Origin of the sequence: Flavobacterium sp. NPDC079362 (genome assembly GCF_050267765.1) — a bacterium.
Classification (GTDB): Bacteria; Bacteroidota; Bacteroidia; order Flavobacteriales; family Flavobacteriaceae; genus Flavobacterium; species Flavobacterium azizsancarii.
The window spans coordinates 287,883-394,895 of the sequence record NZ_JBNNFM010000002.1; the positions used below are offsets into that span (position 1 = coordinate 287,883).

95 protein-coding genes (1 of these 95 cut by a window edge) are annotated in these 107,013 nt (G+C 38.4%); 46 read left to right on the plus strand and 49 right to left on the minus strand.

The window, feature by feature from the left end:
- The 3 genes from ACQKCJ_RS03480 to ACQKCJ_RS03490 form a co-directional block, all read right to left on the minus strand.
- Positions 1-762 carry the beginning of a sacsin N-terminal ATP-binding-like domain-containing protein gene (locus ACQKCJ_RS03480; RefSeq protein ID WP_427401374.1) on the minus strand. Its footprint begins 3,225 nt before the window's first position, so only the first 762 of its 3,987 coding nucleotides appear in the window; the start codon lies at positions 760-762; the stop codon falls past the left edge of the window.
- Positions 763-771: 9 nt separating this feature from the next.
- A complete protein-coding gene (locus tag ACQKCJ_RS03485; protein ID WP_427401375.1) occupies positions 772-1,536 on the minus strand; it encodes a hypothetical protein in 765 nt (254 codons plus the stop codon).
- Positions 1,537-1,690: 154 nt separating this feature from the next.
- A complete protein-coding gene (locus tag ACQKCJ_RS03490; protein WP_427401376.1) occupies positions 1,691-1,879 on the minus strand; it encodes a hypothetical protein in 189 nt (62 codons plus the stop codon).
- Between the two features lie 570 nt (positions 1,880-2,449).
- Here ACQKCJ_RS03490 and ACQKCJ_RS03495 point away from each other — a divergent pair.
- Both ACQKCJ_RS03495 and ACQKCJ_RS03500 read left to right on the plus strand, forming a co-directional pair.
- Positions 2,450-3,967, plus strand: coding sequence for a hypothetical protein (locus tag ACQKCJ_RS03495; protein WP_427401377.1), 1,518 nt, complete (start codon positions 2,450-2,452; stop codon positions 3,965-3,967).
- Between the two features lies 1 nt (position 3,968).
- On the plus strand, positions 3,969-4,868 hold the full coding sequence (locus tag ACQKCJ_RS03500) for a DNA adenine methylase (protein WP_427401378.1): 900 nt from the start codon (positions 3,969-3,971) through the stop codon (positions 4,866-4,868).
- Between the two features lie 113 nt (positions 4,869-4,981).
- On the opposite strand, the gene ACQKCJ_RS03505 is transcribed toward ACQKCJ_RS03500, so the two are convergent.
- Both ACQKCJ_RS03505 and ACQKCJ_RS03510 read right to left on the minus strand, forming a co-directional pair.
- Positions 4,982-6,535 (minus strand): AAA family ATPase, encoded by a 1,554-nt coding sequence (locus ACQKCJ_RS03505; protein WP_427401379.1) that lies wholly within the window; start codon positions 6,533-6,535, stop codon positions 4,982-4,984.
- A gap of 92 nt (positions 6,536-6,627) precedes the next feature.
- Positions 6,628-7,017, minus strand: a complete 390-nt coding sequence (locus ACQKCJ_RS03510; protein ID WP_427401380.1) for a helix-turn-helix domain-containing protein — start codon at positions 7,015-7,017, stop codon at positions 6,628-6,630.
- A 439-nt stretch (positions 7,018-7,456) separates the two neighbouring features.
- Between ACQKCJ_RS03510 and ACQKCJ_RS03515 the strand changes: the two genes are divergently transcribed.
- Genes ACQKCJ_RS03515 through ACQKCJ_RS03525 form a run of 3 tightly spaced genes read left to right on the plus strand, consistent with a single transcriptional unit; the run spans position 7,457 to position 14,493 of the window.
- Positions 7,457-10,396, plus strand: a complete 2,940-nt coding sequence (locus tag ACQKCJ_RS03515; protein ID WP_427401427.1) for a SusC/RagA family TonB-linked outer membrane protein — start codon at positions 7,457-7,459, stop codon at positions 10,394-10,396.
- A 10-nt stretch (positions 10,397-10,406) separates the two neighbouring features.
- Positions 10,407-11,810 (plus strand): RagB/SusD family nutrient uptake outer membrane protein, encoded by a 1,404-nt coding sequence (locus ACQKCJ_RS03520; protein ID WP_427401381.1) that lies wholly within the window; start codon positions 10,407-10,409, stop codon positions 11,808-11,810.
- A gap of 31 nt (positions 11,811-11,841) precedes the next feature.
- A complete protein-coding gene (locus ACQKCJ_RS03525; protein ID WP_427401382.1) occupies positions 11,842-14,493 on the plus strand; it encodes a prolyl oligopeptidase family serine peptidase in 2,652 nt (883 codons plus the stop codon).
- 71 nt (positions 14,494-14,564) lie between these two features.
- On the opposite strand, the gene ACQKCJ_RS03530 is transcribed toward ACQKCJ_RS03525, so the two are convergent.
- From ACQKCJ_RS03530 to ACQKCJ_RS03545, 4 genes are all read right to left on the minus strand, one after another.
- Positions 14,565-14,840, minus strand: coding sequence for a DUF6520 family protein (locus ACQKCJ_RS03530; RefSeq protein ID WP_294779077.1), 276 nt, complete (start codon positions 14,838-14,840; stop codon positions 14,565-14,567).
- A gap of 91 nt (positions 14,841-14,931) precedes the next feature.
- On the minus strand, positions 14,932-16,464 hold the full coding sequence (locus tag ACQKCJ_RS03535; protein WP_427401383.1) for a MauE/DoxX family redox-associated membrane protein: 1,533 nt from the start codon (positions 16,462-16,464) through the stop codon (positions 14,932-14,934).
- Positions 16,465-16,544: 80 nt separating this feature from the next.
- Entirely contained in the window at positions 16,545-17,489 is a 945-nt protein-coding gene (locus tag ACQKCJ_RS03540) for a helix-turn-helix domain-containing protein (RefSeq protein WP_427401384.1), read from the minus strand.
- 45 nt (positions 17,490-17,534) lie between these two features.
- On the minus strand, positions 17,535-17,918 hold the full coding sequence (locus ACQKCJ_RS03545; protein ID WP_427401385.1) for a hypothetical protein: 384 nt from the start codon (positions 17,916-17,918) through the stop codon (positions 17,535-17,537).
- A gap of 251 nt (positions 17,919-18,169) precedes the next feature.
- Here ACQKCJ_RS03545 and ACQKCJ_RS03550 point away from each other — a divergent pair, with 251 nt between their 5' ends.
- From ACQKCJ_RS03550 to ACQKCJ_RS03575, 6 genes are all read left to right on the plus strand, one after another.
- The gene (locus ACQKCJ_RS03550) at positions 18,170-20,596 is read left to right on the plus strand and encodes an aminotransferase class I/II-fold pyridoxal phosphate-dependent enzyme (protein ID WP_427401386.1); all 2,427 of its coding nucleotides are present in this window, start codon (positions 18,170-18,172) and stop codon (positions 20,594-20,596) included.
- Positions 20,597-20,699: 103 nt separating this feature from the next.
- Entirely contained in the window at positions 20,700-21,548 is an 849-nt protein-coding gene (locus ACQKCJ_RS03555) for an RteC domain-containing protein (protein ID WP_427401428.1), read from the plus strand.
- Positions 21,549-21,773: 225 nt separating this feature from the next.
- Positions 21,774-22,082 carry a helix-turn-helix domain-containing protein gene (locus ACQKCJ_RS03560; RefSeq protein WP_427401387.1) on the plus strand — a complete coding sequence of 103 codons (309 nt, stop codon included), beginning with the start codon at positions 21,774-21,776 and terminating at the stop codon, positions 22,080-22,082.
- 81 nt (positions 22,083-22,163) lie between these two features.
- Positions 22,164-23,600 carry a DUF3945 domain-containing protein gene (locus tag ACQKCJ_RS03565; RefSeq protein ID WP_427401388.1) on the plus strand — a complete coding sequence of 479 codons (1,437 nt, stop codon included), beginning with the start codon at positions 22,164-22,166 and terminating at the stop codon, positions 23,598-23,600.
- 6 nt (positions 23,601-23,606) lie between these two features.
- A complete protein-coding gene (locus ACQKCJ_RS03570; RefSeq protein ID WP_427401389.1) occupies positions 23,607-25,700 on the plus strand; it encodes a DNA topoisomerase in 2,094 nt (697 codons plus the stop codon).
- The gene (locus tag ACQKCJ_RS03575) at positions 25,690-26,568 is read left to right on the plus strand and encodes an ORF6N domain-containing protein (protein ID WP_427401390.1); all 879 of its coding nucleotides are present in this window, start codon (positions 25,690-25,692) and stop codon (positions 26,566-26,568) included. The genes ACQKCJ_RS03570 and ACQKCJ_RS03575 overlap by 11 nt, the downstream gene beginning before the upstream one ends.
- Positions 26,569-26,663: 95 nt before the next feature.
- Here the strand turns inward: ACQKCJ_RS03575 and mobC are convergent, their stop codons facing one another.
- From mobC to mobA, 3 genes are all read right to left on the minus strand, one after another.
- Positions 26,664-28,682: a conjugal transfer protein MobC gene (gene mobC, locus ACQKCJ_RS03580; RefSeq protein WP_427401391.1), complete on the minus strand. Its 2,019-nt coding sequence runs from the start codon at positions 28,680-28,682 to the stop codon at positions 26,664-26,666.
- 102 nt (positions 28,683-28,784) lie between these two features.
- Positions 28,785-30,077, minus strand: coding sequence for a conjugal transfer protein MobB (mobB, locus tag ACQKCJ_RS03585; protein WP_427401392.1), 1,293 nt, complete (start codon positions 30,075-30,077; stop codon positions 28,785-28,787).
- A gap of 2 nt (positions 30,078-30,079) precedes the next feature.
- Positions 30,080-30,517, minus strand: coding sequence for a conjugal transfer protein MobA (gene mobA / locus ACQKCJ_RS03590; RefSeq protein WP_427401393.1), 438 nt, complete (start codon positions 30,515-30,517; stop codon positions 30,080-30,082).
- 747 nt (positions 30,518-31,264) lie between these two features.
- On the opposite strand from mobA, the gene ACQKCJ_RS03595 reads away from it, so the two are divergent.
- The 15 genes from ACQKCJ_RS03595 (at position 31,265) to ACQKCJ_RS03665 (ending at position 42,708) form a co-directional block, all read left to right on the plus strand.
- Complete coding sequence (locus ACQKCJ_RS03595; RefSeq protein ID WP_427401394.1) at positions 31,265-32,032, plus strand: ParA family protein; 768 nt, start codon at positions 31,265-31,267, stop codon at positions 32,030-32,032.
- Between the two features lie 4 nt (positions 32,033-32,036).
- Positions 32,037-32,474: a DUF3408 domain-containing protein gene (locus tag ACQKCJ_RS03600; protein WP_427401395.1), complete on the plus strand. Its 438-nt coding sequence runs from the start codon at positions 32,037-32,039 to the stop codon at positions 32,472-32,474.
- Positions 32,475-32,484: 10 nt separating this feature from the next.
- Entirely contained in the window at positions 32,485-32,757 is a 273-nt protein-coding gene (locus ACQKCJ_RS03605) for a DUF3408 domain-containing protein (protein ID WP_427401396.1), read from the plus strand.
- A 2-nt stretch (positions 32,758-32,759) separates the two neighbouring features.
- Positions 32,760-33,398 (plus strand): conjugal transfer protein TraD, encoded by a 639-nt coding sequence (locus ACQKCJ_RS03610; protein WP_427401397.1) that lies wholly within the window; start codon positions 32,760-32,762, stop codon positions 33,396-33,398.
- 209 nt (positions 33,399-33,607) lie between these two features.
- Positions 33,608-33,913: a DUF4134 domain-containing protein gene (locus tag ACQKCJ_RS03615; protein ID WP_264529762.1), complete on the plus strand. Its 306-nt coding sequence runs from the start codon at positions 33,608-33,610 to the stop codon at positions 33,911-33,913.
- 9 nt (positions 33,914-33,922) lie between these two features.
- Positions 33,923-34,255 carry a DUF4133 domain-containing protein gene (locus tag ACQKCJ_RS03620; RefSeq protein ID WP_427401398.1) on the plus strand — a complete coding sequence of 111 codons (333 nt, stop codon included), beginning with the start codon at positions 33,923-33,925 and terminating at the stop codon, positions 34,253-34,255.
- Positions 34,252-36,756: a TraG family conjugative transposon ATPase gene (locus ACQKCJ_RS03625; RefSeq protein ID WP_427401399.1), complete on the plus strand. Its 2,505-nt coding sequence runs from the start codon at positions 34,252-34,254 to the stop codon at positions 36,754-36,756. The genes ACQKCJ_RS03620 and ACQKCJ_RS03625 overlap by 4 nt, the downstream gene beginning before the upstream one ends.
- A gap of 27 nt (positions 36,757-36,783) precedes the next feature.
- Entirely contained in the window at positions 36,784-37,416 is a 633-nt protein-coding gene (locus ACQKCJ_RS03630; protein ID WP_427401400.1) for a DUF4141 domain-containing protein, read from the plus strand.
- A 1-nt stretch (position 37,417) separates the two neighbouring features.
- Positions 37,418-38,413, plus strand: a complete 996-nt coding sequence (traJ, locus tag ACQKCJ_RS03635; protein ID WP_427401401.1) for a conjugative transposon protein TraJ — start codon at positions 37,418-37,420, stop codon at positions 38,411-38,413.
- 19 nt (positions 38,414-38,432) lie between these two features.
- The gene (traK, locus tag ACQKCJ_RS03640) at positions 38,433-39,056 is read left to right on the plus strand and encodes a conjugative transposon protein TraK (RefSeq protein WP_427401402.1); all 624 of its coding nucleotides are present in this window, start codon (positions 38,433-38,435) and stop codon (positions 39,054-39,056) included.
- 9 nt (positions 39,057-39,065) lie between these two features.
- Positions 39,066-39,494, plus strand: a complete 429-nt coding sequence (locus tag ACQKCJ_RS03645) for a hypothetical protein (RefSeq protein ID WP_427401403.1) — start codon at positions 39,066-39,068, stop codon at positions 39,492-39,494.
- A gap of 19 nt (positions 39,495-39,513) precedes the next feature.
- Positions 39,514-39,771 carry a nitrogen regulatory IIA protein gene (locus ACQKCJ_RS03650; RefSeq protein WP_427401404.1) on the plus strand — a complete coding sequence of 86 codons (258 nt, stop codon included), beginning with the start codon at positions 39,514-39,516 and terminating at the stop codon, positions 39,769-39,771.
- 4 nt (positions 39,772-39,775) lie between these two features.
- On the plus strand, positions 39,776-41,056 hold the full coding sequence (traM, locus tag ACQKCJ_RS03655) for a conjugative transposon protein TraM (protein WP_427401405.1): 1,281 nt from the start codon (positions 39,776-39,778) through the stop codon (positions 41,054-41,056).
- Positions 41,057-41,079: 23 nt separating this feature from the next.
- Positions 41,080-41,973, plus strand: coding sequence for a conjugative transposon protein TraN (gene traN / locus ACQKCJ_RS03660; RefSeq protein WP_427401406.1), 894 nt, complete (start codon positions 41,080-41,082; stop codon positions 41,971-41,973).
- Between the two features lie 183 nt (positions 41,974-42,156).
- Entirely contained in the window at positions 42,157-42,708 is a 552-nt protein-coding gene (locus ACQKCJ_RS03665; protein ID WP_427401407.1) for a hypothetical protein, read from the plus strand.
- Positions 42,709-42,939: 231 nt separating this feature from the next.
- Here ACQKCJ_RS03665 and ACQKCJ_RS03670 read toward each other — a convergent pair whose 3' ends face one another.
- From ACQKCJ_RS03670 to ACQKCJ_RS03705, 8 genes are all read right to left on the minus strand, one after another.
- Positions 42,940-43,740, minus strand: a complete 801-nt coding sequence (locus tag ACQKCJ_RS03670) for a PRTRC system ThiF family protein (RefSeq protein WP_427401408.1) — start codon at positions 43,738-43,740, stop codon at positions 42,940-42,942.
- The gene (locus tag ACQKCJ_RS03675) at positions 43,737-44,465 is read right to left on the minus strand and encodes a PRTRC system protein B (protein ID WP_427401409.1); all 729 of its coding nucleotides are present in this window, start codon (positions 44,463-44,465) and stop codon (positions 43,737-43,739) included. Before ACQKCJ_RS03675 ends, ACQKCJ_RS03670 begins: the two co-directional genes overlap by 4 nt.
- Entirely contained in the window at positions 44,458-45,633 is a 1,176-nt protein-coding gene (locus ACQKCJ_RS03680) for a hypothetical protein (RefSeq protein WP_427401410.1), read from the minus strand. Before ACQKCJ_RS03680 ends, ACQKCJ_RS03675 begins: the two co-directional genes overlap by 8 nt.
- Before the next feature lie 15 nt (positions 45,634-45,648).
- Positions 45,649-45,867 (minus strand): PRTRC system protein C, encoded by a 219-nt coding sequence (locus tag ACQKCJ_RS03685; protein ID WP_427401411.1) that lies wholly within the window; start codon positions 45,865-45,867, stop codon positions 45,649-45,651.
- Positions 45,868-45,882: 15 nt separating this feature from the next.
- A complete protein-coding gene (locus ACQKCJ_RS03690; protein WP_427401412.1) occupies positions 45,883-46,557 on the minus strand; it encodes a PRTRC system protein E in 675 nt (224 codons plus the stop codon).
- The gene (locus ACQKCJ_RS03695) at positions 46,541-46,915 is read right to left on the minus strand and encodes a hypothetical protein (RefSeq protein WP_427401413.1); all 375 of its coding nucleotides are present in this window, start codon (positions 46,913-46,915) and stop codon (positions 46,541-46,543) included. The genes ACQKCJ_RS03690 and ACQKCJ_RS03695 overlap by 17 nt, the downstream gene beginning before the upstream one ends.
- Before the next feature lie 116 nt (positions 46,916-47,031).
- Complete coding sequence (locus tag ACQKCJ_RS03700; RefSeq protein WP_427401414.1) at positions 47,032-48,105, minus strand: DUF932 domain-containing protein; 1,074 nt, start codon at positions 48,103-48,105, stop codon at positions 47,032-47,034.
- A gap of 57 nt (positions 48,106-48,162) precedes the next feature.
- On the minus strand, positions 48,163-48,573 hold the full coding sequence (locus ACQKCJ_RS03705) for a single-stranded DNA-binding protein (protein WP_427401415.1): 411 nt from the start codon (positions 48,571-48,573) through the stop codon (positions 48,163-48,165).
- A 714-nt stretch (positions 48,574-49,287) separates the two neighbouring features.
- On the opposite strand from ACQKCJ_RS03705, the gene ACQKCJ_RS03710 reads away from it, so the two are divergent.
- The 3 genes from ACQKCJ_RS03710 to ACQKCJ_RS03720 all read left to right on the plus strand — a co-directional run bounded on the left by ACQKCJ_RS03710 (position 49,288) and on the right by ACQKCJ_RS03720 (position 52,088).
- Entirely contained in the window at positions 49,288-49,953 is a 666-nt protein-coding gene (locus ACQKCJ_RS03710; RefSeq protein ID WP_230038448.1) for a hypothetical protein, read from the plus strand.
- A gap of 90 nt (positions 49,954-50,043) precedes the next feature.
- A complete protein-coding gene (locus ACQKCJ_RS03715; RefSeq protein ID WP_230038446.1) occupies positions 50,044-50,616 on the plus strand; it encodes a hypothetical protein in 573 nt (190 codons plus the stop codon).
- 1,247 nt (positions 50,617-51,863) lie between these two features.
- A complete protein-coding gene (locus tag ACQKCJ_RS03720; protein ID WP_230038444.1) occupies positions 51,864-52,088 on the plus strand; it encodes a hypothetical protein in 225 nt (74 codons plus the stop codon).
- Positions 52,089-52,143: 55 nt separating this feature from the next.
- On the opposite strand, the gene ACQKCJ_RS03725 is transcribed toward ACQKCJ_RS03720, so the two are convergent.
- Positions 52,144-52,317: a hypothetical protein gene (locus ACQKCJ_RS03725; protein ID WP_230038442.1), complete on the minus strand. Its 174-nt coding sequence runs from the start codon at positions 52,315-52,317 to the stop codon at positions 52,144-52,146.
- Positions 52,318-52,341: 24 nt separating this feature from the next.
- Between ACQKCJ_RS03725 and ACQKCJ_RS03730 the strand changes: the two genes are divergently transcribed.
- Positions 52,342-52,560 carry a hypothetical protein gene (locus ACQKCJ_RS03730; protein ID WP_230038440.1) on the plus strand — a complete coding sequence of 73 codons (219 nt, stop codon included), beginning with the start codon at positions 52,342-52,344 and terminating at the stop codon, positions 52,558-52,560.
- 32 nt (positions 52,561-52,592) lie between these two features.
- Here the strand turns inward: ACQKCJ_RS03730 and ACQKCJ_RS03735 are convergent, their stop codons facing one another.
- Positions 52,593-53,045, minus strand: a complete 453-nt coding sequence (locus ACQKCJ_RS03735) for a response regulator (RefSeq protein WP_230038438.1) — start codon at positions 53,043-53,045, stop codon at positions 52,593-52,595.
- Positions 53,046-53,711: 666 nt separating this feature from the next.
- Here ACQKCJ_RS03735 and ACQKCJ_RS03740 point away from each other — a divergent pair.
- Positions 53,712-54,434: a 3'-5' exonuclease gene (locus tag ACQKCJ_RS03740; RefSeq protein WP_230038436.1), complete on the plus strand. Its 723-nt coding sequence runs from the start codon at positions 53,712-53,714 to the stop codon at positions 54,432-54,434.
- Between the two features lie 832 nt (positions 54,435-55,266).
- Positions 55,267-55,725: a sensor of ECF-type sigma factor gene (locus ACQKCJ_RS03745; RefSeq protein ID WP_230038434.1), complete on the plus strand. Its 459-nt coding sequence runs from the start codon at positions 55,267-55,269 to the stop codon at positions 55,723-55,725.
- 164 nt (positions 55,726-55,889) lie between these two features.
- Here ACQKCJ_RS03745 and ACQKCJ_RS03750 read toward each other — a convergent pair whose 3' ends face one another.
- Complete coding sequence (locus tag ACQKCJ_RS03750; protein WP_230038431.1) at positions 55,890-56,390, minus strand: hypothetical protein; 501 nt, start codon at positions 56,388-56,390, stop codon at positions 55,890-55,892.
- A 195-nt stretch (positions 56,391-56,585) separates the two neighbouring features.
- On the opposite strand from ACQKCJ_RS03750, the gene ACQKCJ_RS03755 reads away from it, so the two are divergent.
- A complete protein-coding gene (locus ACQKCJ_RS03755; protein WP_230038429.1) occupies positions 56,586-56,966 on the plus strand; it encodes a DUF1573 domain-containing protein in 381 nt (126 codons plus the stop codon).
- A 434-nt stretch (positions 56,967-57,400) separates the two neighbouring features.
- Here ACQKCJ_RS03755 and ACQKCJ_RS03760 read toward each other — a convergent pair whose 3' ends face one another.
- Entirely contained in the window at positions 57,401-59,581 is a 2,181-nt protein-coding gene (locus ACQKCJ_RS03760; protein ID WP_230038427.1) for an HAD-IIB family hydrolase, read from the minus strand.
- 244 nt (positions 59,582-59,825) lie between these two features.
- On the opposite strand from ACQKCJ_RS03760, the gene ACQKCJ_RS03765 reads away from it, so the two are divergent.
- On the plus strand, positions 59,826-61,136 hold the full coding sequence (locus tag ACQKCJ_RS03765; protein WP_230038425.1) for a DUF389 domain-containing protein: 1,311 nt from the start codon (positions 59,826-59,828) through the stop codon (positions 61,134-61,136).
- A 13-nt stretch (positions 61,137-61,149) separates the two neighbouring features.
- Here the strand turns inward: ACQKCJ_RS03765 and nhaA are convergent, their stop codons facing one another.
- Together nhaA and ACQKCJ_RS03775 are read right to left on the minus strand one after the other, a co-directional pair.
- Positions 61,150-62,331 carry a Na+/H+ antiporter NhaA gene (nhaA, locus tag ACQKCJ_RS03770; RefSeq protein ID WP_230038423.1) on the minus strand — a complete coding sequence of 394 codons (1,182 nt, stop codon included), beginning with the start codon at positions 62,329-62,331 and terminating at the stop codon, positions 61,150-61,152.
- A gap of 238 nt (positions 62,332-62,569) precedes the next feature.
- Positions 62,570-63,166 carry a murein L,D-transpeptidase catalytic domain-containing protein gene (locus ACQKCJ_RS03775; RefSeq protein ID WP_230038421.1) on the minus strand — a complete coding sequence of 199 codons (597 nt, stop codon included), beginning with the start codon at positions 63,164-63,166 and terminating at the stop codon, positions 62,570-62,572.
- 276 nt (positions 63,167-63,442) lie between these two features.
- Here ACQKCJ_RS03775 and ACQKCJ_RS03780 point away from each other — a divergent pair, with 276 nt between their 5' ends.
- From ACQKCJ_RS03780 to ACQKCJ_RS03790, 3 genes are all read left to right on the plus strand, one after another.
- On the plus strand, positions 63,443-65,227 hold the full coding sequence (locus ACQKCJ_RS03780) for a chloride channel protein (RefSeq protein ID WP_230038419.1): 1,785 nt from the start codon (positions 63,443-63,445) through the stop codon (positions 65,225-65,227).
- Positions 65,228-65,454: 227 nt separating this feature from the next.
- A complete protein-coding gene (locus tag ACQKCJ_RS03785; RefSeq protein ID WP_230038417.1) occupies positions 65,455-65,823 on the plus strand; it encodes a hypothetical protein in 369 nt (122 codons plus the stop codon).
- 610 nt (positions 65,824-66,433) lie between these two features.
- The gene (locus ACQKCJ_RS03790; protein WP_230038415.1) at positions 66,434-67,939 is read left to right on the plus strand and encodes a PAS domain-containing sensor histidine kinase; all 1,506 of its coding nucleotides are present in this window, start codon (positions 66,434-66,436) and stop codon (positions 67,937-67,939) included.
- Positions 67,940-68,095: 156 nt separating this feature from the next.
- On the opposite strand, the gene ACQKCJ_RS03795 is transcribed toward ACQKCJ_RS03790, so the two are convergent.
- From ACQKCJ_RS03795 to ACQKCJ_RS03810, 4 genes are all read right to left on the minus strand, one after another.
- Positions 68,096-69,532, minus strand: coding sequence for a TolC family protein (locus tag ACQKCJ_RS03795; RefSeq protein ID WP_230038413.1), 1,437 nt, complete (start codon positions 69,530-69,532; stop codon positions 68,096-68,098).
- A complete protein-coding gene (locus tag ACQKCJ_RS03800) occupies positions 69,522-72,728 on the minus strand; it encodes an efflux RND transporter permease subunit (RefSeq protein ID WP_230038410.1) in 3,207 nt (1,068 codons plus the stop codon). The genes ACQKCJ_RS03795 and ACQKCJ_RS03800 overlap by 11 nt, the downstream gene beginning before the upstream one ends.
- Positions 72,729-72,752: 24 nt before the next feature.
- Positions 72,753-73,838, minus strand: a complete 1,086-nt coding sequence (locus ACQKCJ_RS03805; protein WP_230038409.1) for an efflux RND transporter periplasmic adaptor subunit — start codon at positions 73,836-73,838, stop codon at positions 72,753-72,755.
- 162 nt (positions 73,839-74,000) lie between these two features.
- A complete protein-coding gene (locus tag ACQKCJ_RS03810) occupies positions 74,001-74,390 on the minus strand; it encodes a hypothetical protein (protein WP_230038407.1) in 390 nt (129 codons plus the stop codon).
- Positions 74,391-74,800: 410 nt separating this feature from the next.
- Between ACQKCJ_RS03810 and ACQKCJ_RS03815 the strand changes: the two genes are divergently transcribed.
- The 3 genes from ACQKCJ_RS03815 (at position 74,801) to mrdA (ending at position 78,978) form a co-directional block, all read left to right on the plus strand.
- The gene (locus ACQKCJ_RS03815) at positions 74,801-75,163 is read left to right on the plus strand and encodes a hypothetical protein (protein WP_230038405.1); all 363 of its coding nucleotides are present in this window, start codon (positions 74,801-74,803) and stop codon (positions 75,161-75,163) included.
- A 264-nt stretch (positions 75,164-75,427) separates the two neighbouring features.
- Positions 75,428-76,720, plus strand: a complete 1,293-nt coding sequence (locus ACQKCJ_RS03820; protein WP_230038403.1) for a hypothetical protein — start codon at positions 75,428-75,430, stop codon at positions 76,718-76,720.
- Positions 76,721-77,106: 386 nt separating this feature from the next.
- Positions 77,107-78,978 (plus strand): penicillin-binding protein 2, encoded by a 1,872-nt coding sequence (mrdA, locus tag ACQKCJ_RS03825; RefSeq protein ID WP_230038400.1) that lies wholly within the window; start codon positions 77,107-77,109, stop codon positions 78,976-78,978.
- A gap of 23 nt (positions 78,979-79,001) precedes the next feature.
- On the opposite strand, the gene ACQKCJ_RS03830 is transcribed toward mrdA, so the two are convergent.
- The 8 genes from ACQKCJ_RS03830 to ACQKCJ_RS03865 all read right to left on the minus strand — a co-directional run bounded on the left by ACQKCJ_RS03830 (position 79,002) and on the right by ACQKCJ_RS03865 (position 87,403).
- Complete coding sequence (locus ACQKCJ_RS03830) at positions 79,002-80,744, minus strand: APC family permease (RefSeq protein WP_230038398.1); 1,743 nt, start codon at positions 80,742-80,744, stop codon at positions 79,002-79,004.
- A gap of 2,674 nt (positions 80,745-83,418) precedes the next feature.
- Positions 83,419-83,940 (minus strand): hypothetical protein, encoded by a 522-nt coding sequence (locus tag ACQKCJ_RS03835; protein WP_147424204.1) that lies wholly within the window; start codon positions 83,938-83,940, stop codon positions 83,419-83,421.
- 17 nt (positions 83,941-83,957) lie between these two features.
- The gene (locus ACQKCJ_RS03840) at positions 83,958-84,281 is read right to left on the minus strand and encodes a hypothetical protein (RefSeq protein WP_230038387.1); all 324 of its coding nucleotides are present in this window, start codon (positions 84,279-84,281) and stop codon (positions 83,958-83,960) included.
- A 173-nt stretch (positions 84,282-84,454) separates the two neighbouring features.
- Positions 84,455-84,877 carry a hypothetical protein gene (locus ACQKCJ_RS03845; protein WP_121321563.1) on the minus strand — a complete coding sequence of 141 codons (423 nt, stop codon included), beginning with the start codon at positions 84,875-84,877 and terminating at the stop codon, positions 84,455-84,457.
- Positions 84,878-84,955: 78 nt separating this feature from the next.
- Positions 84,956-85,384: a hypothetical protein gene (locus tag ACQKCJ_RS03850; RefSeq protein ID WP_121321565.1), complete on the minus strand. Its 429-nt coding sequence runs from the start codon at positions 85,382-85,384 to the stop codon at positions 84,956-84,958.
- Positions 85,385-85,401: 17 nt separating this feature from the next.
- A complete protein-coding gene (locus tag ACQKCJ_RS03855) occupies positions 85,402-86,442 on the minus strand; it encodes a hypothetical protein (protein WP_147424205.1) in 1,041 nt (346 codons plus the stop codon).
- A 5-nt stretch (positions 86,443-86,447) separates the two neighbouring features.
- On the minus strand, positions 86,448-87,143 hold the full coding sequence (locus ACQKCJ_RS03860; RefSeq protein WP_121321569.1) for a T9SS type A sorting domain-containing protein: 696 nt from the start codon (positions 87,141-87,143) through the stop codon (positions 86,448-86,450).
- A complete protein-coding gene (locus ACQKCJ_RS03865; RefSeq protein WP_121321571.1) occupies positions 87,110-87,403 on the minus strand; it encodes an IS110 family transposase in 294 nt (97 codons plus the stop codon). The genes ACQKCJ_RS03860 and ACQKCJ_RS03865 overlap by 34 nt, the downstream gene beginning before the upstream one ends.
- Before the next feature lie 200 nt (positions 87,404-87,603).
- On the opposite strand from ACQKCJ_RS03865, the gene ACQKCJ_RS03870 reads away from it, so the two are divergent.
- Both ACQKCJ_RS03870 and ilvD read left to right on the plus strand, forming a co-directional pair.
- Entirely contained in the window at positions 87,604-88,173 is a 570-nt protein-coding gene (locus ACQKCJ_RS03870) for a Crp/Fnr family transcriptional regulator (protein WP_121321573.1), read from the plus strand.
- 50 nt (positions 88,174-88,223) lie between these two features.
- The gene (gene ilvD / locus ACQKCJ_RS03875) at positions 88,224-89,918 is read left to right on the plus strand and encodes a dihydroxy-acid dehydratase (RefSeq protein WP_121321575.1); all 1,695 of its coding nucleotides are present in this window, start codon (positions 88,224-88,226) and stop codon (positions 89,916-89,918) included.
- A gap of 839 nt (positions 89,919-90,757) precedes the next feature.
- Here ilvD and ACQKCJ_RS03880 read toward each other — a convergent pair.
- Positions 90,758-91,720 (minus strand): aldo/keto reductase, encoded by a 963-nt coding sequence (locus ACQKCJ_RS03880; protein WP_121321577.1) that lies wholly within the window; start codon positions 91,718-91,720, stop codon positions 90,758-90,760.
- A gap of 114 nt (positions 91,721-91,834) precedes the next feature.
- Here ACQKCJ_RS03880 and ACQKCJ_RS03885 point away from each other — a divergent pair, with 114 nt between their 5' ends.
- Positions 91,835-92,191 (plus strand): winged helix-turn-helix transcriptional regulator, encoded by a 357-nt coding sequence (locus ACQKCJ_RS03885; RefSeq protein WP_121321579.1) that lies wholly within the window; start codon positions 91,835-91,837, stop codon positions 92,189-92,191.
- 554 nt (positions 92,192-92,745) lie between these two features.
- Positions 92,746-93,015, plus strand: coding sequence for a hypothetical protein (locus tag ACQKCJ_RS03890; RefSeq protein ID WP_427401416.1), 270 nt, complete (start codon positions 92,746-92,748; stop codon positions 93,013-93,015).
- A gap of 212 nt (positions 93,016-93,227) precedes the next feature.
- On the opposite strand, the gene ACQKCJ_RS03895 is transcribed toward ACQKCJ_RS03890, so the two are convergent.
- The 6 genes from ACQKCJ_RS03895 to ACQKCJ_RS03920 all read right to left on the minus strand — a co-directional run bounded on the left by ACQKCJ_RS03895 (position 93,228) and on the right by ACQKCJ_RS03920 (position 98,359).
- Complete coding sequence (locus tag ACQKCJ_RS03895; protein ID WP_427401417.1) at positions 93,228-93,821, minus strand: short chain dehydrogenase; 594 nt, start codon at positions 93,819-93,821, stop codon at positions 93,228-93,230.
- A gap of 138 nt (positions 93,822-93,959) precedes the next feature.
- Positions 93,960-95,015: an NAD(P)/FAD-dependent oxidoreductase gene (locus ACQKCJ_RS03900; RefSeq protein WP_427401418.1), complete on the minus strand. Its 1,056-nt coding sequence runs from the start codon at positions 95,013-95,015 to the stop codon at positions 93,960-93,962.
- A gap of 9 nt (positions 95,016-95,024) precedes the next feature.
- Positions 95,025-95,246, minus strand: coding sequence for a hypothetical protein (locus ACQKCJ_RS03905; protein ID WP_230038382.1), 222 nt, complete (start codon positions 95,244-95,246; stop codon positions 95,025-95,027).
- Between the two features lie 88 nt (positions 95,247-95,334).
- A complete protein-coding gene (locus ACQKCJ_RS03910; RefSeq protein ID WP_427401419.1) occupies positions 95,335-96,195 on the minus strand; it encodes an AraC family transcriptional regulator in 861 nt (286 codons plus the stop codon).
- A gap of 378 nt (positions 96,196-96,573) precedes the next feature.
- The gene (locus ACQKCJ_RS03915; RefSeq protein ID WP_121321641.1) at positions 96,574-97,308 is read right to left on the minus strand and encodes a LytR/AlgR family response regulator transcription factor; all 735 of its coding nucleotides are present in this window, start codon (positions 97,306-97,308) and stop codon (positions 96,574-96,576) included.
- Positions 97,295-98,359, minus strand: coding sequence for a sensor histidine kinase (locus ACQKCJ_RS03920; protein ID WP_427401420.1), 1,065 nt, complete (start codon positions 98,357-98,359; stop codon positions 97,295-97,297). Before ACQKCJ_RS03920 ends, ACQKCJ_RS03915 begins: the two co-directional genes overlap by 14 nt.
- A 158-nt stretch (positions 98,360-98,517) precedes the next feature.
- On the opposite strand from ACQKCJ_RS03920, the gene ACQKCJ_RS03925 reads away from it, so the two are divergent.
- Both ACQKCJ_RS03925 and ACQKCJ_RS03930 read left to right on the plus strand, forming a co-directional pair.
- A complete protein-coding gene (locus tag ACQKCJ_RS03925; protein ID WP_427401421.1) occupies positions 98,518-100,371 on the plus strand; it encodes an alpha-amylase family glycosyl hydrolase in 1,854 nt (617 codons plus the stop codon).
- A gap of 45 nt (positions 100,372-100,416) precedes the next feature.
- On the plus strand, positions 100,417-103,047 hold the full coding sequence (locus ACQKCJ_RS03930) for a DUF5916 domain-containing protein (protein WP_071638154.1): 2,631 nt from the start codon (positions 100,417-100,419) through the stop codon (positions 103,045-103,047).
- Positions 103,048-103,775: 728 nt separating this feature from the next.
- On the opposite strand, the gene ACQKCJ_RS03935 is transcribed toward ACQKCJ_RS03930, so the two are convergent.
- The 4 genes from ACQKCJ_RS03935 to ACQKCJ_RS03950 all read right to left on the minus strand — a co-directional run.
- Positions 103,776-103,967 (minus strand): cold-shock protein, encoded by a 192-nt coding sequence (locus ACQKCJ_RS03935; protein WP_427401422.1) that lies wholly within the window; start codon positions 103,965-103,967, stop codon positions 103,776-103,778.
- Positions 103,968-104,049: 82 nt separating this feature from the next.
- The gene (locus tag ACQKCJ_RS03940) at positions 104,050-104,565 is read right to left on the minus strand and encodes a molybdopterin-binding protein (protein ID WP_131423805.1); all 516 of its coding nucleotides are present in this window, start codon (positions 104,563-104,565) and stop codon (positions 104,050-104,052) included.
- A gap of 206 nt (positions 104,566-104,771) precedes the next feature.
- Positions 104,772-105,713 carry a cytochrome-c peroxidase gene (locus tag ACQKCJ_RS03945; protein ID WP_427401423.1) on the minus strand — a complete coding sequence of 314 codons (942 nt, stop codon included), beginning with the start codon at positions 105,711-105,713 and terminating at the stop codon, positions 104,772-104,774.
- Between the two features lie 24 nt (positions 105,714-105,737).
- Positions 105,738-107,013 (minus strand): TonB-dependent receptor (locus ACQKCJ_RS03950; protein WP_427401424.1); only part of this gene is annotated, 1,276 nt, incomplete at its 5' end.

Genomic DNA, 107,013 nt, shown 5'->3' on the forward strand with positions numbered 1-107,013 from the left:
CTCAGAAACCGGTATATCTTCAAATGTTTTAATTATCCACTGACTTATCAAGTGCTCGTTCTTCAACAGCACAACACTTTTAAAAGCATTTTTATTTGACAATACTTTTTTCTCGATAAAATATTGAAATTCTCCATTTCGGGAAATTGAAATCTTAGAAACTTTTCTCAAGAAAAGTAAAATCTGACCATCAGATAGTACTTCTTTCAACTCTGCTTCTAATGATAATGCATTTTTCATCTCAAGAACAGTAGAAACATTAAAATCTGTTTTCTGAAGACTATTTTGAATTACACTTGAAAAATCATTTAACTCAGTCCATATAGGTATTATCTGCCATGGAAGCTCCTTATCATGAAACAATTTATCAAAACGGAATTGGAATCCTCCCGAAAATATAGAAACCCTGTTTGATTTACCAAAAACAGATTTAAATCCAATTCCCTTATAACCAGTTTGATTAGCATCCTCTCGCTTTGTACTTGCTCCTGAGTTTGTAAGTGAATTTATATCCTTTTCTGAAAATGATCTTCCATTGTGCGAAACAATCAAAGCATTATCTAAAAAATCAAAATGAACTTCATTTCCAGATTCAAAAGAAGAGTCATCAGCATTTTGTATCAGTTCAAATACAAATCGCTGACTCTCAGAATAGATATCTTTTGAGACAATATTTAACATCCTTGCCATCATTGTCCCTTGGTCTGGATCTAGATATTGAGACCTTCTGGTGTAGAGACCTTCTATAATTTCTTTATGCATATATAATATTTACGAGATGAATGAATTTGCGGGCCATTTTTCTAATACTGCTCTGTCCCACTCATTTAACAAAGCTGTAAAATCATCAATAATTTTAAGTAGTGAAATACAAAAATAAAAATAGTCTTCTTTCTCAGGTTCACTGCTCACTTTAATCAAACCAACAGGAGAATCTATTTCAAAAAATTTGATAAAACCTTTGTTAGAATGAGCAATTTTATTTCTCAATCTCCAAATAGAATCTAAACTTGTAAAAACTTCTGAAGTAATTATTTCTTCTTTAATTGATAAAAATGAAGAAGCTTTTTTGAATTTTGAACTTAATACAGGTCCTTTTGAATGTTCTGCAGAGATAATTTTAAAAATTCGTTTTTTAATATCATTCAGATCAATATTCTCTTCAAGTTCTATTGCACTCATTTTATGATTCACAAATGCCTTTTTTCTAAAGCCTGAATTTCTTTGAAGACTTAACTCAATCATGTCTTTTAAATAATGTTCAGTTGTTGAAGTAAAATTTATTATAGTTGTGGAAATAAAGCTTGAGCGCAATTCATTTAACATAAAAAGAGGAGCTTCTTTTAAACGTTCCACAATAGGATCAGAATTTATTTTTGAATTTACCTTTTGTAAGTCAACTCTCAATGAACTTTCCCAATCAAGACATTCCTGATCAGTAAATTGTGTAGAAATCATTAGTTGTAAATTCAGACTCGAAATATTGGTCCAAAAACTAGCAAATGGACCTGAAAATGGAATTTCATCTTTTTTCATAAGAGATGGAGTAATAGTAAATATTCAAATTATTAGAAAGACATTTGATGTACAAAACTTTTTTAATTAATCTTCAAAGTTGGCATAAAGACTACTAATACATGTGCCGCAAACTTCCCGTCCTAAATTAGCTGCAAATAATCTTGCTTGCTCTTCATTTAAACAAAATATCAATTTGCTCCATTTTCTCCTTTCTTCGATCTTCAACCTTACAACATATAGTGGCAAAATTTGCTGTACAGCTTGAAGGGGTAAATCTCCCTTCAAATAAATGAACTTCTTCTGTATTTATATATCTTAGAAATGAATATGCGATTTCATCTTGATTTTTTTTAACTGCCATATTTTTTTGTTTAGAATGTTAAAAATAAATAATAAGAAAATCGTTTTAATACGGTTTTCCGTAATTACTTTTTTTTTTGCAAATTAGCTTTAAAAAAAATCAATCAATAAGGTAGAAATACCTGATTTTAAAAATAACGCATTAAAATAGCTCAAATTAAAATTTGGTATTGAAGTTTTGCCATAATCTTTAATTAAACTAAAAGCGAACTTGGTACAGAAGATTAAGAGATAGCTAAAACAAAAGATCATTATGAAGTGAAGGTCACTATATAGTTGGCAAAATGTTATTTATAGTCAAATAATAATAAATTCAAATAAGATATTACGCACAGCAAAAAATATTCCAATCTTGAACTAACTAAAAAGACTTCCCGATTTTTTAAGAACCATTATTGTATATTTTCTTCCATTTTACGGTTTTCCGCATTTACCAGTATATCCTTTTTTATATATTTACACTTACTAAAAAAAATTATAAAGCCTTTAATTTATTTAAGCGAGATTTTTTTCACTTGAATATTAACATTTTCATAAAGGATAGTAAAACAAGTAAATAAATTCAAAAAACATGCAAAAAAGATCGAATTTAATATATATAAATTTAGATGATTTAAAACTAGATATTAATAATCCAAGATTTGGTGAATTATATAATGGCAGTAAAAATGAAGAAGATTTAATAGAGTACCTGCTTTTTGAGGAAGCTGCCGAAGAAATCGCTAAAGCAATTGTTAAAAGAAATGAATTTTATGAAGATAAAGCTTTATGGGTTATAAAGGATGCTGATGGAAAATATTCTGTTCGTGATGGAAATAGACGATGTGCCGCTGTCAAAGCTCTTCAAATGCCAGGTAGATATAAACTTTCAGAATCGAAAACGGTTTTTACTAAATTACCTGTTTATGAATATACCGATGAAGATGAGCTAAAGTCAAGAATTAGTGAGGAACACGCTGCTTCACTTTTTCGCAGTTGGGAGCGTATTGCAAAGGCTTTACAAATTCTCGATTTAGCAAATAATGGTAAACATGATGAAATGAACACTTTGGATTCAAGACCTGGTGATTTTATAAAACTAGGATCATTTTATAGAGAAGCAGTGAACTATGGTGGGGACACTTTCCGGAAACAAATTAGAAGGGGGCGTGGAAAAACAGGTGGAAAAACTATTATCTATGAGAGATTATTTAGAGATGCAAAGTTTTGTGGTTATAAATTTAAAAACTCACCATCTTTTGAGATAGAAATTACCGATACCCCTAAATTTGAAAATTATATTTCGGCATTAGTAAAATATATTGAAACATATCCAGAAATTAAAACTGCAGATATTGATAATGACAAGAATTTTATAAAAAGATTAAAAGACTTTGGATTTGATATTAGCCCAAAAACAACGGTAGTGACTACTGCACAGGTTACAACAACACTCAATACAGCCAGTAATAATACACCTGCAGTTACACAACCTATTAATCAATCTGCAATATTAAATTCGGTAGATAGTCCAAGCACTATTGCTTCAACAAATTCACCAATAAACAGTAATAGTTTACCAGTGACATTAACTGTAACAAGTCCACTTACAACTTCTAAACCACCAGTTGTAAAAAGAGGAACTGTAAAAAAATATCCAGAGATTAAAAGAAAGCAATTACCTCCCGGATTAAAGGCAAGGATAGACGAGTATTTTGATATAGATAGCAATCAACTGCCAAATGCTAAAGTTGCTATGGCACGTGTAACATACGAGTGTGTATTAAAATATGTTGTTGAAAACACAAAATCGGGAGCTATTAAATTTTCGAATAGCGGTCATTTTGGAACAGCCTATGCAAGAAGACCTTATACCAACTTTGAAGAAATGAACAAAAAATTCATTGAACTGATAACAAATACAGGGTATTCACAAGCATTTAAAAACTTCGAATTCGAAAAAATGCATCAAACAATTCACAATTATCATGTTTTATCCAAAACTATAGATGCAGATCAAATTAAAGTTAATCTTATTGAATTATTAGAGTTTATGTTGCAAGATGTATCTGATTTATTAACTTCGCTTGATATTTCAAAAATTAGATAAAATGTTTTATTCTCCATTAAGATACCCTGGCGGCAAGAATAGGCTCTCCGCTTTCCTAGCTAAGATTTGCATGGACAATAATATTCATTCTCACTATGTTGAGCCATATGCAGGTGGTTCATCTGTAGCATTATTTCTTTTAATAGAAGGGTATGTAAATCGTATAACAATAAATGATAAGGATCGTTCAATATTCGCTTTTTGGCATTCTGTTATAAACCATAGTGATGAACTTTGCAATCTTATTGACGATACAGAGGTAACAATTGAAAATTGGCATTTGCAAAAACAAATACAAAAAGAAAAAGAAACTTGTGATTTATTGAAGCTCGGTTTTTCTACTTTATTCTTAAACCGTACAAACCGATCTGGAATTATAAAAGGTGGAGTAATTGGTGGATTAAAACAAGAAGGAAACTATAAGATTGATTGCAGATTTAACAAATTGGAAATTAAAAATCGTATTAAATTAATAGCAAAATTTTCATCTAGTATTGAAATTTTTAATGATGATGCAATTGATTTAATAGATAAAATACAGCAACAAGCTGAAACCTTAGGAACAATTTTTTACTTTGATCCACCATATTATTTAAAAGCTGATCAGTTATACATGAACCACTATATGGATGAACACCACAAGATTGTTAGTAACAAAATTAAATCTATCACAAATATTCATTGGATTGTTTCTTATGATGATAATATTAATATTGAAAAATTGTATTTAGACTTATCAACAAAAAAATATTCTTTTAATCATTCAGCAGGTACATCTAAATCAGGAAAAGAAATAATGTTTTTTAGTGGAGGATTAATACAACCAGATGTAGAAAATTACAACCCAATAAAATTTAAAGTCATTACAAGAAAAAACAAGAAAGAAATAGTGTATAAATAATTTTTTTTAAAATTCAGAATACGATTTACTGCAGTTTGCTGTTTAAATTAAATGAACTTTTATAAATTCACATGAACCTCAAAGTATTAGTTCTTTAATTTAAGCAGATTAGATTACTTAATATAATTTAAAATTAGCGTTTCATATTCTCCAAGAAATAAGTTCACTTCGCTTTGATTTTGTGTTATCCATGGATTTATAACCTTTGAACATAGTTTTCCCCAATAGACTTTTTGCTCATTAAACCATGATTTAGCTTTTATTCTATCGTTATAAATTTCATCAATTGTATATTCTTTAAAGACAAATTGTTTTGTGTAATCTTCACTAATTTCATCCCATATAGGTGATACGTCAGGGAGATCGAAAAGAAATTTTGCTATTAACCTTTCAGGTGAATTAATACCCGGTAAAATTATAAAGCTTTTCTTCATACCTGCTAATCTTCTCATTTTAGATATATCGGTCTTAACATCACCATCCAGAACTACTAATGATTCGGGATTTCCAAATCCAGGAATTTTTTTTCTTACCAATTCAATAAGACTATCACATCCCAATGTGCAATCATGGAAGCGAAGTGCAGCTGCTTTACGCTTTAAAATAGCTCTAAAAAATATCTCACATTCTTTATCTTCGGTAAAAACAGGGACCAAGTAAGTCACTGGTTTCGCTGCCATAGAAATATTTAATTTATGCTTTATTCTTTCGAAAGTAATATCTTGTACAAGTTTAACTTTCTCATCTACTTTTTGTAAATATAAAACTTTAACTTGATTGTTTATCTTTATATCCGACTGCCACTCACAGGATCTTTCTAATATATTTAACGAATGTGTTGTAAATATAATTTGTATTTTAAGATGTGACGAAAACTTTCTTAAAGCTTCTATAAGTTTGATTTGTGAAGCAGGATATAATGTCGTGTCTAGTTCATCAATTGCTAAAATTCCCCCTTTATATTCAGTTCCATACTGAGCTTTAAGTCTTTGAAAAGATATGATAGATAATAATATTTTACCGACATTATCTTGTCCGGCAGAGTTCATTTTCCAATCATAACTGGCAGTATTAACTCCTAAGGTGTTTTTTTGCTTACTTGATAAGTATTCAACACTAGTTAAAGCATTAGCTGGAGTTAATAAAATTTTATTATGAAATTCCTTGAAAAAACTAAATTCTGTCGCTGATAGAGTAATTTCACCAGTCGAACTAATTAAATTATCTTCTCCGATAGGAAATAATCTAGAAAGACTTAAATAAATAACAGGTAATTGTATGTATCCAGAACCTTTTGCTCTTGTCCCTTTTTGCCAAAATCTGATTGTAGCATCAGTACTTGACCTAGCTATACTTTCAACTGTAAAGTTTGGGTCTGCAATTCCATTTACATTTAACGTCCATTCGTGGTTACGGGCTGTATCAAATACTTCAGAGAGTTTAAATTTATCCGCAAATGAGGATCTATAATTTCCACCGCTAAGTGGTTTTTCTCCATACATTGGATGTTCTTTATCACTTATTGAAAAAGGCTGACTTAACATTCCTAGTAATGTAGTCTTTTGTGTCCCATTTTGACCTGCAATAACTGTTAATGCTGTACCAAGTTGGAAAGAAACATCGTCAAATCCACGAAATTTTTTGATGTTGACACTATTAATTATCATTAGTTTTTAAATTTTTAAGTTAATATAGTATCAATTTTGCTCTAAGTCGTGGATAACAAAAATATCCATCTATTAAAAAATTTCTTTTAGTACTATAAAGATTGGTCAGGCCAAAAGTCTTTCGGTGAACAATTAAGAACCTTTGCTATTTCATTAAGATGCACAACATTATACTTTGCTTTTTTCGAAGGAGCTTCAATTTGAGAAATGAATGTAATATTTTTTCCAATTGATAGAGATAATTGTTCTTGAGTAACACCTTTGGCCTCTCTAATTTCTCTTACTTTTGAAATTATATATCGTTCTATTTTATCTAATGATTCATGCATAGTCAAATTGACAGAAAAAACAAACATTTCGTTATGTACTATAGTACATAATTGAAAATATTTTATATATTTGTATAATTGATTACAATCAATTAATGTAATTTTGCGATTCTTCACATAAAACATATGAAGCATTCGCTTTGAATCTCGCATCGTAAAACTGGTAATTTTAGCAACGGGATGATAAGTAAGATGCTCACGTCTATGGCGTGGGCTCGCTTATTGTTGCAAGGTATACCAGTACCGACGATGCAATAAGATGAGTTCCATGCCTTTTTTATGTCATAACTTTTCTTTTATTCTTAGTGATACACTTCTTTTTAAATTCAAAGTCTCGCTTTTATTCAAATTCGAACCATTTTAAATCATTACTGCCTGTGTCTTAAAAAATCTTTCTTATGCTTATTAAGACGTTTACTTAATGCATAAAAAATGGCCCTCTACCAGCGACAAAACTTGTATAGAGGACCGTAGCCAATCAAATCATATTTAACTAACCAATCCCAAAATTATGAATAATTTTTCATTATCCAAGGGTGGAAGAGCTCGCTATTGCCTAATTTTTCTAGGCTTCCTACTACCTTTTTCACCAATGTCTGCCAAAAATCACTTTCGGCAAGGCAATTTATTTTCCCAACAGCATAAAGTTCAGGGCACTGTCACAGACGGCTCTAATCCCCTGCCCGGCGTAACCATTGCTATTAAAAACAAAAAAAACAATGCAGTAATCTCCGACTACAGCGGTCAGTTCTCTCTGACCTGCTCTCCTAATGACACACTTGTAGTATCTTATATAGGCTTTAAAACTGCGCTGGTTCCCATTCATGGACGCTCAGTTGTAAACATTGTACTATCTGATGACACCACAACTCTGCAAGAGGTTAAGGTTAACGCAGGATATTATTCCATAAAAGAAAGCGAACGGACAGGAAGTATTGCTAGAATCACCTCCAAGGATATCGAAACACAGCCTGTCACTAATGTGCTTGCTACCATGCAGGGGCGTATGGCGGGAGTTAATGTCACCCAAACCACAGGAACACCCGGTGGAGGATTTGAAATCCAGATAAGGGGACAAAACAGCATTCGTCCAGAAGCGAATGCCCCTCTTTATATTATAGATGGTGTTCCCTATGCATCCGATGCAATAGGCTATTCTCAGACCTCAACAATTTTTCCAACTACAACAAGTCCTTTAAACAGTATCAATCCCGATGCAATAGAAAGTATAGAAATCTTAAAAGATGCCGATGCAACTGCCATCTATGGTTCGCGTGGTGCTAACGGAGTAGTTCTTATTACCACTAAAAAAGGGAAAGAGGGAAAAACAAAATTCACTATCAATGTCTCTACTGGAGCCGGAACAGTAACCAAGTTAATGAAGCTGATGAACACCGAGCAGTATCTTTCCATGCGCCGTCAAGCCTTTGCAAATGATAAAATAACTAGCTATCCTGCCAATGCTTATGATGTGAACGGTACATGGGACCAAAACCGCTATACCGACTGGCAGAAGGAACTTATTGGCGGCACCTCTCTCATGAATGATCTCCGTGGAAGTATTAGCGGGGGATCCGAATATACTCAGTTTCTTTTTAGCGGGAACTACCATAGCGAGACAACAGTATTTCCAGGTACTTTTAATTACAAAAAAGCTGCCTCAAATTTCAATCTTAATCATAAGTCCACAGACGGTAAATTTCGTATAGTGTTATCAGCTGGATATACCCTTCAAAATAATGACCAGCCCGCAGGTGACTTCACTACAGAAGCCCGTAACCTTGCCCCTAATGCTCCTACCCTGTATAATACAGACGGAAATCTAAACTGGGAAAATGGAACATGGGATAATCCCCTTCGAAACCTGTATGCTAAATATTTATCCAAAACAAAAGATCTGCTTGCAAATACAGTCCTATCTTACGAAATACTACCAGATTTGGTATTAAAAAGCAGTTTTGGTTACACCGATCTGCAACATACAGAGACCAGGGTTACCCCTTCTACGATTTATAATCCTTCGTATGGATATACCAGTGCCAACTCCATTTTATACCGAAACAACACCACACGAAATTCCTGGATTATTGAACCCCAAGTCAACTGGGAAAAGGAATTTGGCGGCGGAAGATTTGGAATTCTTTTAGGAGGCACTTTTCAAAACCAGAATACAGGACGTTTGATCCAGTCCGGAACCGAATTCAGCTCCAACAGCCTTATCTATGACCTCGCTTCGGCAACTACCCGATCCGTACAGGTAAACGATGAAAACCTGTATAAGTATCAGGCATTTTTTGGTAGAATTAATTACAACTGGCAAGACCGCTATATTGTAAACCTGACCGGAAGACGGGATGGATCTAGCCGCTTTGGTCCCGGCAACCAGTTTGCTAAATTTGGTGCAGTTGGAGCTGCTTGGCTGTTCTCTAATGAAAGCCTCCTAAAAAGCAGTTCGTGGCTTAGTTTTGGAAAACTTCGCACCAGTTATGGAACAACTGGTAATGACCAGATTGGGGATTATCAATTTTTAGATACCTACACTTCGTCGGGTGTTAACTATCAGAGTATCGCAGGGCTTCAGCCTTCTCGTTTATTTAATCCTGATTTTGGATGGGAGATTAATAAAAAATTGGAAGCGGCTTTGGAACTGGGATTTTTTGCAGACCGAATATTTGTAACCGGAGCCTGGTACCGAAACCGTTCCTCCAATCAGCTTGTAGGTATTCCACTTCCTGGGACTACAGGATTTACCCAATTGCAGGCTAATCTGAACGCCACTGTAGAAAACACAGGATTGGAGTTTACCCTGCGTACGGTCAATTTTTCCCGAAAAAGTTTTAAATGGTCAAGCAATTTTAACCTTAGTATTTCCCAAAATAAACTTATTAGCTTTCCGAATTTGAAGAGCTCGACCTATAAGGATAAATACCGAATCGGCGAACCGCTCAATATTCAATTGTCATACCAATATTTGGGTGTTGATCCTCTAACAGGAATCTATCAGTTTGCAGATGTTAATGGAGATGGTTTACTGTCATCTCCAGATGATAAACAGACGATTGTAAATCTGAATCCTGATTATTTTGGGGGTTTGCAAAATCAACTGACTTATAAAAACTGGAGAATCGATTTTCTTTTTCAGTTTGTAAAACAGCGCAACAGGAGTTTTGGCAGCATCCCGGGCCTTATGTATAATCAACCAGAAAGAATGGTAAATAGCTGGCAGCAACAGGGCGATACTGCTGCTTATCAGGTTTATACCACAGGTTACAACTCAGCAGCTATAGCTGCCCAGTCACGCTACAGCACCAGTGATGCAGGTATTGTGGACGCCTCTTACATCAGACTTAAAAATTTATCAGTCAGTTATATCGTTCCTTTGAGATTGCCGAAAATACAATGCAGCATTACTCTTCAGGGACAGAACCTGCTGACTTTTACTTCCTACGAAGATGGCGATCCTGAATTTAAGAACAGCGGTTATCTGCCTCCCCTTAAAATAATTACAGGTGGTGTACAATTAACTTTTTAATAATCCTGCTATGAAAACAATATATCCAAAGATTACAACCCAAATGCAGATGTTTTCTGCAATAGTATGTTTAAGCATTTCCATATTGGTTATTTCCTGCGATTCTTTTGTAGAAGTCGAATTGCCAAAATCACAACTGACCAAAACTGCTGTATTTAAAGACTACACAACAGCCAACGCTGCAATGTCCGATATATTTTCAAAAATCAGGGACAAAGGCGTATTGACAGGAACGCAGTTTGGTGTGACGAATTATTTAGGCAACTATGCCGATGAGCTTACTTTTTATGGATCACCTACCAATTCGACCCTGCCGTTTTATAACAACACAGTATTACCTTCCAACAGTACTGTAACACTATTCTGGAACAATTCATACAATCAGATTTATGCCGCAAACGCCGTACTTGAAGGTCTTCAAGAATCATCGCTAAGTACGCAGGAAAAAGCACAACTGGAAGGCGAAGCCTTATTTGTAAGAGGGCTGCTCCATTTTTATCTGCTTCAGCTCTTTGGTGATGTTCCCTATATTACCAGTACGGATTATAAGGCAAACAGCATTACTTCTCGAATGCCTGAGCAAGAGGTATATAAAAATATAATTAATGATTTAAGTACCTCTGCCGGCTTACTGTCAGCCACTTATTCCGGTACAGAAAGGGTACGTCCTAATGCTTTTGCCGCTAAAGCAATGATCGCAAGACTTTATTTATACAGAGAGGACTGGGAGAATGCTTCAAAAATAGCGACAGAGATTATAAACAATAACTCCTTGTATGTTTTTGAGGACAATCCTGACAAAGTATTTTTGAAAGGCTCAACAGAAACAATCTGGCAGTTTATGCCATCGGTTGCTGGTAAAAACACTGATGAAGGAGTTCTTTTTACTTTTGTTTCCGGACCACCTTCTCTAATTGCCCTTAGTCCCTCACTGATTAATTCCTTTGCCTTGAATGACCTGAGAAAAACACGCTGGACTACTGCCATAACCAATGCCTCCGGCACATGGTATCATGCTTCTAAATATAAGGAGTCTAAAGTTTCTGCGGCTTCAAAGGAGTATTCCATTGTACTACGTCTTACAGAACAATATTTAATACGAGCTGAAGCCAGGGCGCAGCTAAAAAATTACAGCAGTGCTAAAGAAGACCTGAATAAAATTCGAAAGCGAGCCGGATTAAACGATATAACAGCCAATACAAAAGAAGAAATTCTAGATGCCATTACAGAAGAAAGAAGAAAAGAACTTTTTACCGAATATGGACATCGTTTTTTTGATCTCAAACGAACTAATAAACTCGATGCTGCATTATCGCCCATAAAGCCTGGCTGGAATACTACCGACCGTCTTTTGCCTATTCCCGAGAGTGAATTTATTGTCAATCCTAATTTAGGTTCTCAGAATCCCGGCTAACCAATTTCATTTCTCAAAAAAGTCATACCAAATGAAAACGCACTTTTGTACAAACATAAGATTATCCCGCCGAAAGGCATCCTTTTTTTTAGTTTTAATTTTGCAATTAGTAGCCTGTCCCCTTTGGGGGCAGGAATTGCAAAAAAAAGCACTTACCGTTGAAGATTATTCAAAATGGGGAAATTTAAGGCTTGGTAAAGTAAATTTAAACGGGCAATGGATAAGTTACACCATGTCTTATGAAAATGACCTTGATACACTATTTGTAAAAAATACAAAATCATTACAAACATTTTCTTTTCCGTCAGCAAACAGGGAAGATTTTATAACGGCGGAATGGTTTGTCTGTCAGTCACCAACTGCATTGCATTTGAGGAACTTGAAAACAGGAAAGCAGGAAATAATACCTCATGCCGGTCAATATCTTTACTCCCCTACAGCCAAGCGACTTCTGATCTTGATAGAGGAGAAAGGAAAGGAAAACAGATTGATTCTTCGCCAACTTGATGGAAAAAACGAAAAAGAGATTGTTGGCGTTAATGAATTTATGGCAGACCCTGCAAAGCAAATGATTCTTTACACAACTACAAAAAATAAACTCCACGAAATTAGTTTTATGGAGCTGACAGGCGAAAAAAGAAATAAAAAATTAGTTAGCGGTTCTGCTTCTTTTACCAATCTTGTTTGGCACTCCAAAGGAAAAGCACTGGCTTTTATTGAAAAAGCTGAAAACAAAAATGATTTTACAAATACTCTTTTTTACTATAACATGACTAATAGCAGGTTATACAGTCCAAATCCTTTAGAGTTTAAAAAGTCATTCTTAGGAGATTCTCTTTTTGTTCCAACGACAAGTTTTAAGTTAAAAATTTCTGATGATTTACAAAAAGTTTTTTTTGCCGTGCAGCAAAAAGCAAAATCAAAAAAGCAATTACCTTCTGATGTACAGTTTTGGAATGGAAATGCCAAGTGGATTTATCCCATGGAAGAAAAACAGAACAAAAAAACTAACCTTGCGCTATGGCGCCCTAGTACTGATAACTATCAGTTTATTTCCAATGATACGCTGCCGAAATTTATGCTGACCGGCGATCAGAATTATGCATTGATCTCCAATCCAAAACAATATGAACCACAATATGATTATGAAGGCAACAGGGATTTTTATCTCGTTGATTTGTCTACCGGCAAAAGCAGTTTGCTCTTAAAAAATCATTCAGGTCACTTTTCCCATACTATTCCTTCTCCAGAAGGAAAATATATTGCCTATTTTAAAGAGGAAAATTGGTGGGTTTATAATATTGCCAATAAAACGCATACCAATATTACCAAAAATATCGGTTCACCTTTTGCTAGTGACGAAAATCAGCACCAGCATAAAAATAATTATCCGGATCTGGGCTGGACATTATTGGATAAGGAAATACTATTATGTGATGCCTATGATATCTGGTCAATACGACCTGATGGCTCTTCTGCCCGGAGATTAACTCATGGCAAGGAAACCAAAACTCAGTTTCGACTGGCAGGATATTCCATTAAACCTGTGAGCAAAATAAATTACAGCGGCAGAATCCATGATCCAATCGACCTAAATAAAGGATTATTGCTAGAGAGCACTAACATTGAAGGGCATTTTGGTTACTATAAATGGTTACCGAAATCCATGAAAACGCTAATATTTACTAACAATTCACGTCTGGATCAGCTGACTGCATCAGCGATGGGAAATGTTTTTGTATACAGTGAAGAGCGCTATGACCTTGCTCCTAGACTGATGCTTTACAATCGGTTGGGCAAAGAGTCAAAAGTACTTTTTCAAAGCAATTCTCATCAACAAAATTTTCATTGGGGAAGATCAGAATTGATTCATTATAAAAATGCGAAAGGAGATTCTTTACAAGGGCTTTTATATTATCCTTCCCATTATGACAGCCAAAAAAAATATCCAATGATCGTTTATATTTACGAAAAACTGTCTCAGGATCTTCTACATAAATATATCAATCCCTCGCAGTTCTCAGGTGATGCCGGTTTTAATATTTCAAACTTCTCCACTCAGGGATATTTTGTACTCGCGGCCGATATATCTTACGAACTTGGAAATCCTGGATTATCCGCAGTGGACTGTGTGGTCTCAGCAACGAAAGAAGTGATTTGTAAAGGAGTTGTATTACCCAATAAAATCGGACTTACGGGCCACTCATTTGGAGGATATGAAACTTTTTTTATCATCACTCAAACCAATATCTTTGCTGCTGCTCTAGCTGGAAGTGGCGCAACAGACCTGACCAGTTTTTACCTTACCTTGGGATGGGATACAGGAAGACCCGATATGTGGCGATTTGAGAGCCAACAGTGGCGCATGGGAAAATCTTTTTTTGAAGATAAGGAAGGTTATGATAGAAACTCTCCTGTTGTCCATGCTAAGAATATTACCACACCACTTTTATCATGGACCGGTGATCAGGACAAACAGGTAAACTGGAATCAAAGCATCGAATTTTATCTCGCATTGAGACGGCTTGGAAAGAAACATATACTTTTACTATACCCCAATGAAGGACATGTCCTTTCTAGCAGTAAGAATAAAAAAGATCTCTCTATGCGATTTCAAGAGTGGTTTGATTACCATTTAAAAGATACTATACCTACAGCATGGATCAGAGCAGGATTAGAGTAACAACTTGTATCAAAACCAAAGCAGCTCTCCAAGAGCTGCTTTGCACTTTTTTAATATCATTATTAATAAATTTACGGACGATACAATTGTTGAGCACAGGTTGTTTCACTGTCTGGATCCAATGCTTTTGCTTCTGGTCCTGATGGATAAAAAAGACGACATGTATCGTCTCCACTATCACTACATTCCACTTCAACACTACAAGGATCGCCTGGTATGGAAACATAACCAATTACAGGAGCAATATCCGCTTTGGCACTTTGCATAGATGTGGTTGCAAAGGCACCTACGATTCCCAATACAACAACTGCAAAGGGAGTCATTTTTTTTAAAATTAATGGTTTCATAATACTATAATTTAAAGATTAAGGTGATCTACTTTTTTCTACAGGTGTTCGATCTGATTCCTGATACTTGCGCAAGTATATTTTAAGTGCATCAAAGACTTTTTTTTGATACATTTTTTAATTCATTTTTTAGTTTATCGTTTAACTGATACATTACTAATTTGGTATCGATAAGGGCATATACATAGGTTGATGTAACTATAAAATTTCGAATCTTTCTCTTATCAATATCATAAATATGAAAACTGAACAGATATACTTTTCTATTAAGATCATATACATCTATAACCGAAGCCTGTTCCCAAATTTTCTTCTTCTCGAATCGACCAGGAACATTTGAATGGACAAAAAGAAGATGTCCACAAATACTACTGTCTGCATTAACACCTAAAGCTGGTCTTGCCATTGTCTGTTCTGTTTTGTTTTTGAGATATGCGACTTTTATTTGTGCCTGTGATACCGTATCGATCGTGTTTCCACGATAATCCAATATTCCATCTTTATCTGCTACTATGTATTCGTTCCTGTAGGTATAGATATAAACGATTCGCTTCATTTCTGCACTATAATGAAGCATTCCATCGGTATCAAAAACTCCATCGATTTGTTTTTGCAACAAGCTCGGGGCTAATTTTATCTTAGATTCCTTTCCTGATTCAAAAATTCCTAAAATATTAGTACTACTAGTTTTATGAATACCCCTAAAGGCAAACGCATTACTGTCAATTGGCACAGCTATATTAAAGTAAGGAAGTTTTGTATTTTGTAGTTTCCCTCCCCAAGCAGTTGTTTTTCCTTTAAAAATTGCCGGACTCCTGCCGTCTAAAATGTAGAAATATGGTGGTTGAACACGTATTTTCAGTGATTTAAAGGAAAAGGTGTCGCGATCAATTTTTATTCTTATTTTTTTCTGTTGCAAATGGGAATCAATAGACAATAGATAAAGAGGAACCGTTGAATTTCCAAGATATACATTGCCATCGCCTGAACCCGCAAAATAATACGAATTATATTTTAGATCGATAGTATGTTTCAAAGTAACAGGCTGGTGTGGATAACGTCTGATAAAAGGATTTTGACGGTGCATAATTTGCTCCGATGAAAGAAATAATACAATAACAATTACCGTACTTACTAATAGTCCTAAAAATAATTGAAAAGGATAAAACAATTTCCATTTATTATTTCTTTCCTGAATTAGGTTATGATTTAACCATAGTGCAATTCCGCCTATCATTACAAAGAAAATATTGAATAAAAGATGCTGCTGCCAACTCATTTTCTCCAAAATCCCGCCGCAGGAACAAGGAAGAAATGAACTATAATTTAACATAATAAAAATATATGCAGTAAACATTACCATTAAACAAAATCCTGTATAAAGAGCTTTAATTCTAGTTTTTGGAAATAGAAGAAAAAATACAAGACTAAATTCCACAATTAATACAGTCCATGAAACCCATTCTGCGAAGGCGCTTAATAAAGGAGATTGTGCTAATTGGACTTGAAATTTTTCAAAGTCAAGGCTTTTGTTCATGGCTGCGTAGACAAACAAAAGGATATAGAGTAGACAAATTATCTCTATTATAATTTTTTTAAATCCCGTTTTCACATTCAGTATCATAATTACTCGATTTGAATTCAATAATGTAAAATTCTGAATTCCAAGCCTACAACACTTACACTATCGGGATCAAAAATTAATTATGAAGGATTAAAGTGATCCAATGGCAAAAAACCATCGGCTCTGCCTCTGCCGAGTTCTTTTGGAGGAAATCCAAACTGCTTCTTGAATGATTTAGAAAAATTAGGATAGCTATTAAAACCGTTCATAAAGGAAATATTCTTCAGCGGAATATCGGTCTGCTCTATCATAAGGTAAGCCCTTTTTAGGCGCTGCTCTGTATAAAATTTGTAGACGCTTGTATGGAAAAAATGCCTGAATGCATCTTTGAGTTTAAAATCATTTGTACCGAACTGTCTTGCTAGTTCTTTAACAGATGGTAATGGTTCAGTCAAATTCGCCAGTACATAATCATAAACCCGCTGTATTAAGCGCGCATCAGTTTGTTTGAAATTAGAATGCCTGCTTAATTTAATTTCAAATGATTCCGAAACAGCTTCATTAACCTTGAGAAAGGGAGCCACAAAACTAAGGACGGTAAATTTACCATCCGATAATCTCGATACGGAACACTCTGCTGTTACAATCAGCTTTTTGAATGTTATAAAATTCAGTGTAATGATTTCCCCTGATAAAAGCATTTCTTCCAGTTCTTTTCTCTCAAGGTCAGACATAGTACTAAAGTCATCGTTTAAGAAATCCTGTATCGGACGTCTGAGCATTTCTGCTGCATTATAACCCAAAATTTCCAAGGCGCCTTGATTTATATTTTTTATGGAATGGTTTTCATCTAAAATAAAAGTTGCAAGTGTTACCATCCTATGAGTAACATAGGGATTTACAAAACCGGAATGAAAGGCAGACTCTTTAAGTTCTTCGGCAACCATGTTTACAAGGACTACCAGTGTTTCAATTTCGTCGTCATAACTGCTAAGGGGAATATGACCATTGAAGTTGCCCCGTGCTATCTCAAATAACATCTTGTGCATGGATATTAGCCGCTGGCGATTGTGGGGTCTCTTCATCAGTCCTGATTTTATATATTTACGTCTGCCTAGTTAGATCTATTTCTATAGAAAGCCTTTAAGATAATCCATTGCCTCCTGCTCAATAGTAAAAATTCGGGTAGGTACAGAGGGCTTGTTGATTTCCAGATAAAAAGTGCTCATCGTCATAGAAACGTTTTCACTTCCAATCAATGCGACTGCTTTTGCAAGCAGAGATCCGGATTTAGCCAGATAGTCTCTGGCTGCTTTGTCAATCGAAGCTATGCCCCTTGTATCACAAAACACTGGTAATTGTCTCTCATTTTGAAATGCAATCCTGTCAGCTACAACACGCATAGCCACTTCTAAATCAATTGCAGTATTGGGCTTGTATTCGAAAAAAAGAATTCCCTTTTCAATCCAAAACCTCGCATTTTGATTCTCATAAGATTCATGTGCCGCAATCATGTCCTATTAGTTTTTAAATAAAGGGTTGTAATTTAACAAAAATATAAAGATTAAGAAACATTGTAATTGTCAATTGTGGATTATTTCTTGCAAAACACACTAATTTGTTGTTAAATCGGGAATTACCCTTGCCTAATTGGGAGTAAAATATCTGTCAATAAAAGTACTTTCAATTTTTATAAGGAATTTTAGATGTCTGTTTTTCAGATATTTAAAAAATAATAATTCTAAAACTTAAAACCTTATAAAAAATGGCAAAAATAAAGCACAACAATTTTATTGATACAGTTGACACCGTTTTTTCAAATGCAAAAGAAAAAGGCATATTACACCTTTACGCTGAAGGTGAATATCTTAATGGACGAAGTGTAAAAATTAACGGAAGGGAAATGCTCCACTTCGGAACTACCGGTTATCTTGGACTCGAACAGGACAAAAGGCTAAAAGAGGCAGCAATAAGCGCCATCACTAATTATGGAACGCAGTTCCCGCTTTCTAAAACCTATCTTTCCCATCCCTTATATGCTGAGTTGGAAAGCAAGATTGAGAAGATGTACAATATATCGCCAATCATAACTAAGAACAGTACCCTTGGACATATGGCAATCATCCCAACCCTAATTAGAGATGAAGATGCAGTAATCATCGATCATCAGGCACATTGGAGTGTGCAGAATGCCTGTCAGGTTCTTAAACTTAGGGGAATACCAGTGGAGATGATACGCCATAATAACCTCCAAATGCTTGAAGATAAAATTCGGATGTTAGGCGGCAAATCGGGGAAAATCTGGTACATGGCAGATGGTGTTTATTCTATGTACGGAGATTACGCGCCGGTACAGGAGCTGTTGAACCTTGCCCGAAAGTATCCGCAGCTCCACCTCTATTTTGATGATGTCCATGGAATGAGCTGGAAAGGAAAAAATGGGACAGGTTTTATATTTGACGCAATTGGAACGTTACAAGAAAATATTGTGGTTGTCAGCACGCTGAGCAAGACATTTGGTGCCAGCGGTGCAACATTTTTCTGCAGCGATCGTAAATTACACGAAAAAATTAAAACTTTTGGCGGTCCCCTTACCTTCTCTGCTCAGCTTGAACCGGCATCAGTTGCCGCCGCAATCGCATCGTGCGACATTCATCTCTCTGCGGAAATCTATAACCACCAAGCTGAACTTGCCAAAAAAACAGCCCATTTCAGCAAGCTCCTTTCAAACAGCAGCCTGCCCCTAGTCTCTGATAACGACTCTCCCGTTTTTTTTCTTGGAATGGGGACACCCGCTACTGCTTATAATTTTACCAAACGTCTCTATTCAGAAGGTTTTTATCTCAACCTTGGTATCTATCCGGCAGTTCCTATAAAAAATACCGGAATCCGTATCACTATATCTGCGCATAATAAAATTGAAGATATTACAGATCTTGCCCGTGCAATGGATCACCACTTTCACAAAGCAGTTGAAGAAACCGGAAGCAGCGACCAAAAAATACGACAGGCTTTTAGAATGGACATCAAAACGAAGCTCCCTGTTATAAAACAGCAAACAGAATTGCTGCAGATTGAAGAAAAAGTAACAATCGAAAACATCGACAAGCAGGAATGGAACAAGTATCTGGGTGCTTATAATATTTTGGATTGGGAAGGAATGCAGTATCTCGAGCAGACTTTCGCAAACGCTAAAGATCCATGCAATAGATGGGATTTTTTCTATTATATAATTCGTGACCAGAACATGCAAGTGGTTTTAATGACCTACTGTACGTTGGGGATCTGGAAAGATGATATGCTGGCTACAGAATCTGTATCAAGGCACCTTGAAGAGATTAGAAAAACAGATACCATGCATATGACTTCCAAGGTATTAAGTACCGGCTCATTGTTTACTGAGGGACTGCACTGCTATATTGATAAAGATCATCCTCTGGCAGAGCATTCAATGAGGATACTATTAAATAAGCTTGAGGAATCATACAATTCGCTGGATGCCGACATGCTCGTTCTTCGTGATTTTGAAATCGGATTCCGCTGGGATGAAATGATAAGAAACCAAGGATATTTCAGGATCGATATGCCTGAATCATGTGTTATCAATAATAAAAACTTCCCGGCAATTGAGAATTATGGTTCACTACTTTCCACTCGTTCCCGTCAGCATTTTAATCGGGAAATACTGCCGTATGAAAAATTCTATGATGTTGAAATAAAAGATTGTCTGACAGAGGAAGAGCTAAACAGGGCCTACCGTTTGTATAGCAATGTAAAAGAGCGCAACCTTGCTATAAATACTTTTCCATATAGCAGGGAAGTGTTTAAAAAAATGAACAGCTGTCCAAACTGGGAGTTTATAATCCTAACCCTCAAAGATGCCCCTGAAGAGAATTTAGTCGGGGTAATGTTCTGTTATAAAAATTCAGGAAATGTATATGTACCTGAACTTATCGGCATGGACTACATTGCTGGCGATGGCTTCAACTTGTACAGACAGCTTTTGTACCAAACAATCAAAAGAGCACGAGAACTTGAAATTGAACGAATCGATTTCGGCATATCGGCAAGTTTTGAGAAGAAAAAACTTGGAGCTTCTATAATACCGAAGGTTGCTTACGTACAAGCCCGGGATAACTACGCTATGGAACTCATGCAGACACTGCAGAATGAAGCCAATACCGCACGCTAATATAATACATTTTAATTTCCAACGAAAAGTAACGCTATAATGTATCTGGGCAGTAATACCCATGCTTTTCCTTGTTCAAATAAATCTAAATTCTGTTGCCATGATAAGATCTACATGTGAGAACGCACTTCAGGTTATTCGAAAAGCAGAACAGGAATTCAGCTTAGATCCTGAACATATAATTGAAAAATCCTACCACATGACTACCGTGCTCCGAAACTTGCTTTGTACGGTCAAAAAAAATGTGTTAGAAAAAGGTTTCTCCGATGAAAATGAAGAAATTAATTTTTTTAAAAGTATCAAACCCCAAATACTTGGAAAACTGATTTTCTATAATAAAGTTTTCCGAATTGAAGCTTCCTGTCCGGTTGTAACCGGTAAAATGCATCATAAATATTTTTCCAATGAGCTTAATCTCCTCAAGCAAGAATATAAAGAGCACTTTTATAACACTGATTTTTATCGCTATTATCGCACGGGAAGAACCGAATGGGACCATCATTTCTTTTGTCGGGGAAAAATAGACCTTCATGAAGGAGTTAATAGTTTTGTTTTTGAAATTGACACTCAATTTTCTACCTATTATGATTATAAGGTAGCTCGTATAATTGCTAATGAACTGCTTTACAGTTACCTCGTTTCTAAAATTGAACCTGACACCCAGCAGGCGACCATTTTTTCAGACGGAAACGTAGCTAACAGAGATTTTTTCTGGACAGATTCAAAGAATGCTCTGATCGAATTAATTTACGCACTTCACGCATCGGGCAGTATTTCTCATGGAAAAGCCGGAATCCGTAAAATCAGTATGGTTTTCCAGTTGCTTTTTAGGATCCAGCTCGGCGATGTCCATCATGCCTATCATAGGATGAAAGACAGGGCTGACAGCAAAAGTATTTTTCTGGATCAGCTGAAATTATCGCTTAAACAGCACATGGAAAAAGAGGTCTAATTTTTTTAAACTTGCAATTTTCTTGCCAATGAGGTGCAATTGGCATCAAATGGCTACTAGTATATAATTACTTCTATATGCTCAATTCCCCCAGTAAATCAGCAACTCATCTTATTTTTCATTCAGTTAAAATTTTCATAAAACAGCATTTTACATTGGCTGATATTGGCAATGAAAAACTTTTGCCATTAGCAATTTTGCATCACTAATGTAAAACACACAGTCATGAATATAGACAGAATGGAATTCATTTCCTGGATGGAACGAATCATAGAACGTTTCGACCTTTTGAGCGCGCATATCAGTGAACTTGAAAAAAAACGCGGAAGTGTTGACGGCGAAGAACTATTGGATAATCAGGATATATTGCAGATGCTTAAAATAAGCGGGAGATCACTCCAGCGTTACCGATCAATCGGCAAGCTCCCCTACTATACCATCAGTGGAAAAATATATTATAAGCTATCAGACGTACACCAGTTTATCAGAGAAAGTATTAATGTCCGAATGCCAAAAACATACGCCAGAGAGTGAAAAATAAGGCCAATAGATTCCAGCTTTTAGTGAGCTACTTTTCACCTTTTAATTTCGCAATTGAATTTAAAATTAAAGATCATGAGCGAACAAATTAAAGATACACTAAATACTCCTGAAGAGTTGTCAGATATACTGCTGGTATTCGATAAAGAGAAAAAGAAAATCATGGCGGTAAAAGGCATTGACCAAAATGGTAATCTGGAAACCGTTGACCCTACCCACAAAAATCAGAATCAATTTATGCGGGTAGACAAGCACGGAGATGTGTTTTCAAATTTCTTTTCTAATTTTTTCAGCCAACTGAAGAACCCAACTAATTTTTCGTTCTTCAAAATCCCTGCTCTGCTGGCTGTTGATACTTCAAAAGAGATGCAGAAACATTTAGATCATCCTACACTTGAAGGTGAGCAATTAATGAAACAGCACGAAGTAAAAGATTATAAACAAAAAAATGAAATTAATATGGAAACAGCACAGACAAATCCGGAAACAAGTGAATACAAATACAAACCGGAACAAATCGATTGGGAAACATTAAACCATTTGGGTTTAAGCAAAGAAAAACTTGAAAAAATGAGCCTGCTTGATCCGCTACTCAAAGGATACAAAACAAATGAACTTGTACCGGTAAGTCTTAATCTTGGTACTGCAGTAACAAGAATGGATGCCCGTTTATCGCTTAAACAAAATGACGAAGGACAGGTCGTATTGGCCATTCATGGCATCCGAAAAGAACCTAATCTGAATTATCCTTTTTTCGGTCACGAGTTCAGCAAGGAAGATAAAGACAATCTGCTACAAACAGGCAATATGGGACGCGTAGTAGATCTCACCAATCCGAAAAACAATGAGATCATGCCCTCCATTATCAGTATAGACAGGCTGACCAATGAGGTGATAGCACTGCGCACGGATTTCATTAAAATTCCCGATGAAATTAAAGGAATTAAGCTGAGTGAAGAGCAAAAGCAAACCTTACTGGAAGGGAAGCCGCTTGCTTTAGAAGGAATGGTTTCCAAGAAAGGAACAGCCTTTGATGCATCTGTGCAATTCAATGCAGATAAACGTTTTGTTGAATTTCTCTTTGACCGAAATGATTCTAATAAACAGACACAAGGCAATCAGCAGAACCAAACTCAGGGAGCACCTAAAAACTTTAGAGATAAGGAACTCAATAATGAGCAATACCAAAAGCTCAAAGATGGTCAGACGGTTTATATCAGCGGCTTAGTGGATAAAAAAGGAAAAGAATACAATGGATATATCACCTACAACAAGGAAACCAATAAAACAGATTTTTCATTTCAAAATCCAGATAAAATCAAAGAACAGATAAAACCTTCTGAAGCCCATAAAACGCAGACCGCTGTCAATTCCGAAGGCAAAACTAATGAAGCTACTAAGAACATAAAGGAGCCATTAAAATCAGGTCAGACAAATCCTGATGACAAGAAACAACAGGAACAACAAGAAGAATCTAACTCAACTGCTAAATCAAAAGGGCGTAAAATGTAATAAAATATGATAACAATAATTGCAGAAAAGCCCAGTGTAGCAAGGGAAATAGCCGTTATAATCAGAGCCACCGAAAAAAAAGATGGCTACCTGACAGGTAACGGCTATTTTGTTACATGGGCACTGGGCCATCTTGTAGGATTAGGGATGCCCGAAGATTACGGCATCACAGGATTTGACAAAGCATCACTGCCGATACTTCCAAACCCTTTTTTACTGACTGTCAGAAAGGTCAGTAAAAATCAAGGGGATTCTGTAGATACAGGAGCGCTAAAACAACTAAGAATCATTAGAGAGCTCTTTGACAACAGCGATAATATTATTGTCGCCACCGATGCAGGACGTGAGGGCGAACTCATTTTTAGGTACATATACGAATACTTGAAGTGCAATAAACCCTTTAAGCGACTTTGGATAAGCTCCCTTACTGAAAAAGCCATTAAAGTAGGTTTTGATAATCTCAAAGACGGAAAAGAATTTGACGGATTATATAACGCAGCACAAGCCAGGAGCCGTGCCGACTGGCTAGTGGGTATCAATGCCACACAAGCGCTCTCCATTGCATTAGCAAACGGGGTTTATTCACTAGGAAGAGTGCAGACACCTACATTGGCTTTAATATGCAAACGCTATCTGGAAAACAGGAGTTTCAAAGTAAAAAATTACTGGCAGATACAGTTGTCCCATAACAAAGAAATGATAGATTTTAAAAGTATCTCAAAAATCAAATGGGAAGACAAAAAACTAGCCACTGATGTGTTGAAAGCCATTGCGCGAAACCAAACGGCAATAATTACATCCCAAGTGACCAAAAGCATTACAGAGCAACCGCCTTTATTGTTCGACCTTACCGGCCTGCAAAAAGAAGCCAATAAAAAATTAAACCTTTCGGCCGAAGAAACCCTCAACATTTCCCAGAGCCTTTACGAACAGAAATTTATCACATACCCACGTACCGCAAGCAAATACATTCCTGAAGATATGTGGGCAGAGATTCCTAATCTTGTAAGAGCTTTACAAAAGAGGGAAAATATTAAACAAAACCTATCTCAAATGAAATGGCGCCGTTTTAATAAACATATCGTGAACGATTTGCGTGTCACTGACCATCATGGATTATTAACTACTGATAAAATGCCATCAGCCCTGAATCCAAAGGAAAATGCGATTTATAATATGATTGCCTTTCGATTACTCGAAGCCGTTTCACAACCCTGTATCAAAGAGATAACTGATGTCGACTTACAGGTACTGCATTATGATTTTATATCAAAAGGCTGTAAGATTATAGAATCCGGGTGGCGTTCCATTAGAGGCAGTTTCCTCGATGATGATACAGAACATGTAATGGATTTGCCTGAGCTGAAAAAGGACGATGAACTTAAAATAAAAGAAGCTTCCGTTCTGGAAAAGAAAACCAAACCGCCTGTGCTTTACACTGAAGCAGGCCTTTTGTCAGCTATGGAAAGTGCCGGAAATGATATCGAAAATCAAGGTGAGCGAAAGGTTTTACAAAATTTAGGTATCGGCACTGCAGCTACAAGGGCATCAATTATCGAAATATTGTTTACCCGTAATTACATAAATAGGGAAAAGAAATCTCTGGTACCAACCGAAAAGGGATTATTGGTATACGAATTGGTCAAAGAAAAAAAAATAGCAGATGTGGCTATGACTGCCCAATGGGAACTTGCATTGGAAAAAATCGAAAACAACGAATCAGATGCAGGAAAATTTCAAAAGCAAACGGAAAATTACACTGCATCTATTGCCAATGAATTGTTGCAGACTCCAATTGCCAAAAACAACTTGCCAGACCTCATATGCCCTAAATGTAAAAGCCAACAACTTATTATACGTGACAAAATAGTAAAGTGTCCTGAAGGGACTTGCAACTGGATACAGTTCCGCAATGTCTGCGGTGCGCAAATCAGTATAGACAATATTAAAAGTCTTGTCAGCAAGGGTACAACTTTACTCATTAAAGGAATGAAAAGCAGGTCAGGAAAGAAATTCGATGCGTACATCGTACTGAACGATAATGCCGAAACTACCTTTGAATTTGCCAAAAACAAAAGCTTCCCAAGTAATGGAAAATAAACCCACCCTTAGCACTATGGAAATCAGAAATCAGATTTATTCCATACGCGGAAAGCAGGTTATGCTCGATAGCAACCTTGCTTCCTTATACCAGGTTGAAACAAAGAACCTCAACAAAGCCGTAAAAAGGAATATAGAAAGGTTTCCTGAATCCTTTTGTTTTCAATTGAATGAAGAGGAAGCTGAAATCTTGAGGTTCCAAATTGGAACCTCAGGTTTGAGTTATGGTGGAAGACGCTATTTACCTTATGTTTTTACCGAACAGGGTGTTGCCATGGCTTCCGCTATACTGCGTTCCCACATTGCCGTTAAGGTCAGTGTAGAAATTATGGAAGCCTTTGTAGAAATGCGTAGAATACTTATGAGCAACGCCTCTCTTTTTCATCGATTAGATAAGATTGAATTCAAACAATTAGAGGCGAACCAAAAAATTGAAGAAATTTTTAAGGCTTTGGAAAGCGATAAGCTCCATAGCGAAAAAGGGATTTTCTACAACGGGCAGATTTTTGATGCTTATGCCTTTGTTTCCGATATTATCCGAAATGCCAAAAACTCAATTATCCTACTTGATAATTATGTCGATGACACGGTACTAACTTTACTGGGTAAACGCAGCGATGATGTCACCGCAACTATTTATACCAAAAGTATTAGCAATCAGCTGCGGCTGGATGTTCAGCGATACAACAGCCAATATCCCAGGATTGAAATCGAAATTTTCTCTGATGCTCACGACCGTTTTTTGATAATTGACGATACGGAACTCTATCACATTGGAGCCTCGCTCAAGGATTTGGGTAAAAAATGGTTTGCCTTTTCAAGAATCGATATTGAGGTGGGCAAAATGCTGCAAATTTTGAACAATTAAATAAATTAACCCTCTGAATAATTCGAGGGTTTTGTTTTATTTTGGACTTACAGAAAAGCCTGGCCCTGGTCAAAACTTTAACTTAGCATCTAATTTTACTCGCTCTTCTTAGTCCTATCCTTTTGTATCAAATGCTTTAAATTGGGATCATTCTTTATACGTTCCAATTCGGTTTCTATAACTAGTACAATATCCGTTTTTACCTGCCTGTAATTATCCTCTATTGCCTGTTTTATATTGTCTTTCCCGTTTTCGTCAATAAAAGATAAGATTTCAGGAATTTTTTGATAGTCTTTAGTTTCGGAAGCAACCTTTTGATTATCCACGACAATTTCAGCATGGAAGATTTTCTGCTCGATGCGTTCATCAAAATTGTCCGATACAGAACCAACAAAAAAGCCTTGTGTCAGGGTGGATATTTTGGAAGCCGGTATAAGACTGTCCAATTGAGTTGATATTGAAGTTGATGTATCGTTGCGGTTGATGCTCATGCTCTGCCTTTTCTGCAATACTTTCCCGAATCTTTCCGAAAGGCTTTTTGCAGTTTCTCCGACCACTTGGCCGCTAAAAATATTACCTACGGTGTTCTGAATTACCTTGCTCTCTTTGTCGCCATAATCCCTTGTCAGCTGGGAATAATCCTGAAAGCCCAAACAAACAGCCACCTTATTACTTCTGGCGGTTGCAATAAGGTTATCCAGTCCCCTAAAGTATATAGTGGGCAGCTCGTCTATGATAACCGAACTCTTTAACTGACCCTTTTTGTTTATAAGTTTAACGATACGTGAATTGTATAATCCCAGCGCAGCAGAATAGATATTTTGGCGGTCAGGATTATTGCCTACGCATAATATCTTAGGCTCTTTGGGATTGTTGATATCCAATGAAAAATCATCTCCTGTCATAACCCAGTACAGTTGAGGCGAAATCATTCTTGACAAAGGGATTTTTGCAGAGGCTATCTGTCCCTGCAACTGATCCTGTGCCCCTCCCTGCCACGCGTCCATAAAAGGCGACAGATAGTTTTCCAAATCGGGATATGAGGTTAAAATAGTAAATACGTCTGAGTATTTTTTATTCAAGAGTTCTATCGCGTGTGGGAATGTGCAATATTTACCGTCGTCATAAATTTTCAGGTACCAAATGATTGCAGCCAAAAGGATAATTGGGCTTTCGACGAAAAAATCGCCCTGCTTCTGTATCCAGCTACGATTGAGGTTCAGCATTATCGTATATGCTGCTTCATAAGCATCCGAGATATCCGTCATGAAATCAGGATTAAGAGGATTGCAACGGTGGCTCTTTCGGGGGTCATCAAAGTTGATGACATAGAATTTTGGTTGTACTTTGTATTTATCGCTGTGCTTCAATAAATGATTATATGCAATGGTAGAAAGGTCATCAAATTTGAAATCGTAGATGTACATTGAAAAACCTTTCTCAATCTGCTGTTTGATGTAATTGTTTACAATTGCATACGATTTTCCTGAGCCTGGAGTACCTAAGACTATCGTTGCCCGAAAAGGATTAACTATGTTAATCCAGCCATTGTTCCATTTTCCTTTGTAATAAAACTTCGTAGGTAGATTGACAGAGTATTCGTTTTCCATCAGTATTGTTTCCTGCTGAAAGCTTTCGTTCTCATAGTTAAAAACATCTTCCATTAGATTATTACGAAGCAGACGGCTCATCCATATTCCTGATACCATTAAAGCGATATAACCTAAACTAGTACTAAGGACATAAAGAATTATGGAGATAGTTATTGATAGCCTTAATAAAGGTGTGTTCAGAAAAAACAGAACAAAGCCAATTGCTAAAGTCATATAAATTTTAGCCCATGTTATCTTCTGGTTTTTAACTCCCTTTGAACCCAGGCAGCTTAATCCTAATAACACTAAGGCAAATACTTTGGTATAAAGAGTATGCGAAAACAATCCCGCGGTACGCTGAAAATTGCCTAATATTTTGTTGATTACCTCTAGTGTCCAGCCCCGATCTATAAAGTAACCGTAGCAAAACCAATAAAGGTGCATCAGTATCAATAGGATACTTACTGCCCGCATAAAAGCCATAATTTTGGCTAATCCTCTTAAATCATCTTCTCCCTGCATTATTTTAATTTTAAATGTTCAGGCATGAATTTAAAAGCTGTTCAGCTAGGCTATTTCAATGTGGAAGTCATAGGCGGTGTGTGGCGGTGTTCGGCTGAATTCTTATTTCTGACCTCTTTGGCGGTTTCTTTTTTTCTTCATTCTGTTGGCAAAATCCTGTTCCTGATAATCTTCGCCGTTGCCTTCTGGCAATAAGCCGCCTAATGCTTCAATTAAACCCTCTTCGTGTTTTTCAGCAGTACTCCTCAGGAAGTCGAACAAATGATGGGGTTCCTCTGCAGGAAGATCTCCATCATTTAATGTGGATATTTTCGATTGTAGTTCGACTGGCTCTTTAATCTCAGGTGCGATATTATTGTTCCAGTAATCATTAAAAATATTGGCAGAAAACTCTTTGCCCAATCTGGAGCCGTTCCACACTGTTTTAGAATTAAAGTCTATAAAGGTAATTCCGTAAATACGTCCTGTATCATTTCTCCGTGCTACCACGTTAATTCCTTGCTCCCCTAACTGTTTTTTAAAAGCCTCCTCATTACTTGTTAATTGAAGGGCAATGGTAACGGCAGCTTTAATGGTCGGCTTTGCCGGGTGGTCTTTTAAAGTTTCTTTGTATTTTGTATAATTCAATTCCAGAGCCGGCAGTCCAGCATTCTTTCCAAATAAAGAAGCCTTGAAAGGATGTCCAGCTCTTTTGCCTTTTTCATTCAAAGGGATATATAACAAACCCTCCTGCATTTTTCCCTTCAGCTCGCCCTGCAATTTTTCGGTGGTAATATTAAAAAGAGAAAGCAAGGCATTGAATTCTCCTAAAGTTTGGAATTGATAATATTTAGCCAGGTGACGAACTACGGAAGCTATCTGACTTTTAACATCACCTGCCTTATAATCTACAGGACGGAAAACCTTGTCTATCTGTTTATGCTCTTTATCTGTTGCAGGTATCAATCCATATTTCCTTTCAAGTTCACGGCAGACGTTCATAGAGCGTATTTTCTCATAACTATCCGAAATCTTTTTACCCTGTTCATCAACGCACACCGATACAATATGGATATGGCTACGGTCAATATCAGTATGTTTGAACACCACATAAGGCTGCTGTCCATAACCCATTTCCTGCATATACGCATCTGCCATTTCCATGAACCTGTCGTCACTTACTTTGTCTTTCGGATCGGGATTAATCGAGATATGCAACGTATGTTTCTCTGTATTGCGGTTGGCAATGAGATAAGGAGTAAAAGATTGGGCTAATTGTGCAACGGAATAATTACCGTTAGCGGTTTCAATAATCTTATTACCAAACAATATTTCCCCTTTTTCATTCTCAACTTTGAGCTGGTTGTAGGCTAAAGCTCCGTATAAATTTGCGCTTCTCCCGATTTTTACTATCATTTCTAAGGCTGTTTTTTCAGATATTTTGCGTCAAATTCTTCAGTTATCTGTATGATTTTTTGGCATAGTGCCGCCATTTCAGCAGTTTGTTTTTCCAATTTATAGAGAAAAGCCGCCGCCTTTTTCTCGGAAAAATGACGGTACAATAGCTTTACAATCTGGTTATAATTCACGCCTACGGAGCGGAACTGACTGTGAAACGAAGTCAACCGCATATAAAAATCAACTGTTCCTTTATCAATTTTAATCGATTTCATCTCCTTGCTGAAAAGCAGCGAGGTAATAAATTTTGCTTTGTTGGGAATTCCCGATGTTTCAAAAAGCGATAAAAGTTTGGCATTTTCCGTATCCGTCAGACGAAATACATGGCGGTGGATGCTCGGGTCGCTTTTGGGCTTGCGTCCACCCTTGTGTTTTTTGTTGTTATTGTTCTCCCTCATTATTTATTCATTATTAAATTTTATATAAAAACCTGACTTCGGAAGGTTTTTTCAGCCCCCGGCAAGGCAAGTTGTTTTGAGGCACTAACTCGGTTTAGAGTGCCTCAAAACACAACTTGCCGTGTTCTGGTGAACACAAAAATCCGCCCTTCGGGACGGATTAAATGTAACAGGGAAAACGGCTCGAAGCCATTTCGTTATTCTCCGTTTTTTCAGTAGTCGTTGCATAAATCCTTATAATAAAAATTCGTTTTACAAAGTAAATCCAAGTTTATAAAAGGAATGTAATATGAAGAAGTACCAAACACTTCCTTTAAGCGACAAGCAATGCCACACTCATACAGTGCAACAAAAATGATTAGTCCTTTGTGTTTGAATGTTGGCAGGAGGACAATCAGCCCGTACTTCAGGACACGTGTATTGGGCCCATTCTAGGTTGCATATCATCTGGTTTTCATGATTGCTAGAATGCAAGATCGCAACAATGCGGAAATGTCGGAAAGCGTGACGGCATGACGTGAGACTATCTTGAATTCGTGAAGGAGTGTTTGAAAGAATATAAGTAAGATGGAATTCCCGCCTGACTAGATACAGGAGTTAATGCAGTGATGCTGTACTTAAAAAAAACAGGCGGCCAGAAATGCCGTCCGGCATCCCTGACAGCTACCCGAAGCTAAATAGTAAGCTTGCAATCAGTGTGCCTCCAAAACTGTATTGCTAGGATATATAAACTTTAAATTATCAAATATGAACACAAAAAAGAAACCTCTGTTTATCGCCTTTTCATCTCAAAAAGGTGGTGTTGGCAAAAGTACATTTACAACCCTTCTAGCAAGTTTGCTGCACTATCGGTTGGGCTACAACGTAGCCGTATTTGATGCAGATTTTCCACAGCACAGCCTTGTGAAAATGAAGACAAGGGATTTGGCAATGGTAATGGAAAACGAAGCTTTGAAAAAGTTGGCGTATAGACAGTTTACTACCCTCAGCAAAAAAGCCTATCCCATTATGCCGTACAAAGCAGACAGCGTATTGGAAGCGGCTCAAGAGTTTGTAAATGATTCTCCCATTCCTGTTGATGTTGTATTCTTCGACCTGCCCGGAACCGTAAACACGCCCGGCATCCTGAAAGCATTGGCAGGAATGCACCACATTTTTAGCCCGATCACGGCCGACCGTGTGGTAATGGAAAGTACACTGATCTTCACACAGCTTTTGCAGGATGTGATTATGAAAAAAGGGGAAACTTCCATAGAAACTATTAACCTGTTCTGGAACCAGGTTGACGGCAGGGAAAGCACGCCTTTGTATAAAGTGTATAGCCAACTTATTGAACAATTAGGTTTAAGCCTTATGCAAAGCCAAATCAAAAGCAGCACACGTTTTCGCAAAGAAAGTGAAGTAGACAGCAAAACCGTTTTCCGTTCCACCATATTGCCTCCAGATGAACGCTTGATGAAAGCGTGTCAATTAGACCTTTTCATAGACGAATTTTTAAAAATTATTCAATTGTAGATCTATGGAAAAGGAAAATAAGAGAAAAACCCCGCCGGACATTAATGAAGAATTGATGATGGACCTGATGGTTGACGGCGTCAAAAAAGAAGGGATACAGTTTCCGCCTGAACCAATCGAAGAGACACAAAAGATAGATGTAAAACAGGAAGAGTCACTGTCGATTAAACCTGTACAAAGGGAAAAGAACCGAGCAAAGAAAAGTGTTGACGGAAGTTATGGGGGCCACTTTTTGAAAACCCACTCAATGACCAAGCGTGGAGAGAAGAGTATTTACATACGTCAGGAATATCACGAACGTTTGTCCCGCATTGTTCAGGTAATAGGAAAAGATCAGATACCGCTGTATGCTTATCTCGACAATATTCTCGAACATCATTTTGAAATATTTGAGAAAGCAATTACTGAAGATTTTAATGAAAAGTTTAAACCCATTTTTTAATATTATTATTATGAAAAATTCATTTAAGAAAACCAAGCTGCCTGTACAAATCGGGCAATACAAAGACAATTATTTACAACCAACAGAATTTATAGCCAGAAACGGCAAATCGGTATATATCAGTGAGGATTTTCACAGGAAGATATCCTGTATTGTTTTTATCCTGGGCGATGGAAAAATCACAATCTCAGATTACATGTATAATGTACTAAAGCAGCATTTTCAGGATTTTGGAGAGGATATAAAGACACTCCATATTGAAAAACAAAAACCAATTCTTTGATTATGGAAACAGTTATTGTGATATGCCTGCTAATAGTCATAGTCCTTCGTATGCAGGACAAGATTATCATTCAAAATAGGTTTAGGCAACAGCAGCCGAAAAAAGAAAAAGTTAACCCGAACCTGCCAGATATTATGGGTCAGCCCAAGCTTGTAAGAAGCCTTTCAGTCCCAAACAATGCCAATGAAAGCCAAATCGAGGAAACAGAGGTGGATCCCCATAATTTTGACATTGAATACGACGAAAACGAAAACGTAAGTGTTCAAATTCCGCAGGAAGAGCTGGATGAAGTTTTCAGTAATATGCCTGATTTTGAACAGGAAGAAGAAGAATGGAACAGGTATGGAATATCCGGCGCAGATGACGGTTTTGCCCAAGGGGTTACCTTCGAGGAACTAAGCACCGTGGGGATGCTGCTTCAAAAAGATAGATTGGAGCCCTCTCAACAGGAAACAGCGATAGCTTTAGTTCAGAAAATACAGGGAACCGAATTATTTAGCCTGCTGGAAAATTCCATAGAAAGTGCTTCCCGAAAAATAGCCGAGCTATTGGACGGGAGCCTTTCTTTTGAAAAGGATTCAAGATCTTCCTATCTGCGGAACATTAATTTAAATGAATTTGATATTGGGGAGTATGTCTGAAAGGGCATACTCCCCTTTCTCGTTTAAAAAAATACGTCAAACTTAAAACGTTTGACGTTTTTTTATGCCAAAACACTGAGAATAGCGCCACAGCTAGCCAACTGATTCCACAGGTAGCCACTTCACTGCATGCATTCGATATTCATTACACTTTTGTTGCCAGAGCCCGCGTAGTGCGGGAATACAGTAACAATCTAAAGTGTTTCATTATGCAAAAACAAAGAAAAAAATTCCTGCCGGCAGTAATCATAATACTGTCATCCTTAAAGTTATCGGCGCAGGGAAACGGAACAGCAGGCATCACGGAAGCCACCCAAATGGTTACCTCCTATTTTGATCCTGCTACACAGCTCATCTACGCCATTGGAGCTGTTGTCGGTCTGATCGGCGGGGTTAAGGTGTACAATAAATTCAGCAGCGGAGATCCCGACACCTCAAAAACCGCGGCGAGCTGGTTCGGCGCTTGTATCTTCCTTATTGTCGCAGCTACCATCCTTCGCTCCTTCTTCCTTTAACCTTGACCTATGAATACTTACAACATTAACAAAGGTATAGGAAGAACAGTCGAGTTCAGGGGACTCAAGGCACAGTACCTGTTCATCTTCGCAGGAGGGCTGCTCGGAATACTTATCCTGGTCATGATTTTATATATGGCCGGGACCAGTTCCTATATCTGTCTTTTTCTGGGCGCAGGCGGCGCCTCGATGATTGTCTGGCAGACCTTCTCGCTGAACAGAAAGTACGGGGAACACGGACTTATGAAAATCGGGGCAAAAAAAAGACATCCGCGCTACATTATCTGCCGCAAGCCAGTACGACGCTATTTACAGTCAATTCCTAAATCCAGTGCTGTATGAGAAATAAAGCCAAGAGCACTACACTAGAAAGCAGATTTCCGCTGCTGGCAGTGGAAAATAACTGCATCATTTCTAAGGATGCGGATATTACAGCCTGCTTTGAAGTCCGTCTACCCGAACTCTTCACGGTGGCTTCGGCCGAATATGAAGCGATTCATTCTGCCTGGCATAAGGCTATTAAGACCCTACCCGATTTTACGATTCTCCATAAACAGGATTGGTACATCAAGGAGGACTATGATCCTGAAATGGACAAGGATGTGCAGAGTTTTCTGGCCAGGTCCTATCAGCGGCACTTTAATGAGCGCCCTTTCCTGAACCATTACTGTTATCTGTTTCTTACCAAAACCACCAAAGAGCGCATGCGGATGCAGAGCAATTTCTCCTCACTGTGCAAAGGTGTACTGATACCAAAAGAAATCAGAGATAAAGAAATAGTTCACCGTTTTATGGAAGCCGTTGCTCAATTTGAGCGCATTATAAACGACTGCGGATTTGTCAAAATCAGCCGTATGAGCGAAGAAGACATCATCGGTGAGCAAGGCAGGCCGGGACTGTTGGAACAGTACCTGACCCTTTCAAAGGAATCAGGTACCTCGATGCAGGATATTGTGCTGGGAAGTGAAGAGATTCGCGTAGGAAATAACAGGCTGTGCCTTCACACGCTTTCCGACACAGAGGACCTGCCCTCATCAGTATCAGCTGATAAGCGATATGAAAAACTCTCCACAGACCGCAGCGACTGTCGTTTATCCTTTGCATCTCCTGTGGGGTTAATGCTGAACTGCAATCACATTTACAACCAGTACCTGTTTTTGGACAACAGTGAGGAGAACCTGCAGAAGTTTGAAAAGTCCGCCCGAAACATGCACTCACTGGCACGCTACAGCCGCGCCAACCAGATCAACAAAGAGTGGATAGAACGCTATCTGAATGAGGCGCATTCCTTTGGACTGTCGTCAATCCGCGCACACTTCAATGTAATGGCATGGTCGGACGACCTGTCCGAACTCAAACAGCTGAAGAACGACTGTGGGAGCGCACTAGCCCTTATGGAATGCAAGCCAAGGCACAATACTACTGATACGGCGGCGCTGTACTGGGCGGGTATGCCCGGCAATGCAGGAGATTTTCCAAGCGAGGAAAGCTTTTACACCTTCATTGAACCGGCATTGTGCTTCTTCACAGAAGAAACCAATTACCATGATTCCCCATCGCCATTCGGCATCAAGATGGCAGACAGGCTGACGGGAAAACCTATCCAGCTGGACATTTCCGACTTGCCGATGAAACGCGGTATCATTACCAACCGCAACAAGTTCATACTGGGTCCCTCGGGAAGCGGCAAGTCTTTTTTCACCAACCATATGGTGAGGCAGTATTATGAACAAGGCGCCCATGTCCTGCTGGTTGATACAGGTAACTCCTATCAGGGATTGTGCGGGCTGATCAATGGAAAAACCCAAGGCGAAGACGGGGTGTATTTTACCTATACCGAGGACAATCCCATTGCCTTTAACCCTTTCTATACCGATGACGGAGTTTTCGATATTGAAAAAAGAGAAAGTATCAAGACGCTCATACTGACATTATGGAAACGTGATGACGAGCCTCCCACCCGCTCCGAGGAAGTGGCACTGTCCAATGCCGTAAGCGGCTATATCGAAAAGATCAAGCGAGATGACGCCTTTCCCTCTTTCAATGGCTTTTACGAGTATGTTCAGGGAGATTACCGAAACGTGCTGATAGAAAAACAGGTAAGGGAAAAAGACTTTGACATTGCCAATTTTCTTAATGTACTGGAGCCTTATTACAAAGGCGGCGAGTATGATTACCTGCTGAATTCCGACAAGCAGCTGGACCTGCTTTCCAAACGTTTTATAGTCTTTGAGATTGATGCGATCAAAGAGCATAAAATCCTCTTTCCAATCGTAACGATCATCATTATGGAAGTGTTCATCAACAAGATGCGAAGGCTTAAGGGTATCCGAAAACTCATCCTGATTGAAGAGGCCTGGAAAGCTATTGCAAAGGAAGGTATGGCAAATTATATAAAGTATTTATTTAAGACTGTTCGTAAGTTCTTTGGGGAGGCCATTGTGGTGACCCAGGAGGTAGATGACATTATCCAATCCCCTATTGTTAAGGAAAGCATCATCAATAATTCGGACTGCAAGATACTTCTGGATCAGCGCAAATACATGAACAAGTTTGATGAAATACAGGCCATGCTCGGACTGACAGACAAAGAAAAAGCGCAGGTGTTATCCATTAATATGAACAACGATGCATCACGTCTTTACAAAGAAGTATGGATCGGGCTTGGAGGGACGCACTCGGCTGTCTATGCCACAGAAGTGTCCGCTGAGGAATATCTCGCGTACACGACAGAAGAGACAGAAAAAATGGAAGTAATGCAGCTTGCTGCTGAACTTGGCGGCAATGTAGAGCTTGCCATCAAGCAGATAGCCAGTAGGCGCCGTGAACAGGAAAATCAATAATCAATAACAATTTAAAAACCGATAACAATGAAAAAAATACTATTTATGGTGTCTACGGCAATTATTCTTGCCTCGGCTCCATCAGCAAAAGCCCAGTTTGTGGTTACCGATCCGGCCAATCTTGCCTCGGGGATTCTCAACAGCGCCAACGAGATCATACAGACTTCCTCTACAGTCAGCAATGTGGTCAAAAATTTCAAAGAAGTCGAAAAGGTATACAAGCAGGGCAAAGAATATTATGACAAGCTTCAGGCGATTAACAATCTGGTAAAAGACGCCCGCAAGGTACAGCAGACCGTCCTTTTGGTGGGCGATGTATCGGAAATGTATGTGCAAAATTTCGGTAGGATGCTTAATGATCCAAACTTTTCAGCAAGGGAACTCACCGCCATTGCCAAGGGATATTCGGCGCTGCTGGGAGAGAGTACCGAGCTTTTGAAAGAACTCAAGCAGATTGTCACCTCCTCGAGCCTGTCACTCAGTGATAAGGAACGAATGGACATCATCGATCGTGTATACAAAGAGGTAAAAGAATACCACAGCTTGGTGCGCTACTACACCAATAAAAATATTTCGGTGAGTATCCTGCGAGCTAAAAAGCAGAACAGCACCAAAAGGGTTCTTGAGCTTTACGGCGCCCCAAACCAAAAATACTGGTAATATGGAATTCAATAATCTTCACGAGGTACTTCGCTCGCTGTATGATGAGATGCTGCCACTGTCCGCCGATATGGCGGCGGTGGCCAAAGGACTGGCAGGACTCGGGGCGCTGTTTTTTGTGGCCTTGAAAGTCTGGCAGGCACTCAGCCGGGTTGAACCTATCGATGTCTACCCGCTTCTGCGCCCTTTTGCACTGGGTCTCTGTATCATGTTTTTCCCGACGATCGTGCTGGGTACAATCAATGCCGTATTAAACCCGATAGTTCAGGGAACACATAGCATTCTGGAAGATCAGGTTTTGGACCTGAACGATCTGCAGGCAAAAAAAGACCTGTTGGAGCATGAAGCGATGATCCGCAATCCCGAAACTGCCTATATGGTATCGGACGCGGAGTTCGACAAGAAACTGGACGAGCTGGGCTGGTCGCCTTCGGACATCGGGACAATGGCCGGAATGTATATGGACAGGCAGACCTATCAGATAGAGAAAATAATAAAAGAGTGGTTTCGTAACCTGCTCGAAATACTATTTCAGGCTGCAGCGCTGGTGATCGACACCATACGCACTTTCTTTCTCATAGTGCTGTCCATCCTCGGGCCTATCGCATTTGCCATATCAGTCTGGGACGGATTCCAGTCGACTCTCACGCAGTGGATTACAAGGTATGTCAGCGTTTATCTCTGGCTTCCTGTAGCGGACCTGTTCAGCTCAATGCTGGCCAGGATCCAGTCCCTTATCATTGAAAGGGACATAGAAATGCTTGCTGATCCTGCTTTCATTCCTGATACCTCAAACACGGTATACATCATTTTTATGATCATCGGCATTGTGGGCTATTTTACCATTCCAACAGTGACAGGCTGGATTATACAGGCAGGCGGCGCAGGAAACTTTTCACGCAACATCCACCAGACTGCCATGAAGTCCGGAAATATAGCCGGCGCAGGTGCAGGTTCGGCCGCAGGCAACATTGCAGGAAGGCTGGCCAATAAGTAATCAATAAACATTCAATAAAATGGAATTTAAAACACTCAGAAATATAGAAAACAGTTTTCAGCAAATCAGGCTTTATGCAATTGTATTTGCCGTGCTCTGTGCATCAGTGACCGGATACGCGCTTTGGAGATCGTATGGTTTCGCTGAGCAGCAGCGCCAGAAAATTTATGTGTTGGACAATGGCAAATCGCTCATGCTCGCACTCGCTCAGGACGCCTCGATCAACCGTCCTGTGGAAGCCCGAGAGCACGTAAGGCGTTTTCACGAGCTGTTCTTTACCTTGGCGCCCGACAAAAATGCTATTGAAAGCAATATGAAAAGGGCATTTAGCCTTGCCGATAAAAGTGCCTTTAACTACTACAAGGACCTTTTGGAAAAAGGTTATTACAACCGGATTATATCAGGCAATGTACAGCAGCGTATTGAGATGGACAGCGTGGCCTGCAATTTCGAGACTTACCCGTATGTGGTGCGGAGCTATGCAAGGCAAATTATCATACGTTCGAGCAACGTGACCCGGCGCAGTCTGGTTACATCCTGCCTTTTGGTAAACTCGGTGCGCTCGGACAATAATCCGCAAGGCTTTAATATTGAAAAGTTTGCGGTGGTTGAAAACAGGGATATAGAAGTTATAGAACGCTAAAAAAAACTTATGGAAGCATTATTAGATTTAGACACATTTGCGAGACTCCTTATTGAAAAAGGTTACAACGGCTATTTCCATACCCAGGGTGGGTACGGAGGAAAATTGAAAGACAGCATCAGCGAATACCTTGAAAACTGCAAAAATGGAAAAGACAGTTTGCCTAAAGAGGACTTGCTACTGACAGGCTACCTGCAATGGTCGGGGGAAGATAAGCCCAGTATACGATGCATTATGCTGGTAAAATACCTAAACGGTAAATTTTCTCTCAACAGAATGGAAGTGGCAAGGAAAGACCAATTTGGACAGCTGCTGAAAAAAGCGGAACTGACAAACCTGTCTGTTATATCTGCGCCCAGCGCGTCGCAGGCAGTCGCCTTGGTCAATGATGAACAGCACCAAAAAACAGATAAATGTCCAAAGCGTTTTAAGCTTTGAGAACAAAAATAACAAGGTTATGAATAAATTAAGAGCAAATATAGATCAGTGGCTGCAAGGGCTTGACAGGAACTGGGAAGCAATGCCAATAAAAAGGCAACATCAGGTGATACTATACTTTTTTGCAGCGTACGTGCTGCTGACCGCAGTTGTGATTTTGAACGTATGCCGCGATATGGCATACGCAGGAAACAATGTAGCTATAGAACATATCGAAAGCCCTGCCACGGCAGGGAAAGAAAGTCCGGCGTCCCTGAAGCCAATTAAAAAAAAATAGGATTATGAAAGAAAATAAAAAAAAGGTAAGCCTTCTCTCAGAAGAGGCTCGACAAAACAGTTCCTCGTTTCTGCCTGATGAAAAAAAGACAACTATCGAGCGTATTAAAAAACCGCTGATTTTCACACTGATGGGAATTGTATGTATCGGATGTATGTATTTGATCTTCAAGCCGTCGAAGGATAAAAAGCAGATCGAAAGCATTGGTCTGAACGACAGCGTGCCACAGGCAAGCGGATCTGTACTGCAGGCAGACAAACAGAAAGCGTATGAGCAGGAAATACTCGAAGACAAAGAAGAGCAAAAAAAGAACTCTTTAACCACGCTGTCCGATTACTGGAATGAGGATAATGCTGAGCAGAAACAATCACTGCCCGATGACGCGGAAGGAACTAACAATCCGGCGCTGAACACTTACCGTACTGCCCAAAGCACGCTTGGCTCATTCTATCAGCAGGATAACGAAGAAACCAAGGAACTGCGTAGGCAGCTCGAGGAACTGAAACAGGAACTCGCGCAAAAGGAAATTCCCAAAGCTGCCACGGTTGATGACCAACTGGCACTTATGGAAAAATCCTATCAGATGGCAGCCAAATACCTTCCCTCAGGCTCCGCTTCTGTCGAGCCTGCAGGCAAAAACACTGCAGTAACAAAGGCGGAATCAGAAGATAAGAATTTTTCGGCGCTGGTCCCTGCAAAAAAAAGCAAAGTCTCCTCGCTGTATCAACGTGCGTCCGATAGCACTTTTATTGCAGAATGGAACACAGGCAGAGGGTTTAATTCAGCAGGTTCGATTCAAGAAACGCTTCAGCCAAAAAACAGCGTCAAGGCCTGCGTGCACCAAACACAAACTATTATTGGCGAGGCAGGTGTTTCCCTTCGTCTTGTAGAACCTGCAAGGATATCAGGGCGTATCATAGCAGCGGGCACAATAGTAACGGCAAATGCGAAGATACAGGCCGGCCGCCTGCAGTTGAAAGTCACTTCCATCGAACTGGAGGGCTCCATCATTCCTGTAGACATTACTATTTATGACCTTGACGGCCAGCAGGGAGTGCCTCTTCCTTATTCTGCCGAAAGAAGTGCCCTGACTGAAATGGCGGGGAATATGAGCCAACAGTCCGGCACGAGCCTTATGATGACACAGTCTGCAGGACAGCAGGTGGCCGCTGACCTGAGCCGCGGGGTGGTTCAGGGCATTTCCGGCTATTTCGCCAAAAAAGTGAGGACACCTAAAGTCACCCTAAAAGCAGGGCATCAGGTATTTTTGGTTTCCAAAAAATAACAGCAATCTAAAATAAATTAATTATGAAAAATCAATTCAAAATATTTTGGGCAACAGCCCTTTTAATAATATATTCAGTAGCCGCAACTGCGCAGGAAAGTGAAGCCACTAGCCTTGATTTAGGAACAATACCGCCCTACCATATGCAGGTTACTTATGAAAAAACCTCCCACCTTATTTTTCCGTCCGCTATCCGATACGTGGATCTTGGAAGTGAATACCTGATTGCCTCAAAGGCCGAGGATGCTGAAAACGTCCTTCGCGTCAAGGCATCGGTCAAGACTTTTGAAGAGGAAACCAACTTTTCGGTGATTACCGATGACGGCCGTTTTTACAATTTTAACGTGCAGTACAGCGCCAACCCGCCTACCCTCAGCTATGATCTTATGGCGATGCAGAAGAACTTCGACAAAGTCAGTGCAAGCGATGTTCTTTTTGAGGAGCTTGGAAAAACACCACCCTCACTGGCAGGACTGATCCTGGAAACTATTTACAAAAACAACAAGCGAATCGTAAAGCACATTGCATCGGAGAGTTTCGGCATTCAGTTCAGCTTAAAGGGCATCTATATCCACAACGGCAAGTATTATTTCCATACGCAGCTTGAAAACCAAACCAATGTACCTTTCAGCATTGACTTTATGATTTTCAAGGTGATAGATAAAAAAACAGCCAGACGAACTGCCTCGCAACAAAGGCCGATTGTGCCGCTCCGCATTTACAAAACCCTTGATGAGATTCCCGGGAAAGCCACAGACCAGAATGTGTTTCTCTTTGACCAATTTACAATAGCGGATGACAAACTGCTGCTAATTGAGATTTTTGAGAAAAACGGAGAGAGACAACAGACACTCAAGATTAAAAATTCAGATCTGGTAAAAGCCAAGGTGATAAACAGTATGCACCTTAAATTTTAATAACTATTAAAAAATTAGAAATTAAAAAGTATTACAGCCCGAAGCATTGCTTTGGGCTGTTTTGTTTCCTGAGCTTAAGCCTTTCCTGCAAATACATTGCATAACTCAATTAACGTTAGTATCTTAGCATTGAAACAAAAGAACCAAAACCTATTTAGCAACAAGGATCTAACTTGTACTGTTATGCAAAATGTTATCGACCGCACCAACAGCTTTTATCTCGAAATGTCCAGAAAAGTACTTTCTGAAAAGGAATACGACGTACTTGAGAAACTCTTGATAGAAAAGATGTCCCTGAGCGAGGTGGCGGAAAATTATGGGGTTACATCCGAATATGTAAACGAGCTTTACGAGATAACATATAACAAAGTAAAAGCGGTGACCGAACTGTTTTTAGAAATTGACCACTACATAGCAAAACTGCGGGAGTTAAAACACGAATTAAATCCAAGTCCCGCTCAAATCAGAAAAGAAAAAGCAGAAAAAGACCGACAGAAACTGCTTTACAACAGCGAATTTCCTTTCAGCAGAAGACTGAAAGGTGTACTTGAAACTTTAGAAATCCGAACTATTGGAGATCTTGCCGATATACCGCTGAAGGATTTTCAACATTTCAGGGGATTTAAGATGAAGTGCAAGGCAGAGTTTATTGCCTTTATAGAATTTGAAAACATAGCCTATCTTTTCAAAGGCTTTTCCCGTTGGAAAACAGAGCCTATTGTACAATTAAAATAAAAGCCACTATAACAAGGCGGTCTTCTTTTGCTTCTTTTCTTTGGCCGCCTCGGAAAGAAAAGAAGCCCGCTCAAAAACAGCAAAAGGGATGATAAACATCCCTTAAAAAAACGCAGCGGGTTTGGTAAAATAGCGGGCACTGCATTTTGGCAAAAGCGCTCCACCGTTTTAAACGCAAAAAGATGCTCCGCCCGAGAGGAAGGAGTGTCTTTTTGCCGCCCGATTTCGGGCTTATACGGATATGGGCTGTGCCCGGAAATCTTTTAAATTCAGGAAAAATCCCCTGTTTGCTGTCATGCCCTCACGAAACAAATTCCACAATAGCGAGCATCCCATCTGCGCCAAAGCGGAATTAATAAACAAATCTTGTTTCTCTAGTGCCTCGGCAAGTGAACAGCTTGGCGTATCGTCCTTCGTTTCAGATTCCTGTAACAGCTCCCCAAATTCCTCTGTCACAAAAGGCAGGCGCTCCACGGTTTCAAATTTTTCGGAATTGGGCTGTGGGATTTCCCCAATACTGGACAGGATGACCTGTCCAGTATACTGGCTGTTGCCAAAATCCATCCAATATTTCGGGTCGTCCCTATGATGTCTTTGGTTGCTGTTTTTTAAAATATCGGCTATGTCAAAACGGGACTTTGCACTGTCTGTGCAGGTTATATAAATTTTAGCCTTCGCATGGGTGGGCAGTTTGCCGAAACTGTCACTCTCAAATTTTACGGTTTCCGCTTTCCAATTTGTACCCGTAAAACGGTTGGCTCTGTTGATAAGTGCCACGGATTTATACAGCCCGACCTCACTGGGCGCAAAACGCTGTCTGCCAAGGTTGGCATTTGTGATAATATCATTATCCCAAAGGCGCACTAAAAGCCCTGCATGTCCGAGCGCCGTGAGGCTGTGGTTCATTTCCATAAGGGCGGTCAATACCTTTGAGCCTGTACCGCCTGCCCCTATAAGGTTAACGGCAATGGGATTGGTCGGGCTAATCAGATACGGGTCTGTAAAATGCATTTTGGTTTTGCCTGTTTTCATGACAATAAATTTTTAAGTGTTTTGTTTCTGCTTTTCAATAATGCTGTCGGAAAGGTTCTGCCCGATGTAACAAGGTCTTTCCACAAAGTCACACAATTACCCTTTACAGGGCTGTTATCTCCAATAAGGTGGCTAAAGTAGCTGTTGAAGAAATAATCCTCCCACGCCTTTGTAAATTCCTCAACGCAGGCAGATTCTTTTATCTCAATACTAACAGACCCCATACATACCCTGCCATCCTCATAAATGTTAAAAAATGGTGCGTAGTACAGTATTGTTTTTTCCGTAGGTCTCCTGTTACTTAAAAGCGCAAATACCCGCAGGCTGTTTTTGGTCGCCTGCCAGACCATGGGAGGTACAACCCCCTGACCGCTCGGAATCCCTAAACCGTCTATAAAATAAAGCGGTCTATTTTGGGATTTGGTGTACCATATCACAGCGCCTTTGTGCCTGTTTGGATTGATTTGCAGGATATTTGTTGGCAGAATTCCACCCGATTTCAAAAAGGCGGTCTGCTTCTGCTTTTCGGTCATAAGGGCTTTTGCGAGTGCTCCTGCTTCACGCTCTGTGAGCGGATGAGCATTGATAGGCGTGCCGTTTCTATCCATGTCAAAATGCTCTACATATACTTCTTTATCTAAACCTTTACTTTCATAGAAAACAAGGGCGGATTTCGGGTGGTAGAGTGTCCCGAAATCCTGTGTTAAATCCATTACATTACTCATTTTCTTGGTATTTATAGTTATACAGTAAAGCGCACATATCATCCAAAAGGTTAAACAGACGGCTTTCAAAATCAAGGCTGTTCTCTGTCAATTCACTATCATCAAAGCATTTTAAAATCGTTGGCTCGTCCATTGCACCGTACTCGTTAAACTCGTTGTTGATACTCTCCTCAATGCTTTCATAAAGCCATCCTTTGGTGTCGGAAATAAAGGAAATGTACTTTTCCATTCCGATACTCTCACTTTCCGTGTCTTCGTCTTCCTCCTCGTCATGTGTTGGTGCATTTCGAAAAATACTCTCATTGGGGTAGTCGGTAAATAAGGCAAAGGCTTTTTTCGCTGTATCCAAACACTGCTTATCAAAGTTATCACGGCTTTTAAAACCGTTCAGCCGTTTTTCAAAAAAGGTCAGGTTCATGGGACTGAAAATCTTCTTTTCAATACAGTCCCCGATAAGTTCTGCCTTGTCAAACTCCCGCACGTACCTCTCGTTTTCTTCCCTGTCCTCGTCCTGTTCTGTCCATTCCCTGTGCATTTCATAGAGCCAGTACAGATAACTGCCCTGCTGTCTGAAATACGGTACATCTGCAATATGATACAGATACGAGCAGACCGACAAAAGCAGATGCGCATTTTTCCTGCGCTCGTGGTCTTTGAGCATCTGATAAATTGGTTCAATGGGGATATAATAAAGCGTTGTGCCTGTGCTGTATTTTTCCTCGCTGAGCAGGCACGTTCTGTGGCTATCCTGAATTGCCCGCAGTTCGGAAAAGTTCCCTACATTTTTTTTTAGCTTCTCTTCCAAATCCGATACAGCCAATGCCATATTATAGGGATATTCAAAATGAGAGGTCGGCAACGGCACAATATGATAATGCCCTGCTAGACTGGCAAGGGAGGCATAAAAATCGCTTTCCATTTTGGAAATATCCTGACAAGCCTGTAGCGTTTTATTCTCTTGCAGTCTGGGCAGAAATGAAACCCTTAGAAAACCATCGGTAGCATCCCCGAAGGCACTGACCTTGGTTTGTCTTTCTGTACCTCGCCTGCATCTTTTGGTCTCTGCATCCAATGCATAAACCCTGTGAGCTGTGCGTGAAGCTGTTTTTGTCTTTTTCGCTCGGGCAGTTGCACTGTTCCCGATATGATTGTCTGTTGCATAATTCATGGCTTTAAATTTTGGTTAGCCTTTTGTTCCCATTACCGTTTCAAATCGGTACTCCACCGCATCGTCCCTGATGGCAGGGGCTAATATTTTGGCGGTTGTGAGTATCGGATAGGTCGGGGCATAAAAATTCAGTACCGCTTCTGTGCTCCATCTTGGCTCGGGGTCGCAAAGCCTGATTTCCTGCCCTTTGTCTTTGAGTATAAAAACCCGCTGTAATTGTGTCGCTAGTAACATGATTTGTAATTTAGATTAGTATCGTTGCTCTTGGTTCTCGTCTTCCCAGTTTTCCATGTCCTCTGCGTCCGTTTCTTCCCCGTCCGTTTCGGGCTCTTGCACATTGGCATTGCCATAGTCAGGAAAAAGTGCCTCTCGGGGCGGTTCGGTCTTTGCAGTTTCTGTTGTACTGCCGAACAGATCGGGCGCAAATTTTGCCGACAGTTCAGATTTGCGTCTTCGTATTTCTTCCGCCTTAAAAGGGAACTCGTGTATTTCCGGCACTTTTATCCATGCCTCACGGAATTTCCCTTCTTTTTCCAGTTCGTCCGCCTTTGCCATAGCTTCGCTGAATTTTTTGTCCTTGGCTTCCTGCTCTTTTTTCTGCTTGTCGTCTTTCTCTTTTTCCATAGCCGATTGCTTTTTGGTATCTTCAAGCTGTTTCATATAGCCTTCCATGTCCACCATTAGACCCGAAGCCGACTCAATGGGCGCTGTGATATTCTCAAAAAAACCGCTGTCGAGTTCTTCGGCTGTTCCTCTTAGATTAAGGGGCGGTATGCTATGCTTGGCGCTGTCCCCACACGCCTCGTTTTGGAGCATGACCAGTACGATAAGCCTGTCCTCTGCCCCTTTGGCAATAGTAATGTGCAGGTCGCCTATTATCTGCAACTGTGCTATCTGATTGAAAAAATTAGTTGTCGTTTCCATAATTTAATTTTAATTTTTTAATGATTAGTTCCATCACGCTCTGCTCATTATGCCCTAACCTGTAGAGGCGTTCGATGTAGCTTTTCATATTTTCCTGATATTCCTTTTCTCCCTCTTCCCCTTTTAAGATAAGCAGATGAGTGTTCCAGTTCATTACCGCTTCCCTGATGATGGCTATAAGCTTTTGGGCGCATTTTTTTTCGGCTGTCTGGCTTTTTTTTGAAAGCCCCAGTTCTACGTACATGTCCAAAATATGCCAATACACCCGTGCTTCCTTGCCTATACTGCGGTGTTTGCTGACAAATTCATTGTAGAGATACAGTATAAACTCAAAATTGTTGCTGTGCTTCCTTGCCATAATTCCTGCGCTTTTATGTTATTCAATTGTGCAAATGTTCAACCCTGCTATCGCATCACTAAAACCTGATTTTAAAGGCTGTCACGGTTTGCAACAGCCTTTGGTCATCTGCCTGCCTAATTCAGGTTTAGGATTTCTGCGCCATCTGCCTGAAAAGCCGTGCACAGTTCAAATGCCTTTTGGGCTTTTCCCTGGGCTGTGCCTCCCATGACAATGGACTGCAGTTTGGCTTCGCTGTCTTTGTATTTTCGCACGTTCTGATAGTAGCCCGTAACTCCATTGTAAGCCCCGAAAAGCGTGCCTTTGGTTGTGTCCATCTGCTGTGATTCGCTTGCCATGGCATAGGCAAAAGCATCCTCTACAGTATTTTTAAACACGGTAGACACTTCATCATCAGCCCCTTTCTTGATTAAAGCGAGTGTTTCGGTATTGGGACATAACGCCAATTGAATCAATTTCTTAACTTCTCTGTCTGTTACCTTCACTTGAGCCCACTCATTGAAAATGCCTTCTAGCTGACTGCTCAGCCTGTCCGCCAGTCCCATCACTTTATGGGCATCATCAAGGCGCTGTTTAGCGCCTGAGGTATGTCGGATGCGAACCACGTTGCTCATGGAGCGGAATGAAGCGTTAAGGGTGTTTTGGCATACGATACGAATGGGTGTAAAAGCCGCCGTGATGCTTCCGCTCCCGTCATGGGAGGTGGTCAGGAAAATGTACTTTTCGGTCACATCATCCCCTTTGCCCACACGGATATAATCAGGGAGTTTTGCCGTGATAAAAATGCGCTCGCCTTGTCCTAACGCCCCTGCCGTTTCGTAGAGTATACCGTCGCCCCCGCCTACAATGGCATCAAAAAAACTGAACGCTTCACGGTTCTGCACGATTTGGTAGTCTTTCCCAACCACGCCCAAAACGGCATTGCTGTCGGTGCGGATAGTGGCAAAGCAGTCAGGTACTGCCAGTTCGCTACTGCCCATTTCAATAGCGCCCGAAGTTTGGATAATGCCCGATGCTTTTGTGTATAAAGGGCTTTTAGCCACCTCATAATCCAGCCCCGCATGTTTGATGGCTTCTGCGCTTGTCGGGTACTGCTCCACGATCTGCCCGAGCCCGTGCCATGCTTTTTCTTTTACACTGAAAAAAGAATACTTTCCTGTCTCGCTGTTGTAATTGATATTATGTGCCATGATATTTGATTTTAAAAGTTTGAAAAATAAAATTGTTTAGAACCCTTTACTACCTGCTCAAAACGGCATGTCGTCCTCAGGCTCTTTTAATGTAGCTTTTTTGTTTTCTCCCTGCTCTGCAGTCTGCCCCGTTTTCATTGCCTGCGCACCTTCGGATTTCTTCCCGCCCCCGTGCAGTTTGATGTTCGAAGTATTGAAATTCAGCCCTGCGCGAGGCTCCCCGTCATTGCCTTTCCACGCCCTTGCGCTTACCATGCCTGTAAGTTCCACCACCGTGCCTTTGGTCAGCCACTCGGCAACCCTCGGGCTTACCCAGTAGGCGCAATCAAAAAATGTGGTCTGCTCCACCTTGTCGCCTTTTCTGTTTTTGTAGCTCTCATTGATGGCTACTGAAAAATTTACTACCTGTCTGCTGTCTGACAATGTGTTTACTTTCGCATCTTTTGTCAATCTTCCTGTGATGTTCATGATTTCTAGTTTTTAAATTGTTACTTTTTTTTCCCGCCCCGCATTTTTACTTTTTACTTTTTTTACTTTTTTTTGAAATTTTATTCGGCAATGAGAGCAGGCGCTGTTTTGTTTCATCATTGCTTTTTTCAATATTTCAATTCTCATTTCTGACATTTTTTTTTATTCGTCTAAAGAGCCGCAGTATGCTATGTTTTGTTTCATGAGCATAAAAAGGTGAGTGTCCGGCAAAAGCAAGGCTCTGGCAAAAAAAACAACCCGGATGGGTGGAGATTTTTTGACAAGACCTGAAAGGCCCCGGCCTTGCTTTTGCTCAAGGACACGGACTACCTTTGCTCCTGAAATAAAACAAAAGCATACAGGGTCTCGGGTAAAAAGAAAAAGGGAAGCAATGGGGATACTATGGATAAAGAGCAACAAGAAAAGTAGTCAGCTTGGGGTGAATTGAAAAAGATGTTCCCGTGGCCTCAAGACCGCTGGCGTCTTAGTTCGGCAAAAAAAAACAGGCAGCTGATTTTTAACTAAATTAAAAACAGCCCCAGAACAAGTAAAATAAGTGATTTACAGCTATTACTGCACATCTCAAAGATTTAGTATATTATTCTTATATTCGCTAAAAAATCATACTAATTGAACAAAGCCCGCTAAAAAAGTTGTATTGGCGCCATTTTACCGTTAATATAAATTAGTCAGTGGCAACAAAACCCAAACTTCATGAAATTAGACATTGGTGTAGAAAATAGACAAGAAATTCTTCAATACTCACTTTTGATAGAAAATTTCACCTCAATATTTCTTTCTAAACTTTTAGGTATAGAGAACTATGAAGAAACTAAGTCATTTGGAAATCAAAGTGGAAATCTATCATTTAATCAAAAAATAGATCTATTAATTGACATCGGTGCTTTAGACAAAAATGAAAAGAAGAAATTCCAGACATTCATGGAAATTCGTAATCAATTTATGCATAATTACAATGCAAAAAATTATGAATCCTGTTTTAATTATTTAGAAGGAAAAGCAACTTTTATTCTGAAAATCTTTCCTCAAAATGCTGAATTACCAACAGAAGAGAAATTGCATAAAGCTACCATAGAACTCGCAGGAGACGTATTGAAAACCACCGTAAATCTCATTGAAAAAATAAAAGAAAAGATATCCAAAGATGTAGAAGGTGAAATGCTTAAAAAATTTAAAACCGATACATTGGAAATTATAAAGCAAATTGAAGATGGATTCAACGAACTTTACACAGCTCAAAAGGAAAAGGGTGCAAAAACTATAAATATTGAGGAATTAAAAGGCTTAGGAACTTTGATTAGAAGATCATACTATAGTTTATTAACGAAGAAAATAACCGAAAAAAATAAGCTGCACTAACAGATACACCGCTGCAGAAGACTTATAACAGTGTAAAACTGCTTTATCAAAAAATACTGCTGATATAATCTCAACTAAAAAATTGAAAAAATGAGTAAATTAACATTAACTATTTTAGGCCTCTGCCTGACACTTTTTACTTTTGGCCAGGGGAAGAACCAGAAAAAATGGGACAGGGTTGTTTCGGAAATGACCAAAGCAAACCAGGGCGATACTATATCTGCAAGGTCAAAAGCTATTTTGGAATGGTCTGATTTTAAAATGCCACCTGAATCAAGCAAAGATCTGCATGTCCATCCGGAATTGACATTTGGTGTTTTTACCAAAAAAGTAAATGTCTGGACAGGAACTATCACTGTTGAATCCTATGGAGGAATCAGAAGGGATTTATCGTGGGTTAAACCCGAATATAAATCCCAGCAATTACTGGATTACCTACAGCTGAAATATAACATTTCACATTACTTTGCCAAAAAATCAGAAAAAGAGATTAACAGCGGAAAAATAAATGCGGGAAATGTCAATAAAGTTAACGGAATTATAGAGAAACATTTAGATGCCAGGGACAAAGCTCTAAATGAATTTGATACAGAGTCTAATTTTGGAAGCAATGCTGAAGCTCTAAATAAGTGGAAAGAGAAACTACGCAGTAACGAAATATAAAATGCTGCCTGCAGCAACAGCTACAACGGATTTGATCAACTGGGATAAATCATAGTGTAAAGAAGCAGAGTAATCGCAAGATCCTGTAAAAAAAACCGTTAATAATAACGGTTTTTTTATTGGCATCAAATCTGGATACATTAAAATTTTCGCTGGGAAGGTTTAATATTGCCGGGCGCACCACCGTCTGTTTCATCTCGGGCGCGTTCATCTTCTCGAAGCTCCTCATTGCCCAGTGCCCCTATTTCGAATTCCTTATGAACGGGATTATCCTGGTCTGGTTCAATGGTTTTAAAGGGCTCACCTTCAGCCTCATTGCTCTGAGGAGCATCAATTTCAGTTTCAAAACCTTCAGAGGGATCATTATTTATAAGATCCTCTTCAATGTCCTGTTCGGTTATATCTTTCGATTCACTGTCCGATTCATTGTCAAGATTCTCTGAATCATAAGGATTACCGTTTGGATCACTGTTTTGCTCGTCTGAATTTGGAATCTTGCTATCCTGCTTATCATGGTGACCGGATTCCCTGCTGATCTCTTCGGTACTCAGGTCATTTCCATAATCGGGCTGGGCATTTTCTGTAAAGGTATGACCTGTGGAGGTAGTTTTTTGTTGTCCCTGTTTACCTGTGTCTGCGTTTTAAAAATTCTTGTCATCCTGACCGTAATTTTCCGGTTTGTCTGAATTCATCATTTTATTTTTTTTAATTAAATTTTTACTATCGTTTTTTTAAAGAAGTGTGTCTTCGCAGGTCTGCTGGCATTGCCGCGCTTGTTAGCATTTCCCTTGTGTATCCTTTGTTGATTGTCCTTTATCAAATGTAAAGAGGATAGTAATATTTTTTTTTACAGAATAATGATTTGCATTTATAAAATAGCTATCAGACAATCAAGGAGCTAGGCACCAATATAGTAGAAAAAAATAATTTTGTAGCTTATTAATTAGTATTGAAAAACTAAAACCAAAACATAAAAATGGATTCAATCCTTAGCCCCGATAGCAGTGAAAATCCTTTTGTGCCGGTGTTCGGCACAAAAGATTGCAACGAATAGCGGGAATAGCTCCTAAAAAACAATCTGATATCTCATAACCAACTGAAAATAATATAATTAAACAAAGCCAGGCTGTAATTTAATCCATCCTCTAATTTTTAATTTTACCCTACCTTCTTCCACTAAGCCGCAATAAGTCCGAAACAGGAAGAAGAGCTTTAAAGAAATTACAAACTATTTAAATTATAACATTATGATACCACAAGAAAACTACGATACGTATTCTCAGCAAGACAGCATGTATCACATGGGGGAAGAATCCATCCATTCAGAAACCATGGAGCACACCGATCCGGGAGTGAACCAGCACTATGATGATGAAAGATCTGCCGACCACCAGCCCACCGAACTGGACCATGACGATGCAGACAGAAGGACTCTTGATGAGTCCCAGGCCGATGAGGATGATGAGGAATAAAGATATACCTCTTACCGCCTATTACAAAATTGAAAAGCCTTCTAAATGACTGCATTTAGGAGGCTTTTTTTGGATTAATTTTTATTGTTTTTAAGGCGTAGCTTCTCGGGCAGTCCCCACTACCAGCCGATTCAATTTCTGGTACGGCCGCTAACTTAACATCAAAGCGCCCTGCAATAAAAATAAAACCGCTAATTTTGCCTTTTGACAGTAGATTTAAAGCTGTCATAGCAGCTTTGAACGGGAATGAGATATGAAAAAGTTTGAAATAAAAAAAATAGCCCCCGACAGCTGGATGGTTTCCCACAATGAACTGCCAAAATTTACGTGCCGCTTTGAGCAGGGGAAATTCAATTACAGCCGCACTATCAAAGGACTTTCAGATCCCACGGGCGACCCGAAGGAAATCCAGCTGCTTGAGAAAATGGAAAAATGGCTTGCCCAGTACCATAAGGACAAAATAAACGGCTGATTTGATGAAATTGAAAGGAAGGTTTACAACAGCTAAATTAACCGAAATTTTCCACTGTCCTTATTGCAGCAGCGCCAGTCCATTTGTAGGACCTCAGCCAGGAATGCTTTCAGGGTATCAAACCCGCTGGGCTTCACTGCATAAAAACTGGCCCCAAGCTCGAGTGCCCTGTCAATGTCCAGGGGATCACTGCTGGTGGAAAACATAATAACCTTTACCTCTCTTATGGCCCCTTTTAATTTTCTTATTTCTTCCAGGCAGTCAAAGCCGTTTTTTTTGGGCATGTTCAAATCCAGAAAAATAACATCGGGAAGCGGATCGGACAGCGTATGGAGGATCTCCATGAGTTCCGCCCCATACTGTGCTTCTTTTAAAACAACCTCAGGATTAACTTCCAGCATGGCCTCGGTAAAGAAGATTCTGTCATCCTGGTCATCATCTGCTATATAAATATGTCTCTGGAAATTTTGTTGGGACAAGGCCATAGTAGTGTATTTTTAAGTAAAGATAAAAATTTAAAAATATGCAAATGCTAATATAAATAAATTAGCTTTTTCAAGTTGATAAACCATCGAAGCATATCCGTGCAAGGGTTAACGATTACGTAAAGTTAAAAAAATAGTTTAAGAAAAAACATATGAATTTTAGTTTACGACCGATTGGAAAACATCAAGGAGCTGGTCAGCGCTATGGTGAAGCTTGAAAAAGAAAACAAAGAACCTGTCAAATGTCGAGGAATACCTGCAGGAAATTGCGCTTCGGCACAAAAGATTGCTTCGCCAGTTCGCTAACGCTGGGGTGAAACATATAGCGGGAAAAGCTCCTAAAAACTAATTAAACCTAAAAAATAATACTACATATAATTGACCAGATGATCAATTCTAATCAGATTCCCCGGCAATTCCTGATACTGGATCAATCCAGCCTCAAACTAGATCAGCTGTTTCCAGCTATAGTAACAGCAGCCAAGGCAATTAAAATAGCTCCTTGGTACCTATTGGTGCGCAGCTAAGAAATTTAGTTTATTATTATTATATTCGCTAAAAAAAAAGCAATTACTAATTGCACAAAGCCAGCTAAAAAAAACTAGTATTTGTGCCGTTTTATGGCTGGTATAAATGAGTTAGCCTTCATTTCAACAAACAGAAAAAATGATAGAGAATTTACCTGCATACATATCACTGGCTTTTGTGCTTACATCAGTTGGGACTTTGCTACTTTTCATTTGGGCTATTAGAAGCTCGAATTCTGAATTGACCCGAAAAAAAGCAGCACCAATTTCTATCGGTCTTACAATTTGGCTGATTATTCAAGCTGTTTTGACTTTAGAAAGTTTTTATAACACTGACACAAACTCCTTGCCGCCAAAAATAATGCTGATAGGGATCTTACCAACTATTTTGACAATCATTCTATTGGTTGCAACTTTAAAAGGAAGACAATTTATTGACAGTTTGCCTCTCAAAAACTTGACCTATTTAAACATTGTTAGGGTACCGGTTGAAATAGTTTTGTTTTGGCTTTTTATCAACAAAGCAATTCCGCAGCTTATGACTTTTGAAGGCCGGAACTTTGACATTATAGCAGGAATAACAGCTCCGGTCATTGCTTACTTTGGTTTGACTAAAATGAAAATTAACCCAAATGCAATACTGACCTGGAACTTTATTTGTCTTGGACTTTTAATAAATATTGTTGTGAATGCTTTATTTTCAGCACCATCACCAATACAAAAATTTGCTTTTGAACAACCCAACATAGCGATTTTGAATTTTCCATTTAGTTGGTTGCCAACTTTTATAGTTCCAATTGTATTGTTTGGACATTTAACGTCAATTAGACAATTATTAAAACAAAAAAGCGAAAGAAAATAAGACAACCATCAGCCAAAGCGCGCTACCATCAAGCCGCGACTTCGGCTTAATTTAAAAATGGTCTTGTGTTTGAAAAATTAGTTAGTCAGGAGCAGAAATAACAGCCTCTTTAATGTTTTTACACAATAGGTATTCCGATCCAATAAAAAATAAACATTAGTGCCATAGTTATTCCAATACTGCACAAAGTAAGTAAACGCCAATAAACAGACCTTCCATTGCCATAGCGCCAAATCCTCTCACCGGTTTGTTCCCTATTTGATTTTAAAGTTACTTTAGCCAGTATATAGGTTGAGAGAATAAAGATCGAAATTGTAATTAACCAAAATTTAATCATCGTTCCTGTTTTTAAAATATTGTTAAATTTACTGTTTTTTTTTATAAAATCACCGTGATTACTTACCTATTCATTGCGTAATGTCATAAATAAAAATTGAATATACCGGAAATTTAATAAAACAAATTTGTGTGGATATGCAATTCTCCAAGACAAAGACAGTGATCCCGGCAGCGCTAGCCCCGATTGCTTCGCCCGTTCGCTAACGCTGAGGTGAGACATATAGGGGGAAAAGCTCCTAAAAAACAATAACTGTCTTAAAAAATTATCTGCCAAGAACTGCAGCCCGAAAAACTAAATACCATTTCATACCTCCCCTGCTTTAGAAACTGCAAAGCCATCAGTACGCCTGATCGTATTTATAACAGCAATACGTGAAGCACTTATATTAAACCTTTTACTTTAAAGCCTATCTAATCCTATAGCAAAAGATTTAAACTGCAGCTGCCCTTATTGAAAATTGGAAATTTAATTTCAAAACAAAAACTATAAAAAATGAAAATCAAAAACATACTGCCGATACTTCTATTTTTGACCAGTTTCCCGTTTTATGCGCAAAATGAAAAAACAAACCAAAAACTCGAAAAAATTAAAGCCTATAAAATTTCTTTTTTAAATGAAGAGCTTGAACTTGCTTCGGCAGAGGCTGAGAAATTCTGGCCTCTTTACCATGCATATGAAGAGAAAAAGTATAAGCTGCGGCATGAAAAAATGGAAACCTATCTGCAAAAACTCAGCGATGATACTATCAATTCTACTTCAGAGAAACAGGCCCGAGCACTTTTATCACAAATGGAAAACACCAACAGGGCACTCTATCTGTTGAGAAAAAATTATCTCAGCAGCCTTCGCCAGGTACTCCCAGCGAAAAAAATAGTAAGGCTCATAAAATCTGAAAAGGATTTTAACCGAAAATTGTTAAAACAATATCGTGATAAAGCCGGTAAAAAGTAAACAAAAAAAAGTAAACAATAGCGATAGAAGCCCTTTAAGCAGTTTGTTTACTTGTTTGGGCTTCTGGTTCTCTTAGCCGCATCGGGCGTTACACCCTGTGTGCTCGATAGTATGGCTGAGATAAGCAGTATGAATTTTCAGGGGCGCCATAATACTAAAACAATTTACCTTTTTTTTGTCCTGGTGAGCTCCAGATCAAATACCGAAGTACAGTTTTCCTCTGTGGTAATGGTCTGGGTGCCTTTAATAACATTATCCGTTATATCATCCAGAACAACTTTGATTTTCAGGCGACTCTCCGAGAGGCTGTCAGGACTGGATTCCAGGATGATTTTATCCCCATTGTGTATTGCCCTGAATACATTGAGCAGCTTTTTGCTGTTCAGGCCATTGGCATACACCCTGACGGAGTCCTTTACAAACTCCCAGAGCTCATTTCTCCGATCCCCGATTACATACAGCCCGCAGTTGGCTTTGCGGCAGAGCATTTCGCTGTCCCAAAGCCCCTGTACCGATAATTCCCACTCCCTGATGGACTGGGCATTGCTGAATACCGAATCTTTTAATACTACAGCATTTTTGCTATTCTCAAGTCCTGACTCTTTTTTTCTTTGACATGAAATACACATCCATACAAGAAGTATTATTACTGGCAATTTTTTCATAGCTCTTTTTTTTGGACCTGTAATATACTCAAAATTAGGCGCGATACCAAAAAAGGTTATAACACAAAACGTATAATATGCCGGAAAATTGCCAATATGCACCAATGAAGTTCGCTAAAATGGCACGTACTTACCAAATAATAGTTTGATTTTAAGTAAAGAAAACTATATTTGAAAAACTTTAAATATTTCAAAATGAAAAACATCACACTTTTTTTTCTAATATTAGTAAGTACAGCGGCTTATTGCCAAAAGGGGCCTAAAATTGAGTTTTCAGCTCCCGATAATACGATAGATTACGGCCAGATTTCAAAAGCAGATATCACAGAAGGGACTTTTGAATTTAAAAATACAGGAGACGCGCCCTTACTAATTACAGGGGCGGCATCCACAGCAGGCTACATCATGGTCACCAAACCTGTCATGGCCATTATGCCGGGCAAAAAAGGCAAGATCAGCATTAAGTATAAAAATATGCCCACCGGCCCGATACGCAAGACCATTATCGTTGAAAGCAATGCCGTAAATGAGCCCGGTGGAAGGGTTGGCCTGAAAATCAAGGGAGAGGTCCTGTAAACTTCCTGCCTGTGTTATGATAGTATAAAGGCGTTTATGTTTTGCCTGCCGAAAAAACAGGCTCACTTTTGCCGAAGCCCTGGTCCAAGCAATAAAAAAACCCGGAACTAAGAGCCCGGGTTTTACTATTCTTTAATCTAATAATTACCTTTAAATGCTACATCCCTTCTTTATTCGATCCTTCATGCGCCTTAAGGCTAAAGGGAAAATATGCCAGAATGCTTCATTCCCTGCAAAGATATAATTTTTAAATTAAATCCCTGCCGTGAAGTCCGCAACGCCGTTAACTTTCCCAATTTATCCCAGTTTTCCCAATGTTAACGCCCTTTTTTATGAAACTATCAAATGAAACAAATGATTAAACCGTTTTCATCAATAAAAACATCACCATCACCAATTTCCCGGCTGCTAAAACCTGAACCTGAATACATATATTACTTAATTACTTTATAATGTTTTAATCCTTCCAATATACCTGCGGAAGCCGGGCTTTTTGCTACAAAAATACTTTTGGTGGTCTGGTAGTGATTCAGTTCAATGCTTCGGTTGCCCACTATAATTCCTTTTACGGCTCCCCTGAACATATCAATATCGTTGCCTGAATCGCCCGCTGCAATTACCCTGGATAAGGGAATTGCCCATTTGCGGCATAAAAATTTAATGGCATTTCCCTTCGAGGCCCTCTTGGGAATAAAATCCAGAAACTGTCCGTGACTGGGAATAATGTTGATTTTATACCATCCTTTACCCAAAGCAGCCACCAGCTGGTCATAATCGTATTTTTCCTTGTCATAATAATAAGAGATTTTAAAGGGGTTCTGCGCTTCCTCTTCCTGAAGTTTTATCCATGATATGGCCTTCAGGCGGTTTTCTACCTCTTCCCGCTTCCATCTCCCGGACAAAAATGTGGCCCATCCCTTGTCTAAAATATAATCTTTTCCGTTGGTATAATAGATTTCGGTTCCCACAGAACAGATAATAAAATCAGGCGCAGGAAACTTCTCTTCTTCAATTACCTTCTTTACCAGCCTTAAGTTTCTTCCTGTTGCCAGGGCAAAAGCCATTTTCTCTGTTCGATTGATCAAATGAGCTTTCAATTCTTTGAATCCCGGATTGTTTAACTTAGGCTCTATCAGGGTTCCGTCAATATCGGAAACCAGTAAGTTCTCTACCTTTCTTTTTAATCGTGAAATATTAATGTTGGGATAATGCTGTTTTTTGATACCCGCGCCGGAGGAAAGTGACAGATTCTCATCAATAAGGGCTACATACTGGTTGACATGGCTCAGCCAGCTGTAGTGTTTCTGGATATTGATCGCCCCGTTATTGGAATAATATTTCCACTGGTTCTCATCGGTTAATATGGTCCGGAGCGCTTTTTTGATCTGCCCCACATCAAGGGGATCCACCAAGATACCGTTCTGGCAGGTCGGGATAATTTCCGAGGGGCCGCCGTTTTTGGTCACCACAACCGGCAGACCCGAACTGGCCGATTCAATGACGGTCAGCCCAAAATTTTCATGCAGGGTCAAATTCGCAAATACCCCTCTTTTCTCGGCCGCATAACGATAAATGATCGAAACTTCGTTCTCCACATCGTGCTTTTTGGGAATGGCCATTTTTCCATACAAATCGTACTTGTCCATCGCTAAAAGCAGATCAGTCAGTACGTCTTTTTCAGATTCGGGCATCCTTGCAATATCTTTTCGGATTCCGGCAAATATGACCAGATTGGCCATACTCTGCAGTTCCTTGTCTTTTCCGTAAACTTCAATCAAAGTATGAAGGTTTTTATGACGGTCAGGTCTTGAAAGGGCCAGTATAAAAGGCTTATGGGGGTTAATTAAAAACTTGGAAATGCTTTCAGCCACCCAGTATTTCCTTTGCTCTTCCTCCATGTGTTTTACCGAATCCTGTTCCTTATGGTAGTAAGGAACAAATTTGCGCGTGTCGATTCCCGGGGAGATGGCATGGTATTTGGCCAGTCCAAAATTTTTATAAGGCTTATAGGTTTCAATTTCCTGCTCGGTGGAGGTAATTATAAATTCTGATAATTCGAGTGTTTTTTCCTCAGCGGCAATCCGGGCTTCAAACTTAAATTTCTTTTCCATCTCCTGCTGGGAAATGCCGTTTTCAAAGAGTTTTTTTCTTTTATAAAAACCCAGGGAATGTCCGGTATGGGCAAATGGAATGTTTAAAATGGTCGATAATTCACTGGCCGCATATCCGGCATCACCGTAATGCGAGTGAATCCAATTGGGGAAAATATCATGAAATTTAATATGGTGCACCACTCCGGTCACAAAAGTGTCCAGGCCTTCCCATAACTGTTCTTTGGGTTTGTATTTTTTTCCTAAAAAAGGAATTCTTCTTATATCTAATTTTTCATTTACAGCTTCAACCCCTACTGCATATTCAGAGGAAAGAGCCGGATCATCAATGAGCCTTGTAAATAAATCAACGTGTTCTACACCGGGATGCCGGGATAAGAATTCAGCAAACTCGTATACATATTTTGTCTGTCCTCCATTATCGGCATCTCTACCAATCTCCAGACCTGAACCTTTTAAGAGGCCATGAATGTTGATTATTGAAATTCGTAATTTTGTCATCATTTATTTTATTGATTAGATTTTTAATATACAAAAAAATAAAGCAATTCGGCTCAAAAACCAAAAAAACAGCAATAAAGGGCTTCAAATACTGCAGTGGCAGGCCATTTTAACACTAAAGGAGAAAAAAAATTAATTGTTCCGCAAAACCTAAAACTTTATTGAAATCCACCCATAGTATTAAAATAAATTTTATCTTTAATAAAGACAGGCCCTTGGTAATATTAATACGTTAATTAAAAAAAACATGAAAAACATTAAAGATATTCTAAATCTTAAAGAAGGAGAAGACGACAGGGAAAAGACACTGGAAACCGTAAAGAAAAACATATCTTTCAAAGGTGCCAATCTTTGGATACTGGCCTGCGCCATTATTGTGGCTTCTGTAGGGCTTAATGTAAACTCGACGGCTGTCATTATTGGCGCGATGCTCATATCGCCCCTTATGGGGCCTATTGTAGGGGCTGGTTTTGCCCTTGGAATTTATGATTTTTCACTGCTTAAAAAATCGCTTCGCAACCTGCTCAATGCCACTGTGGTGAGTCTGGTGGTCTCCACCCTGTATTTTTACCTGAGCCCTTTCAAGGATGTACAGTCTGAACTGCTGGCCAGAACCGCGCCCAATATTTATGATATCCTTATTGCATTTTTCGGAGGTGTTGTAGGGGTAATCGCCGTTACCCGCTCAGAAAAAGGCAACCCTATTCCCGGTGTGGCTATCGCAACGGCCTTAATGCCGCCCTTATGTACGGCCGGGTATGGAATTGCCACTGCGCAATGGGCCTTTTTCCTTGGGGCCTTTTACCTGTACTGCATCAACTGTGTTTTTATCGGAATTGCCACTTTTTTAATCATCAAGTACCTGAATTACCCTGCTGTTAAACAGGTGGATGAAAAGCACCAGAAACGGGTAAAATATACTATTGCTTTTTTAATCACTGCCATGCTGGCCCCCAGCAGCTACCTCGCCTATTCCCTATACAGGGAACAGCAGTTTAAAAAGAACGTGAATCTTTTTATTGATGATCAGTTCAGCACTAAAGGATATACCGTTGTGTACAAAAAAACCGATTTTAACGCTCAGAATAAAAAACTCGAGCTTGCTTTTTTGTCCAAGCGTTTTTCCCCTGAAGAAATAAAAGACCTTAAAAACAAGCTCAACGGCAATAAATACCTAATGGGCACCAAGCTTCATATCAGGCAGGACAGCACTGATCGTTTTAACGACATAAAAGGCGATATCCTCAATCAGATCAAGAGCAGCGAGAATGAGATGAACGTGAAAGACGTGAAAATCGTGCAGCTGGAGAAAGAGCTGGCAAAAAACAAATTTGACAGCAGGCAGATTTTAAAAGAAATAAGGACTTTATTTCCCAATGTCCGTTCGCTTTCCATTGCAAAGAGCACTCTTATAAATTATAAAGACAGCACCGCAACAATCACCGCTGTTATCTACGACGCCCCAAAGAGCCTCACCTCAGAGGAGAACGAAAAGCTCAGAAAATGGCTCAATGAGCGCCTTCTGGTAAAAGATGCGGCGCTTTTCAAGAGACAGTAAAAACAATATAAAATTATTTCTTGCGCTGTTTTTTATTATAAAGGCTCAAAAGCAGAAAGCCCGATACACCGGCAAGTATCGAAGCAACTAAGATGGCAAATTTGGCCTCATTCTGATAGGCCTGATCCGAAAAAGACAATAAAGCTATAAATATAGACATCGTAAAGCCGATTCCTCCCAGAAGCCCCAGGCCAAGCACATGAGTCCATGTGGTTTCAGCGGGCAGGTCTGCAGCCCTGATCTTTACCGAGAACCACGACATTAAAAAAATACCTATCGGTTTTCCAAGGAAAAGACCCAGAATTATCCCCAAGGCGAGATTTCCCGAAAGCCCATTAAGCATTTCGGATTCAAAGGCAATATTGGTATTGGCCAGGGCAAAAATAGGCATAATGATAAAATTTACCGGCCTTGTAAGGGCATGCTCGAGTTTTTCCAGGGGTGAATCAGCATCCTCTTCATTGGTTGGCAGGGTCATTGCCACCAGCACTCCGGCTATGGTGGCGTGGATTCCTGAATGATGGATAAAATACCACATAACGGCGCCCGGCAGCAGATAAAACAGTAAATTCTTAACCCCCATGCGGTTAAAGACCATAAGCAAAACAAATATCGCTCCGGCATAACCCAGATAGAGAAAATGAAGTTCGGAAGAATAAAATATCGCAATAACCAGAATGGCTATCAGATCATCGACAATAGCCAGTGCGGCAAGAAATATTTTAAGGCCCGACGGGACTTTACTGCCTAACAGCGAGAGAATCCCAAGTGCAAAGGCAATATCGGTAGCCATAGGAATACCCCAGCCTTTTGCCGTTTCAGGGCTATGTCCGTTAAAAAGAAAGTAAATCACTGCCGGGACAGCAACTCCTCCTAGGGCTGCCAGTACAGGCAGGGCTGCCTGACGAATAGACGAGAGTTCGCCCTCTATGACTTCCCTTTTTATTTCCAGGCCCACCAGCAGAAAGAAAACAGCCATCAGCCCGTCATTGATCCACAACAATATGGGATATTTAAGATGCACAGCAGGTGTTTCATATCCCAGCGGATAGGCAAGAAAATCATTAAAAGATGTCCCCAGGGATGTATTGGCTATTAAAAGCGATACAAAGACACATATTAAAAGTAATATGCCTCCAGATGAGGAGGATTGAAAAAAATGCGCGAAAATTTTAAGATTGATCAGTTTTGCCATTTCACAAAAATAGGCATTACAGCCTAAAAAGCCAAGAAGATCAGCAGAAATAACTCAAAGAACTGTACGCTGTGGGCAGTTAGATTTAATTCTCAAATCCAGTAAAAGCCGTCTTGATTACCGGCAGTGACATCATTCTTAATCAGAACCGCTGCGGCTTATTGTTTTTTATCTGCCTTAAATTTAATACGTTCCACAGTTCGCCAGACTATTGAGAAGGGAAAATAATCAAAATATTTTAGTAATAAACATCAAGGATAATTTTAGTCTTAGAGCTTTCGATAATTTTTTCCAGTCTTTTAAAAAAGGCTTCATTGACCATCGGGCATCCATGACTATTTGAAATATAGTAATCCTGCTCCTCATAAGGTACGGCTGAATAATGGTGAAGGACAATTGCTCTTTTAAAAGCATTGCTGTTGGTCTGGTCCAGTCCGACAAGCTTGTACGCTTTGCCGAATATTCCTCTATAGGCTTTCTCTACAGCATACCTGCCAAGGGAAGTACAGTTGGAATTGGGTTCATTGCTGAATTTGAGGTCTCCGCGTACTGCTGTTTCCGAACCGCTGCCATGGGCTACCAGCCCCTGATCCAGAATCGTATTATTTTGCAGATCATAAACAAAAAAACGGTTTTTTCCCGATTTTATTTTCATATCAACCAAAAATGCAATTTTGGTATTGTATTTAGGATCAAGACCGGTTATTGACCGTACATCATTTACATGGGTGCTTATTCTTTCGAGTTCAAAATCAGAAAGGGACAACTTTTTAGAATAATTTATTGTTGTGAAAGATCCAAAGCTGAATAACAATGCTAAGTAAAATGCTCTCATTCCTAGCTATAATTAATTGTTAAAAAATCTTAAAAATTTATTAATTACTGTATTTCAAAATTATTATTTTTTTTATATAATTCACATGTGCGATGTGTTAAAATTATAAAAATAGCCTATATGTTAAAAAAAAGGGCATGTCAATTGTTAAAAAATGGGATATATGGCAGCGGGTAAATCTTGCTTTAAAATAAAAATTACAATTTCGCTGGCACTTTATTCTCTGAGAAGGCTTCTTTAGAACTACCTTTGTATTTCTACCCTTATAATAAAAAAATGTTCAAATTATATCTCTTATACGCTAAACAATTTTTAGTAAGAGGACAGGAAAAGCTGTCCAGAAAACAATTTATCTTTCTTTCCAGTGTACTGATCGGCATTGTTTCAGCTTTTGCCGTAATTTTTTTAAAGGCTTTTGCGCATTGGGTATACTCCTTTGCAACCTTCATTAATGCTACATTAAAATTGAGTTTTATTAACAGCATCCTCCCTGTGATTGGTATTTTACTGACTGTCTTGGTAGTCAAAAGGGTACTGGGCGGCACACTGGAAAAAGGAACTTCTCAAATATTATTTATTGTTGCCAGAAAAGCAAGCATCATCCCTAAAAAACAAATGTATGCACAGATCATTACAAGCTCCCTTACAGTGGGGCTTGGAGGATCGGCCGGACTGGAAAGTCCTATTGTGATTACCGGCGCCGCCTTTGGCTCCAATTTTGCCCAGCAGTTTAAACTGACTTACCAGGAGCGCACCTTACTTATAGGCTGCGGAGTTGCGGCCGGTATTGCAGCTGCTTTTAATGCCCCTATAGCCGGTGTTCTTTTTGCCATTGAAGTACTGCTGGTGGATGTGACAATCTCAGCCTTTACCCCTATTATGATTGCGGCCGCTACAGGGGCACTGGTATCTACTGTGGTTTTAAATGAAAATATACTATTGATATTCAGAGGCAAGCAGACCTTTGATTACCACAATATCCCTTTTTACGTTTTAATGGGGATTTTTACAGGTTTCATAGCGGTTTTTTATGCCAGAAAGTTTTTAAAAACAGAACACTTTTTTGCCCATTTAAAAGTTGGAGCCTACAGAAAAGCTTTAATTGGAGCCTCAATCCTGGGCCTTATGATCTTTATTTTCCCTACGCTTTTTGGCGAAGGATATGAAAGTATCAAAACACTTGCCGACAAGGATCCGGGAAAACTTTTGGAAAATACACTCTTTGCCGCCTACAGCAATAACAGCTGGATCTTATTGGCATTCGTGGGTTTTTCTATGTTTCTTAAAGCTTTTGCCTCGGGAATTACTTTGGGCAGCGGCGGGAATGGCGGCAACTTTGCCCCTTCGCTTTTTCTTGGCTCTTATGCGGGCTATTTCTTTTCAAAATTTTTAAACCTTACCGGATTTACGGATCTGCCTGTGAGCAACTTTACCCTTGTGGGCATGGCCGGAATCCTCAGCGGCCTGTTTCATGCGCCCCTTACCGCTATTTTCCTTATTGCTGAAATTACAGGGGGCTATGACCTTATGATACCCCTTATGATAGTAGCCTCTGTGAGTTTTGCCATTTCAAAACGTTTTGAAAAACATTCTCTGGATGTGAAGAACCTGGCCAGAAAAGGGAATGTATTTACCAGCAACAAGGATACCAATATTTTATGCACCCTGAATATTGAAGATCTTGTAAAAACAGATTATCTCACAGTGGATACTGATCAGGACCTGGAAAAGGTTTCGGATCTTCTGGCCCATTCCGATCAGGTCATTTTCGGGGTGGTAAGTGAAGATAACGAGCTTCAAGGCATAGTGTACTTTAATGAGATCAGGGAAATAATTTTTGACAGCGCCAAAATCAAAAATACACAGGTAAAAGACATAATGGTACAGCCCGTGCAGACTGTTCACTTATTTGACAGTATGGAAACTGTGATGAATAAATTTGAAAAAAGCAACAAGGTATTCCTGCCGGTACTGAAAAATGGAAAGTATTATGGTTTTATTACCAAATCTGATGTTTTGGAATCTTATCGTAACAGACTAAAATCTATGATATTTGAATAATTAAGAGCAATTTAATCTAATTTTCCAAAGCGCTTGCTTGACATTTTTAATATACAGTCAGATACCTCTTATTAAAAAATTAACTTAAAATAAATTCTCTGACGGTACTAAAAAATTGGCTTTCATAACATAAGCCTTGTTATTTGACGCTCTATTTGCTATATTTGATCCACTGCCCAGCACCAGCCTTGCAAACCGGTATTAGAAAGAATACATTATATAAGCAGATGAAACACTTTAAGATCTTACTTGGTACTTTATTGGTTCTTTTTTCTCTCACTTCCAATGCAGGAACTTATAAATATTCAGCTGCACAAGCAGTTGATAAAATGGTGCAGAGTATTCCTTATTGTGCATCCAAAAATGCACAGGCCGTTTTCTATGATGCATATCTCTGGAAAAAGCGGGATATTCATTATAAAATAAAAAATAAGGTAAGGGCCCGCGCTACTGCCGCTGAAAGCAGCATCTTTATAACCCCTTACTATTTAAATCTTCTGCGTTTTATAATTTATGAAAGCAGTCTGCTTTACGGCATAACTACAATTTATCAGATCAAACGCTGTACTTACCTTCACCTATACCAGCTTTTCTAGCTCTTTGATTTCTCTGCCGTTTTTCTTTAAATGAGAACCATGCACTGAAACGGATATCGGCAGTTCATAAAACATGGCAGTGCCCTGCAAGATTTTTAATTACCGGGCCGCCTTCAGCAGGTTATAAAACCATGCAGAATTATTTCTGGTCCCTGAAGATTAAAATATTTTTTTAACAAACCGCAAACCTGAACCAAGGCCCAAAATCACATTTATATCCCGGCTCTGCGGATGGAATTTAAATTGCTTATGAGCCAAATAATATCCGGCAAAAATATGCCGGGATTTATTATGCAGATGATCGGCAGCTCAGAGAGCCTTATTGCTGATAATCCCACACTAAGTATTTTCATTTCTAAGCATGCAGACTCGAAACCATAAATTTTGAAAGATATAGTATTTTTTCAATCCACTATTTTTTGTTTAACTTTTTAAAGAAAACCATAAACAAATAAAGTAATTTTATGTAATTTAGTGCTGAACCGTCATCTTAATATGCACATTTGCAAGCGCTCTGCAGGCATTCCAATTATGAAACCCTTTAGCAAATTAGTATAAATACACCCCCTTAAAAACCAATAGCTTAGCAACACAACTAAATCCAATCACTATGTACCGTAATATGAAGCTTTTAAATGATATAGTGGAAAGTGCCCCCCTTCCCATTGCAGTGTACTTAGGAGATCAGCTTAAAATTGAACTAGCCAATACCGCGATGATTAAAACATGGGGCAAAGGCGATCAGGTAATCGGGAAAAATTATCTCGATGTACTTCCTGAGGTGAAAAAATATGAATTTTTCCAGCAGGCCAAAAATGTTCTTCAAACTGGAATTCCCTTTCATGCACTCAATAAAGAAGTGGACCTGGTTATAGAGGGAGTAACAAAAACCCATTACTTTAATTATAGTTTTATACCTCTGATGGATCCGGACGGGACTATTTACGCAGTTATGAACACCGGTACAGACATAACCGATTTACATCTGGCCCAACAGCAGATACAAAATTCGGACGAAAGACTGCGCATGGCAATTGAAGCTTCAGATATGGGCACTTATGAAATCGACCTTGCCTCAAGGGAAATCAAGACCTGCGGAAAATTTAATTCAATTTGGTCCATTGATAAGGATATATCGGATGAGGAACTGATTGCCAGACTGCATCCTGAGGATTTAGCAGTTCGGGAAAAAGCGCTGCAGGAAGCGGAAATTACAGAAAAAATATCGTATGAAACCAGGATCATAAACCTTGACCAATCTGTTAAATGGGCTAAAATTACCGGCAAGATTATCAAGGACAAAAACAAAAAGCCAATTACCATCATTGGCATCATTCAGGACATTAACGAACAGCGGGAATTTGAGGATGAACTGAAAAGGCAGGTTGCCTCCAGTACCGAGGAACTAAAACGCTCCAATGATGATCTGCTTCATTTTGCCAATGTCGTAAGCCATGACCTGAGGGAGCCGGTACGAAAAATTAAAATTTTCAATACCCTTTTAAAAAATGAAAAAGACAGCGTTTTTAATGAGAACTGCAAAAAATACATCAGCAAAATAGACCAGTCTGCCGTTAGAATGAATAATATCATAGAGGGCATCCTTGCCTATTCCACCATCAACAAAACCAAACAGCCAATTGAAAAAATTGACCTTAATGAGGTTATTGAACACATCCGGACAGACCTAGAATTGATCATAAAAGAAAAAGGGGCCATATTCAATGCATGTGATCTCCCTGAAATAGAAGGAGCTCCAATTCTGATCACCCAGCTATTTTATAACCTGCTGCAAAATGCACTGAAATTCTCCAAGGCAGATCAGCCTCCAAGGGTTGTCATCACCTGCACTTTGGTCGCTATTGATGGACAGCAGGCTGTTGAGGTCAAAATCAAAGATAATGGAATCGGGCTTGATCCTGTTTTCGCCGAGAGGATATTTGGCGCCTTTGAAAGATTGAATTCCAAAGACCAGTATGAAGGAAACGGGCTTGGCCTTGCACTGTGCAGAAAAATAGCAGAAAGGCACCATGGCATTATAACTGCGGGGGGAGAAAAAGATAATGGGGCAGAATTTACAGTAACACTACCTTTAAAGCAATCCAATATCGTATGAAGTATTCATATATAATCATACATTGCAGCTGTATACCATAGATAAACAATATCTTCTTAATAACCTCTATAACGCTAGTTCGATCATGATGCTCCCTATAAGAAAGGCTGCCATAAGGCAGCCTTTTCCTACTACTAATAATAAAAAGAAAAACAATTAATTCCATCCGCCACCCAATGCCCTGTAAATATTGACAAAAGCATTCATCTGCTGTTTTTTGGTCTCGATAAGTTCGAATTTAGATTCCAATGCATCTTTTTGCGTAAGAAGCACTTCGATATAATCCGCCCTTGCAGAACTAAATAAATCACTGGAAATCTTTATGGATTCATTGAGTGCCTGCACCTGTTTGGATTTCAGATCATAGCTCTGTGCCGTGTTTTTAATTTTAGAGAGCTGGTTGGCCACCTCGATATATGCATTTACCAAAGTACGCTCGTAATTATAAACAGCCTGAATCTGCTTGGCATTGGCAGTCATATAACTGGCCTTGATCGCATTCCTGTTTATTAAGGGAGCTAGCAGATCTCCAGCCAAAGAATACATTAAAGACTCCGGAGAGGTTAATAAATATTTTGTATTGAAAGCCTCGTACCCAATACCTGCGGAAATTCCCAAAGAAGGGTAAAACTTTGCTTTGGCTGCTTTTATGTCTAGTCTGGCAGCTATCAGATCCATCTCGGCCTTTTTAATGTCAGGACGGTTTTCCAGTAATTGGGCGGGAACGCCGGCTTGAACAGCAGGGGGAATCATGGTATTAAAACTATTATCGTCCCTGGCTATTGTCTGGGGGAAACGCCCTAAAAGGAAATTGATTTTATTTTCCGTTTCATATATGTCCTGCTGTATCTCAAACTGCAGGCTCTGCGTATTGAAGACCTGCGCCTCAAAACGGCGCACAGCAAGCTCATTGACCCTGGCGGCTTCTTTTTGTATTTTTACAATTTTTAAGGCGTTGGACTGGATATCAATATTTTGATTCACTATTTTCAATTGATTGTCCAGGGCCAACAGTTCATAGTAAGAGTTTGCAATTTCAGCTATCAGGTTAGTAACCACAAAGTTTTTCCCTTCTACCGACGCCAGGTAACGGTTCAAAGCTGCTTTTTTGGCATTATGAAGTTTGTTCCAGATATCAATTTCCCAGGATGCCGAGAGTCCAAATCCGTAATTAGGCAGAGGATCAGGCGTTTCTTTACCAGGCCTGATTTCAGTAGTTGCCTCACCGGAACCCGTACTGGTATAGCGGCCTGATTTATCAAGGCTGGCTCCTGCATTAAATCCCAGAAAAGGCAGATATTCCCCTTTTCTTGCCCTGACTTCACTTCGGGCAACCTGTATTTCCTGCAAAGTAATGTTCAGCTCCTGATTGTTCTGTAATGCAATCTCTATAAGATTTTTTAAATTCTCATCTTTAAAATAACTTCTCCATTGTACTTTTCCTGTATTGGCGGTATCTGCAGAAGCATTTGCATAAACCGCAGGAACGGTCTTATTTTCGTCTTTTTGTACAACAGAAGGAGTTTTACATCCAACTACGCACATCAATACGCAGGATAAACCTGCGTATTTTATTTTTTTATTATTCTTCATTTTCAAGCGTTTGATCGTTTGCTGAAAAATCATGTACGTGATGCATAAAATCATCTGACAATGAACTTTCTTCTTCTCCTTTAATTAATTTTCTTCCCTGGGCCAATGAACCAAAAATATAGTACAGTCCCGGAACTATGATTACCCCGAAAATGGTTCCAAAAAGCATTCCTCCAAGAGCAGATCCCCCAATGGTACGGTTACCGATAGCACCTGCCCCCGAAGCAAAAATCAAAGGGATCAGTCCGGCAATAAAAGCAAAGGAAGTCATTAAAATAGGCCTGAAACGCACCCTGGCCCCTTCAATAGCCGCTTCTAAAATTGTAGCGCCCTGCTGATGTTTGAGCACCGCAAATTCAACGATAAGCACTGCATTTTTCCCCAGTAATCCCACCAGCATAATAAGTCCGATCTGGGCGTAAATATCATTCTGCAAGCCCATCATCTGCAGTATTACAAAAGAGCCCAAAAGCCCGATCGGTATGGACAAAATCACAGATAAGGGAATAATAAAGCTCTCGTATTGCGCCGCCAGCACAAAATAAACAAAAGCCAGCACTACCAGAAAGATATACAGTGATTCATTTCCCCTTGCGGCCTCGTCATACGAGAGCCCTTCCCAGGCAATGTCATATCCTTTTGGAAGCGTTTTGGCCGATACTTCCCGGACGGCCTTGATCGCATCAGCGGTCGTATATCCCCTGGCCGGCTGTCCCTGGATTGCCGCAGAATTATACATATTATAGCGGGTAACTTCATTGGGACCCTGCGTTTTTTTAAGTTTCATAAAGGCAGAGTACGGAACCATTTCTCCGTGGTCGTTCTTTACGAAAAGATTTAAAACATCCGAGGGAAGCCTTCTGAACTTTGGATCCGACTGCACATATACCTTGAAAAAACGTCCAAACTTTATGAATCCCTGCTCATAAGTACTGCCTATCATAATGTTTAGGTTCTCCATTGCTTTTCCGATGGAAACGCCTTTCTGCATGGCCAGGTCATTATTAAATTCGAGTTCGTATTGCGGATAATTGGCGGCAAAAAACGTAAATAATCCAGAGAGTTCTTTACGTTTTCCAAGCTCTGCCATAAAATTTTTATTGATTTTGTCAAACTCCTGATAATTGGTGCCTGTTGTTTTATCGAGCAGACGCATGGAGAAACCTCCCGAAGAACCAAAACCCGGAATCGCCGGCGGTTCAAAAAATTCAACCACTGCCCCAAGGCCCCTGGATTTTTCCTCCAATTCCTGCATAATTTCCTTTACGGTATGCTTTCTGTCTGACCATGATTTCAAATTAATCAGGCAGGTTCCGGCATTGGATCCCCTTCCTTCGGTCATAATTTCATAGCCTGCCAAAGACGAAACTGACTCCACTCCTTCTACATCTTCACAGATTTTCTGAAGCCTGTGCGCCACTTCATTGGTGGTTTCCAGAGTTGATCCCGGTGGTGTCTGAATAATTCCATAAATAGTTCCCTGATCTTCACTTGGAATAAATCCTGAAGGCAGCACCTGGTTCTCAACAAATATAGCTCCACAGAATCCAATTAGAATGAAAAAAGTCAGCCATCTCCTGCTTACAATAGATTTTAAAACCGCTACATATCGGCCAGTCAGACGGTCAAACCATCTGTTAAAACCATCCAAGGCTTTGGTCAATACATTTCCTTTCTTTGGTTTCCCGTGATTGTTTTTCAATAAAATAGCACATAAAACCGGCGTAAGTGTAAGTGCTACTAGAGCCGAAATAATAATAGAACTTGACATAGTTACCGAAAACTGTCTGTAGAAAGTACCTACCGGTCCGGTCATAAAGGCAATAGGAATAAACACCGCTACCATAACGGCAGTAATGGCTATAACAGCACCACCAATTTCTCCAAGCACCAATTTTACCGCATGATAAGGGGTAATATGAGGAAATTCCTCAAACTTGGCGTGGACGGCCTCTACAACCACAATAGCGTTATCGACCACAATACCAATAGCTAATACCAATGAGAATAAGGTAACCAGGTTTATCGACATTCCAAAGAGCTGAATAACAAAAAAGGCACCCACCAGAGAAACCGGCACAGCAATAATAGGAATCAGAGTGGAACGCCAGTCTCCTAAAAAGACAAATACGACCAAAGCAACCAAAATAAATGCATCCCGAAGTGTATGCATTACCTGATCGATCGAAGCATCAAGGAAGCTTGATACATCATAGCTGATTTTATAATCCATCCCCGGGGGAAAACTAGCTTTCATTTCCTCCAATTTTGCTTTTACATCATTGATTACATCACTTGCATTACTGCCGTAGTTTTGTTTCAGTACAATTGCCGCAGAAGGGTGCCCGTCTAAATTGGAATATATATCAAAAAATTCACTGCCAAGCTCCACTTTTGCTATATCCTTTAAATGAATACTCTGTCCCTCTGCATTGGCACGTATAACAATATTTTCATACTGTTTAGGTTCATTATATCTCCCTTTATAGGTTAAAACATACTCTAAAGACTGTGCTGAAATACCCGAACTTTGCCCTAATCGTCCCGGACGTCCAATAATACTCTGCTCCTGGAGAGCCTCCATGACTTCTTCTACAGAGATTTTATAAGCCCTCATCCTGTCGGGATTCAGCCAGACACGCATGGCATATTTACGGCTACCTAAAATTTGTGATCTTGCGACCCCTTTTACCCTTGAGATCTCTGGTATCATTTTTACGTCAGCATAATTATAGAGGAATTTTTCATCCATACTTTTGCTTTTCGAATACAAATTGACATACATCAGCATGCTGGGCTGAATAGGCGTAATCACAACACCTTCACGCTGGACCAATTCAGGCAGCAGCGGCATTACCTGGTCTACCCTGGTTTTGACCCTTATAACAGCCTGATTGGGATCTGTTCCCGGCTCGAATATGATCCTGAGCGTTGCTTCCCCGGCGCTTGTCGCATCAGTGGCCATATAGCGAACCCCCTGTACCCCATTAAGGGAATTCTCCAGGGTAATCAATGTTGATTTTACCAGTACATCTGCACTGGCTCCCGGATAGGCTATAAAAATGTTTACTGTTGTTGGCGCAATCTGGGGAAACTGTGATATAGGAAGCTGTTTGATGGCCAGCGAACCTATAAAGACAATTACAATGGAAATTATAATTGCAAAAACGGGCCTGTGTATAAATTTATTAAACATGTTTTTTTATTTTTAAAGATTCAATTACTCCGCATACAGCTCTAAATGAGACAATACGGATTCTGGCTGTACTAATTTGTAGTCTATTTTGTCGTTCTCTTTTACAAGACGCAGACCTTCCAGGAGAATCTTATCATCCAGGGACAAACCTTCTTTTATGACAAATAAGTGAGGCATCTCGGCCATGACAACAACTTCTCTTGATTTTACAGCGTTATCTTTATCAATTACATAAACATATTTTTTATCCAGTACCTCAAATGTAGCCTTCTGTGGAATAAGCATTGCGTTTTTTAATGCTATCGGCATCTCAATGCTTCCGGTTTCTCCATGTCTGAGTAATCTTTTTGGATTAGGGAAAGTAGCCCTGAATGGAATATTACCAGTCTCATTGTCAAAATCCGCTTCAATGGTTTCCACTTTTCCAGGGTAGGGAAATCTCTGGTTATTGGCCATTAAAAGGTTTACCTGCATTGGACTTCCTTTATCTGCCTGGGTCTGATAATCCAGATATTCGGACTCCGGAACATTGTAATACACCCACATGGAGCTGTTGTCAGCCAGTTCTGTTAGAAGCTCCCCTTCATCAACCAGACTTCCCGGGCGGACATGAAACTTATCGATGATACCATCAAATGGTGCCCTGATTTCAGTAAACTGTAAATGGACCTGGCTCAGGGACATTTCGGCATTGGCTTTCTCCAATTTTGCTTTTGCCATAGCCAGCTCGCCCGGGGCAACCACATTTGCATCGGCTAATCTTTTGGTATTTTTATATTCTATCTCCGCAAAACTCGCTTCTGCTTTCGATTTCTTTAATTCTGCCTCGTAAAGGGTCGGCATAATTTTAAAAAGCAGCTGTCCTTTCTTGACCGCCTGTCCTTCATCAACATAGATCTTCTGCAAATATCCGCGTTCCTGGGCCCTTAGTTCAATATGCTGGATGGAATGAATCTGAGAGACATATTCTTTGGTAATGGTCGTATCTCTTTCTATTGGATTGGTAACCAAAAATTTGGTTTTTTCTTCTTTTGTTTCTTCTTTTTTAGAGTTGCAGGCAGTATTCAATAGTATAGCCGCCACGCTTAGAAGCATGAGGATTCTGTTCATAATAATTTTAAGGTTTAAACCGAAATGATTTTTTTTGTTTTAAAAAAGTCTTCAGGGAAGACCAAGGAAATCCTTACCCGTTTATTACAGCAGTAAACACTGCGCAACAAAGGATAAAAAACAATATATTATAAGTAATTGGGAATACTTACAGATTAAAAATCAAATTCTGAAAACCTGAAAAAGGACATATACCTTATTGGAAAATAAATTGAAAATTTTGCGGTAATTTACCTTTTTAGTAAAGGCAACCGTATACTCGGTTAATTTATTACTGCCTAAAAAATTTAAAAAATAAGTGCTTTTTACAAGCTGTTTTTGGATGCCTGCGAAATTTTCTTCTGTTTCTTCATTGTCAAGAAGACAGGCTTTTCTTTTAAATGTTTCAAAAAAACGCCCCCTGTCCAAACAGTGCCCGGGAACTGAATTTATGACAGGGATTATCAAATTTAGCTGATGATGAGAAAGCTGGCTGCTCTGCGCGTTGACATTACCTTGTCCGCCGAGCAGAATGATAAATAAAAGCAAAAATTTTGTAAACCATTTTTTCATACCGTGACAAATTTAGTAAACAGTATGATAAAAGCAATCATTAAAATTCAAAAATTCCAAGAAATGCTATTTTGCATTTCCTTAGTGCCATAATTTTAAAATATCGTTATTTTTGATTCTTAAAATAAAAATTTGATAAAAACGTTCTCAGTATCTTTGCAATCGGACTTGAAAGTTGTAAATAAAATGGAGAAAAGATGTTGAGCCTGCTTTAATTAGTATGTCATTTTTTTGTTTATTTAAGTGAATTGCCAGTGCTCAAAAAATATTGAAACAGCTATTTTTTATAAGCCTATTTATTTTTTGCCATTTTTTTTTTAATTTTAGAATAATAAATTTTTCAAAATAACTATCTTTGTAAAACAGCATATAGCCTCAATTCAAAATATTTTTTTTGCCTATAATCCCCAATGAAACAATTTAAGTTCATAAGTGTTATCTTTCTACTAATGCTTTCCCTTGTAAGCAGAGCAGAATGCAGCAAACACAACGGTGCGCTTGAAAATTTCAAATCTCTCAATACCTTTATAACTTCTGGAATTCAGATTAATTCAGCATCCGCTTTGGCGCATACTAAAGACCTGGATATTCATTTTATAATAAAAAAGAAAATAAAAAATCGTGCTACGTCTTCAGAGAGCATCACTTTTAAAACGCCGTACCTGATCAAATTAGTTGATTTTAAGATCTTCAAAAATCGGCTGATATATGGCATTGCATCGGTTTATCAAATTCAGCGCTATACTTATCTGCATCTCTACCAGCTTTTCTAACATCTGGTATTTCCTATTTTTAAAATTCAGTTTTTTTAACGTTATCTTCTTTGATGATTTTGACAAGGCAAATAACCTTATAAAATCATTTTAGAGAACTGCACCAAATTGCCCCGCCTGTTATTAATAATAATGCCAAATATCTTTTTACAAAGACTTGCAGCATAACTTTTAATAATTTCAAAAACTGAATATCCAAATTTGTAATTTTTACAATACGCAAGATAAATCCAAAGCATTAAAACAAATAAAACAAGCCTTATCATGAAAAAAATTACTCAAATCATCTGTGTTCTTTTGACAGTTACAAGTATGAGTGCACAACAGGAGAAAGGAATCATTGGCTACTCGAACTGGCTTTCCAACTGGTCGGAATTTAAGCCTCATAAAGCAGACTACGGAGAGGCCAACCAAATTTTGGCAGGAAACATTTCTGTCAATACCAAACTGCTCAAAAGGAATGTTTATGTGCTACAGGGAAACGTGTATGTCACTAATAATGCGGTGCTAACAATCGAACCCGGGACTTTAATTATCGGTGATTTCCAGACAAAAGGAACCCTGGTTGTTACAAAAGGCGCGCAGCTTGTTGCAGACGGTCTGGAAACCGACCCTATTGTGTTTACTTCCAACCGCAGCATGAAAAAAGCAGGAGACTGGGGAGGGATTGTACTTCTTGGAGATGCCCCTATCAATAAATTTGGAAATATTGGTTCGTATAACTTAGATCTTGATCCCGCACTAACAACATATGGGGGGGATAATACTTTATCGAATTCCGGAATTTTAAGATATGTGAGAATCGAATTTGCCGGCAAAAATATTAAGGGTGCCGATACATTCAACGGTTTGACAATCGCAGGTGTCGGGAGCCAGACCATTCTGGAGAATATAATGGTCAGTTATTGCGGCGGTAACTCATTTGCCTTCTATGGCGGTGACGTAAATGCTACTAAATTTGTATCCTATAAGTCAATTAACGACGACTATAAATTCACTCAGGGTGTCCAATGCCGATTGTATAATTCGCTGGCTGTAAGATCTTCTTATCTGTCAAGCAACAGGGACGGCTCACGCTGTCTGGAGGTAAAATCATACGAAAATAAAAATGAAACGGATTTTACCAAAAAACAGACTTTTGTTTCGGCAGCCAATATAACAATGCTCAATGACAGTGAAAATATCAATGCCGATATTCAGTCAGGTCTTGTCAAAGAAGCCCTGTATGTTGCTGAGAATGCAACTCTTGAAATGAAGCGCAGTGTAATTTCCGGATTTAATCCCGCTGTTTTACTGGACAGTAAAACAGACATTAATGCCGATAATCTCAAAAGGATTAAATTGGAGGAAATGTTTTTTAATCTCTGTACGGCAAATATCCTCACAGAGGGCAACAGGAACAAGGAAGAATTAGAACACTGGTATGGCAACAGTTTGTTTTTTAATGTTTATTCCAAAACGGACAATAAAGAAACATTTGTTGACATATTTGACCCAAAAAGACCGGATTTCAGATTGCAATTAGGAAAAATTACCGCCTCAAGCGGCAATAGATAATTTCAATTGCCATATCTAATCCACATGCCGCATATTGACAACAATATTGGAGTTTAAACTAGAGGTATTTTAATAAAAATATCTTTAAGTTAATCCGGTTATGCGGTATGGCAATAAAATGATACAGGAGGTTTTAGCCTGTAGGATATAAAATAAAACATTTATATTCTGTAGGCTAAAATTAATTCAAATCTTGTTGTGTTGTTTTTTTATCTGCCACTCGATTATTCTGCTTATCAGCAACATTTTTTTGGCATTGATCCACTTCGACAGCATGCAGGTGCCAAGTTATGTGTACTGCTGCAGGGAATATGCGTGCTGTTTTCCCAAATGACACTGCCAAAACTTATTAAGTACCTACATTAACCTTACCATAACTGTTCACCTTGAGAAAATTATTATTTCCAATTATAATTATAACATCTGCCTCTATCTTAATTATAAGAATATTTTATTTACAAATTTTGAATCATTCCTATAAATTAAAGGCTGAAAACAATTCCATAAAAATTCAATATGTAATACCCGAAAGAGGCAATATATTCGACAGATATGGCAAAATATTAGTAACAAACCAGCTTTCATATGATATTATGGTCATCCCTGGGGAAATCAAAAACATCGATACTTTAGAGCTTTGTAAATTGCTAAAAATTAATAAAGGGGAATTCTCAAAACAAATAGCCAAAGCAAGGTCATACAGCACCCGGCTGCCTTCTTTATTTCTAGCCCAATTGGATCGCAGTAAATTTTCAGCATTTCAGGAAAAAATAAGAAATTTTCCCGGATTTTATTTTCAAAAAAGAATGCTCAGGAAGTACACAGTAAATTATGGGGCAAATATATTTGGCTATACCACGCAGGTAAACCAAGAATTGCTAAAAGAAAATTCATATTATAAAAGTGGTGACTTAATCGGGAAACAAGGCGTTGAAGAAAGTTATGAGGATCTTCTCCGGGGTATAAAAGGAATAAAATATTTTCAAAAAGACAAATTCAACAGGAAGATTGGATCTTATCAAAATGGCAATTATGATACGCTGGCCGTTAAGGGTACTGATATGAACCTGTCAATTGACGCGGAACTGCAATCCTACGGAGAGCAGCTCATGGTACATAAAAGAGGCGCAATTGTAGCTATTGAACCACAGACCGGCGAGATACTGGCTTTAATAACTGCTCCCTCGTACGATCCGGGTTTATTAACAGGGAGCTCGCGGTCAAAAAACTACACGAAATTGTACTATGATTCGATCTCAAAACCACTGTATAACCGGGCGCTCCTGGCAGAGTACCCGCCCGGCTCGCCCTTTAAGATACTAACGGGTTTAATTGGCCTGCAGGAAGGTGTTATAAATGAAAACACATCTTTTATATGCCGTCATGGATTTAGTTATGGCCGCGGTAGTTTTATGAAATGCCACGGGGAGGGACCCCATCAATTACGTAATGGGATTTACAATTCCTGCAATACCTACTTTGGAAATACTTATATGCTGAGTATCAACAGATATTCAACGCCGTCTAAGGGTGTTGACTCCTGGGCTAATTACCTGAAAAGTTTTGGTCTGGGCAACTATATGGGCTATGACCTGCCAACAGGAAGAAAAGGCAAAATTCCAACATCACAGACTTATAACAAAATTTATCCAAACAGGAAATGGAAGAGCACCACTATCATTTCCAATTCTATTGGACAGGGAGAGGTTTTAATGACTCCTATCCAGCTCACAAGCATGATGGCGGCAGTAGCGAACCGTGGCTATTATTATACACCTCATATCGTAAGGAAAATTGCCGGACAAAAGATTCCTTCAAGGTTTACCACAAAGCATATAACGGCTATAGAGAAAAAGTATTTCAATGCAGTTATTGATGGATTATCTGATGTATACAATTTTGGGACAGCACGCGGTTTGAATGTTCCGGGAATAGAGATTTGCGGAAAAACAGGCACGGCAGAAAATTTTGCCAGAGTAAATGGAAAACGGGTTCAATTGACCGACCATTCCATATTTGCTGCATTTGCCCCAAAGAATAATCCCAAAATTGCCATTGCAGTATTAATTGAAAACGGCGGTGCCGGCAGAACCATTGCAGGTCCGATAGCCAGCCTTATGATCGAAAAATATCTTAAAAGAAAAATAAGCCTTACTGATTTGGAGATTAAAGTTCTCAATACCAGCTTAGAGAGTCAATACAATCCTTCACTGGAGTTAAAAAATAAAATTCACCCAAAAAATAAAGTATCCTTATAATCATACTGTATAATATAATAGTATTACATAATCAGCCTAACCCCTCCCAATTCAGAAACACGATACGAAAATTTATCTCCCGGCGAGGCAATGAACATGAAATTTTTGGGAATCTTCCACTGCTCTGATAATTCATCTATAAGATCAGGCCCGAATACGCCATCAATCTCTACAAACTCAATATGGATTTCAGGGTAAGCCCTGTCAAGCACTTCAAGATCTTTCTTGAGGGCATTGTTGCATTCCCCCAATAGCCTGACATTGACAATTTTCAGCTTTCTGGTGGTCTCGTTGTTCTGTACATACTGCATTACTTTGTTAAGTATCGCCACATCGTCACTTTTTGTAAAAAAGACAAACTCCTGGGAATGAATTTTATTCTGTACTTTTCTCAAATAGCGATTGCTTATAATGGCAAATTTGCGGACAGGCTTATAGAAATATTCCAGAATATCCACCATAGTCTGTATCAAAAGCGATCTGTTGAGCATAATGAGTACAAACAAAACCGCGGGTATAAGATAATTTATAAAGGTTTGAAAAGCCTCCTTATTTAGAATAATATTACCTGCAAATCCAATTAGTATAAATGCTATTGCCACCACTACTGCTATTCCCCTTGCCTTTTCAGGTCTGGGAAGTTTTCTGCGTTTTATTTTCAGCAGCAGATTTCCAATACCAAAAAGCGCCATAACGGCCAGAAAAGAAAAAGTATAAACACCGGCTAATGCTTCCAGTCTTCCTTTTGTAACGAGCATAACCGATACGCATAGTATCAGAAAGGTAACAATGATCCTGTAATTGGAGCCTCTTTTGTTTTCTTTAAGAAAATAATTGGGCAGTATCCTGTCCAGGGTCATTCTTTTGAGAAGTCCTGAGACACCGACAAAAGAAGTAAGCACTGCACCGCACAAAACAAGAACGGCATCTATGGAGATCATCCATGCCAGCCAGTCCCCTCCAGTGGTATGCCCCAGATAAGATAAAAGCGATTCTTTGTGCTCTCCAAGCTGGGCAATGGGTATTATGGCAATTAACAGCAGGGCGATTACTGGATTAAAAAAGCTTACAATAGCCCACATATTGCGAAGGGTCTTTGGAAAAACCCCTGCCTTTTGTTCTTCTACAAAGTTAGCAGAACTTTCAAAGCCGGAAATACCCAGCATTGCTGCAGAGAAACCCAGAAACAGCGTATATATTATCCCATTGGAATTCATAGGCAGTTCCCAGTTAAGGTGAAAGGTTTCCAATCCATTTGAAAATATAAAAAAACCTGAAAATACTACCAGAAGCACCAGGGTAACCAGATGAATTATAAAGATACAGACAGCGACAATGGCCGACTCCCCTATTCCAATAATTGCCAGTAAGGTAAATAAAACCAAAACTACTGCCGCTGCCATAAGGATATTGATTCCCTCAAATATAGTATGCAGATAATGCATAGCCTCAGTGGCTGATATTACTGCCGTGGTCATATAGGACAGTACGGTAAGAATCGCTGCAAATGAAGCTATCCTTTTTGTTGATGTATTGAGCAGCACATTATATGCTCCTCCATTAAGAGGCAGCGCCCCGACAACTTCACCATAAATTTTGCGAAAAAGCAGCAGCACAAATGCCACTATCAAAAGTGAGATCCAGGCATACTGCCCGGCATATCCAATGGTAAGAGCAGAAACATAAAGGCAGGAAGAAGTAATATCGTTACCGCAGATAGCAGTTGCCTGAAGTTCATTTAGTTTGTGCGTAATGTTCTTTTTCATAGAAATAATGGTAATTATAAAGAGGAAATAACCCGAGGTTTTTTTATAAAGCGTATTCCCCTATAAACAAAGTTAAGTCTAAATTAATACTTTACCCAACAAAAGTGCTAAAAGTCCAACAGGGCAATTATCCAGATAGTCTGTCATCTTATAAAAAAGAAAAAATAGAACTATTGGTTATTTTTCTTGGAATCGGTTTTTTATATGGTTAACTTTGAAAATACTAATTATCAGTACACCTATTGTAAAATTATAGCTGTGTAAATAATTCGTTACTGCTTGTGTCAATTAACTGTTGATCTACTATTTTGATAGTATTCTTTAGCTTTCACTGTCTTTAGACAGCACTCCCCGGGCTTTTTTCAACTAAAAACTTTGATAAGCAAAATTTGCGTCTATTTTATGCTTTTGTAATCTGCAGGTGTTCCGTTAGTTCAATACTTTTGAATCGAAACATTAAAACTTATCTATGGATATCTTAAACACAACCTTTTTAGGCAACACTTTTTTAACATGGCTTATCGCAGCGTCAATAATAATAGCATCTGTAATTATTGTAAAGGCAGTCAAAGTTGTGGTTATCAGAAGACTCAAAAACTGGGCCTCAAATACAAAGACTACCTGGGATAATTTTATCATCGAGGTAGTGGATAAATCCGTACTTCCTATACAGATCCGAAACAGTAATTCATAGAGCCAAATAAAGACAATTCTACCTTAAATTAAAACGTTTTTTTCAAATCCTCCATAATATTTGTAGAATTGTATAATAGTTTACTGCCATAAACCAATTTACTTTTTATAATTTTTGCATCAATCCCCAACAGGACATCTAAACCAAATTTATAAAGCCACTGGAAGACAGATAACTACATATAATAAGCCAATTTCTTTAAATCATCCACAAAATGGTTCTAAAATTGTTCCTTTACGGCTACTAAATAGCACTTTTATTTAGGTGTAAAACTTTAAATTAAGTTTTGTGGCAGAATCGTGGCACATGGTATTTTTGAAAAATCGAAATTCAGTAAAATAAAGCGTTAACGAGTTTAGGTTCGAAACTTTTAGATTACGTTGTTTTTTAGTTTTTTTATCAGGAGGGTTCGAGTCCCGTTCCCGATATTAATAAAAATTAGAAACCTGTGTTTTCAAGGGAATATGGTCCTAGTCCCATTAAGGTGATCATCTCAAACTTAGAGGTCACTACAGCAAATGGCGCCAATTTAAGACAATTGGCACCTTTTTTTACATTCTTATAATGAATGAGCTAACTTGTTTTTGTTTTCGTTTATATTTTTCATAGCTAAAGCGAATCAGGTGATATCATGAAATATTTACGAATTACAACTCCAAAAATTAGTTTTTGAAGTACTAAGCGATACAAAATATTATGAGGTGCAATTAAGATACAAATTGAAAGTTACATTATATATAATTGAACTAATATCCTTTCAAATTCTTCGATTGACTCATAGCGTAAAAATGAATACCTTCTTTTATTATATCATTTGTTTATCTAAAACAAAGTTATAGTCAAAAAAATAAAAATTAATACAACCAAAAGGTGGTTAAAATCTATTGATGTAACACAGTTGGTTCTAACATGAATTATGGATTTGATGCCGTTATGCGGTGCGCTGGAGCGTCCTTTAAACCCTAGAACTATACCCAAACAACTCTTACATTAACCTTCTAATATATACTATAAAAAAAAGAATAAACCACGACTTTTTAGAAGCGTAGTTTATTCTTTTATTAAATTCTTAAGAGCAAATCCAGCCAGCCTTGGCTGTGATTCCTACTTAAACACACATGGGTGTACTAACTCTTGGGTAAAAATATTTTAGCGATATCATATGTCAAAATTAAAAACCCTAAAAATACAAGCCAGTTTGTAAAAATATGTTCTAAAAAGTTCTTTCTTGTCAACACTACATATCTAATCTCCAAAATTATAAATAATAAAATCGCAAATAAATGCAGGTATAAGAACAACAGCACAAGAATGAAATGCTGGTATATATTTCCAAAAAATATTAGTAAAGCATACATAATTACATTGAGGATTCTTATATTTTTTATAAATCTAAGCCACCTAAAGTTATTTATTTCTTCCATTTATATTTATAATGTTAAAGCTTGGTACCCACTAGCAATCAAAACAGTATTGATATGATTTAGTAATACACTATCAAAAGAATTTCACTTCCAAAAAATTAATTCCGCAGTATTAAATAATCTAAAATGAATCTGAGGTACAAATTAGATACAATTAATAAATAATTTAAACCCTAAAGGCCTCAGTGCAGTCCCGACACCTTGTGTAATAGCAGAACCTTCTCCAAGTGAGACAATATCTAAAGCGAGTAAACCAGCTCCCAAAGCTATATAACATTTATCTCCATTTTGCACACCTTGATGAATTTTCCGCAAAGACTTATTATACCAAAGCCACTGGATATAATGTAATCATTAGTGGTATTACAAAAACAACAAACTGCAACTTTTCTTAGAGTTGCAGTTTGTTTAGTAAAAAAGATCAAATTTATAGGTACTTTACCCCCCGAACATAATGAATAGACTTCAAACAGGACACCTGCATTTTAGACAACACTTCAGGCTGCTAGGTTAAATCTTGTTCAACCATGCTAAATCCTAGAGTAACCATAAGTATTTATTTTTTTTTATACTTTTCAAGATTGTAATCAGTTTTTACAATATTTTCGACTATTTGTTCTCTAAAATAAGCCTCATTTTTAGGATTCCACTCGCCACGTTTTCCCATTTCTCCGTTTAATTTTTTAAGATCTTCCGCTTTTAAAGGGGGATTCCATCGTACAACAAGATTAACAGGGATTTCCCCTCTAGTCAATTTATTTTTTATTTCAAAGCCATCATAAATTAAAAAAATAGTACTACTTACAGATGCAATATTATTATCATCCTCAGAAAACAGAAAATTATTTATAGGTATATTAAGGTCGTTAAGCAAAACCTCAAATTTTTTCCCAATATAATATTCTTTGTTGTCTAGAATTTTGGTTTGCACGTATGCCAAAGTATCCCCTTTAAAATCATTTAAAGTAAGTTTTGTTGGGTTTTTATAATACTTTTTTTCTTCTTTTGCAGTAGCTTCTTTTTTACATGCACAAGCACCTAAGATTATTATGCAGAAAATTATTGTTACTTTTTTCATCTTTTTTTTAATTAATTTTATAGACAATCTACGCTTTCATAAATAGTAAAACCCATTGCATCTTTTTTCTCAGTGCCGTCCGGATTTTTGGATGGTTTTACATCAATTTTTTTAAATTCATTCGATCCTGATGCGGCTTTTAATAAATCAATTCCGTCATCCTTTACTACATATGCATATGCTCTTTCACGAGCTTCTTCAATACTCATATGATTGTTTGTAGTGAATGGATTAATCATCTGGTTATAGTCAATACTTAAAGGAGTTCCATCTTTAAAACCTTTAGTAGCGGGGTCATAAAAATCTCCATTAAGTTCCTTGAAATTTTCTAATTTACTCACATCAGAAATATGCAGATCATATTTTGTTCCATCTGCTGCAATAACATATGAATCCGAAAAATTCGGTGAAAAACTTTTCGAATCGGCTAAAGACCAAAGATCTTCAGCACTAGGTCTGGGAATTCCACCAGCCGGATGGGTATGTACATCAGAAATGGTATGATTTGAAATTTTTATAAAACCTCCATTTGTACCAGCAGTTTGAATTCCTCCGGAAGTAAAGCCCCATTGGTATCAAATATCCCTGAACTAATTACTCCATTAACCTCAATAATTACAAAGCCTTCTTCATTTTGTCCACTAGTAGTTGAAAAAGGGGAAAAATTATTTGATAGTTGTAAAGCATGATTCGCAAAAAATGTCGTTGCTCCAATTGCTGCCTGAAGTGTAGAGAATGTACAAGGGTCGTCATCATTATTTGGCGGATCTGAATTCCAATAGTTGCAGCTCATATGATCATAAGCGTAGCTGTATGGGTCACAAGGATCTCCTGTGTCACCTCCACATTGATAGGGATTATACGCACTGCTTAATGGATCGCAAGAATCTCCTGTGTCAGAACCATCAGAACCTGTTAGCCATTTTGTACAAAACAAAACTACAACTTTTTTAGGGTTGTAGCTTGTTTCTGTTTTTTAGTACAATCTTAATTAATAATCATGTTAATCTAATACCTATTGAATATTATTTTTTTCAATTATTTTTATTCTAACTACAATAAGATTCCCATATTTTTTGGCATCTTCTTTTGTCCAGACGCTTTCAATTCCTTTAGGTCTTTTTTCCCATTGCCAGTCAATACGTTCCTTTACATACACATATAAAGATACTCTATCATCTAAACTTCCTTGATTTAGTTTTTGTTGTTCTAAAGTGGTAAATCTAAAACTAAAAAAGAATTGATCCTCATTTTGTCCTATACCAGTTTTTATTTGAGGACCTATTTCTTTAAGTAAATATTTAAGTGGTTTATTTACAAATTTTGATTCATTAACTTTTAGTTCTTTCATCTCTCTTGTCGTTTGTACCATTGGCACTCCCTTACAACTATATAGAACTGTTGCTATTAAAAATAGTATTAAAAATCTAATTATTTTTTTCATTTTTAATTATTTATTAGTCATGGACAATTAATTAGTTGATAATTTGTAATGCCATTTATTGTGGTTTGCTTAATTGCTATTTTTACATATGAACCATCAACTGAGTCTTTTTTTAAGATAGATATTCCCGATTTATACTTGTCTAAAGTTGCAACAATCGCATTTATTTTTCCTTCTGTACTTGACCCCATTATAGGTACAAGATCCTGCAAGTGGTCAAAGATTACTATGGGAAATTCCGGAGGATTGTTATCTGTTTGGTCTTTAGGATATTTTGTAACAAACTCTTTAGCTAATTCAGGGTTTGTCACAACCATAGCATATGAATCTCCATTTGGCAAATTAATATATGATGTGACAAAGTTAGGGTTATTTGAAACCAATGTCACAGCAGTATAAACATCCCCTGCAGATGGCGGATAATCAACCACATGATTATGTACAGCCGCAAAAGCTCCTGGCCAATTTTGTGTAACAGGCACATTGTAAACACCTCCATCTCTAATAGGAGCTTGAGTTATTTGACCATTTGCATCTTTACCAAAAGTAATTCCATGTTCAAAACCATCTATAGCTGATGCCGCATCAAGAGCATCTGCTGTGGAAGATTGTATGTTATTTGGAATTGAATTACTTTTATTTTCTGCTTCCAATTTGCCATCACAGGGTTCAGGATCAATTTGTATAGGCGGATCTGGATTAGTTGTTTCTCCATAACAAACGGTATAATCATAAGCATAGCTGTATGGGTCACAAGGATCTCCTGTGTCACCTCCACATTGATTAGGATTATACGCACTGCTCAATGGATCGCAAGGATCTCCTGTGTCATTATTGTTCCCGCCATGGCATGTGTTGTAATCATAAGATGAACTCCAAATATCGCAAGGATCTCCTGAGTCAGGACTACCACCGTCATCATCACAACCTGCTCCTACACATATCTCTGGAAGATCAATATCCCAACCATAATCCCCACCAGAGGTTTGTGCATAACTACTTTGCCCTACAAGCATACATAAGAACGCAAGAACTAATATATAATATTTCTTTTTCATAATTCTTATTTTTTAATTAAAATAGCAGTTTTTACTTCTTGTCCGTAATTCAGGCGGAGCACATAGTAACCAGAGGGGGCGTTAAGGCTTATGGTTTTGCTTAGTGTGCCCTGGCTCAGACTGTCCCATTGGGTAGTATAGAGCAATTGTCCCGATAAGGAGTGTACACTTGCAGTTACGTTGGTAGTTTCGGTTAAATCAAAACTCAATTGAAAACTACTTTCAAAAGGGTTGGGATAAACGACAATTTTGGATAGTATTTCACTGGCCGTGGTAACAGGTCTCGATTGTTTTTTCTCTAAAATGATGTACATGGGCTTTTCGTTCTCCCGTTCCTCGATGTTATAGAGCTGGAGGTTGCCTATGATAAACAGTGATTCGTCCGTCTGCAGCAATTGAAGTTGCGCTTCCTTAAATTCATATGTATTGGATCGCCCCTTGTAAAAGTGTTCCGTACGGTCTATTTTGGAGTCTTTAAATACGATCGCATTTTCCTGTATTCGGGCTGCAAAAACTACTGCGTCTCCCCCTGTTTCTTTCCACTCTCCGGCTAATTGTTTTTCTTCCTGATGTAAGTCTATTTCCAGTGGTGTACTGCTAATAATGTTTTGCCCGCTAAAGTCATAACGTAATAAACTACCAGTATAATTACCCGAAATATCCCCTGTTATAGGATGTTTTTGGTGAATTTTCCATTGCACAATATCACTTGAAAACCATCGTTGAGCAAAACAGCATATAATGCTTGCCAATAAGTGCCTGTACTTTCCATTGCTATGGTTAGGATGCCATTTTCTTTAAGCCAATTTGATATTGCTTTGAGGTCTTCATTATAAACACCAAACTCTCTTATGTGTTCTTCCTTTTGACCAATAGCTACAAAATGACCCCTGCTTCCGATGTCTATTCCTGCAGCTTTAGGATTGACAATCTCCATCGAAATTTGATTTTTTTCTTTCATTTTAAAAATTTTTAGAGTTAAATAAAATACTCAAAGAGGAAGTTCTTTCGGATAAAAAAATATTCTAATCGGGGTTACAAAAAATTGTACCATCATTTACTACAATCAAACTTTTTGAAGAAAATTACGATTTTGATCAATGTCAATGTCTATAAAATCAATTTAGCATAATTTTGACGCAATGAAAAAGTAATTAAAAAATGAAAAAGGTACTTGCGCAGCTTATAAAGGACGAAACAACTATAAATGAAGAACAGCTAGATAATGTTCTTTCTTTTTTTAAGCCCTATAATGCATCAAAAAATCAGTTACTGCTTCGGGAAAATCAAACTGCTGATCAAATTTTCTTTATAAATAAAGGATGCCTGCGATTGTATTACAGTAACAATGATCATAGTATATCTACGAGATTCATGGCGTTTGAAAATACTTTTTTAACATCCATTGTAAGCTTCATTTCAAGAGAATCTTCTTTAGAATACATTGAGGCAGTTGAAAATTCAGAACTATTAGTTATTTCCCATCATGATTTTTTCCGTTTAAGAGAAACAATCCCGCAATGGGATAAAATGTACATCTATATTCTTGAATATGGATTAACTGTAATCACATCTAAACTAAATAGCTTACTTACCCAAAATGCATCGGAACGTTATAGAGGTCTTCTTAAAAATAATCCTGAACTGGTTCAGAGATTATCGAATGCAAATCTTGCGGCCTACCTTAATATTTCGCCTGAAACACTCAGTAGAATTAAATCTCAAATATAATATCCTTAAGCAAAAATTAGTATCTGCAGAATACAATTAAAAAAAAACATATGAGAAGCGATGAAGTAAAAAAAGGGGTTCAAAGAACACCTCATAGAGCATTATTAAGAGCAACCGGACTAAAAAATGAGGATTTTGGGAAACCTTTTATTGGTGTAGCCAATTCTTTTATTGAGATTATTCCAGGACATTTTTTTCTAAATAAAGTAGCCGAAATTATCAAAGAAGAAATTAGGGCCAACGGCTGCGTGCCCTTCGAATTTAATACTATTGGAATAGATGATGGAATTGCAATGGGACATGATGGAATGTTATATTCTCTTCCAAGCCGCGAAATTATAGCAAACTCAATTGAAAGTGTGATGAATGCTCATAAACTCGATGCTATGATTGCCATTCCAAACTGCGATAAAATCGTCCCCGGAATGATTATGGGGGCATTGCGGGTTGATGTTCCTACTATTTTTGTTAGTGGTGGACCGATGTCAAAAGGATATACAAAAAATGGCGCGCCAATCGATCTTGCTACCGCATTTGAAGCGGTTGGAAAGCACGAAGCTGGTAAAATTACAGAAGAAGAGTTGTATGATATAGAATGCAATGCATGCCCCAGCGGTGGAAGCTGTTCTGGAATGTTTACAGCCAATTCTATGAACACATTAATGGAAGCTATGGGCATTGCTTTACCCGGCAACGGAACAATACTGGCTCAGACTCCGGAACGTGAAGAATTGTATCGCCAGGCTGCCCGAAGAATCTGTACTATCGCGAAAGATCAAAATGAGATAGAAAAGTTTAAACTAAGGAATATTTTAAACGAAAATGCGGTTAGAAATGCTTTTGCAGTCGACATGGCGATGGGTGGAAGCAGTAATACGGTATTACATATGCTTGCTATTGCAAATGAAGCTGATGTTGATTTCCAATTAAAAGATATTAATACCATTTCGGGAAATGTTTCTCATATTGCTAAAATATCGCCAAGTCTAAGTACGGTTCATATGGAAGATATAAACAGAGCGGGCGGTGTAAATGCGGTTATGAAAGAAATGAACAAAAGAGGCTCAGGAGTTCTGATTGATAATTTGACGATCAGCGGTGAAACTTTATTGGAAAAAATAGCAAATGCTGAAATCAAAGACACTAACATTATTCATACAATAGACAATCCGTATAGCAAAGTTGGCGGACTTGCTATTTTGTATGGCAATCTTGCCGAGCAAGGTGCTGTAATTAAAACTGCCGGCCTTACTGGTACAAGGGTCTTTACAGGAAAAGCAGTTTGTTTTGATGGTCAGACCGAAGCGATTGCGGGAATAATGATGGGAAAAGTAAAAGCTGGAAATGTCGTGGTTATTAGATATGAGGGTCCAAAAGGCGGGCCCGGAATGCAGGAAATGTTGTCTCCAACTAGTTTAATTATGGGGATGGGATTGGGAAGTTCTGTAGCTTTAATAACTGACGGAAGGTTCAGCGGTGCCACCAGAGGCGCTTCAATTGGTCATGTTTCTCCCGAAGCGGCAGAAGGCGGTATGATTGGTCTTCTAAAAGACGGAGATGAAATACATATTGATGTAGATGGATATACCTTATCTGTGAACTTAAGCCATGACGAAATAAATGCCAGAAAAGCAGTATTCCAACCCACTAAAAAAATGTTAACTTCAAAATGGCTTGGACAATATAGAGCATTGGTAACGAATGCAAGTAATGGTGCAGTATTAAAAACTGATTTACTAGGATAAGAATGCATTGTTTTTAAATTTAAAACTTTTTTTGAGTTCAATTATTAGTGAAGTTGCTTAACAGTGAAAAAGAAAGGGTCTGTCGCATCTGTCAGAATCAAATATAAGAATTTAAGTAATTTAAAAGTTAAACGGATAATTTACAGAATGATTTAAACATAGTTCTCCCTGGTCTAAACATCTCAGGCATATGTACAACTTCAATACCGCTCAATGTTCGTCTGGCCGATTTAAAACTTTTATTAGAATGGAATGGATACCTGTTTTGCCACAAAAAGTTAAGGCGTTTTTTAAAAATATTTCACCCGTCTAAGTTTTGTGGCACAATCGTGGCACATGATGATTGGAGTGGATACCTTTTCTGCCACAAAAAGTTAAGGCGTTTTTTAAAAATATTTCACCCGTCATAGTTTTGTGGCGCAATCGTGGCACATGATGTTTTTAAAAATTATAAATTGAACAAAATCAACATGTAAATAACATTCATTAAACTCAACGTTCATCTGCTCGATTCAAAACTTTTAAAGACTTAGCATTTTTATATACATCACTTGATAAGCGATGATCAGTCTTTTGGGTAGTAATATTTCTGCAAGGCTTATTAGAAAATTTAAAATAACTCTTCAGTATGTTGAACATCTTCTAATTCATATACTAACAAAAAAGAGTTGTTACAAATAGTGACAAGCACTACCTACAAACAGCTGAAGATAATCTTTTACAACATTCGCTTTCAACGATTTAACATTTAAATCAGGGCTTGTTTGGAAGTCCAGCAATTGCTATGAATTATCTTCAGCAAAAAGACACTTTACTACAGAATTTAGTAATTAAATTTATCAGCCTCGGACTTGTTGCAGCAAATCATGAGGATAACCTAAAGATACCATACTAAGCTGATCTAAAATCGAAATATGATCTGCAGTAAGCGGAACGGATACTGCCTTTAAAGCATCATTTAAATGAGAGACAGCACGTGCTCCAACTATTGGAAAAGCATCTTTAGACAAAGTCCATGCAAAAGCTACCTGACCCGGTGTAATACCCAGTTCCTCAGAAATGGTGATAAGCGCATCTATAATTTTTTTTGTAACATCGTTTTCGTTGTATTCTGAATTTGAACCGGAGTTTATACGTCCGGATTCTCCCTGACGGTATTTTCCTGTCAACAAACCACCGGCCAATGGTGAATACATCATTATTCCTAAACCAAATTCTGAAGCCATCGGTATAAATTCCCTGTCAGCAGTGCGTTGTATTAAGTTATATTCAATTTGAATGGCACTTAGATTTGCGCTTTTTGCAATTGCAGCGGCCTTCCAAGCAGGAAAATTTGTTAAGCCTGTATAAAGCACTTTTCCAGCATTTACTAAATCTTCCAAACCTCGTACAATCTCATCCATAGGAGTAACACCGTCATCAAAATGTGGCATGTACACATCAATATAATCTGTTTTTAATCGTTTCAGACTTGATTCTACAGCCTGTCTCATTGCTTTGCGATGATTTCCGTAGTTGCTTATTGCTGGATTGCTTTCATTACTTTGTGTGTATTTAGTACAGATTATAAAATTACTTCGCTGATGCTCCATAAACTTACCAACAATTTCCTCGGATTCACCAAGCTGGTAACGGTCAGAAATGTCTATAAAATTTCCTCCGGCATCTGCGTAAGCTGTTAGAATATGTTTCGCTTCTTCGGCCGTAGAGCCATATCCTTTTCGGTTTCCTAACATAGCAGCTCCTAAAACTAACTCACTGGCATATAAACCTGTTTTCTTTCCAAATAACTTATTTTTCATAACTTTTATTTTATGAAGCAAAATTAAGCAGAAAGGTCAAAACATACAATTACGGCTAAATTCACCTATATCAGGTTTTTATTTTTCACTATTTTTACTGTAGAAAATTACCTTATGACTTACAAAAAAAAATTACCTGTTTCCCTTGATTGTGGATTAAATTTATTTCTCGAAGTGATGAATGGAAAATGGAAACTTGCTTTGATCTGGAGTATTTATTCTGGAATTAAAAGACCTGGAGAATTACAAAGGAAAATCCCTAAAGCAAGCCGCAGGGTTTTAGATACACAGCTGAAACAACTCATTGATCATGGAATTCTTTCTAAAGTTGATTTTAACGAAATGCCTTTAAAGGTAGAATATGAATTGACACCTTTAGGACAAACACTTATACCAGTTATTGCTCGTACTGCAAAATGGGGCGAAACGCATCGTGAAACATTAGAAAATTTAATACTCGCACAAAATTAACTTTGGTTTACACTTTGGAGTTGATACCTTTTTTACTACTGTAGAATAATGCTGCAATCTCTTAAACCTAAATATTCGATATTTTTGATATATTTGTAATACAAAAAAAAGAATAATACTACTGTCTGTTAATTAGTTAGTATCTTAATTTTTGTGAATGATTTAATATTGAATAGTAAAATTGAATTTGGGTGCAGAATCGGTGCACAGAGGTTCAAGACATAAATAAAAGTGGCATATACAGCGGTTCCCAGCTTATGGTTCGAATCCTGCTCTCTCCAAAGACAAATTGGATCTGTTACAGATCCTAGCCCCGATAGCAGTGAAAATCCTTTTGTGCCGGTGTTCGGCACAAAAGATTGCAACGAATAGCGGGAAAAAGCTCCAAAAAAATAACATCAAACCGAAAAAGATACAACAAAAAATTACCACAAAAACCACTGTAATTCCCAAAAACCGATCAAAGACCCAAAAACACGCAGCCAAAAACACCCAGCCCCTATGACCCGCAGCACCCTTATAAGGAACCCCAAAGCGGCCCCAAAGACATAACGGTGAAGGACAAGGAAAAGGACCTTATAGAGAATGACCCTTTAAAGGGGTCTCAAACGGATAGGAATACTCAGAGGAGCGATGAGGCTCAAAGCGCGTCCTTTGAAACCATAGCGCCCGAAAAGGATAATCCGGTCAGCAGGGAATTCGAAATTAGGGAACTGGGAAATGACGAGCTTAAAGAAGATGAACTCGCAAGGTATGCATCGCTTGATGGCGCACCCCGAAATAATAAACTTTCTGAGCGCAAGTTTTTAGGTACCCAGATTTGATGCCTGTAAAAAACCATTAATAATAACCGTTTTTTGCAGAGGTGTATTCCCACAGACAGCAAAAATGGCTGAAAACTTTCAGCCTGCAATGAACAAAACAAATAAGCCAGGGCTTGCGGGCCCCGGCGGGAAATTTGTATGAGCTCTGCTGAGCAATAAGCAGCCCAATCAATTCCAAAGCTGACCGCTTTGAAGTGCAGCTGCTGCAAAAATTAAGCCCTAATGATATGCCCGGTTCCCTTGCCAAACACGCTTTTTCGAAACATAAATTCCAACTGTCTCATGGTGGTGGGGATCTCTCCGGGGAAGTATGGGAAATACTGCGGGGAATCTTCGATGACTGTGGGGCTTACTGCATTGATACGAATCCCGTTATCAAGCTCAATGGCCGCTGCACGGACAAATCCTTCCACAGCACCGTTAACAGCTGATGCATTGGCAAAGTTTACCTGAGGCTCATGGGTCAAGGCTCCGGTAATTAGGGTAAAGGAACCTTTCGGGTTGATATAATGCTGACCTATCAGCACCAGGTTGATCTGCCCCATCATTTTTCCTTCCACTCCCTTTCTGAATGCTGCATCATTTAATTTGCCCCATGGACCTACAAATGTCGGGCCTGCCGTTGAAATCAAGGCATCAAATGAGCCGGCCTTCCTAAATAGGTTTTCAATGGATTCCGGTGATGTAATATCAGCATCGATGCCACATCCTTTGGATGCCACTGTGATAACTTCATGCTCCTTTTCCAGTGCTTTGACTAAATGTTTTCCCATAGTGCCGCTTGCACCTACTATAATAATTTTCATAATTGTGAATTTTAATTTTTTTTGGTTTATTTTCTTTGAAAGATATCTCAGGTGTTTTCAATTTGTTAGGACCGAAATGAAGCTGGACAGGACAGAACTCAGATAATGCCTCCTTGTGAGCCCTTATGGGCATCAACATCAAAATTGTTCCAGTATCAGCTTTTTACTGGCTGCCATACCCGCTGCCGTTCCCATTGCAACTGCATTGGCAAGAGTCCTGGCCCGAGAGGCATTGTCCCCCGAAGCATAAATACCTTCAATGGAGGTCTGCTGAAAAGGATCGGTCTTAATATAGCCGTCCTGGGTCATTAGACATCCCAGAGATTCAGGTATTGTGCAGTGCTGTATAAAAGGCCTGGGGGCATACAGAGTACTCAGTGAAGATCTTGTGCCGTCTGTAAACACAATATGCCGGATATGCCCCCCAAGATGTTCCAGCTTACTGATCTGCTTTTCAACAACACTAATATTACGGCGTTTCAGACTGGCATTCTGCCCGGCGTTTATTGCAGATACCCCATTGGTATAGAGGATCAGATCCGGGGTCCAGTTTGAAATCATCTTAGCCAGTTCAAATGCAGGATCACCATTGCCCAGAATCCCTGTCCGGCTACCCCGCACTTCATAGCCATGACAATACGGGCAATGTATAGCTGAAATCCCCCAGCACTCTGAAAACCCCTCAATGGGCGGCATTATATCTTTTATGCCCGTAGCAAAAATTAATTTTAAGGCCTGGAAAGTTTCACCGGTTTCCATCATTATTTCAAAACCTTTGTCCGTTTTCTTTCCACTGGAAGCAAAGCCATTAAGGAATTTTACAGTTTGATACTTTTCTACCTGCTGTTTTCCCACTACGGCGATTCCTGCAGGTGTGCTGCCGTCCCGGGTGAGGAAATTATGGGAATATGGCGTTTGTGCATTGCAGGGCTCACCGCTATTGATAATCAAAACTTGTTTTAATGCCCTTCCCAGTGCCATTGCTGCGGCCAGGCCGGAGTAGCTTCCCCCGATAATAATGACATCAAATTTTTTACTAACTGTACTCATATAAAATGCTCTAAGTGGAAATGGAAAAGTTAAAGCTGCTATTGCCAATCCGGTTTGTTTAATGAACTTACGCCTTGGTCCTGTTAAATCTGTACCGGCAGTGGCGCCGGAACTGAGAGATTCCGTTGTTGTTGGACGATCCATTTTTTACTTTTATTTTTTGGGTTTATAGGTAAACTGTCGCTGGATAAAATCTAAAAACGGAATCCCGGCAAATACGATCCAGGGAACCAGCGCTATGGTGAGTATAAAAGTCCGCTGGTATAAAGGCAATACGGACAATGCATTACCAAAGAGGAATAAAAAAAGTGTAATGGAGGGATAAATGGCCAGCCATATCTTTAAGGATGCCATCAGTTTCATTTTTGTTTTCATACTGATCTGGGTTTGAATTAATTTTATTGGACAAAATTACTTCAGTGGAAAACCTCTATGATAGGACAGAAATGAAGATCCTTAGGACTTATTTAGAGTTTTGCCTAAAGGACTCGGGAGAGAGACCGGTATGCCTTTTAAAAAACCGGGTAAAATAAGAAGGGTCATTATATCCTAAGTCGCAGGCAATCTGGCCCACTTGCTTTGAGGTCGCCAAAAGCTGGCGTTTGGCTTTCAGGATAATATGCTGGTTTATAATCTCAGAAGGGGTTTTAGCAAGTAAAGTTTTTGTAATAGAACTTAGCTGGTAAGACGATAAATTCAATAAACCGGTATATTGTGAAACCTGTTTGTGGGTACTACTGTTTTTTTCCACAAGTTCCAGAAATTGCTCCAATTTTTCCTGTCCATAGGTGTTATCCCCCATAGCCGCAATAGCGTTATCAGGCCGCTGGCGAAGCAGTTCAATAAGAAAAATGCTCAGGTTTGCTTTCAAAACTTCGTGATAGCCTTTGAGTTTGTTTGAATATTCTTTTAATGCCTCTGATACGACAGCCTCGATTCTGCAAAATCCTTCCTGCTCGAGGTTGTAAGCACTGTATTGAATTAGCCTGGTCAGATGCTTTTGGGAGGCACTGTTATGAGAATAAAGAAAATCTGTTTTAAATTGTATTAAATAGCCCGTGCAGCCTGCTTTTAGAAAAAGGTTATGCACCTGGCCGGGACGCATCATAAAAACAGTATGATCTTTTATTTCATAGCCTGTAAAGTCAATATCGTGATGGCCTGTTCCATTATTAATAATTAAAATATAATAGAAATCATGCCTGTGCAGCTCCTGAACCATATCCCTGCCGGACAATAAGGATGTTATTTCCCGTATAGTAAAACTCCCTGTCAATTCAGGTTCACTTTGCTGGCTAATATGGCGGATTGGAATGTTTTCCACAATTTCAATATTCTTTAATGGCTAAATTTTAATCAAAGATAGTAAGTTTATGAAAATTATAATTTACTTCATCCTCTGTGAACAGAATTGTGGCGTATGGTGTTTAAAATAATAATTGAGAATTAAATAGAGATACCACAATTGGGTTTCAATGTGGAGCTTGACAAACCAATATCCCCGCGGCCCTAGCCCCGATTGCTTCGCCAGTTCGCTTCGCTCGTGTGCAGTGGAAATCCTTTTGTGCCGGGGTTCGGCACAAAAGATTGCAACGAATAGCGGCAAAAAGCTCCCAAAAAACATTAAACCTAAAAACTCAGTGAGCAGAATGTCTATTGTATCCAATATCGCACCTACGCGCCTGTTTACCTGATCGCTATTTTATAAATTCAAAGCGTTATTTGTTAAAGAATTCAGTAAATAAGATACAGAGGACTGATAAAACCTTCCAATAGGCAATTGCTTATTTTGAATATTGATATGGTTTGTATTATAACTTGTTATTTTTTTTATGGCAACAAGAAATGAGCGATGAATTCTGAAAAACAGGCCCTCAGGTAATTTTTCTTCCATTTCTGTAATCGACTGATACGTTTTATAACATTCTGTTGCTGTATAAATCAGTAAATAGTTTCCTTGAGATTCAAAATAGTCAATTTCGTCTAAAAAAAGTTTGACCATTTTTCTTTCGCATTTCACAAAAATAAACGCGCGATCAGTTTCCTGAATTTTAGAATGCAAAACGATTTCATTTGATTCCCTAATTTTTGTGTATTTGCTTATCGCTTTTGTAAAACGTCCAAAGGCAATTGGTTTTAAAATATAATCGATGGCTTCAATTTCAAATCCTTCGACCGCATATTCTGTGTAAGCAGTTGTAAAAATTACTGCGGTTTCTGAAGATAAACTTCTCGCAAATTCGATTCCGGATTTTCCCGGTAAATTGATATCTAGAAAAATAAGGTCAATTTTATGCGATTTCAAAATGTTCTGTGCATTTGCAACGCTCGTAAATCTGCCTTTTAAATCTAAAAAATCAAACCGGGCAATATGAAGTTCCAGCAAAATAGAGGCTGGTAATTCATCTTCAATTATAATACAGTTAATTACAGCCATCTTCTATTTTTATTTTTAAGGAAACGAAAAAACTCGTAATTTCATTTTTCACAGTCAAAATATGCTTTTCTGGATAAAGTAGTTCTAATCTTCTTTTAACATTTGCAATTCCAATTCCACTATTCAAATTTTCTGTTGTCTTGCTAATTTCTTTAGGAAGACTATTTTCAATTTTAACAGAAAGCCATCCATTAGTCACCGCAATAGAAATGGTAATCCACGCCTGACCTACTTCATCTAAACTATATTTGAAGCTGTTTTCTATAAACGGAAGTATCAAAAAAGGCTCAATAGAATGATTTTCGATAGTACCGTGAACACTAAAACTCAATTGAAGCTGATTCTCAAAACGCAGTTGCTGCAACGAAATATAATTTTTAAGATAATCTACTTCATTTTGCAAGGAGATATTTCTATTATTTACATCATAGATAGAAAACCGAAGCAAATCGGATATTCTCAGCACAATTTCAGCAGAATCATCTGATTTGGTTAAAATTTTAGAGTACAAGCTATTGAGGACATTGAACAAAAAATGTGGATGAAATTGATTTCGAAGAGAAGATAATTCAGCCTGTAATTTTTGGGATGATATGATTTGAACTTTATTTTTTTCTTCTGCTAAATAATAAAACAGCTTAAAAGCCAGCGGAATAGTTACCACAAATTGGAGTTTACTAATATTATATAAAAAAACCGGAGCAGATAAAATTGGTTCAATTTTCCAGAAAGTCAGATAATAACGAATTATAATGTGATTGTCAATCAAGCGCTGCAAAAAAGCAAAAACTAAAATTAGAAGAATATATACAGTGATAAAAGCAATTGTTTTTTTCCTGAACAAAAAGCGAGGCATTAAAAATTCGACAACGATGGTCACAAAAAGAATTTTAGGCAAAATGCTATACCATTCATTATAAAATGCGGTTAAAAAATCTCCGGCCGGTAAACCTTGAATCAAACTAAAAAGCAAAATATATCCCAGCCAGTATAAAGTATACAATTTAATTTTCATAAATCTATTTTCAGGATCGTATGTAAGTGCCTTCATTTGGATTGTCATTTTCTTATAAATGTAAAAATAATGCTTTTCTATCAAATCAAAATTGCTGTTTGCAATGCAAATAATGCTGTTTAAATAAACTGCTTTTTTAGAATACGAAAGAAAAATATCTTTCGCTGGTAATATTAATCTAAAAATAGTTAGAGATGAAAAAAAGAATCTTTTTTTACTTGGTTTTAATGTGCTGCACATTCATTGTTAATGCCAAAAATATTGACATATATCCAACCAATTGGTGGGTCGGGATGAAAACAAATCCTATTCAATTACTTATTCGAAGTACAGGTGAAGCTTTTTCTTCAGCTGATGTTCTCATAAATTATTCTGGTATAAAGGTTTTGAAAACACACCAATTTTCGAATAAAAGATATGTTGCTGTAGATATTTTAATTTCACCAGACGCGCTACCGGGAAATGTTTCCATTGAAGTAATTCAGAAAGGAAAAAAGCAAAAAATTAATTGGTCGCTTAATTCCAGAAGACCTGGCAATGGAACATTGTATGGGCAAGGAGTAAATTCGGCTGATTTTATCGACTTGATTATGGTGGATCGTTTTAGCAATGGAGATCCTACAAATGATCGTGTTAAAGGAATGAGAGATCAATCGCTGGACAGAAATCAAATGTATGATCGCCATGGTGGTGATTTGCAGGGCGTGATTAATAATTTAGATTATCTGCAGGGATTAGGAATTACCACTTTATGGTTTACTCCGGTAATGGAAAATGATATGATGAACCGAACCGAACATGGTTATGCCATTACAGATCATTATAAAATTGATGCGCGTTACGGTGGAGACACAAAGTATAAGGAACTAAGCAATCAATTGCATCAGCGCGGTATGAAACTCATCTTTGATGCTGTTTACAATCATTTTGGATTGTATCATTTTCTAGAACAAGACCAGCCAGAAAATGACTGGGTGCATCGTTGGCCAGAATATACCCAAACCAATTATAGAGAACAGTCATTATTTGATCCATACGGCACAAAATCTGATCAGAAGAAAATGAGCGATGGCTGGTTTGATAAAATCATGCCCGATATCAATCAGGATAATCCCTACATGGCCAACTTTTTAATTCAGAATTGTATTTGGCACATTGAAACTTTTGGCATAGATGGAGTTCGTTTAGATACATATACTTACAATGATTTAAACTTTGCAAATCGCTGCAATCAGGCAATTTTAAATGAATTTCCTAAAATGACCATTTTTGGAGAGATTATGGTTCACGGAGTAGCCAACCAAGCCTATTTTGAACAAAATAATATGGATACTCCTTTTAAAAGCAATTTACCATCAGTTGTTGATTTTCAAAGTTTATACTACGGAATCATTCCGGCTCTCACTCAACCCTTCGGCTGGACAGAAGGTGTAAATAAACTTTATTATACACTAAGCAGTGATTTTTTAAGTAAAAATCCGATGCAAAAAGTGCTGCTTATAGACAATCATGACGAACCGCGTTTTTTCTCTGTTGTGGGAGAAAATGCAGAGAAACAAAAAATAGGTTTTCAATGGCTGCTTACTTGTCGCGGGATCCCGCAATTATATTATGGTTCTGAAGTATTGGCTAAAGGATTCAAAGCTCCTGATGGTTTGGTTCGTGCTGATTTTCCAGGTGGATGGGCTACAGATTCCAAAAATGCCTTTACAGGAAAAGGATTAACCGATGATGAAAAATCAACTCAGGATTTAGTTCGAAAATTAGCCAATTTCAGAAAAACGTCTTCGGCTTTAACCACCGGAAAAATGATGCATTATATTCCGGTAGATGGCTTGTATGTTTATTTTAGATATGATGCAACGCAAACAATCATGTGTATTATGAATACCAGCAATGCCCAAAAAGAAATTGATTTTCAGAAATACGACGAAAGATCAGCTGGCTTTTCTTCGGGGAAGAATGTAATTACAGATGAAAACTTTTCATTATCGAAAAAAACTTCAATTCCGGCTATGAAAATGTGGATATTGGAACTAAACAAATAATCAGGGTTCTTAGAGATGAAATTCGATTTAATAAAAATCAAGCATATGATTTGTTATAAAAAGACTTTGTTTGTATTGTTATTTTTTTTTCAGTTTAGCTTTGGGCAGTCAGTACCTAAAACAGCTAAAAAAGTTTACACCACAAAAGCTTTAGGTGCTTTGGCTGCACCCGTAATCGATGGATTTCTAACCGATGAAAGTTGGGATATTGTGGACTGGACCGGAGATTATATAGAAAATCTGCCGGATGAAAATACTGAGCCTTCTGAACAGACAAAATTCAAGATTATATATGATAAAGATTTTATTTATTTTGGTTTTAGGTGTTATGACAAAGATCCAAAAGGAATTGTAGAAAGATTATCGAGACGTGATGGTTTTGAAGGTGATTGGATCGAAATAAATATCAGCAGTCATAACGATCAGCTTACCAGTTTTTCATTTGCAGCTTCTGTTGCCGGTGTAAAAAGCGATGGATTTATTTCGGATAATGGAAAAACATGGGATGGAAATTGGAATCCAATCTGGTATTTAAAAACGAATATTGATCAGGAAGGCTGGACTGCCGAAATCAAAATTCCGTTAAGTCAGTTAAAATTTAGTGATCTTCCTGAACAAGTTTGGGCATTGCAGTCTACCAGAAGATATTTCAGAACCGAAGAACGATCTGTCTGGCAGCGAATTCCACTCGATGCGCCAGGCTGGGTCAGTGAATTTGGAGAGTTACGAGGTTTAATTGGTTTATCTCCTAAAAGGCAGATCGAAATTCAGCCCTTTGTACTTTCTAAGTTGGAAACTTATCCAGCGCAAGAAGGAAATCCGTTTAAAACCGGTAATGATTTTAAATTGAACGGAGGTTTAGATGCCAAAATTGGTGTCACTAATGATTTAACATTAAACTTAACTATTAATCCCGATTTTGGACAAGTAGAAGCTGATCCATCTACTATTGTACTAGATGGTTTTCAAGTTTTTTATGATGAACGGCGTCCTTTTTTTGTAGAAAATAAAAACATTTTCAACTATTCTTTTGCTGATGATCAGGATAATTTGTTTTATTCCCGCAGAATTGGACGAAATCCTAACGGACAGCCCAATGTTCCATCTGGTGCTTTTATGTCAATTCCTAATAATACCGCCATTTTGGGAGCAGCAAAATTTAGCGGAAAAACTAAAAATGGCTGGTCAATTGGAATGCTAGAAAGTGTGACAAATAAAGAATATGCCAAAATTCAGGAAAATAGCCGAATTGAAAAGGTATTGGTAGAACCATTAACCAATTATTTTATTGGCAGAGTTCAAAAAGACTTTAATAATCGCAACAGTTATTTTGGTGCTGTTTTTACTGCCGTAAATCGAAATTTAGAAACTAATTTTCTAAACTTTATGCATCAATCTGCTTATACAGCCGGAGTGGATTTTATGCATAATTGGAAAAATAGAAAGTATTATTTTAAAGGCAATTTTGTTGCCAGCAAAGTCGAAGGCAGCGAAGAAGCTATAACAGCTACACAGCGAAATATGACGCATTTATTCCAGAGAACAGATGCCGGACATCTTTCTGTTGATCCTTTAAAAAGATCACTCACAGGAACAGGTGGAAAATTTGAAATAGGAAAAGCTAGTGTTGGAAACTGGCGTTACAAAGGATCTATAATATGGAGATCTCCAGAATTGGAACTAAATGATATTGGTTTTTTAAGGCAGGCAGACGAAATCAAACAATATGCATTAGTGTCTTATGAAACTTTAAAACCTTTCAGTCAGTTTAGAAAAATCACAACCCACCTGGAACAGCTTTCAAATTTTGATTTTGAAGGAAATTACAATAAAATGCAATATTCTTTTAATTCAGATTTTGTATTAAAAAACAATTGGAATTTTACTGCTTTAGCGATTTATAAACCTATAAATTATTCAAACTCTATTTTGCAGGGAGGCCCACGTTTTCGTTATTCTGAAGAGTTTTTTAAATCGGTCAGTATTACTTCAGACAATAGAAAAAAGTTTAAATACAACTTTGCCCTTTATGATACAAAGGGCAAAAACAATTCATTTTCATATACTGAGTTTGCTGCTGGCATTATATATCAGCCCATTAACGCCTTTACTTTTTCTTTAAGCGCTAGTTTTTCTTCAAAGCAAAATAAGCTGCAATATATTACTCAAACCAGTTTTAATACTGATCCCCGATATCTTACGGCAAATCTGAGTCAAAATACTTTAAGTACCTCTATACGATTAGATTATAATATTAATCCAAATTTTACCATTCAATATTATGGCCAGCCTTTTATTTCCAGAGGAAGATACAATGCTTTTAATAAAGTAATAAATCCTGCCGCATTTTATTATGGAGATCGAGTAAGTTTGTTTGATTCAAATCAGATTTATTTTAATGAATTAGAAAATAATTACCAGATTGATGAAGACAAAAATGGGATTACAGATTACAAAATTCAAAATCCGGATTTTGCTTTTGTGCAATTTCGATCCAATTTAGTTGCAAGATGGGAATATATTCCTGGTTCGGAATTATTTTTGGTTTGGTCGCAGGGAATAACATCCGACGGAAATGCGGATGAAAACTTGTTTTCAGAACTGAATTCTCAGATTTTAGGAAGAAAACCAACTAATACTTTTTTGATAAAAATTACATATCGATTTATGCTTTAGTGTATAATAGTTTTTTTTTTAGATACCTGTGTTGGTTTTGTCGCATCTGTCAGAACCTAGCCCCGATTGCTTCGCCAGTTCGCTTCGCTCGTGTGCAGTGGAAATCCTTTTGTGCCGGGGTTCGCCACAAAAGATTGCAACGAATAGCGGGAAAAGCTCCTAAAAAATAATATTAAACCTAAAAATAATATCTTGCATCGGTCAAGACTAAATATTAAGAATGCGAATTGTGTAATAACATACCCACAGGCTGTAACTACAACCGGTCAGGAAAGCACACCTTTGACCTTGCAGCGATGCCCATCCTTTAAGTTTTGAAGTTTAAAGACTTTAAAACAACACAAAAAGAGCATTACAGCCCTTTAGATAACTTAAGTAAACATAAAATGGAAGATTATGTTTATGGACACCCCGGCTGATGCATTTTCTGTATTGGGCGGGTTTTCCATTTTATCATATGAAATAAATATTGACAATTAACTAGGGCTGCAGCAGCAGACACATAACATTTTAATTTCTTTTTGTTCAATATTGAGCAATAGACGATTTCACGACCACAAACTGTAATTAAATTTAAGATTGCAGCGCTAGGGCTCATATAACCCAATCAATTTTCATTATGCCAAATTTAAGATCATAATAAAGTTACTTTATCCTTTGACCATAAAAGTGTATAACAAAAAAGCATCTGTAAAGCAGATGCTTTTTTGTTTGTTTTTTTAAGAATATTAGACCACAACCACATTTACTGCGTTTGGGCCTTTTTTACCTTGTTCTACCTCGTAACGCACCTCGTCGTTCTCACGGATGCTTTCCGACAGCCCTGTGGCATGAACAAAGATTTCACTGCCGCCATCCTTTGGTGTTATAAATCCAAAACCTTTCTCTTCATTATAAAATTTTACTGTACCTTCCTGCATCTTGCTTAAATTATTGATTGGATATAAATATAAGAAATCTAGTATAATTTAACTGAAAAAGAACAATTATATTTAAAACTGTTTAATCTTTCGCAAACCGGATAATTAAATGGGTAACCTCGTGCGCCGATCGGGCCGGTTTGTTCTCATCGGGGACAACCAAACGAAATGGCCCTATCCCATCTGCTAAGGGTTTTCCGTCATTTGAGTCTGCTAAAATAATAACCCGGTTTGTAAAACTCGGATCCAGTTCTGCCAAAGAGAAAACCACCTCATAGCCATCGCTGCATCTGACCAGCAGGTACTTGGCAAGGTTTTCCCCTTTGAGCTCTTTTCCAACAGTGACCCCGGCCAACTGCAGTATTTCAAACACGGGTACCCCTGAATACTGCTGCAACTTCCCATCGCGGTCTTTCATGGTGGCTTCCACGCGTTTCATCTTTGCCAGATCCAACATGCCCAGCGACATGGGCTTTAAAACTTCTCCCTCCACTTTTACTACTGCCTGCTTCACAACACTTTGCGCGGAAATATTCTGCAAAAAGATTACTAAAAATAAGAAGATTAAAATAATACGGGATAAAGGATATTTTTTCATTTTTGTTATTTGAATAGTTAAGCTGTAAGCGCTATAAAATCAAGACATTTACTTTTGAATTAGATGTGGGTCGGAAAACTTTGGATTGTTTGTAAAGGTGGAATCCGTGAGCATATTGAGAAAACTGATGATATCTGATTTTTCACCTGCCGTGAGCCCAAGGCTTTTGCCTCCCACATCGTTAGGCAGGTTTACCAAAGACAGGCTTAAAGTCCGGCTTGGCTGGATATGCTCATTGTAATGATCCAGCACCTGCTGAAGGTTTTAAACCTTCCGTCGTGCATGTATGGGGCGGTGAGGGCAATGTTTCGAAGCGTTACCACCCGAAAGCGTCCCCTGTCATTGGGCATTCCTGTCAGCTCTTCCCGCCCCAGGTCTTTTGGAACAATGTCAAGGCCGTTGTTATGGAATAATTCCATATACATTTTAGGGGTGCCATGGCACTGCGCGCAGCTGGCGCCCCTGATGTTTTTGCCTGCATCAGCGGAATTCATAAACAGTTCCATTCCACTGAGCTCGTGATCTGTTGGCTTGTACTGGCCCCGCAGGTATTTATCATAATTAGAGTTCGCTGAAATCAATGTGCGCTCAAACTGGGCGATTGCCATTGCAATGCGGTCCGCTGTGACTACCGGCGTTCCGAAAGCCTCCCTGAATAGCCCGGGATATAGCTTTGTTTTCTGAAGCTCCTTAACGGCCCTATCCAGATAATTTCCCATTTCATGCGGATCGCCAAGCGGGACCTTTGCCTGGGCTTCCAATCCTTTTGCCCTGCCGTCCCAAAAAAAGTTTCGCACCCAGAGAAGGTTTGCCAGGGACATGGCATTGCGCCTGGTGGGCCTGTCTATTCCCGCACTAAAAGCTTTCCCGTCGGTGAATGCCAGTTTCTGCTGATGGCAGCTCGCGCAGGAAATTGTTTTGCTCGATGAAAGCCTGGTTTCATAAAACAGCATCCTTCCCAGATAAACGCCCTGTCTGGTAGTGGGATTGCTCGCCGGGATACTGATCCGGTTGCCAAAATAATCCGGATATTCCAGTTTATACGGATCTGTATATACAGGCACTGCAGAAGTGGCCGCAATGAATATAGCGGCGGTCACCAGCACCAGTAGCAGGGTAAGTTTTTTATAATGGGATTGTATAGGCATTAATGATCCTTTTAGCATCAAAAATTAATTAAAAAAACGAAGCGTTACAAAGAAATTTCGCCCTTCTTCGGGAAACCCTTCCACAAGGCTGTAATTTCTGTCCAATATATTATTTAATCCGGCATCAAGGCTGAAGTTTTTTAGTATCCTGCCCGAAGCATAGAAATTTAAAAGGGTGTAGTCCGCAACCGCAGTTCCGTAACTGGTGCTGTACCTCGATGAGTTAAACTCGGCATTGGCAATTAACCTTAGAACTTTCAAAGGCTGGTACTCCAGTGTCCCCATTACCTTTGTACCCGGCACATCAGTGAAATGAACCTCCGGGCTTGTCATATTCTTTCTTTCAATATAGGTGTAATTTACATTCAGGGACAGGTTTTCCAAAATGGAATAATCCGCCTGTAGCTCAATACCGCTGTACTGGGCCTTGCCAAAATTCTGCATCTGCGCTTTTCCTGGCTGCACATTACTTACACTTAAAATCGCATCAGTAATGGTACTGTAAAACAAAGCCGTCTGGAAAGTGAGTCTTTCAAAAAACTTTGCCGTATAATTTACCTCATAGTTTATGGCTGTCTCGGGTTTTAAATCAGGATTGGGAATGGCAGTTCCCATTCTGTACGAATAACGGTCTTTGATTGTAGCAAATCTGGTTTTCTGCGAAACGGTTGCCCCTGCCTTTTGATCCTGGTTTAACTCGTAAAATACCCCAACTTGTGCATTATAAGCATCACTTGCATCAGCAGAGGGATAATTAGAAATTATTTTGGTAGCGCTGGTATAATCCTGGGCCTGAATATTTTTTCTTATGTTATAGCTCACTCCCGGAATTACTGTAAATTTATTAGTGACTTTATAAACATCTTCAATTCCTATCAATATTGTATTGTCTATAAAATGACGCACTGGTTCACCCAGATTGTTTTCGCGGTGCACATCTTCCTTAAAATGCACGGCAATTTTGAAATCATTTTTGGGAATAATCTGCGTGTTATATTCTACATTTCCTCCATAGGTATAATCATCGTAAAGACTCTGAAAAGCATATCCCTTTGTCTGGGTGGAATAGGTTTTATCATCATAACTATTGAGTGTGTTTTTAAATTTGTCGTAATATATTCTTGTTTTCAAACTGTTTTTGGCATCCAGATTTGAATTTGAAATGAAGTAATAACTTTCTTTATTCCAAACCGGCCACTGCCAGAAATAACTAAGCTTTCGTCTTGCCCGGAGGGCACGAGATGAAAGCCCGTTGAACGGAACCGCAGGAAGCTTAATACGTATTATGGAGTTTTCGAAG

What these genes read in the sequence shown, in the direction of transcription:
- ACQKCJ_RS03485 (WP_427401375.1), bottom strand. Translation starts at nt 1,536, where the DNA reads ATGAAAAAAGATGAAATTCCATTTTCAGGTCCATTTGCTAGTTTTTGG.
- ACQKCJ_RS03490 (WP_427401376.1), bottom strand. Translation starts at nt 1,879, where the DNA reads ATGGCAGTTAAAAAAAATCAAGATGAAATCGCATATTCATTTCTAAGA.
- ACQKCJ_RS03495 (WP_427401377.1), top strand. Translation starts at nt 2,450, where the DNA reads ATGCAAAAAAGATCGAATTTAATATATATAAATTTAGATGATTTAAAA.
- ACQKCJ_RS03500 (WP_427401378.1), top strand. Translation starts at nt 3,969, where the DNA reads ATGTTTTATTCTCCATTAAGATACCCTGGCGGCAAGAATAGGCTCTCC.
- ACQKCJ_RS03505 (WP_427401379.1), bottom strand. Translation starts at nt 6,535, where the DNA reads ATGATAATTAATAGTGTCAACATCAAAAAATTTCGTGGATTTGACGAT.
- ACQKCJ_RS03510 (WP_427401380.1), bottom strand. Translation starts at nt 7,017, where the DNA reads ATGCGAGATTCAAAGCGAATGCTTCATATGTTTTATGTGAAGAATCGC.
- ACQKCJ_RS03515 (WP_427401427.1), top strand. Translation starts at nt 7,457, where the DNA reads ATGTCTGCCAAAAATCACTTTCGGCAAGGCAATTTATTTTCCCAACAG.
- ACQKCJ_RS03520 (WP_427401381.1), top strand. Translation starts at nt 10,407, where the DNA reads ATGAAAACAATATATCCAAAGATTACAACCCAAATGCAGATGTTTTCT.
- ACQKCJ_RS03525 (WP_427401382.1), top strand. Translation starts at nt 11,842, where the DNA reads ATGAAAACGCACTTTTGTACAAACATAAGATTATCCCGCCGAAAGGCA.
- ACQKCJ_RS03530 (WP_294779077.1), bottom strand. Translation starts at nt 14,840, where the DNA reads ATGAAACCATTAATTTTAAAAAAAATGACTCCCTTTGCAGTTGTTGTA.
- ACQKCJ_RS03535 (WP_427401383.1), bottom strand. Translation starts at nt 16,464, where the DNA reads ATGATACTGAATGTGAAAACGGGATTTAAAAAAATTATAATAGAGATA.
- ACQKCJ_RS03540 (WP_427401384.1), bottom strand. Translation starts at nt 17,489, where the DNA reads ATGAAGAGACCCCACAATCGCCAGCGGCTAATATCCATGCACAAGATG.
- ACQKCJ_RS03545 (WP_427401385.1), bottom strand. Translation starts at nt 17,918, where the DNA reads ATGATTGCGGCACATGAATCTTATGAGAATCAAAATGCGAGGTTTTGG.
- ACQKCJ_RS03550 (WP_427401386.1), top strand. Translation starts at nt 18,170, where the DNA reads ATGGCAAAAATAAAGCACAACAATTTTATTGATACAGTTGACACCGTT.
- ACQKCJ_RS03560 (WP_427401387.1), top strand. Translation starts at nt 21,774, where the DNA reads ATGAATATAGACAGAATGGAATTCATTTCCTGGATGGAACGAATCATA.
- ACQKCJ_RS03565 (WP_427401388.1), top strand. Translation starts at nt 22,164, where the DNA reads ATGAGCGAACAAATTAAAGATACACTAAATACTCCTGAAGAGTTGTCA.
- ACQKCJ_RS03570 (WP_427401389.1), top strand. Translation starts at nt 23,607, where the DNA reads ATGATAACAATAATTGCAGAAAAGCCCAGTGTAGCAAGGGAAATAGCC.
- ACQKCJ_RS03575 (WP_427401390.1), top strand. Translation starts at nt 25,690, where the DNA reads ATGGAAAATAAACCCACCCTTAGCACTATGGAAATCAGAAATCAGATT.
- mobC (WP_427401391.1), bottom strand. Translation starts at nt 28,682, where the DNA reads ATGCAGGGAGAAGATGATTTAAGAGGATTAGCCAAAATTATGGCTTTT.
- mobB (WP_427401392.1), bottom strand. Translation starts at nt 30,077, where the DNA reads ATGATAGTAAAAATCGGGAGAAGCGCAAATTTATACGGAGCTTTAGCC.
- mobA (WP_427401393.1), bottom strand. Translation starts at nt 30,517, where the DNA reads ATGAGGGAGAACAATAACAACAAAAAACACAAGGGTGGACGCAAGCCC.
- ACQKCJ_RS03595 (WP_427401394.1), top strand. Translation starts at nt 31,265, where the DNA reads ATGAACACAAAAAAGAAACCTCTGTTTATCGCCTTTTCATCTCAAAAA.
- ACQKCJ_RS03600 (WP_427401395.1), top strand. Translation starts at nt 32,037, where the DNA reads ATGGAAAAGGAAAATAAGAGAAAAACCCCGCCGGACATTAATGAAGAA.
- ACQKCJ_RS03605 (WP_427401396.1), top strand. Translation starts at nt 32,485, where the DNA reads ATGAAAAATTCATTTAAGAAAACCAAGCTGCCTGTACAAATCGGGCAA.
- ACQKCJ_RS03610 (WP_427401397.1), top strand. Translation starts at nt 32,760, where the DNA reads ATGGAAACAGTTATTGTGATATGCCTGCTAATAGTCATAGTCCTTCGT.
- ACQKCJ_RS03615 (WP_264529762.1), top strand. Translation starts at nt 33,608, where the DNA reads ATGCAAAAACAAAGAAAAAAATTCCTGCCGGCAGTAATCATAATACTG.
- ACQKCJ_RS03620 (WP_427401398.1), top strand. Translation starts at nt 33,923, where the DNA reads ATGAATACTTACAACATTAACAAAGGTATAGGAAGAACAGTCGAGTTC.
- ACQKCJ_RS03625 (WP_427401399.1), top strand. Translation starts at nt 34,252, where the DNA reads ATGAGAAATAAAGCCAAGAGCACTACACTAGAAAGCAGATTTCCGCTG.
- ACQKCJ_RS03630 (WP_427401400.1), top strand. Translation starts at nt 36,784, where the DNA reads ATGAAAAAAATACTATTTATGGTGTCTACGGCAATTATTCTTGCCTCG.
- traJ (WP_427401401.1), top strand. Translation starts at nt 37,418, where the DNA reads ATGGAATTCAATAATCTTCACGAGGTACTTCGCTCGCTGTATGATGAG.
- traK (WP_427401402.1), top strand. Translation starts at nt 38,433, where the DNA reads ATGGAATTTAAAACACTCAGAAATATAGAAAACAGTTTTCAGCAAATC.
- ACQKCJ_RS03645 (WP_427401403.1), top strand. Translation starts at nt 39,066, where the DNA reads ATGGAAGCATTATTAGATTTAGACACATTTGCGAGACTCCTTATTGAA.
- ACQKCJ_RS03650 (WP_427401404.1), top strand. Translation starts at nt 39,514, where the DNA reads ATGAATAAATTAAGAGCAAATATAGATCAGTGGCTGCAAGGGCTTGAC.
- traM (WP_427401405.1), top strand. Translation starts at nt 39,776, where the DNA reads ATGAAAGAAAATAAAAAAAAGGTAAGCCTTCTCTCAGAAGAGGCTCGA.
- traN (WP_427401406.1), top strand. Translation starts at nt 41,080, where the DNA reads ATGAAAAATCAATTCAAAATATTTTGGGCAACAGCCCTTTTAATAATA.
- ACQKCJ_RS03665 (WP_427401407.1), top strand. Translation starts at nt 42,157, where the DNA reads ATGCAAAATGTTATCGACCGCACCAACAGCTTTTATCTCGAAATGTCC.
- ACQKCJ_RS03670 (WP_427401408.1), bottom strand. Translation starts at nt 43,740, where the DNA reads ATGAAAACAGGCAAAACCAAAATGCATTTTACAGACCCGTATCTGATT.
- ACQKCJ_RS03675 (WP_427401409.1), bottom strand. Translation starts at nt 44,465, where the DNA reads ATGAGTAATGTAATGGATTTAACACAGGATTTCGGGACACTCTACCAC.
- ACQKCJ_RS03680 (WP_427401410.1), bottom strand. Translation starts at nt 45,633, where the DNA reads ATGAATTATGCAACAGACAATCATATCGGGAACAGTGCAACTGCCCGA.
- ACQKCJ_RS03685 (WP_427401411.1), bottom strand. Translation starts at nt 45,867, where the DNA reads ATGTTACTAGCGACACAATTACAGCGGGTTTTTATACTCAAAGACAAA.
- ACQKCJ_RS03690 (WP_427401412.1), bottom strand. Translation starts at nt 46,557, where the DNA reads ATGGAAACGACAACTAATTTTTTCAATCAGATAGCACAGTTGCAGATA.
- ACQKCJ_RS03695 (WP_427401413.1), bottom strand. Translation starts at nt 46,915, where the DNA reads ATGGCAAGGAAGCACAGCAACAATTTTGAGTTTATACTGTATCTCTAC.
- ACQKCJ_RS03700 (WP_427401414.1), bottom strand. Translation starts at nt 48,105, where the DNA reads ATGGCACATAATATCAATTACAACAGCGAGACAGGAAAGTATTCTTTT.
- ACQKCJ_RS03705 (WP_427401415.1), bottom strand. Translation starts at nt 48,573, where the DNA reads ATGAACATCACAGGAAGATTGACAAAAGATGCGAAAGTAAACACATTG.
- ACQKCJ_RS03710 (WP_230038448.1), top strand. Translation starts at nt 49,288, where the DNA reads ATGAAATTAGACATTGGTGTAGAAAATAGACAAGAAATTCTTCAATAC.
- ACQKCJ_RS03715 (WP_230038446.1), top strand. Translation starts at nt 50,044, where the DNA reads ATGAGTAAATTAACATTAACTATTTTAGGCCTCTGCCTGACACTTTTT.
- ACQKCJ_RS03720 (WP_230038444.1), top strand. Translation starts at nt 51,864, where the DNA reads ATGATACCACAAGAAAACTACGATACGTATTCTCAGCAAGACAGCATG.
- ACQKCJ_RS03725 (WP_230038442.1), bottom strand. Translation starts at nt 52,317, where the DNA reads ATGACAGCTTTAAATCTACTGTCAAAAGGCAAAATTAGCGGTTTTATT.
- ACQKCJ_RS03730 (WP_230038440.1), top strand. Translation starts at nt 52,342, where the DNA reads ATGAAAAAGTTTGAAATAAAAAAAATAGCCCCCGACAGCTGGATGGTT.
- ACQKCJ_RS03735 (WP_230038438.1), bottom strand. Translation starts at nt 53,045, where the DNA reads ATGGCCTTGTCCCAACAAAATTTCCAGAGACATATTTATATAGCAGAT.
- ACQKCJ_RS03740 (WP_230038436.1), top strand. Translation starts at nt 53,712, where the DNA reads ATGATAGAGAATTTACCTGCATACATATCACTGGCTTTTGTGCTTACA.
- ACQKCJ_RS03745 (WP_230038434.1), top strand. Translation starts at nt 55,267, where the DNA reads ATGAAAATCAAAAACATACTGCCGATACTTCTATTTTTGACCAGTTTC.
- ACQKCJ_RS03750 (WP_230038431.1), bottom strand. Translation starts at nt 56,390, where the DNA reads ATGAAAAAATTGCCAGTAATAATACTTCTTGTATGGATGTGTATTTCA.
- ACQKCJ_RS03755 (WP_230038429.1), top strand. Translation starts at nt 56,586, where the DNA reads ATGAAAAACATCACACTTTTTTTTCTAATATTAGTAAGTACAGCGGCT.
- ACQKCJ_RS03760 (WP_230038427.1), bottom strand. Translation starts at nt 59,581, where the DNA reads ATGATGACAAAATTACGAATTTCAATAATCAACATTCATGGCCTCTTA.
- ACQKCJ_RS03765 (WP_230038425.1), top strand. Translation starts at nt 59,826, where the DNA reads ATGAAAAACATTAAAGATATTCTAAATCTTAAAGAAGGAGAAGACGAC.
- nhaA (WP_230038423.1), bottom strand. Translation starts at nt 62,331, where the DNA reads ATGGCAAAACTGATCAATCTTAAAATTTTCGCGCATTTTTTTCAATCC.
- ACQKCJ_RS03775 (WP_230038421.1), bottom strand. Translation starts at nt 63,166, where the DNA reads ATGAGAGCATTTTACTTAGCATTGTTATTCAGCTTTGGATCTTTCACA.
- ACQKCJ_RS03780 (WP_230038419.1), top strand. Translation starts at nt 63,443, where the DNA reads ATGTTCAAATTATATCTCTTATACGCTAAACAATTTTTAGTAAGAGGA.
- ACQKCJ_RS03785 (WP_230038417.1), top strand. Translation starts at nt 65,455, where the DNA reads ATGAAACACTTTAAGATCTTACTTGGTACTTTATTGGTTCTTTTTTCT.
- ACQKCJ_RS03790 (WP_230038415.1), top strand. Translation starts at nt 66,434, where the DNA reads ATGTACCGTAATATGAAGCTTTTAAATGATATAGTGGAAAGTGCCCCC.
- ACQKCJ_RS03795 (WP_230038413.1), bottom strand. Translation starts at nt 69,532, where the DNA reads ATGAAGAATAATAAAAAAATAAAATACGCAGGTTTATCCTGCGTATTG.
- ACQKCJ_RS03800 (WP_230038410.1), bottom strand. Translation starts at nt 72,728, where the DNA reads ATGTTTAATAAATTTATACACAGGCCCGTTTTTGCAATTATAATTTCC.
- ACQKCJ_RS03805 (WP_230038409.1), bottom strand. Translation starts at nt 73,838, where the DNA reads ATGAACAGAATCCTCATGCTTCTAAGCGTGGCGGCTATACTATTGAAT.
- ACQKCJ_RS03810 (WP_230038407.1), bottom strand. Translation starts at nt 74,390, where the DNA reads ATGAAAAAATGGTTTACAAAATTTTTGCTTTTATTTATCATTCTGCTC.
- ACQKCJ_RS03815 (WP_230038405.1), top strand. Translation starts at nt 74,801, where the DNA reads ATGAAACAATTTAAGTTCATAAGTGTTATCTTTCTACTAATGCTTTCC.
- ACQKCJ_RS03820 (WP_230038403.1), top strand. Translation starts at nt 75,428, where the DNA reads ATGAAAAAAATTACTCAAATCATCTGTGTTCTTTTGACAGTTACAAGT.
- ACQKCJ_RS03830 (WP_230038398.1), bottom strand. Translation starts at nt 80,744, where the DNA reads ATGAAAAAGAACATTACGCACAAACTAAATGAACTTCAGGCAACTGCT.
- ACQKCJ_RS03835 (WP_147424204.1), bottom strand. Translation starts at nt 83,940, where the DNA reads ATGAAAAAAGTAACAATAATTTTCTGCATAATAATCTTAGGTGCTTGT.
- ACQKCJ_RS03850 (WP_121321565.1), bottom strand. Translation starts at nt 85,384, where the DNA reads ATGAAAAAAATAATTAGATTTTTAATACTATTTTTAATAGCAACAGTT.
- ACQKCJ_RS03855 (WP_147424205.1), bottom strand. Translation starts at nt 86,442, where the DNA reads ATGAAAAAGAAATATTATATATTAGTTCTTGCGTTCTTATGTATGCTT.
- ACQKCJ_RS03865 (WP_121321571.1), bottom strand. Translation starts at nt 87,403, where the DNA reads ATGAAAGAAAAAAATCAAATTTCGATGGAGATTGTCAATCCTAAAGCT.
- ACQKCJ_RS03870 (WP_121321573.1), top strand. Translation starts at nt 87,604, where the DNA reads ATGAAAAAGGTACTTGCGCAGCTTATAAAGGACGAAACAACTATAAAT.
- ilvD (WP_121321575.1), top strand. Translation starts at nt 88,224, where the DNA reads ATGAGAAGCGATGAAGTAAAAAAAGGGGTTCAAAGAACACCTCATAGA.
- ACQKCJ_RS03880 (WP_121321577.1), bottom strand. Translation starts at nt 91,720, where the DNA reads ATGAAAAATAAGTTATTTGGAAAGAAAACAGGTTTATATGCCAGTGAG.
- ACQKCJ_RS03885 (WP_121321579.1), top strand. Translation starts at nt 91,835, where the DNA reads ATGACTTACAAAAAAAAATTACCTGTTTCCCTTGATTGTGGATTAAAT.
- ACQKCJ_RS03895 (WP_427401417.1), bottom strand. Translation starts at nt 93,821, where the DNA reads ATGAAAATTATTATAGTAGGTGCAAGCGGCACTATGGGAAAACATTTA.
- ACQKCJ_RS03900 (WP_427401418.1), bottom strand. Translation starts at nt 95,015, where the DNA reads ATGGATCGTCCAACAACAACGGAATCTCTCAGTTCCGGCGCCACTGCC.
- ACQKCJ_RS03905 (WP_230038382.1), bottom strand. Translation starts at nt 95,246, where the DNA reads ATGAAAACAAAAATGAAACTGATGGCATCCTTAAAGATATGGCTGGCC.
- ACQKCJ_RS03915 (WP_121321641.1), bottom strand. Translation starts at nt 97,308, where the DNA reads ATGGCTGTAATTAACTGTATTATAATTGAAGATGAATTACCAGCCTCT.
- ACQKCJ_RS03920 (WP_427401420.1), bottom strand. Translation starts at nt 98,359, where the DNA reads ATGAAGGCACTTACATACGATCCTGAAAATAGATTTATGAAAATTAAA.
- ACQKCJ_RS03925 (WP_427401421.1), top strand. Translation starts at nt 98,518, where the DNA reads ATGAAAAAAAGAATCTTTTTTTACTTGGTTTTAATGTGCTGCACATTC.
- ACQKCJ_RS03930 (WP_071638154.1), top strand. Translation starts at nt 100,417, where the DNA reads ATGATTTGTTATAAAAAGACTTTGTTTGTATTGTTATTTTTTTTTCAG.
- ACQKCJ_RS03935 (WP_427401422.1), bottom strand. Translation starts at nt 103,967, where the DNA reads ATGCAGGAAGGTACAGTAAAATTTTATAATGAAGAGAAAGGTTTTGGA.
- ACQKCJ_RS03940 (WP_131423805.1), bottom strand. Translation starts at nt 104,565, where the DNA reads ATGAAAAAATATCCTTTATCCCGTATTATTTTAATCTTCTTATTTTTA.
- ACQKCJ_RS03945 (WP_427401423.1), bottom strand. Translation starts at nt 105,713, where the DNA reads ATGCCTATACAATCCCATTATAAAAAACTTACCCTGCTACTGGTGCTG.